The organism is Mesorhizobium helmanticense, assembly GCF_003034915.1.
GTDB lineage: Bacteria > Pseudomonadota > Alphaproteobacteria > Rhizobiales > Rhizobiaceae > Mesorhizobium > Mesorhizobium helmanticense.
Map to the genome: position 1 here is coordinate 226,568 of NZ_PZJX01000007.1, position 94,844 is coordinate 321,411.

At 61.8% G+C, this 94,844-nt stretch carries 107 protein-coding genes and 2 tRNA genes (1 of these 109 cut by a window edge); 29 read left to right on the top strand and 80 right to left on the bottom strand.

Annotation, left to right across the window (positions count from 1 at the left end; all coding sequences use genetic code 11):
- From C9427_RS05245 to yajC, 7 genes are all read right to left on the bottom strand, one after another.
- Window positions 1-543 carry the 5' portion of a sterol desaturase family protein gene (locus C9427_RS05245; protein ID WP_208636348.1) on the bottom strand. The gene continues 408 nt to the left of window position 1, outside the view, so only the first 543 of its 951 coding nucleotides appear in the window; its start codon is at window positions 541-543; its stop codon lies beyond the left edge, outside the window.
- Window positions 543-977, bottom strand: coding sequence for a hypothetical protein (locus tag C9427_RS05250; protein ID WP_107648112.1), 435 nt, complete (start codon window positions 975-977; stop codon window positions 543-545). Before C9427_RS05250 ends, C9427_RS05245 begins: the two co-directional genes overlap by 1 nt.
- A 73-nt stretch (window positions 978-1,050) precedes the next feature.
- Window positions 1,051-1,899: a phytoene/squalene synthase family protein gene (locus C9427_RS05255; protein ID WP_167434252.1), complete on the bottom strand. Its 849-nt coding sequence runs from the start codon at window positions 1,897-1,899 to the stop codon at window positions 1,051-1,053.
- Between the two features lies 1 nt (window position 1,900).
- Window positions 1,901-2,290 carry an Mth938-like domain-containing protein gene (locus tag C9427_RS05260; protein ID WP_107648113.1) on the bottom strand — a complete coding sequence of 130 codons (390 nt, stop codon included), beginning with the start codon at window positions 2,288-2,290 and terminating at the stop codon, window positions 1,901-1,903.
- Window positions 2,291-2,302: 12 nt separating this feature from the next.
- Window positions 2,303-4,855 carry a protein translocase subunit SecDF gene (gene secDF, locus C9427_RS05265; RefSeq protein ID WP_107648114.1) on the bottom strand — a complete coding sequence of 851 codons (2,553 nt, stop codon included), beginning with the start codon at window positions 4,853-4,855 and terminating at the stop codon, window positions 2,303-2,305.
- Window positions 4,856-5,042: 187 nt separating this feature from the next.
- A complete protein-coding gene (locus C9427_RS05275; RefSeq protein WP_107648115.1) occupies window positions 5,043-6,143 on the bottom strand; it encodes a SecDF P1 head subdomain-containing protein in 1,101 nt (366 codons plus the stop codon).
- Between the two features lie 55 nt (window positions 6,144-6,198).
- Complete coding sequence (yajC, locus tag C9427_RS05280; protein WP_008876289.1) at window positions 6,199-6,537, bottom strand: preprotein translocase subunit YajC; 339 nt, start codon at window positions 6,535-6,537, stop codon at window positions 6,199-6,201.
- Between the two features lie 274 nt (window positions 6,538-6,811).
- Between yajC and C9427_RS05285 the strand changes: the two genes are divergently transcribed.
- Window positions 6,812-7,690 carry an ATP-binding protein gene (locus C9427_RS05285; RefSeq protein ID WP_107648116.1) on the top strand — a complete coding sequence of 293 codons (879 nt, stop codon included), beginning with the start codon at window positions 6,812-6,814 and terminating at the stop codon, window positions 7,688-7,690.
- 112 nt (window positions 7,691-7,802) lie between these two features.
- Here C9427_RS05285 and C9427_RS05290 read toward each other — a convergent pair whose 3' ends face one another.
- From C9427_RS05290 to C9427_RS05350, 13 genes are all read right to left on the bottom strand, one after another.
- Entirely contained in the window at window positions 7,803-9,335 is a 1,533-nt protein-coding gene (locus C9427_RS05290; RefSeq protein ID WP_107648117.1) for a LysM peptidoglycan-binding domain-containing M23 family metallopeptidase, read from the bottom strand.
- A 264-nt stretch (window positions 9,336-9,599) separates the two neighbouring features.
- Window positions 9,600-10,262: a protein-L-isoaspartate(D-aspartate) O-methyltransferase gene (locus C9427_RS05295; RefSeq protein WP_208636346.1), complete on the bottom strand. Its 663-nt coding sequence runs from the start codon at window positions 10,260-10,262 to the stop codon at window positions 9,600-9,602.
- Entirely contained in the window at window positions 10,259-11,017 is a 759-nt protein-coding gene (surE, locus tag C9427_RS05300; protein ID WP_107648118.1) for a 5'/3'-nucleotidase SurE, read from the bottom strand. The genes C9427_RS05295 and surE overlap by 4 nt, the downstream gene beginning before the upstream one ends.
- Window positions 11,017-12,321: a serine--tRNA ligase gene (gene serS / locus C9427_RS05305; RefSeq protein WP_107648119.1), complete on the bottom strand. Its 1,305-nt coding sequence runs from the start codon at window positions 12,319-12,321 to the stop codon at window positions 11,017-11,019. The genes surE and serS overlap by 1 nt, the downstream gene beginning before the upstream one ends.
- A gap of 124 nt (window positions 12,322-12,445) precedes the next feature.
- Entirely contained in the window at window positions 12,446-13,321 is an 876-nt protein-coding gene (tatC, locus tag C9427_RS05310; protein ID WP_107648120.1) for a twin-arginine translocase subunit TatC, read from the bottom strand.
- The gene (gene tatB / locus C9427_RS05315) at window positions 13,318-14,094 is read right to left on the bottom strand and encodes a Sec-independent protein translocase protein TatB (RefSeq protein WP_107648121.1); all 777 of its coding nucleotides are present in this window, start codon (window positions 14,092-14,094) and stop codon (window positions 13,318-13,320) included. The genes tatC and tatB overlap by 4 nt, the downstream gene beginning before the upstream one ends.
- Window positions 14,095-14,123: 29 nt before the next feature.
- Complete coding sequence (locus C9427_RS05320) at window positions 14,124-14,345, bottom strand: twin-arginine translocase TatA/TatE family subunit (RefSeq protein WP_107648122.1); 222 nt, start codon at window positions 14,343-14,345, stop codon at window positions 14,124-14,126.
- Window positions 14,346-14,556: 211 nt separating this feature from the next.
- The gene (gene scpB / locus C9427_RS05325; RefSeq protein ID WP_107648123.1) at window positions 14,557-15,336 is read right to left on the bottom strand and encodes an SMC-Scp complex subunit ScpB; all 780 of its coding nucleotides are present in this window, start codon (window positions 15,334-15,336) and stop codon (window positions 14,557-14,559) included.
- On the bottom strand, window positions 15,333-16,133 hold the full coding sequence (locus C9427_RS05330) for a segregation and condensation protein A (protein WP_107648124.1): 801 nt from the start codon (window positions 16,131-16,133) through the stop codon (window positions 15,333-15,335). The genes scpB and C9427_RS05330 overlap by 4 nt, the downstream gene beginning before the upstream one ends.
- A gap of 61 nt (window positions 16,134-16,194) precedes the next feature.
- Window positions 16,195-17,214, bottom strand: coding sequence for a beta-N-acetylhexosaminidase (nagZ, locus tag C9427_RS05335; RefSeq protein WP_107648125.1), 1,020 nt, complete (start codon window positions 17,212-17,214; stop codon window positions 16,195-16,197).
- Window positions 17,215-17,335: 121 nt separating this feature from the next.
- Window positions 17,336-20,821 (bottom strand): SPOR domain-containing protein, encoded by a 3,486-nt coding sequence (locus C9427_RS05340; RefSeq protein ID WP_107648126.1) that lies wholly within the window; start codon window positions 20,819-20,821, stop codon window positions 17,336-17,338.
- Window positions 20,822-20,924: 103 nt separating this feature from the next.
- Entirely contained in the window at window positions 20,925-22,682 is a 1,758-nt protein-coding gene (gene argS / locus C9427_RS05345) for an arginine--tRNA ligase (RefSeq protein WP_107648127.1), read from the bottom strand.
- A gap of 62 nt (window positions 22,683-22,744) precedes the next feature.
- Window positions 22,745-23,959, bottom strand: coding sequence for a deoxyguanosinetriphosphate triphosphohydrolase (locus C9427_RS05350; protein WP_107648128.1), 1,215 nt, complete (start codon window positions 23,957-23,959; stop codon window positions 22,745-22,747).
- Window positions 23,960-24,052: 93 nt separating this feature from the next.
- Here C9427_RS05350 and erpA point away from each other — a divergent pair, with 93 nt between their 5' ends.
- The 4 genes from erpA to C9427_RS05370 all read left to right on the top strand — a co-directional run bounded on the left by erpA (window position 24,053) and on the right by C9427_RS05370 (window position 25,989).
- Window positions 24,053-24,400: an iron-sulfur cluster insertion protein ErpA gene (erpA, locus tag C9427_RS05355; protein ID WP_107648129.1), complete on the top strand. Its 348-nt coding sequence runs from the start codon at window positions 24,053-24,055 to the stop codon at window positions 24,398-24,400.
- A gap of 3 nt (window positions 24,401-24,403) precedes the next feature.
- Window positions 24,404-24,796, top strand: a complete 393-nt coding sequence (locus tag C9427_RS05360; protein ID WP_107648130.1) for a VOC family protein — start codon at window positions 24,404-24,406, stop codon at window positions 24,794-24,796.
- Window positions 24,797-24,803: 7 nt separating this feature from the next.
- On the top strand, window positions 24,804-25,598 hold the full coding sequence (gene xth / locus C9427_RS05365; protein ID WP_107648131.1) for an exodeoxyribonuclease III: 795 nt from the start codon (window positions 24,804-24,806) through the stop codon (window positions 25,596-25,598).
- A 73-nt stretch (window positions 25,599-25,671) separates the two neighbouring features.
- Complete coding sequence (locus tag C9427_RS05370; protein ID WP_107648132.1) at window positions 25,672-25,989, top strand: hypothetical protein; 318 nt, start codon at window positions 25,672-25,674, stop codon at window positions 25,987-25,989.
- 31 nt (window positions 25,990-26,020) lie between these two features.
- Here the strand turns inward: C9427_RS05370 and C9427_RS05375 are convergent, their stop codons facing one another.
- From C9427_RS05375 to C9427_RS05385, 3 genes are all read right to left on the bottom strand, one after another.
- On the bottom strand, window positions 26,021-26,857 hold the full coding sequence (locus C9427_RS05375) for a tetratricopeptide repeat protein (protein ID WP_107648133.1): 837 nt from the start codon (window positions 26,855-26,857) through the stop codon (window positions 26,021-26,023).
- Window positions 26,844-28,568 (bottom strand): dihydroxy-acid dehydratase, encoded by a 1,725-nt coding sequence (gene ilvD, locus C9427_RS05380; protein WP_107648134.1) that lies wholly within the window; start codon window positions 28,566-28,568, stop codon window positions 26,844-26,846. The genes C9427_RS05375 and ilvD overlap by 14 nt, the downstream gene beginning before the upstream one ends.
- Before the next feature lie 298 nt (window positions 28,569-28,866).
- Window positions 28,867-30,111 (bottom strand): OmpP1/FadL family transporter, encoded by a 1,245-nt coding sequence (locus C9427_RS05385; RefSeq protein ID WP_107648135.1) that lies wholly within the window; start codon window positions 30,109-30,111, stop codon window positions 28,867-28,869.
- On the opposite strand from C9427_RS05385, the gene C9427_RS33750 reads away from it, so the two are divergent.
- Entirely contained in the window at window positions 30,110-30,535 is a 426-nt protein-coding gene (locus tag C9427_RS33750; RefSeq protein WP_146172505.1) for a hypothetical protein, read from the top strand. The genes C9427_RS05385 and C9427_RS33750 overlap by 2 nt on opposite strands.
- Before the next feature lie 36 nt (window positions 30,536-30,571).
- Here C9427_RS33750 and C9427_RS05390 read toward each other — a convergent pair whose 3' ends face one another.
- The 6 genes from C9427_RS05390 to C9427_RS05415 form a co-directional block, all read right to left on the bottom strand.
- Complete coding sequence (locus C9427_RS05390; RefSeq protein WP_107648136.1) at window positions 30,572-33,355, bottom strand: valine--tRNA ligase; 2,784 nt, start codon at window positions 33,353-33,355, stop codon at window positions 30,572-30,574.
- A gap of 329 nt (window positions 33,356-33,684) precedes the next feature.
- The gene (locus C9427_RS05395; RefSeq protein WP_107648137.1) at window positions 33,685-34,665 is read right to left on the bottom strand and encodes a DUF2497 domain-containing protein; all 981 of its coding nucleotides are present in this window, start codon (window positions 34,663-34,665) and stop codon (window positions 33,685-33,687) included.
- A 245-nt stretch (window positions 34,666-34,910) separates the two neighbouring features.
- Window positions 34,911-36,299, bottom strand: a complete 1,389-nt coding sequence (locus C9427_RS05400) for a TolC family outer membrane protein (RefSeq protein WP_107648206.1) — start codon at window positions 36,297-36,299, stop codon at window positions 34,911-34,913.
- A gap of 183 nt (window positions 36,300-36,482) precedes the next feature.
- Entirely contained in the window at window positions 36,483-37,151 is a 669-nt protein-coding gene (locus C9427_RS05405; protein WP_107648207.1) for a protein-L-isoaspartate O-methyltransferase family protein, read from the bottom strand.
- Between the two features lie 92 nt (window positions 37,152-37,243).
- Window positions 37,244-37,317, bottom strand: a tRNA-Cys gene (locus C9427_RS05410).
- A 342-nt stretch (window positions 37,318-37,659) separates the two neighbouring features.
- On the bottom strand, window positions 37,660-37,920 hold the full coding sequence (locus C9427_RS05415; RefSeq protein ID WP_107648138.1) for a hypothetical protein: 261 nt from the start codon (window positions 37,918-37,920) through the stop codon (window positions 37,660-37,662).
- 221 nt (window positions 37,921-38,141) lie between these two features.
- On the opposite strand from C9427_RS05415, the gene C9427_RS05420 reads away from it, so the two are divergent.
- A tRNA-Asn gene (locus C9427_RS05420) sits at window positions 38,142-38,216 on the top strand.
- 151 nt (window positions 38,217-38,367) lie between these two features.
- On the opposite strand, the gene C9427_RS34015 is transcribed toward C9427_RS05420, so the two are convergent.
- From C9427_RS34015 to C9427_RS34020, 3 genes are all read right to left on the bottom strand, one after another.
- The gene (locus tag C9427_RS34015; RefSeq protein WP_167434253.1) at window positions 38,368-38,532 is read right to left on the bottom strand and encodes a hypothetical protein; all 165 of its coding nucleotides are present in this window, start codon (window positions 38,530-38,532) and stop codon (window positions 38,368-38,370) included.
- A 243-nt stretch (window positions 38,533-38,775) separates the two neighbouring features.
- Window positions 38,776-39,021 (bottom strand): hypothetical protein, encoded by a 246-nt coding sequence (locus C9427_RS05425; RefSeq protein ID WP_107648139.1) that lies wholly within the window; start codon window positions 39,019-39,021, stop codon window positions 38,776-38,778.
- An 846-nt stretch (window positions 39,022-39,867) separates the two neighbouring features.
- Window positions 39,868-40,038, bottom strand: coding sequence for a hypothetical protein (locus C9427_RS34020; RefSeq protein WP_167434254.1), 171 nt, complete (start codon window positions 40,036-40,038; stop codon window positions 39,868-39,870).
- Window positions 40,039-40,209: 171 nt separating this feature from the next.
- Here C9427_RS34020 and C9427_RS05435 point away from each other — a divergent pair, with 171 nt between their 5' ends.
- A complete protein-coding gene (locus C9427_RS05435) occupies window positions 40,210-40,437 on the top strand; it encodes a hypothetical protein (RefSeq protein WP_107648141.1) in 228 nt (75 codons plus the stop codon).
- Window positions 40,438-40,699: 262 nt separating this feature from the next.
- Here C9427_RS05435 and C9427_RS33755 read toward each other — a convergent pair whose 3' ends face one another.
- Window positions 40,700-40,987, bottom strand: coding sequence for a hypothetical protein (locus C9427_RS33755; protein ID WP_146172506.1), 288 nt, complete (start codon window positions 40,985-40,987; stop codon window positions 40,700-40,702).
- A gap of 150 nt (window positions 40,988-41,137) precedes the next feature.
- Window positions 41,138-41,362 carry a hypothetical protein gene (locus C9427_RS05440; RefSeq protein ID WP_107648142.1) on the bottom strand — a complete coding sequence of 75 codons (225 nt, stop codon included), beginning with the start codon at window positions 41,360-41,362 and terminating at the stop codon, window positions 41,138-41,140.
- 1,761 nt (window positions 41,363-43,123) lie between these two features.
- Between C9427_RS05440 and C9427_RS05455 the strand changes: the two genes are divergently transcribed.
- The 13 genes from C9427_RS05455 to C9427_RS05510 all read left to right on the top strand — a co-directional run bounded on the left by C9427_RS05455 (window position 43,124) and on the right by C9427_RS05510 (window position 53,347).
- The gene (locus C9427_RS05455) at window positions 43,124-43,945 is read left to right on the top strand and encodes a hypothetical protein (RefSeq protein WP_107648144.1); all 822 of its coding nucleotides are present in this window, start codon (window positions 43,124-43,126) and stop codon (window positions 43,943-43,945) included.
- 82 nt (window positions 43,946-44,027) lie between these two features.
- The gene (locus C9427_RS05460) at window positions 44,028-45,461 is read left to right on the top strand and encodes a DUF1254 domain-containing protein (RefSeq protein ID WP_107648145.1); all 1,434 of its coding nucleotides are present in this window, start codon (window positions 44,028-44,030) and stop codon (window positions 45,459-45,461) included.
- Window positions 45,462-45,660: 199 nt separating this feature from the next.
- Window positions 45,661-45,771, top strand: coding sequence for a DUF1254 domain-containing protein (locus C9427_RS34665; RefSeq protein ID WP_245436989.1), 111 nt, complete (start codon window positions 45,661-45,663; stop codon window positions 45,769-45,771).
- 431 nt (window positions 45,772-46,202) lie between these two features.
- The gene (locus C9427_RS34670; RefSeq protein WP_167434255.1) at window positions 46,203-46,376 is read left to right on the top strand and encodes a hypothetical protein; all 174 of its coding nucleotides are present in this window, start codon (window positions 46,203-46,205) and stop codon (window positions 46,374-46,376) included.
- Window positions 46,377-46,421: 45 nt separating this feature from the next.
- Window positions 46,422-46,619, top strand: coding sequence for a hypothetical protein (locus C9427_RS34675; protein WP_107648147.1), 198 nt, complete (start codon window positions 46,422-46,424; stop codon window positions 46,617-46,619).
- Window positions 46,620-46,730: 111 nt separating this feature from the next.
- On the top strand, window positions 46,731-46,889 hold the full coding sequence (locus tag C9427_RS05475) for a DUF2092 domain-containing protein (RefSeq protein ID WP_245436982.1): 159 nt from the start codon (window positions 46,731-46,733) through the stop codon (window positions 46,887-46,889).
- 355 nt (window positions 46,890-47,244) lie between these two features.
- Complete coding sequence (locus C9427_RS05480) at window positions 47,245-47,673, top strand: hypothetical protein (protein WP_107648148.1); 429 nt, start codon at window positions 47,245-47,247, stop codon at window positions 47,671-47,673.
- Between the two features lie 33 nt (window positions 47,674-47,706).
- A complete protein-coding gene (locus C9427_RS05485) occupies window positions 47,707-48,273 on the top strand; it encodes an OmpA family protein (RefSeq protein ID WP_425351632.1) in 567 nt (188 codons plus the stop codon).
- 114 nt (window positions 48,274-48,387) lie between these two features.
- A complete protein-coding gene (locus tag C9427_RS05490) occupies window positions 48,388-49,125 on the top strand; it encodes a hypothetical protein (protein ID WP_107648150.1) in 738 nt (245 codons plus the stop codon).
- Between the two features lie 303 nt (window positions 49,126-49,428).
- Entirely contained in the window at window positions 49,429-49,932 is a 504-nt protein-coding gene (locus C9427_RS05495) for an ion channel (protein ID WP_107648151.1), read from the top strand.
- Window positions 49,933-50,041: 109 nt separating this feature from the next.
- Window positions 50,042-50,755 (top strand): LssY C-terminal domain-containing protein, encoded by a 714-nt coding sequence (locus C9427_RS05500; RefSeq protein ID WP_107648152.1) that lies wholly within the window; start codon window positions 50,042-50,044, stop codon window positions 50,753-50,755.
- An 805-nt stretch (window positions 50,756-51,560) separates the two neighbouring features.
- Window positions 51,561-52,625 carry an Acg family FMN-binding oxidoreductase gene (locus C9427_RS05505; protein ID WP_342587234.1) on the top strand — a complete coding sequence of 355 codons (1,065 nt, stop codon included), beginning with the start codon at window positions 51,561-51,563 and terminating at the stop codon, window positions 52,623-52,625.
- 215 nt (window positions 52,626-52,840) lie between these two features.
- Window positions 52,841-53,347, top strand: a complete 507-nt coding sequence (locus tag C9427_RS05510) for a hypothetical protein (RefSeq protein ID WP_107648154.1) — start codon at window positions 52,841-52,843, stop codon at window positions 53,345-53,347.
- Window positions 53,348-53,697: 350 nt separating this feature from the next.
- On the opposite strand, the gene C9427_RS05515 is transcribed toward C9427_RS05510, so the two are convergent.
- A complete protein-coding gene (locus C9427_RS05515; RefSeq protein WP_107648155.1) occupies window positions 53,698-54,888 on the bottom strand; it encodes an amidohydrolase in 1,191 nt (396 codons plus the stop codon).
- A gap of 118 nt (window positions 54,889-55,006) precedes the next feature.
- Between C9427_RS05515 and C9427_RS05520 the strand changes: the two genes are divergently transcribed.
- Window positions 55,007-55,825 (top strand): AraC family transcriptional regulator, encoded by an 819-nt coding sequence (locus C9427_RS05520; protein ID WP_107648156.1) that lies wholly within the window; start codon window positions 55,007-55,009, stop codon window positions 55,823-55,825.
- 118 nt (window positions 55,826-55,943) lie between these two features.
- Here C9427_RS05520 and C9427_RS05525 read toward each other — a convergent pair whose 3' ends face one another.
- Window positions 55,944-56,402 (bottom strand): SRPBCC domain-containing protein, encoded by a 459-nt coding sequence (locus C9427_RS05525; protein WP_107648157.1) that lies wholly within the window; start codon window positions 56,400-56,402, stop codon window positions 55,944-55,946.
- Window positions 56,402-56,731, bottom strand: coding sequence for an ArsR/SmtB family transcription factor (locus C9427_RS05530; RefSeq protein ID WP_107648158.1), 330 nt, complete (start codon window positions 56,729-56,731; stop codon window positions 56,402-56,404). Before C9427_RS05530 ends, C9427_RS05525 begins: the two co-directional genes overlap by 1 nt.
- Window positions 56,732-56,923: 192 nt before the next feature.
- Here C9427_RS05530 and C9427_RS05535 point away from each other — a divergent pair, with 192 nt between their 5' ends.
- The 3 genes from C9427_RS05535 to C9427_RS05545 all read left to right on the top strand — a co-directional run bounded on the left by C9427_RS05535 (window position 56,924) and on the right by C9427_RS05545 (window position 58,764).
- Window positions 56,924-57,355 carry a cupin domain-containing protein gene (locus C9427_RS05535; protein ID WP_107648159.1) on the top strand — a complete coding sequence of 144 codons (432 nt, stop codon included), beginning with the start codon at window positions 56,924-56,926 and terminating at the stop codon, window positions 57,353-57,355.
- Window positions 57,356-57,490: 135 nt separating this feature from the next.
- Complete coding sequence (locus tag C9427_RS05540) at window positions 57,491-58,267, top strand: copper homeostasis protein CutC (protein ID WP_107648160.1); 777 nt, start codon at window positions 57,491-57,493, stop codon at window positions 58,265-58,267.
- Window positions 58,267-58,764: a GNAT family N-acetyltransferase gene (locus C9427_RS05545; RefSeq protein WP_107648161.1), complete on the top strand. Its 498-nt coding sequence runs from the start codon at window positions 58,267-58,269 to the stop codon at window positions 58,762-58,764. Before C9427_RS05540 ends, C9427_RS05545 begins: the two co-directional genes overlap by 1 nt.
- A gap of 6 nt (window positions 58,765-58,770) precedes the next feature.
- Here the strand turns inward: C9427_RS05545 and C9427_RS05550 are convergent, their stop codons facing one another.
- The 5 genes from C9427_RS05550 to C9427_RS05570 form a co-directional block, all read right to left on the bottom strand.
- Window positions 58,771-59,097 (bottom strand): acyltransferase family protein, encoded by a 327-nt coding sequence (locus C9427_RS05550; RefSeq protein WP_245436984.1) that lies wholly within the window; start codon window positions 59,095-59,097, stop codon window positions 58,771-58,773.
- Window positions 59,098-59,175: 78 nt separating this feature from the next.
- A complete protein-coding gene (locus C9427_RS05555) occupies window positions 59,176-59,973 on the bottom strand; it encodes an FAD binding domain-containing protein (protein WP_107648162.1) in 798 nt (265 codons plus the stop codon).
- Window positions 59,974-59,985: 12 nt separating this feature from the next.
- The gene (locus C9427_RS05560) at window positions 59,986-62,334 is read right to left on the bottom strand and encodes a xanthine dehydrogenase family protein molybdopterin-binding subunit (protein ID WP_107648163.1); all 2,349 of its coding nucleotides are present in this window, start codon (window positions 62,332-62,334) and stop codon (window positions 59,986-59,988) included.
- A gap of 118 nt (window positions 62,335-62,452) precedes the next feature.
- Window positions 62,453-62,953, bottom strand: a complete 501-nt coding sequence (locus tag C9427_RS05565) for a (2Fe-2S)-binding protein (RefSeq protein WP_107648208.1) — start codon at window positions 62,951-62,953, stop codon at window positions 62,453-62,455.
- A gap of 255 nt (window positions 62,954-63,208) precedes the next feature.
- Window positions 63,209-64,741 carry an NAD(P)H-hydrate dehydratase gene (locus C9427_RS05570; protein WP_107648164.1) on the bottom strand — a complete coding sequence of 511 codons (1,533 nt, stop codon included), beginning with the start codon at window positions 64,739-64,741 and terminating at the stop codon, window positions 63,209-63,211.
- Between the two features lie 354 nt (window positions 64,742-65,095).
- On the opposite strand from C9427_RS05570, the gene C9427_RS05575 reads away from it, so the two are divergent.
- Complete coding sequence (locus tag C9427_RS05575; protein WP_006205430.1) at window positions 65,096-65,434, top strand: P-II family nitrogen regulator; 339 nt, start codon at window positions 65,096-65,098, stop codon at window positions 65,432-65,434.
- 58 nt (window positions 65,435-65,492) lie between these two features.
- Window positions 65,493-66,902, top strand: a complete 1,410-nt coding sequence (gene glnA / locus C9427_RS05580; protein ID WP_107648165.1) for a type I glutamate--ammonia ligase — start codon at window positions 65,493-65,495, stop codon at window positions 66,900-66,902.
- A 149-nt stretch (window positions 66,903-67,051) separates the two neighbouring features.
- On the opposite strand, the gene C9427_RS05585 is transcribed toward glnA, so the two are convergent.
- Window positions 67,052-68,089 carry a glutamine synthetase beta-grasp domain-containing protein gene (locus tag C9427_RS05585; protein WP_107648166.1) on the bottom strand — a complete coding sequence of 346 codons (1,038 nt, stop codon included), beginning with the start codon at window positions 68,087-68,089 and terminating at the stop codon, window positions 67,052-67,054.
- A 320-nt stretch (window positions 68,090-68,409) separates the two neighbouring features.
- Between C9427_RS05585 and C9427_RS05590 the strand changes: the two genes are divergently transcribed.
- Entirely contained in the window at window positions 68,410-68,610 is a 201-nt protein-coding gene (locus tag C9427_RS05590; protein ID WP_107648167.1) for a DUF2735 domain-containing protein, read from the top strand.
- 86 nt (window positions 68,611-68,696) lie between these two features.
- On the opposite strand, the gene C9427_RS05595 is transcribed toward C9427_RS05590, so the two are convergent.
- The 8 genes from C9427_RS05595 to C9427_RS05630 form a co-directional block, all read right to left on the bottom strand.
- The gene (locus tag C9427_RS05595; RefSeq protein ID WP_107648168.1) at window positions 68,697-70,586 is read right to left on the bottom strand and encodes an MFS transporter; all 1,890 of its coding nucleotides are present in this window, start codon (window positions 70,584-70,586) and stop codon (window positions 68,697-68,699) included.
- A 199-nt stretch (window positions 70,587-70,785) separates the two neighbouring features.
- Window positions 70,786-71,577 carry an ATP12 family chaperone protein gene (locus C9427_RS05600; protein ID WP_107648169.1) on the bottom strand — a complete coding sequence of 264 codons (792 nt, stop codon included), beginning with the start codon at window positions 71,575-71,577 and terminating at the stop codon, window positions 70,786-70,788.
- Window positions 71,578-71,589: 12 nt separating this feature from the next.
- Window positions 71,590-72,465: a DMT family transporter gene (locus C9427_RS05605; RefSeq protein WP_167434261.1), complete on the bottom strand. Its 876-nt coding sequence runs from the start codon at window positions 72,463-72,465 to the stop codon at window positions 71,590-71,592.
- Window positions 72,466-72,514: 49 nt separating this feature from the next.
- Window positions 72,515-73,495: an RluA family pseudouridine synthase gene (locus C9427_RS05610; protein ID WP_097576016.1), complete on the bottom strand. Its 981-nt coding sequence runs from the start codon at window positions 73,493-73,495 to the stop codon at window positions 72,515-72,517.
- A gap of 39 nt (window positions 73,496-73,534) precedes the next feature.
- The gene (gene crcB, locus C9427_RS05615) at window positions 73,535-73,909 is read right to left on the bottom strand and encodes a fluoride efflux transporter CrcB (protein ID WP_107648171.1); all 375 of its coding nucleotides are present in this window, start codon (window positions 73,907-73,909) and stop codon (window positions 73,535-73,537) included.
- Window positions 73,910-73,987: 78 nt separating this feature from the next.
- Window positions 73,988-74,818, bottom strand: coding sequence for an aspartyl/asparaginyl beta-hydroxylase domain-containing protein (locus C9427_RS05620; protein ID WP_167434257.1), 831 nt, complete (start codon window positions 74,816-74,818; stop codon window positions 73,988-73,990).
- 187 nt (window positions 74,819-75,005) lie between these two features.
- Window positions 75,006-75,545, bottom strand: coding sequence for a DUF930 domain-containing protein (locus C9427_RS05625; RefSeq protein WP_245436985.1), 540 nt, complete (start codon window positions 75,543-75,545; stop codon window positions 75,006-75,008).
- Between the two features lie 134 nt (window positions 75,546-75,679).
- Window positions 75,680-76,573, bottom strand: coding sequence for a LysR family transcriptional regulator (locus C9427_RS05630; protein WP_107648172.1), 894 nt, complete (start codon window positions 76,571-76,573; stop codon window positions 75,680-75,682).
- A gap of 52 nt (window positions 76,574-76,625) precedes the next feature.
- On the opposite strand from C9427_RS05630, the gene C9427_RS05635 reads away from it, so the two are divergent.
- Window positions 76,626-77,087 (top strand): cupin domain-containing protein, encoded by a 462-nt coding sequence (locus C9427_RS05635; protein ID WP_167434258.1) that lies wholly within the window; start codon window positions 76,626-76,628, stop codon window positions 77,085-77,087.
- 6 nt (window positions 77,088-77,093) lie between these two features.
- Here the strand turns inward: C9427_RS05635 and C9427_RS05640 are convergent, their stop codons facing one another.
- From C9427_RS05640 to rpsJ, 29 genes are all read right to left on the bottom strand, one after another.
- Window positions 77,094-78,404 carry a replication-associated recombination protein A gene (locus tag C9427_RS05640; protein ID WP_107648174.1) on the bottom strand — a complete coding sequence of 437 codons (1,311 nt, stop codon included), beginning with the start codon at window positions 78,402-78,404 and terminating at the stop codon, window positions 77,094-77,096.
- A gap of 52 nt (window positions 78,405-78,456) precedes the next feature.
- Window positions 78,457-79,947: a DegQ family serine endoprotease gene (locus tag C9427_RS05645; RefSeq protein ID WP_107648175.1), complete on the bottom strand. Its 1,491-nt coding sequence runs from the start codon at window positions 79,945-79,947 to the stop codon at window positions 78,457-78,459.
- 197 nt (window positions 79,948-80,144) lie between these two features.
- Entirely contained in the window at window positions 80,145-80,576 is a 432-nt protein-coding gene (gene rplQ, locus C9427_RS05650; protein ID WP_107648176.1) for a 50S ribosomal protein L17, read from the bottom strand.
- Window positions 80,577-80,614: 38 nt separating this feature from the next.
- Complete coding sequence (locus C9427_RS05655; protein WP_032933403.1) at window positions 80,615-81,625, bottom strand: DNA-directed RNA polymerase subunit alpha; 1,011 nt, start codon at window positions 81,623-81,625, stop codon at window positions 80,615-80,617.
- 99 nt (window positions 81,626-81,724) lie between these two features.
- A complete protein-coding gene (gene rpsK / locus C9427_RS05660; protein WP_006205444.1) occupies window positions 81,725-82,114 on the bottom strand; it encodes a 30S ribosomal protein S11 in 390 nt (129 codons plus the stop codon).
- A gap of 139 nt (window positions 82,115-82,253) precedes the next feature.
- Window positions 82,254-82,622 carry a 30S ribosomal protein S13 gene (rpsM, locus tag C9427_RS05665; RefSeq protein WP_006205445.1) on the bottom strand — a complete coding sequence of 123 codons (369 nt, stop codon included), beginning with the start codon at window positions 82,620-82,622 and terminating at the stop codon, window positions 82,254-82,256.
- Between the two features lie 219 nt (window positions 82,623-82,841).
- Window positions 82,842-83,441 carry an adenylate kinase gene (locus C9427_RS05670; protein ID WP_097577170.1) on the bottom strand — a complete coding sequence of 200 codons (600 nt, stop codon included), beginning with the start codon at window positions 83,439-83,441 and terminating at the stop codon, window positions 82,842-82,844.
- The gene (secY, locus tag C9427_RS05675) at window positions 83,438-84,778 is read right to left on the bottom strand and encodes a preprotein translocase subunit SecY (RefSeq protein ID WP_107648177.1); all 1,341 of its coding nucleotides are present in this window, start codon (window positions 84,776-84,778) and stop codon (window positions 83,438-83,440) included. Before secY ends, C9427_RS05670 begins: the two co-directional genes overlap by 4 nt.
- A 258-nt stretch (window positions 84,779-85,036) precedes the next feature.
- Window positions 85,037-85,510 carry a 50S ribosomal protein L15 gene (rplO, locus tag C9427_RS05680; protein ID WP_107648178.1) on the bottom strand — a complete coding sequence of 158 codons (474 nt, stop codon included), beginning with the start codon at window positions 85,508-85,510 and terminating at the stop codon, window positions 85,037-85,039.
- A 22-nt stretch (window positions 85,511-85,532) separates the two neighbouring features.
- Window positions 85,533-85,730 carry a 50S ribosomal protein L30 gene (rpmD, locus tag C9427_RS05685; protein WP_006205449.1) on the bottom strand — a complete coding sequence of 66 codons (198 nt, stop codon included), beginning with the start codon at window positions 85,728-85,730 and terminating at the stop codon, window positions 85,533-85,535.
- A gap of 24 nt (window positions 85,731-85,754) precedes the next feature.
- A complete protein-coding gene (rpsE, locus tag C9427_RS05690) occupies window positions 85,755-86,318 on the bottom strand; it encodes a 30S ribosomal protein S5 (protein ID WP_006333394.1) in 564 nt (187 codons plus the stop codon).
- Between the two features lie 81 nt (window positions 86,319-86,399).
- On the bottom strand, window positions 86,400-86,759 hold the full coding sequence (gene rplR / locus C9427_RS05695) for a 50S ribosomal protein L18 (protein WP_097577173.1): 360 nt from the start codon (window positions 86,757-86,759) through the stop codon (window positions 86,400-86,402).
- A gap of 88 nt (window positions 86,760-86,847) precedes the next feature.
- Window positions 86,848-87,381, bottom strand: a complete 534-nt coding sequence (rplF, locus tag C9427_RS05700) for a 50S ribosomal protein L6 (protein ID WP_008875672.1) — start codon at window positions 87,379-87,381, stop codon at window positions 86,848-86,850.
- Window positions 87,382-87,469: 88 nt separating this feature from the next.
- A complete protein-coding gene (rpsH, locus tag C9427_RS05705) occupies window positions 87,470-87,868 on the bottom strand; it encodes a 30S ribosomal protein S8 (protein WP_006205453.1) in 399 nt (132 codons plus the stop codon).
- Window positions 87,869-87,880: 12 nt separating this feature from the next.
- Window positions 87,881-88,186: a 30S ribosomal protein S14 gene (gene rpsN / locus C9427_RS05710; protein WP_008875671.1), complete on the bottom strand. Its 306-nt coding sequence runs from the start codon at window positions 88,184-88,186 to the stop codon at window positions 87,881-87,883.
- 27 nt (window positions 88,187-88,213) lie between these two features.
- Window positions 88,214-88,792 carry a 50S ribosomal protein L5 gene (gene rplE / locus C9427_RS05715; protein ID WP_008875670.1) on the bottom strand — a complete coding sequence of 193 codons (579 nt, stop codon included), beginning with the start codon at window positions 88,790-88,792 and terminating at the stop codon, window positions 88,214-88,216.
- Window positions 88,785-89,099 (bottom strand): 50S ribosomal protein L24, encoded by a 315-nt coding sequence (rplX, locus tag C9427_RS05720; RefSeq protein ID WP_006205456.1) that lies wholly within the window; start codon window positions 89,097-89,099, stop codon window positions 88,785-88,787. Before rplX ends, rplE begins: the two co-directional genes overlap by 8 nt.
- Window positions 89,100-89,111: 12 nt before the next feature.
- Entirely contained in the window at window positions 89,112-89,480 is a 369-nt protein-coding gene (gene rplN, locus C9427_RS05725) for a 50S ribosomal protein L14 (RefSeq protein WP_006205457.1), read from the bottom strand.
- Between the two features lie 85 nt (window positions 89,481-89,565).
- Complete coding sequence (gene rpsQ, locus C9427_RS05730; RefSeq protein WP_006205458.1) at window positions 89,566-89,805, bottom strand: 30S ribosomal protein S17; 240 nt, start codon at window positions 89,803-89,805, stop codon at window positions 89,566-89,568.
- An 11-nt stretch (window positions 89,806-89,816) separates the two neighbouring features.
- Entirely contained in the window at window positions 89,817-90,017 is a 201-nt protein-coding gene (rpmC, locus tag C9427_RS05735) for a 50S ribosomal protein L29 (RefSeq protein ID WP_006205459.1), read from the bottom strand.
- Window positions 90,018-90,030: 13 nt separating this feature from the next.
- Window positions 90,031-90,444, bottom strand: a complete 414-nt coding sequence (gene rplP, locus C9427_RS05740) for a 50S ribosomal protein L16 (protein ID WP_006205460.1) — start codon at window positions 90,442-90,444, stop codon at window positions 90,031-90,033.
- A 27-nt stretch (window positions 90,445-90,471) separates the two neighbouring features.
- Window positions 90,472-91,194 carry a 30S ribosomal protein S3 gene (gene rpsC / locus C9427_RS05745; RefSeq protein WP_107648179.1) on the bottom strand — a complete coding sequence of 241 codons (723 nt, stop codon included), beginning with the start codon at window positions 91,192-91,194 and terminating at the stop codon, window positions 90,472-90,474.
- Entirely contained in the window at window positions 91,194-91,583 is a 390-nt protein-coding gene (gene rplV, locus C9427_RS05750) for a 50S ribosomal protein L22 (protein ID WP_006205462.1), read from the bottom strand. The genes rpsC and rplV overlap by 1 nt, the downstream gene beginning before the upstream one ends.
- Before the next feature lie 2 nt (window positions 91,584-91,585).
- Window positions 91,586-91,864 (bottom strand): 30S ribosomal protein S19, encoded by a 279-nt coding sequence (gene rpsS, locus C9427_RS05755; protein WP_006205463.1) that lies wholly within the window; start codon window positions 91,862-91,864, stop codon window positions 91,586-91,588.
- 16 nt (window positions 91,865-91,880) lie between these two features.
- Complete coding sequence (gene rplB, locus C9427_RS05760; RefSeq protein ID WP_008875668.1) at window positions 91,881-92,714, bottom strand: 50S ribosomal protein L2; 834 nt, start codon at window positions 92,712-92,714, stop codon at window positions 91,881-91,883.
- 22 nt (window positions 92,715-92,736) lie between these two features.
- Window positions 92,737-93,030 carry a 50S ribosomal protein L23 gene (locus tag C9427_RS05765; protein ID WP_006205465.1) on the bottom strand — a complete coding sequence of 98 codons (294 nt, stop codon included), beginning with the start codon at window positions 93,028-93,030 and terminating at the stop codon, window positions 92,737-92,739.
- Window positions 93,027-93,647 carry a 50S ribosomal protein L4 gene (gene rplD / locus C9427_RS05770; RefSeq protein WP_008875667.1) on the bottom strand — a complete coding sequence of 207 codons (621 nt, stop codon included), beginning with the start codon at window positions 93,645-93,647 and terminating at the stop codon, window positions 93,027-93,029. The genes C9427_RS05765 and rplD overlap by 4 nt, the downstream gene beginning before the upstream one ends.
- The gene (rplC, locus tag C9427_RS05775; RefSeq protein WP_107648180.1) at window positions 93,647-94,372 is read right to left on the bottom strand and encodes a 50S ribosomal protein L3; all 726 of its coding nucleotides are present in this window, start codon (window positions 94,370-94,372) and stop codon (window positions 93,647-93,649) included. The genes rplD and rplC overlap by 1 nt, the downstream gene beginning before the upstream one ends.
- A gap of 59 nt (window positions 94,373-94,431) precedes the next feature.
- Window positions 94,432-94,740, bottom strand: coding sequence for a 30S ribosomal protein S10 (gene rpsJ / locus C9427_RS05780; RefSeq protein WP_006205468.1), 309 nt, complete (start codon window positions 94,738-94,740; stop codon window positions 94,432-94,434).
- Between the last annotated feature and the right edge of the window lie 104 nt (window positions 94,741-94,844).

Consider the following 94,844-nt stretch of genomic DNA (forward strand, 5'->3'; position numbering starts at 1 on the left):
CCAGCCCCACATCTTGCCGATGGTTTCGGTGTGGATCCAGAACTGCCAGACCAGGTTGAAACCGAAGGTGAAGGCGATAACCGCCGGATGGAAGCCGAGCAGCACCAGCGGCGCCTGCAGAACGAACATGAAGGTGAACAGTCCCGTCCAGCTCTGCCTGAGCGCCGTCGACAGATTGTAGTGCTGGCTGGAATGATGGTTGACGTGTTCGGCCCACACCCAGCGCACCCGGTGCGCGATGCGGTGGTAGACATAGTAGCGCAAATCATCGAGCAGGAAGGCGGCCAGGAACACCGGGAACGACAGGCCGAGGTTGAAGAAGCGGAATTGCCACAGCCACAGCAGCGCCCAATAGGAAACGACTCCGAGCAGCAGCCCGGCAACGACATTGCCGGTGCCCATCATCAGGCTGGTCAGCGTGTCGCGCGTCTCGAACGATCCCTTGGCGCGGCCGGTGCGTACCATCCAGAGCTCGATCAGGATCGCGCCGACGAAGAACGGAATGGCAAGCTGGGTGACTTGCGGGAAATTGTAGTCGTCCATCATGCAGCCTCCTTCGCCAGGCTCGGATCATACAGCCCAAGTGCGGCCGCGACGGTCTCGGCATCGCTTCTGTCGGCGAAGGCAAAACGCCCGCCTTTCCAGGTGAAGTCGGCGAGCTTGAGCGTGATGGCGCCGCCATCGTCGACATTCAGGGCAACGATATCGCCGGCCGTGACGATGCGGGTCAAGAAACAGTCGCCAACGCTGTGGACGATGCCGGTGCGCGCTTGCTCAAGACCAAGAAACGCCGTCCTGCCGTCCTTGGTGAGGCGGATCGCCGTCACCGCTTCATCGGGAAAATCCTCAGCGAAACGGCTCAATGCCTGATCCGCGCCGGCGAGCGTCGCCGTCCTTGTGCCGCCGGTGAAATGCACGGCCGCAACCGACAACGCAATGCCGAAGACGACAAGTGCGACCAGCACGGGCAGGCTCATGAACCGCTATCTCCTCCGGGCCGGCGCACTCGGCTTCGACCCAGGACAAGTCCTACCATGATTGACGTTTACGTCAAATGGGTGGCCAGCCCTTCGATGCACGGCGCAGCAGCAGCCAATGCCGGCGCAAGGCTGACAGCCGCACCACGCGATCGAGCGGCGAACGGCTTTCCATCCTGTCGAGATAGGCGCGTGTCAGGGCAAGCGGCAGATAGGCCGGGCGCAGCGCAGGCGGCAGGGCCGGCGCGCCCTGCTCGAAGGCGGCCAGATGCTCGCGCGCCAGCGCGAGCATCGCCGCAACGGCGCGTTGCGCGCCAGGGCCGCCATCGCCTTTGACGAACTCTTCCGGCGAGGAGCCGGCTGCCGCAAGGACATCCGCCGGCACGAAGCACTGGCCGCGCCGGCGATGCAGCGGCAACAGCAACAGAAGACCGGTCATTGCCTGCGCGCAGCCCGCCCTGCCCGCCAGTTCGGCGAAACGCGGTGCTTCGACCGGATCGAGCACCATCGCCGCAAGCTGGATGAGCGCCGCCGCCGTCTCACCGCAATAGCCTTCAAGGTCGGTACGCGACGGCATCGGATCGTCGTAAAGGTCGAAAATACGCGCTTCGAGCATGTTGTCGAATGCCGGCTTCGGCAGGCGGTGGGCCGAAATCGTGGCCTTCAAGGCGTCGGCGACGGGATGGCCGACGTCTGCCCTATCGTCCGCTTCTCCGGCAATCGTATCGCGCCACCATTGCAGCCGCACCTCGCCTGGCAGCGGCTGATGGATGCGGTCGCGAATGCCCGATATCTCGGCGTTGAAGGCATAAAGCGAAAACAGCGCGTCGCGCTTGTCCGCTGGCGCATAGAGCGCCGAGAGATAGCGGTCGTGATCAGCGGCGCGCACCGCTTCCATGACGATTTTGGCGTCGTCGATCATCTCAGTCGACGGCAAAGAGCGCGGCGGCCACCGCGCGGTTTTCCGCCAGAAGAACATTGTAGGTCCGCACGGCAGCACCAGTCGACATCGGATCGGAGGCAATGCCCGCCGCCTTCAGCGCGGCACGCAGCGCCGCCGGCAATGGTCTGAGATCCTTGCCGGTGCCGACCAGCAGGATCTCGACCTTGTCGGCCTCATTGAACAGTCTTTCGAAATCCGCCGTCGTCAGCGCGGTAGCGTCGGCCGGCTCCCAGCCATGGATGCCGGACGGCAGGCAGAGCAGCGAACCGCGATGCGACATGTCGGCGAAGCGGAAACCGCCATTGCCATAGGCCTCGATCGGGGCGCGGCCGGGAAAGTGCGCCTCGCGGATGACGATGCCTTTTGCCACGGCCGGGCGGCGTCAGGTCGCCAGGGCTTTGCCGCCGCTCACCGACTTCTCCTCGTCGGCGGTTGCGGCCTGCGGCCGCAACTTGAACAGGATGAGCAGCGGCGCGGCGATGAAGATCGACGAATAGGTGCCGAAGACGACGCCGAACAGCATCGCCAGCGTGAACGAACGGATCACCTCGCCGCCGAACAGCACCAGCGCCAGAAGCGCCAGGATCGTCGTCACCGAGGTCAGCGTCGTCCTCGACAGCGTCTCGTTGATGGCGTTATTCAACAGCTGCGGCAGCGGCATCTTCTTGTATTTTCTCAGATCCTCGCGGACACGGTCGTAGACGACGATCGTATCGTTCAAGGAATAGCCGATGATGGTCAGGATCGCCGCCAGCGACGACTGGTTGAATTCCAGTCCGGTGACGACGAAGAAGCCGATAGTCATGACCACATCGTGCACGGTGGCGATGATGGCGCCGACCGCGAACTGCCACTCGAAGCGGAACCAGACATAGACCAGGATGCCGACCAGCGCGAGCAACATGGCGATAGTGCCCCACTTGGCGAGTTCGCCGGAAACCGTCGGTCCCACCACTTCGACGCGGCGGAAATCGTAGTTGTCCTGCAACTCGCCCCGCACCTTGTCGACGACGGTCTGCTCGGCGTTCTCGCCGCCGTCCTGCGTGCCGACACGGATCAAGACATCGTTCGGTTCGCCGAACTGCTGCACTTGGATTTCGCCGATGTTGAGTTCCGAAAGCCTGCCGCGGATGTCGGCAAGGTCGGCATTGCCATTCTTGGCCCTTACCTCGATCAGCGAACCGCCTTTGAAGTCGATGCCGTAGTTGATGTCGACGGTCATGAACAGCACGACCGACAGTACCGACAGCACGCTCGACAGCGCGAAGGTCCAGCGGCGGATGCCCATGAACGGGATTTTCGTGCCAGGCGGAACGAAGGTCACCGGCGCGCGCGGCAACTCCTTCGGCCGCGCCCTGCGCAGCCAGATCGAGACCAGCAGCCGGGTGAAAGTGAAGGCGGTGAAGACGGTGGTCAGGATACCGATGGCGAAGGTTACGGCAAAGCCCTTCACCGGCCCTGTGCCGAGCCAGAACAGCACCACCGTAGCGATCAGCGACGTGACGTTGGAATCGACGATGGTCGCCAGCGCCTTGGCGAAGCCGATATCGATCGCCTGGATGACCGAGCGGCCGGCTCTTCGCTCCTCGCGGATGCGCTCGTAGATGAGAACGTTGGAATCGACGGCCATGCCGATGGTCAGCACGATACCGGCAATGCCCGGCAAGGTCAGCGTCGCGCCGAGCAGCGACAACAGCCCGATGATCATCGCCACATGCACAGCCAGCGCGATATTGGCGAGGAAGCCGAGGAAGCCGTAGGCGACGAACATGAAGGCGACGACGAGAATGGAGCCGATGATACCGGCGACCTTGCCGGCATGGATGGAGTCCTGGCCAAGGCCCGGACCCACTGTACGCTCCTCGATCACCGTCAGCGTCGCCGGCAGCGCGCCTGCGCGCAGCAGCACGGCGAGATCGTTGGCGCTCTCAGCGGTGAAATTGCCCGAAATCTGGCCGGTTCCGCCAAGGATCGGCTCGCGGATCTGCGGCGCCGAGATGACCTGGTTGTCAAGGATGATGGCAAACAGCTTGCCGACATTCTGCGAGGTCGCCTGGCCGAAGCGCGCAGCACCCTTCGAATCGAATCGGAACGAAACCACCGGCTCGTTGTTCTGCGAATTATATGTCGCCTGGGCGTCGACGAGGTTTTCGCCCGAAACGATGACGCGGTTCTCGATCAGATAGGGAACAGGCGGGTCGTCTTGCGAATAAAGCACCGACGATCCCGCAGGCGGGCGGCCGTTGAGCGCGTCCTGCACCGGCATCGACTGGTCGACCATCTGGAAGGTCAGCTTAGCGGTCTGGCCAAGGATTTCCTTCAGCCGCTGCGGATCCTGCAAACCCGGCACCTGGACCAGGATGCGGTCGTCGCCTTGCCGCTGCACGATCGGCTCGGTCGTGCCGAGTTCGTTGACGCGCCGGTCGACGACCTCGATCGACTGCGTCAGCGCCGTCGACGTGCGGTATTTGATGCCGGCATCGGTGACGGTAAATTTGAGCAGGCCTGGCTCGGAATCATCCAGCGTCATCTCCTGGATCGAGCCGCCGGTAAACAGGCCGGCCGCCACCGGCTCCGTCAATGTCTTCAATGCAGTCTTGGCGGCATCGACCTGAGCCAGATCGGTGATGCGGACCTGCACGGTGCGGCCCGACCCGGCAAGGCCGGTATAACCGACCTTGGCGTCGCGCAGCAGCGTCCTGATCTCGTCGCGCGTCGTCTCCAGCCGATCCTTGATCAGATCGTTCGGATCCATCCTGAGCAGGATATGCGAGCCGCCCTGCAGATCGAGGCCGAGCGTCATCTGACGCTTCGGCACCCAATCGGGAAGCTTGGCCAATGTGCTTGCCGAGAACAGATTGGGCGCTGCGAGGATCACTGTGGCGGCCACGGCCAGCCAGATCAGGATCATCTTGAAGCGCGAAAAATAAAGCATCGGTTATCGTCCGTTCAGGCGTACAAGCGGCTGCGTTCCGCCTTCAATTCGGTTATTTCTTGGCATTCCGGTTCGCCACCAGCTCGCCCTTAACCTGCACATCGTCAATTGTCGAGCGCGGTACAGTCAATTTGGCGCCGCCGCCAGGATCGGTTCCGGCGTCAATTGGCTGATTTCCGGCCTCATTCTAATTCTGCCCGCCGCCAGGCGCTATCGTGCGTTCTTCAACTATTTTCAGTCTTGCCGGTAACGGACCAGAACGCAAAAGCACGGCAAGATCTTTGGCGCTCTCATTGGTGAAGTTGCCTGATATCTGGCCGGAGCCGCCAAGGATCGGCTCGCGGATAACGGGCGCCGACAGCACCTGATTGTCGAGGATCATCGCAAACGGCTTGCCGACATTCTGCGAGGTCGCTTGAGCAAAACGTGTCGTACCCTTGGAATCGAAATTGAACGATACGACCGGCTCGTTCATGGCCGAATTGTAGGTCGCCTTGGCATCGACGATGCTGTCACCGGAAACAACTACACGGTCTTCGACTAGGTAGGGAACCGGCGGATCGTCTTGCGAATAGAGCACCGAAGAGCCCCGCGGCGGCCGGTTGTCGAGCGCATCCTGCACAGGCCACGACGTATCGACCATTTGAAATGTCAACTTGCCAGTCCGTCCGAGAATGTCCTTGAACCGGACTGGGGTCCGCAAGCCGGGCACCTGCACCAGTATTTGGTCATCGCCTTGCTGCTGCACGATCGGTTCGGAAGCGCCGCTCTCGCTGACCCGAAGTTTGACGACGTCCATCGACCGCACCAGCGCCATCGATGTCCGGAGCTTGACGCCGGCATCCGTTATTGTGAGTTTGAGCAATCCGGGTTCCGGCTCATCAAGCGCTATCTCCTCGACCGGGTTGGCCCCGGCAACCGGATCGGTGAATATTCTCAGGGCTGTTTTGGCGGCATCGATCTGAGCCGGATCCGAAATGCGGACCTTGACCTCGCGACCCGATCCAGCAAGGCCCGTATAGCCGATCCTGGCATCGCGCAGCAGTGAGCGAACGTCATCGCGCACCGTCTCCAGCCGATTCTTGATCAGATCATCCTTGTCTACCTCCAGCAGGATCTGCGAACCGCCTTGCCGGTCGAAACTCGCCTGCCGCTTCGGCAGCCAGGCAAGAAGGTCTTCGAGCGTACCGTCCGGCTTCATAGCGAGCGCGCCAAGCATCACGCCAAAGACCACCATGACGGCAACAGCCAGCCAGATAAGAGTCTTGGTGAGGCGCGAAAACCACATGGCGTTGTCCGTTGCTGGCGGACCGTGCCGCCCGAAGCCCGGCTATCTCCTGAGCTTATTTCTTGGCGTTCTGGTTCGCTACCGGCTCGCCCTTGACGCGCACATCGGCGATCGTCGAGCGCAGCGCCGTCACCTTGGTGCCACCGCCGAGATCGATCTCGAGCTCATTGTCGTCGATCACCTTGGTCACCTTGCCGACGAAGCCGCCACCGGTGACGACCGTGTCGCCGCGGCGAACCGCCGCCAACATCTCGCCCCGCTTCTTCAACTGCGTGCGCTGCGGACGGATGATCAGAAAATACATGATCACGAAAATCAGGACAAACGGCAAAATGCTGATGAACATATCGGGAGAGGCGCCGACGCCTTGGGCATATGCCGGTGTAACGAACATCGAGGTCCTCCTGAATGGTGAAAAGCCGCCTCATGGCGGCCCCGCGAAATTTGGCCGGAATATAGTCGGTAAAGTTGCCAATGCAACTGCGCTGCCAGGCATTTCAGTTGCTTTTCCGGTCTGTTGAGCCGTGCTAGAGCGTGATCGCGAAAAACGAAGCCTGGTTTCAGGAAAAGATCATGCTCTAACAAAAGGTTGGAACAGGTTCCGAAACCGCCGGAATCGAATGGGTTCCGCGTCATGCCTCCCTGAAAGCGAAACAAAAAGACAAGAAATGACCGACAGCACCCTCGAAGCCCTGAACCAGAAGCTCGACCGCCTGATCGAGGCGGTCACTCGTCTCGCCCCCCCGCCGGCGCCAAAAACCGACCTCGGCGGGGCCGATTGCTTCGTCTGGCAAGCCGATCCCGGCTATCTCGAACCGGTGCGCAAGGTCAATCGCGTCGACATCGGCCTGATCCGTGGCGTCGACCGCGTCCGCGACATACTGGTCGACAACACCGAGCGCTTCGCCGCCGGCTACGCCGCCAACAATGTGCTGTTGTGGGGCGCGCGCGGCATGGGCAAATCGTCGCTGGTCAAGGCCGTGCACGCAGCCGTCAACGGATCGGCGAAGCTCGACCTGCCGCTCAAGCTGATCGAAATCCACCGCGAGGACATCGACACGCTGCCGAAGCTGATGGGCTTGCTGAAAGCAGCACCCTATCGCTTCATCCTGTTTTGCGACGACCTCTCCTTCGATCATGACGACACCTCCTACAAGTCGCTGAAGGCAGCGCTCGAGGGTGGCGTCGAGGGCCGCCCGGCCAATGTGATCTTCTACGCCACCTCGAACCGGCGTCATCTGCTGCCGCGCGACATGATCGACAATGAGCGCTCGACCGCCATCAACCCGTCCGAGGCGGTCGAGGAAAAGGTCTCGCTGTCCGATCGTTTCGGCCTCTGGCTCGGCTTCCACAAATGTTCGCAGGATGAATATCTCGACATGATCGACGGCTATGTCCGCCATCACGAGCTTGCCATCGATCCCGAAACGCTGCGCGCCGAGGCGCTGGAGTGGGCGACAACGCGTGGCAGCCGCTCGGGCCGCGTCGCCTGGCAGTTCACCCAGGATCTGGCTGGCAGGCTGGGCAAATCCCTCAAGGACAACTGAAAAAGCCCGCCCCTTGGCAGGGCGGGCTAAGCCGGCAGGCCGGACTGGAGGTCAGGCGGCCTGCAAATCTTTTTTTCTTCTATTCGAGACAGGTCGAAGAATCGGCTCTTCTTTATTCAAGATAGGTCGAAGGATCGACCGGCGCCGAGTTCTTGCGCACTTCGAAGTGAAGCTTCGGCGAGTCGGTCGTGCCGCTCATGCCGGACAGTGCGATTTCCTGACCGCGCTTGACCTTCTGGCCGCGCTGCACCTCGATCGAACTGGCGTGGCCGTAGACGGTGACCAGCCCGTTCTCGTGGCGCACCAGCACCGTGTTGCCGAATTCCTTGAGGCCGTCGCCGGCATAGATGACCACACCGTTCTCGGCCGCCTTGACCGGCGTTCCCTCGGGCACGGCGATATCGACACCGTCCTTGCCGCCGCCGAAGCCGGAGATCACGCGGCCGCGCACCGGCCAGCGCATCTTGCCGATGCCGGTGGCATTGGGCGCCACCGCGTCGTCGTCCTCGGCCTGCTGGATGACCTTTGCGTCCTTCTTTGGCGGCGTATAGGAGGCGAGCGTTTCCGACGGCGTGGTCTTCGCCGCAGGCGGGGTGGTGGCCGTCGTCACCGGATCGACCTTCGCCGGCTTGGCGCTGGCGACAGTCGCCGTGCCGCCGGCCGGAACCTTCAGCATCTGGCCGATCTTGAGCAGGCCATCCTGCATGCCGTTCGCCTGCTTCAGCGCAACGACGCCGACACCGGTCTTCCTGGCGATGGCCGACAGCGTATCGCCCTGCTGGACCGTGTAGGTGCCGCCGGCACCGGCCGCCTTGGGCGCGGCCTTTGCGTCTTTCGGCTGGCCTGCCGCGGCCGACGTATCCACCTGCGCGACTGACTTGCCTTCCTTGAGCTTCGGCTGCTGCGGCAGCACGGCCACCTTCTCCGGCGCGCTTGCCGGCACGTCATGCTTGGTGCCGTTCGAGGGCTTTGCGTCGGCGATTTTCGGGGCGGCTTCCTTGCTCGAATAGGCATAGGCCGGAATGACGAGCTTCTGGCCGCTCCTCAGCCCCTTGGTCTCGCTCAGCCCGTTGACCTTCATGATGGCGTCGGCGGGCACGCCATAGCGCCGCGACAGACCGGAAATGGTTTCGCCATCCCTAACGATGATCTCGGTCGCATGCGGCTTGCCGCCCGCCGTCGCCATGCGCGGCGCATCGGGCTCGGCGTCCTTGAACGGCCTTGACGCCGGCGCGACGGTGCCGGTTGCAGTGCGGTCGACCCGAGGCGCGGCAGGCGCCATGGCCGGCGCAGTAGCGGTACGCACCGGATTTGCGGCAGGCGCCAGCGCCGGAGCCGGCTGCGCCTGACTGACCGGCGGCAATTGCCGCGTCGTCACCGGCTCGAGGCTGGAGCGGCTGACCGACTGGGTGTAGGTGCCGTCGACCGGAGCTGCAGCGACAGGGGCATCGCCCGGATAGGGCTGGGCATTGTCTTGCTTGTCGATGATGGCGCGCTGATTGTTGGTCGAGGCGGTGAAGACGTCGTCGACGCCATTGAACCGCGCCACCTGGGAACTGCACCCTGCGGCGGCACCCGCGACCATGAGGACGGCGCAGCCACGCGCCAGATTGCGTCCGTTTGCCTTCAAAACACTGAATTGCATCGCACTAACCCGCACACAGACCCGGTACAAACTGAGCGTGATTAAAGCGCGTTAATGTTACTGGTCGGTTAACCCATTAGAATCCGACGCAAATTTTCTTAAAATATTTGATGATCGAGCGCTGGGTGTGCTGAGATTCAGGTCAGGACAAGCCGAAAATGGTGGATTCCGAGAACCGGAGCGGAGCGTACTTAAAGTACGTGAGCACCGGAAGCGCAGGAAGCCGACATTTGCAGGCCGGCCTCACCTGAATATCAATACACCCTAGATGACCGCCGCGACGCTGCGCATTATCGGCTGCAGGCGTACGATGCCGATATCCTCGCGTTCGAAACGGCTGCCGACCTTAGTCAGCTTGGCCACCACCTGCTCGCCCTCCTCCGGGCCGATCGGCGCAATGACGATGCCGCCGCTCGACAGCTGGTCGAGCAGGAAACGCGGCAGGCTGTCGAAAGCCGCCCATGCAACGATGCGGTCGAACGGTCCTTCATTGGCCAGCCCGTTGGAGCCATCCGCCTGGCGGGCGATGGCGTTGCCGATGCCGAGCGCCTCGAAGCGCTGCTTGGCCTGCTCGGTCAGCGTCTTGTAGCGGTCGATGGTGACGACCCGTCCGGCAAGCCTCGACATCACCGCCGCGGTATAGCCCGAGCCGGTGCCGATCTCGAGCACGCGGTTGCCCCGTTCGATGGCAAGTGCCGCGATCACCGCCGCCTGCAGGTCGGCGCCCTCGATCGCCTCGCCGCATTCGATCGGCAGCATGCGGTCCGACCAGGCGATCGGATGGAAGTGAGCAGCGAGAAAACCACGCCGCGGCGTCGCCTCGAAGGCGGCGATCAGCGCCTTCGGCACTGTGCCCCTGCCACGCAAGCGAAGCAGGAAAGCGGCAAAGCCTTCGCGGTCGTCGACCGGACCGTGGTTCAGGTTCATGCGAGCGCCTTGGTCAGTTGATCGCGGATTTCGTGAGCGGTGAGATCGAGCTGCAGCGGCGTCACCGACACCAGACGGTTGCGCAGCGCGTAGAGGTCCGTGCCCTTCTTGCCCTCGACCGGCTCGCGGCCGAAGCGCAGCCAATAATAGGGAAGTCCGCGCCCGTCGCGGCGCTCATCGACCCACAGGCTGTGGACGAGCTTGCCTTGCGAGGTCACCACCGTGCCGGCGACTTCTTCGGGGCGGCAGTTCGGAAAATTGACGTTGAGCAGCACGCCGTCGGGCAACGGCGTCGCGACAAGCTTCTTGAGCAAAGCCGGCGCCAGCGCCTCGGTGGTCTCATAGGGAACGACGCGGTCCTCGCCGACATAGCTGTAACCTTGGCTGAGCGCGATCGAACGCACGCCGAGCAGCGCCCCTTCCATGGCGCCGGCGACCGTGCCCGAATAGGTGACGTCGTCGGCGATGTTGGCGCCGGAATTGATCCCCGACAGGATCAGGTCGGGTGGTGCGGGCAGGATCTTCTTCACACCCATGATGACGCAGTCGGTCGGCGTGCCGCGCACGGCGTAATGCTTCTCGCCGATCTTGCGCAGGCGCAGCGGCTCCGAGATCGATAGCGAATGCGCGTAGCCCGACTGATCCTGTTCCGGCGCCACCACCCAGACATCGTCCGACAAGGTGCGGGCGACGCGCTCAAGCGACGCCAGGCCCTCGGCGTGGATGCCGTCATCGTTGGTCAGGAGAATGCGCATTATTTCGATTCGATCTTCGCAAGGCCACCCATATACGGCCGCAGCGCTTCAGGAATGGTTACGCTGCCGTCCTCATTCTGGTAGTTTTCGATGACGGCTATGAGAGCGCGGCCGACGGCGGTGCCCGAGCCGTTCAGCGTGTGGACGAAGCGGTTGCCCTTGCCATCCCTGTCCTTGTAGCGGGCATCCATGCGTCGCGCCTGGAAATCGCCGCATACCGAACAGGACGAAATCTCGCGATAGGCGTTCTGGCCGGGCAGCCAGACCTCGATGTCGTAGGTCTTTTGCGAACCAAAGCCCATGTCGCCGGTGCACAGCGTCATGGTGCGGAATGGCAATTCCAGCCGTTTCAACACCGCTTCAGCGCATTCGGTCATCCGCTCGTGCTCGGCGAGCGACGATTCCTGATCGGTGATCGAGACCAGTTCGACCTTGTAGAACTGGTGCTGGCGCAGCATGCCGCGCGTGTCGCGCCCGGCCGAACCGGCCTCCGAGCGGAAGCACGGCGTCAGCGCGGTGTAGCGCAGCGGCAGTTTTTCATGCTGCGTGATTTCTTCGCGCACCAGGTTGCTCAGCGGCACTTCGGCGGTCGGGATCAAGCCCAGCCTGCCGTCTCCGTGCGGGGCAAAGAACAGGTCTTCCTCGAACTTCGGCAACTGCCCGGTGCCGTAGAGAACCTCGTCGCGCACCATCAGCGGCGGCTGGATCTCTACGTAGCCGTGCTCGGTCGTGTGCAGGTCGAGCATGAACTGGCCGAGCGCGCGCTCCATGCGCGCCAGCCCGCTCTTCAGCACCGTGAAGCGTGAGCCCGACAGTCTCGCCGCCCGCTCGAAATCCATCATGCCGAGCGCTTCGCCGATCTCGAAATGCTCCCGCACCCAGTTCGGCCGCGTTGGCACCTTGCCCACGACGTGCTTGACGACATTGTCGTGCTCGTCCTTGCCGACCGGGACGTCATCGAGCGGCACATTGGGCAGCACCGCCAGCGCGTCATTCAGCGCCTTGTCGAGTTCGCGCTCGCGCGCCTCGCCATTCTGGATGAACGCCTTGATCTCGCCGACCTCGGCCTTCAGCTTTTCGGCAAGCGCGGAATCGCCCGAGCGCATGGCGTTGCCGATCTCCTTCGAGGCGGCGTTGCGGCGCTCCTGCCTGGTCTGCAGCTCGGTCAGATGTTCGCGCCGCGCCTCATCCCTGGCGATCAGATCGTCGACCGTGGACTGCGCATCCTCAGCCGACCACGAGCGCTTCTTGAGCGCCTCGGCCAAAGCCTTCGGGTTGTCGCGAATCCATTTGATATCAAGCATGGTCTTGAACGCTCCTGAGCTAGGGCAGAGGGCGTAAACCGCATCCTTGATCGATGCAAGACGTCAGGCCGAGTTCCTTCACGCCCTGCTGTCCTGCGGATGTTGAAAAGATAGAGAGCTACCGCTACGAAGGAACCTTCTCCGAAGGCGCTTCCGCCGATTTCTCGGCCGCCTCTTCAGCAGCGTCCTTCTTCTCGCGCGCCACCCGCTGCTTTTCCTGATCCCGCTCGATCAGCCGTGCTGCCCAGATCGCCACCTCGTAGAGAATGATGGTGGGAATGGCGAGCCCGATCTGGCTCATCGGATCGGGCGGCGTCAGTATGGCTGCGACGACGAAGGCGATGACGATCGCCCATTTGCGCTTTTCGGCCAGTGCCTTGGACGACAGCATGCCGACCCTCGTCATCAGGCTGGTCACCACCGGCAACTGGAACACCAGGCCGAAGGAAAAGATCAGCGTCATGATCAGGCTGAGATATTCCGACACTTTCGGCAGCAGCGAAATCTGCACCTGGTCGTCGGTACCGGCCTGCTGCATGGCGAGGAAGAACCACATCACCATCGGCGTGAAGAAGAAATAGACCAGCGACGCGCCCAGCAAAAACAGGATTGGCGAGGCGATCAGGAATGGCAGGAAGGCGTTGCGCTCATTCTTGTAGAGGCCGGGTGCGATGAACTTGTAGATCTGCGTGGCGATCAGCGGAAAGGCGATGACCATGCCGCCAAACATGGCGAGCTTGACCTGGGTGAAGAAGAATTCCTGCGGCGCCGTATAGATCAGCTCGACCTTGTGCGGATCGAGCCCTGCCCACTGGGTCGCCCATTTGAACGGGATCACCAAGAGGTTGAACAGCTTCTTGGCGAAGAAGAAGCAGACGAGGAAGGCAACGAAGAACCCGCCGATCGACCAGATCAGCCGCCGGCGCAGCTCGATCAGATGCTCCATCAGCGGAGCCGACGATTTCTCGATCTCGTCCTTTTCCGTGTCGGAAATACTCACTTGCCCGCCGTCTTTTTGCTGGCTGCAGCCGGTGTCTTCGGCGTGGTCGCAGTTGGTTTCGGTGCCGCTTTTGCGGACTTGGCTGCTGTCGGCACGTGGCTGGCGGCGGTTTTGGCCGGCACCGCCGGTTTCACCGCCCCAGTCGTCTTAACGGCCGCAGTCGCCTTGGCAGCCGGCGCGGCCTTGGCCATGACCTTTGCGGATGCCAGTTTGGTTGCCGGCGCGGGCACAGCAGCTTTGCCGGCTTTTGGCGTCGCCGCCTTCGCTGATTTCCTCGCCGAGGCTTTTGGCGGCTCGGCCGCTGATGCCTGTGCCACCACCGAACTGTCGGTCATCACCGGGAAGATCGGCGCCGCCGGCGTCGCTTCCGGCGCATCTACGCCGGGCAGCACCGTTGCGCCATTCTTCAGCGGCTCGGCGGCCTGTGGCGTCGAAGCGGCGGGCTGGGCGGGATCGTCCGCCGGCTTTGGCTTCATTGCCGCGTCAACCCCCGAACGGACGTCGGCCGCCGCCTGCTCGAACGGATTGAGCTGCTTCCTGATCTCGGCAGCCGGGTTAAGGCCTCGCAGCGAATCGACCGATTTCTTGACATCGTCAAGCTCGGCTTCCTTCAGCGCCTCATTGAACTGCTTCTGGAAGTCGGACGCCATGGCGCGCAGCTTTGCCGTCGTACGGCCGAAGGTACGCAGCATATTGGGCAAATCCTTGGGTCCGACGACCACGATCATGACGATCGCGATCACCAGCATCTCGGTCCAGCCGACTTCGAACATGGCTATACGTTCCGACTAAAAGCGTGGGCTCAGCTCTTGCTGGCCTTTTCCTTCACTGCCGAAACGGTTTCGTCGGCACGGTGTTCGACGGTGCGCTTGTCTTCGGCGGTGTCGTCGTCGGCCATGCCCTTCTTGAAGCTCTTGATGCCCTTGGCCATGTCGCCCATCAGCTCTGGAATCTTGCCGCGGCCGAACACCAGCAGCACGATCACCAGCACGATCATCCAGTGCCAAATCGAAAATGAACCCATAGCAAATCTCTCTCGAATGTTTTCCCTGACGATGATCTATGCGTTTTCGCGTTGGGATTCAAACACAACCGCGACAGAGTTTATGAATGAGTGGCAGAAGTCACGCAGTTTCGGCGCAATTGTCCCGCTACCAATCGGCGCAGCGCGGTTCGCGCGCTCATTGCGTTGCTCCAAAGTGTGGCGAAATTCGAACGCCTCGCCAGGTCCGCGGTCAATCCTCCGTGCCGCGCGGCGTCAACAGGCCGAGTTCCTCGAGGTCGATGTCGGTCAGCGGATCCTCGTCGTCGGTCAGCGAATCCGGATCGGCCGGCGGCTGCGGGATGGAGAAATTCGACGGCATGCGGCCGGAAAGCAGCCCGGCGCCCTTTAATTCCTCCATGCCGGGAAGATCGCGGATCTCCTCCAGCGCGAAATGGTCGAGGAAGATGTCGGTCGTGCCATAGGTGACGGGCCGGCCGGGCGTACGCCGCCGGCCGCGCATGCGCACCCATTCGGTCTCCAACAGCGTGTCCAGCGTGCCCTTCGAGGTTTCGACGCCGCGGATATCCTCGATCTCGGCGCGCGTCACCGGCTGGTGATAGGCAATGATCGCCAGCACTTCGAGTGCTGCACGCGACAATTTCCTCTGCTGGACGGTATCCCTGCTCATCAGGAAGGCAAGGTCGCCGGCGGTACGGAATGCCCAGCCATCGCCGACGCGGACCAGATTGACGCCGCGCCGCGCATAGATCTGCTGCAAATCGGCCATCGCCGCGGCAATGTTGATGCCGTCGGGCAGCCGCGCGGCAAGCTGTTTTTCACTGACCGGCTCGGTGCTGGCGAACACGATCGCCTCGGCCATGCGGACAGCTTCGGCCATATGCAGCCGCTCACCAGGATTCTGGGACAGGTTCTGGGTTATATCCTGTGCCGGGCTCTCGGCCGGCAGCCGCTCCTCGGTTTCTTCATCGACCTTGAAGGGAATGACCGAAGCGTTGGCGCGTTCGCTCATGATGCCACCTCGACTGCTCTAGTGCCTGGCGCGCGGCCGCGCAGATAGAGCGGCGCGAACACCTCGTCCTGCCGCATCTCCATTTTACCTTCGCGCACCAGTTCCAGCGTTGCGGCAAAGGAACTTGCGACCGCGGTGCGGCGCTCTTCCGGGCTGGACAGATACTCGATCAGGAAACTGTCGAGCGCCGTCCAGTCGGCAAGCGAGCCGATCAGCCTGGTCAGCACATCGCGCGCGTCCTTGAGCGACCACACGCCACGCTTGGCGATCGTCACATTGGTGATCGCCTGCTTCTGGCGCTGCTGGGCATAGGCGGTCAACAGATCATAGAGGGAGGCCGAGTAAGTGTTGCGCTTCTCGACGATGACCATTTCCGGCATGCCGCGCGCAAATACGTCGCGCCCGAGCCGATTGCGGTTGACCAACCGGGCTGCCGCGTCGCGCATGGCTTCCAGCCGCTTCAGCCGGAATTGCAGCACCGCCGCCAGTTCCTCGCCGCTTTCGCCCTCCTCGCCCGGTTGCTTGGGGATCAAAAGCTTCGACTTGAGGAAGGCCAGCCACGCCGCCATCACCAGATAGTCGGCGGCAAGCTCGAGCCGCAGCACCCTCACCTTCTCGACAAACGCCAGATATTGCTCGGCCAGCGCCAGGATGGAGATGCGCGACAGATCGACTTTCTGGTTGCGGGCAAGATGCAGGAGCAGGTCGAGCGGGCCTTCGAAACCGGCGACATCGACGACCAGAGCGGGATCGCCGGTCAGCCGCGAATCATCGTTCTCGGCCCACAAGCGGTCCATCGGTGCGGCCTTGCCGGCCTTACTATCCAATGTTTCCGCCACTTCCCGTTTCCCTTTGGTGCTAGGCCACAGCGTCGAAATAGGTGGCGAACTCGGCGCGTATCTCGGTTTCTTCAGCCGCGTCGCGATCCTTTATATAGGTCAGCGCTCGTTTGGCACGCTCCAGCGACTTGCCCTCCAAGCCCGTGGTGCGCGACGCAATACCGGCCATCTCCTCGAATACACCGTTGCAGTGAAGGACCAGATCGCAGCCCGCCGCAAGGATCGCGGCCGCCTTTGAAGGGAAATCCCCAGAAAGTGCCTTCATCGAGGTGTCGTCGCTCATCAGCAGCCCGTCGAAGCCGATTTCGCCGCGAATGATCTCATCGATGACCTTGCCAGAGGTAGTCGCCGGGTTCTTCGGGTCGATCGCGCTGTAGATGACATGCGCCGTCATCGCCATCGGCAAATGGTTGAGTTCCCTGAACGGCGCGAAATCATGCCGTTGCAGATCGCTCATCGAGGCATCGACGGTCGGCAGCTCGAAATGCGTATCGGCAAAAGCCCGCCCATGACCGGGAATATGCTTCATGACCGGCAGCACGCCGCCCGACATCAACCCTTCAGCCGCCGCGCGGCCAAGCTCGATGACGGCGCGCGGTTCCTTGCCATAGGCGCGCGCGCCGATGACGTCGCTGGCGCCTTCGATCGGCACATCGAGCACCGGCAGGCAGTCCGCAGTGATGCCGAAGCGCAGCAGGTCGAAAGCATGCAGGCGCGCCATCAGCCAGGCGGCACGGGCGCCGGCGTCGTGGTCGTTGCGCCACAGCGCGCCGAGCGCGCCGCCGGCCGGGTAATTCGGCGCCAGCGGCGGCCGCAGGCGCTGCACCCGGCCGCCTTCCTGGTCGATGAACACCGGAGCGTCCGGGCGCCCGATGCAGTCGCGCATCGCGGCGACCAGATCGCGGATCTGCTCTGTCTCACCGATATTGCGCGCAAACAGGATGAAGCCCCACGGGCATTCGTTGCGATAGAAATTGATTTCATCGCGCGTCAGCGATTTCCCGGCACAGCCGAGGATCATGGATTTTGATTCGGTCATGTCCGTCAGTTTAGGGCTTCGCGCGGACAAATGGAATCGCATCCGGCTATATGCATTTGGACAAACGAAACCCGGCGCGGCTTGACGGCCGCGCCGGGTTTCAGTTGAAGCTTTCGAGCAGCTAGCGCGACACGAAACAATTGCCGCCGGCGGCCTTGTAGCTGGTGCACAGGCTGATCGCATCGTTGCGCGACTGTGCCGGGACGCGGACGCGGTAGAAGGTCCCCTTGCCGGCGATTTCGGCTTTGACGATGTTGGCGGTGCGGCCGGCAAGCACACTGCCATAGCGGCGCTGCAGGTCCGCATAGCTGGACTGGGCGCTTTCGACTGTCGGCTGCGACGCGATCTGCATCGACCACGAACCGCCGCCGGTCGAGGCTGTCGTTGGGATGGACGCAACCTGGTCGGGCTTGACCTCGCCGACAACATCGACAGGCTGGTCGGACGGACGTTGCGGCGCCAATGGAACCGTTTCCGGCGTGTTGGCTGACTGGGTATCGCCAGATTGAGTGTCAGCAGATTCGGCCTTGGCTGCGGCGGCCGGTTTGGCCGTTTCCGGCTGGGTGGGTTCGGCCTGGTTGCTGCTCGCCTGGTCTTCAGTTGCCTGGCCGCTTGCGAGCGGCACGGTGCCGGTCTGCGCCGAATTGTCAGCCTGGGCGGATGGGGCCACACGCTGCGGCTCTGGATCGGCAGGCTCGACAGCGGCCACCTGCGGTGCCGCGGGCGCCGGATCCTCGCGCGCCACCAGCGAACCATCCGACTTGACGATCATGGTCCTCACCTTGCGCGGCGCAACGGCCACGACGTCGGGATTCCCGGACTTTTCGGCCTCCTGCAGAACCTGAGCGATACGATCCTCGGACTTGGGTGCCGGAGCGGCGGCAACATCATTGCCAGCCGCTTGCGTACCGCCGACCGGCTGCGTGTCGTCGGCCGCTTGCGCGCCTTCGACCGCGTTGGTGTCGCCAAGATCGACAACGGCGCTCTGCGGCTCCTTGGCCGTCACATCCACCGGCTCCTCGGTGTTGGTGACCAGCTTCTCCTGGACCGGTTCGGCAGGCTTCGTGCCCTTGACCACCGCGTCATAGACCTTGTTGTCCTGGTTCGGCACCACAGTGCCGCCCGGGTTTTCCGGCTTGACCTTGATCGGTGCATTGTCGGCCTTGACGATGACCGGCGCGTCGCCGCTGCCCCTGCCGCCAAACGACAGGGCAAAGGCGCCGAGTCCCCCGGCGATCGCCACCGCGCCGACGACCATTGCAATAAACAGGCCGCGGCTGCGTGGCTGCCTGTCCTGCTCGGCCAGGCCCGGAACCGACATCGCTTCGTCCAGCTCGGGATCATAGTCGAGTTCGTCCAGGGCAAAGTCATCGGCCTGCGAGGCCGGCTTGCCGCCGCCGGGCAATTCACCCAGATCGAAGCCGCCGGCAGCATCTGCATAGGCCGCGCTGGCCGGCGTCTCCGCAGGTCTCGCCGCATAGGTCCGCGTTTCAACGCGGTCGCGCTGGTGGCCCGAGTTGAACCCTGCATTGTAGGATTCATCGTCATAGGCCACGCTCCGCACCGGGGTGGGAGCGACATCCACGGCGTTCATTTCCGTGAGCAGATTGGCGAAATCGGAGTCGAGATCGTCATAGGCGGGTGCCGCTGGCTCGTCTTCCTCGAAGTTGATCTCCGGAATATCGAGATCGTCCGCCAGCGCCACGACGCGCTCCGGCACATCGACCGTCTCGACATCGGGCATCTCGTCATATGCCGAAGGCTGTTCTGCCGGCGCCGGTGCTGCATAGGCGGCATCAGCCACGGCCGTCGGCTCTTCCTGGCGGGATGGCGCCGCAGCCATTGCTGGCGGCGGCGTGGGTGCGGGCTTCACTGAGGCCACCGGTTGGCTTGCGAAAGCGGGCTGAGTATTAGCGACCGGCGTCACGCGGCTCCAGGAGCGGGCGGGTTCGGGCGGGGTCGAGCGCGGCGTCCGCCAGCCGAGCGAATCATGCAGTTCTTCTTTCTCGGCGTCAGCCGCAATCCCGTCGCCGGCGGCATCGTGATCGAGGCCGATATCCCTGGCGAAAGCGGCATTGAGGTCGTCATTGTCGAAATCGACATCTTGCGATCCGGCGGCATCTTCAGCGCCAAAATCCTGATCCTTGAGTTCATCAAGGAGGAACGTGTCGAGATCGGCGTCGGCGGCCTGAACCTCGTCAGGGTGCGCAGGCTCCACGGCAGCATGCTCATCAAGATCCCAGTCCAGCTCGCTGACAGGGTCCGCCGGCTTCCCGGCGGCTTTTTCAGCCGCTGCCACGGGTTGCTGAGCCATGACCGGCTCCCTGGGCGCGATGGCTGCAGCGTTGGCAGCAATGGGAGCAGCCAACGGGACAGAACGTGTGCTCATGGCGCCCAGCAGCGCGTTCAACTCGTCTTCCAGGCTTCGCTCGTCGGCGACGGCGGCCGCCGGCTGGACCGCGGCAACGGCTGGCGCGGTCGGCTGGGGCGCAACGCTGGCGACCTGCGCAACCGGCTCTTCGACATCATCCACGAGCGCATCATCGAAATTCAAATCGAAATCGTCGTCGAACGCATCTTTCGAGGTGGCAGCGGACAACTCGTCGGCCGCGACCTCCGGCTCGTCAATTTCGGGCTGATCGATTTCGGCGGATTCGTCCGCGCGAACGTCGAAATCCATGTCGACATCGGCCATGGCTTCGTCGAAGTGGCCGGCAAGGTCTTCATCGGCCTCGTTCGAAACGGCTTGAACAGGCGCAGCAGAAACCTCGACGGCAGCCTGCCCCATCGGAACATGCTCGTCCAACATCAGCTCGTCTTCGAGCGAGCTCGAGACGGCGTTGTCGAATTCATCATCGAAGTCGGGTTCGGCGGCCGGCGCGGAGACTCCGGCAGCGGTGGCCTGCTGCTCCGGCGGCACGTGCTCGTCCAGCATCAGCTCGTCTTCCAGCGAGCTTGCTATCGCATTGCCGAATTCGTCGTCGAAGTCAGGCTGTACGGCCGCCGCCAGAGTCTCGGCGGCAACCGCGCCGGGCTCATCCGTCACATCGTCGTCGAGCAGGAAATCCTGTTCGAGCGAGGCGGCAAGTTCGTCATCCGCAAGCTTGTTATCCGCAAGTTTGTCGTCCAAATCGTCTTCGAATGGCGACACGTCTTCCAGCGAACTGGCGATCGCATCCTCGAAATCATGATCGAAAGCAGCCTCGACCGCCGGCGTGGACAGTTCGGCAGCCAAATCGATGTCGTCGGCGGAAACGCCATGAGCTGTTTCGTCCGTCGCATCGTCGTCCAGCAGAAGATCCTGTTCGAGCGAGGCGGCAAGCTCGGCGTTCATCGGGTCGGCGGCTTCGAAAGCCGGCTCGCGAACCTCGGCGGAGCGATCATTGTCGTCGGCACCAAATTCGCCCATCAACTCCTTCTCAAGGTCGATGTCGAAATCGCCCTCGTCCGCCGGCTGACCGGCGGGAGCCGCCTTCGGCTGGTTAGGTGTCTGCGGCCTGACTGGCTGACGCGGGTCGAACCCCATGATCCTCGTCAATTCCGCGAAGGGATCATCGTCAGCGATATCGTTGTTGGCGGCTGCTCTCAGATGGGTTCTGTCTGCCATTATCGTTCCCGAACTCGCACTCATTCGGACGCCATGGACGTCGCGCAGGGTTGGCCCTTACCAGCGCAATGTGGGCAAAAGGTGACAGGTGTTTTAGTCAAACCTAACGCATTTCGGTGGGCGCTTCAGCTCCGATCAGCGTCAGGCCGGACGTCAAAACGTCCGAAACAGCCTGCACCAGCCCTAGTCTGGCATGCGTCAATTGTCGGTCGTTAACCTTAACAAAACGTAAGTCGGGATTCTCGGTGCCCCGGTTCCAATGTCCGTGGAAGCTGGAAGCGAGATCATAGAGGTAGAATGCCAGCCTGTGCGGCTCGAGCGCAAGGGCCGCGGATTCAATCAGTCGCGGATATTCCGCGAGCTTCCTGATCAAGGCGATTTCGCCCACATCAGTCAGCGAAGCGGTCGCGGCGGCCAGCCGGTTGCGGTCGAAATTGGCCTCGCCCAATTGCTCGCTCGCCTGCCGGAACACCGAATGGCAGCGCGCCGAAGCGTACTGCACGTAGAACACCGGATTGTCCTTCGACTGCTCGGTCACCTTGGCGAAGTCGAAATCGAGCGGTGCATCGTTCTTGCGGTAGAGCATCATGAAGCGGATCGGGTCGCGGCCGACTTCTTCCACCACCTCGCGCAGCGTCACGAAGTCACCCGACCGCTTCGACATACGCACCGGCTCGCCGTCGCGAAAGAGCCGCACCAACTGGCAAAGCAGCACAGTGAGCTTGACCTTGTCGTCGGCGATCGCCCGGGCGAGCGCTTCCAACCGCTTCACGTAACCACCATGGTCGGCGCCAAGCACATAGATCAGCTCGACGAAGCCGCGATCGACCTTGTCCTTGAGGTAAGCGACATCGGCGGCGAAATAGGTGAAGGTGCCGTCCGACTTGACCAGCGGCCGATCGAGGTCGTCGCCGACCGCTGTCGAGCGGAACAGCGTCTGCTCGCGATCCTCCCAATCGTCCGGCTTCTCACCCTTGGGCGGTGGCAGCTTGCCCTTGTAGATATGGCCCTTCAGCGTCAGGTCATTGATCGCCGAGCGAATCTTGCGGGCGTTGTCGGCATGCAGCGTGCGTTCGGAGAAGAAGACGTCGTGATGCACGTTGAGCAGCGCCAGATCCTCGCGGATCATCGCCATCATCGCATCGATCGTCCGGTCCTTGACGATGGCAAGCGCTTCCTCGTCCGGCATCTGCAGCAGGGACCGGCCGAATTCGCCGGCCAGTTCCTGGCCGACCGGAATGAGATAGTCACCGGGATAGAGCCCGGCCGGAATCTCGCCAATGTCGTCGCCGAGCGCCTCGCGATAGCGCAGCATAGCGGAGCGGCCGAGCACGTCGATCTGCGCACCGGCATCGTTGATGACATATTCCTTGGTCACGTCGTAGCCGGCGAAAGCCATCAGATTGGCGAGCGCATCACCCACCACGGCACCACGGCAATGACCGACATGCATCGGACCGGTCGGATTGGCCGAGACATATTCAACATTGGCCTTCCTGCCGCCGCCGACCGTCGAGCGCCCATAATTGCGGCCTTCGCCGAGAAGTGCGGTCAGATGCGCCTGCCAGAATCTGTCCTCGAGCCTGAGATTGACGAAACCGGGACCGGCGACATCAGCGGCGGCGATATCGGGATCGGCGCGCAGCGCTTGCGCAAGCCTGTCAGCCAGCGCGCGCGGGTTCTGGCCGGTCGGCTTGGCCAGCACCATCGCCGCATTGGTCGCCAGATCACCATGGCTGGCGTCGCGCGGCGGCTCGACGGCGATGCGCGACAGATCAGGCGAGGCGCCCTCGCCGTCCTTCAGATCAAGTGCTTCGACAGCTCTTGTGACTCGCGCGGTGAAATCGGCGAAGATGTTCATTGGTGTGGCTCTGGCGGCTTTAAGGGAACCCGGCTCATTGGGCCGGCAAAATCGTGCCCGCCCTAGCTCAAATCCGGCGTATGGTCAAACAAGCGGCGGTGTTCCTTCAAAGCGTAGGTATCCGTCATGCCTGCCAGGAAATCGGCGACGCCCCGCGCCTTGATCCTGTCTTCGGCCCGGTCGAGCCCTTCGCGCCAGCCTTCGGGCATGGCGCGCGGATCGGCGAAATAGACATCGAACAGGTCCTTGACGATCTGCTCGGCGTCGACGCGCACGCGCATGACCTCGCTGTGTCGGTAGAGATGTTTGTATAAAAAGGCCTTCAACTCCTTTTCGAGCGTGGCCATTTCGGCGGAAAAGCCGACAATCGTCTCGCCTGCCGCCCGCACCGCTTCAGCACTATCCGGCTTGATGCGCGCAAGGTTGGCATTTGTCGACACAATGACGTCCTCGACCATGATCGTGATCTGCCGGCGCATGAGTTCGTGCCCTGCTCTCACATCGTCCAGCGCCGGATAGCGCTGGCGCACGGCTTCCAGGATCGACCCCGGCAGCGAGATCTTCTCCAGCATATCGAGCGTCAGGAAACCGGATCTCAGGCCGTCGTCGATGTCATGGGTGTTATAGGCTATGTCATCGGCGATCGCCGCGCACTGCGCCTCGATGCCGGCGAAGCGGTCGAGTTCGAGGTCGTGCAACTCTGAATAGTCGCGGATCGCCTGCGGCACCGGCCCCTTCAGGCCTTTCCCCTGGGCATCGGACAATGGCCCGTTATGCTTGACCAGGCCCTCGAGCGTTTCCCAGGTGAGGTTCAGCCCGTCGAATTCGGCATAGCGCCGCTCCAGCCGTGTCACCACGCGCAGCGACTGCGCATTATGGTCGAAGCCGCCCCATCCGGCCATCTTCTCGTTCAGCGCCTCTTCGCCGGTATGGCCGAAGGGCGTGTGGCCGAAATCATGCACCAGCGCCACGGCCTCGGCCAAGTCCTCGTCGCCGCGCAGCGCCCTTGCCAGGGCGCGCGCAATCTGCGCCACCTCGATCGAATGCGTCAGCCGGGTGCGGTAATGATCGCCCTCATGCGCGACGAACACTTGCGTCTTGTGCTTCAGCCGGCGGAATGCCGTCGAATGGATGATGCGGTCGCGGTCGCGCTGGAACGGCGTGCGGGTCGGGCTCTCCACCTCATCGAACAGGCGCCCGCGCGACTTGGCCGGATCGCTGGCATAGGCCGCGCGCGGCCGATAGCCGAAGCCGATGTCGCCAAACTCACTGGTCATTGCCCCCAACTCACTGTCATAACCTTGGCCGCAGTTGACTTGCCCCCTCGCGCTTCATACCTATCATATGAAACCGAAAGCAAGGTGACGGCCATGGGCGCTGATGCCAAGACTGCCATGAAAGTCGAGATGACCGACGCCGCCGCGAGAAGGATCGCTAAGATCGTCTCCGGCGAAGCCGGCAAGACGGCGCTGCGCGTCTCGGTCGAAGGCGGCGGCTGTTCCGGCTTTTCCTACAAATTCGACCTGGTCGATGCCCGCAACGATGACGACGTCGCCATCGAGAAGGACGGCGCCACGGTGCTGATCGACGACCTCTCGCTGGTCTATATGGGCGGCTCGGTGATCGACTTCGTCGACGATCTGATGGGCCAGTCGTTCCAGATCAAGAATCCGAATGCGGTCGCTTCCTGCGGCTGCGGCACCAGCTTCTCTATTTAGACCATGCCTGCCATCGGCGCGATCCGTCAGGTCGCGCTTTCGGCCGGACGCGACCTCGACGCGACTCTGGCCTTCTGGCGCGATGTCATCGGCATGAGCGTCCATGCGCGTTTCGACCCGCCCGGCATCGCTTTCATCATGGCGGGCGACGTGCGCCTGCTGTTCACCGATGGCGTGCCGGCCGGCACGGTCTACCTCGACATAGCGGGTCTTGACGATTTCCACGCCTCGGCAAAAGCCGCCGGCGTCCCCTTCACCGCGCCGCCAATGCTCGTCCACCGCGACGCCGAAGGCCTGTTCGGCGCAGCGGGGGAAAGCGAATGGATGGCCTTCCTAAAGGACCCGGCAGGCAATACGATCGGCCTCGTCGAACGCCATCCGCCTGAGCAGCAATGAGGCCGTCATGAAGATCGTCACCTGGAACATCAACGGCGTCCGGGCCCGTCTCGGCAATCTCACCCACTGGCTGAGCGAAAGCGCGCCTGACATCGCCTGCCTGCAGGAGATCAAGACCGTCGACGAGCAGTTTCCGCGCGCCGAGGTCGAGGCGCTCGGCTACAATGTCGAAACACACGGCCAGAAGGGCTTCAATGGCGTCGCCATCCTGTCGAAACTGCGCTTCGACGAAGTCATCAGAGGCCTGCCGGGCGACGACGCCGACGAGCAGGCGCGTTTCATCGAGGGCGTATTCTCGACGGACAAGGGAAGCCTGCGGGTCGCCTCGCTCTATCTGCCGAACGGCAATCCGATCGATGACGAGAAGAAGTTTCCCTACAAATTGTCGTGGATGGCGCGGCTCGAACGTTGGGCGCAGGAGAGGCTTCTGCTCGAAGAGGCGCTGGTACTGGCTGGCGACTATAATGTCATCCCCGAACCGATCGACGCCAGATACCCGGAGAACTGGCTGGGCGACGCGCTGTTCCAGCCACAGACTCGGCAAGCCTTCCGCCGGCTGATGAATCTCGGCTTCACCGAAGCCGTGCGCGCGGTCACCGACGCGCCGGACACCTACACGTTCTGGGACTATCAGGCCGGCGCCTGGCAGAAGAACAACGGCATCCGCATCGATCACCTGCTGCTGTCGCCGGAGGCCGCCAACCGCTTTTCGTCGGCCTCGATCGAAAAGCATGTGCGCGCCTGGGAAAAACCCTCCGACCACGTGCCGGTGGCCATCCAACTGTCGCTGCAGCCTGCTTGATCGACCATGCCGACGGCACAGCCATAAGTTGACCTCTTATCGCCACAAATCGCGCGCTTGATGAGAAATCATCATGGTGGCTGGGGTTCCCATGACTATTCGATTCGCTCTGTGCCCGATCGGCTGCGCGCTTGCGATGGCCATGGCGACGCCGGCTTTTGCCGATGCGGAATGCCTGGCCAACGGAAAATCATTTGAGATCGGCCAGGTCGCCTGCCTGACACTTTCCGGCCGGAGCCACCTCGCCCGCTGCGACATGGTGCTCAACAACACGTCGTGGACGAGAGTGGATGACGAGTGCCCGGGAGACAGGCCGGCGCCACGTCCGCACGCCACGCCGATCTCAACGCCGGCACCCAGCCTGGTGCCTGCGGAGCCCACCGAGAACTGATTTTCCGATAAGTGGAAAGCGGTAATCCCGCTTACTGATCGCCGCCGCCCTTGGTGAGGATGTCGTCGGCCAGCGAAATCGCGGTGCGACGATCGGCTTCGCCGGCGGCGGCAAACGCTTCTTCCTGCATGCCGCGTATCCATGGCTGGTCGGCCGGCGCGGCGCGTTCGAGCGCCGCGGTCATCATTGCCAGCCCGCGCACGATCTTGCCGCTCTGGAAAAGCAGGTTGCCGAGTGTCGCCTGTGCGCCGGCATGACCCTTTTCGGCGGCGAGCTGGAACCAGCGGCCGGCCTGCTTGACGCTTGCCTTGACGCCGCCCTCGCCCTTCAGGAACATCTGGCCCATCTCGAACTGGGCGTTCGGGTTGCGGTAGTTGGCGGCGGCGCGCATGTAATATTCCTGGGCCGCGACTTCGTTTTCCGTGACCGGGCTGCCGGGGATGCCTTTCCGCAGATAGTCGCCGAGCGCCACCAGCGCGTCCGACACATAGCTCTCTTCCGGCGAGCCGGGCTCGACATCCTGGTCGACGATCTCACTGAAGAACTTGTACGCGGCATAGTCGTCGCGCGCCACACCATCGCCCTCGGCATACATGCGCGCAAGCTTCCAGGTGGCGCCGATCTGCCCGTTTTCGGCGGCGTATTTATAGGCTTCCGCAGCCTGCTCCTTGTGGCCGTTCTTGTAGGCGGAAAAGCCGAACTGGAACACCGCCCACGGGCTCGACTGCGGCTTCACGCCGGTCTTGTCGTCGAACACCTTGTCGTCGAAGGCCATGGCCTGGCCCACGGCGCCCAAGGTCGCGCCAAAAGTGGCGATCGCGACCAGTGCCGAAAAGACAGACGACCTCAACAACTCAGATATCCGCATAACAATGTGTTTCTTTGGCACCGCCCGGATGGGTCACCGCGCCGTCGCGGGCAGGTCCCACCGTTTGTGCATATTTCCAGATCGCGCCTGACTGATAGTCGGTCGTGCGCGCCTTCCAGGCCTTCGCCCTCGCTGCCAGTTCCGTGTCGGACAGATCGACTTCGATCGTGCCGTTCACTGCATCGATCGAAATAACGTCACCATCCCTGAGCAACCCGATCGGGCCGCCCACAGCGGCTTCCGGCCCGACATGGCCGATGCAGAAACCGCGCGTCGCGCCCGAAAAACGTCCGTCGGTAATGAGGGCCACCTTGCCACCCATGCCCTGGCCGTAGAGAGCCGCTGTCGTCGACAGCATTTCCCGCATGCCCGGGCCGCCGCGGGGACCCTCGTAGCGGATGACGAGAACCTCGCCTTCCCTGTAGTTGCGATGCGTAACTGCCTCGAAACATTCCTCTTCCGAATCGAAACAACGCGCCGGACCGGAGAATTTCAGCTCCGCCATGCCCGCGACCTTCACGATCGCGCCTTCGGGGGCAAGGTTTCCCTTCAAGCCCACGACACCGCCGGTCTGGGTGATTGGTCGGTTGGCGGGATGGACCACATCCTGGCTATCATTCCAGGCAACGTGCTCCATGTTTTCGGCCAAAGTGCGGCCGGTCACCGTCAGGCAATCGCCATGCAGATAACCGTGGTCGAGCAGCGTCTTCATCAAGAGCGGAATGCCGCCGGCCTCGAACATGTCCTTGGCGACATATTTGCCGCCCGGCTTCAGGTCGGCGATATAGGGCGTCTTCTCGAAGATCCTGGCCACGTCGAACAGGTCGAATTTTATCCCCGCCTCATGCGCGATCGCCGGAAGATGCAACGCCGCATTGGTCGAGCCGCCAGTGGCCGAAACCACGGTTGCCGCATTTTCCAGCGCCTTCAGCGTGACGATGTCGCGCGGCCGGATGTTCTTTGCGATCAGTTCCATGATCTTTTCGCCGGAGGCAAAATTGAAGCGGTCGCGCATCTCATAGGGCGCCGGCGCGCCGCAGGAATAAGGCAGCGCCAGACCGATCGCTTCGGCGACGGTGGCCATGGTGTTGGCGGTGAACTGGGCGCCGCAGGAGCCGGCCGACGGACAGGCCGCCTGCTCGATTTCGAGAAGTTCAGTATCGCCGATCGTGCCGACCGAGTGCTGGCCGACCGCCTCGAATACATCCTGGACAGTGATCTGCCGGCCCTTGTAGGAACCGGGCAGGATCGAGCCGCCATAGATGAAGATCGACGGCACGTTGAGCCGCACCATCGCCATCATCATGCCGGGCAGCGACTTGTCGCAACCGGCAAGCCCGACCAGCGCATCGTAGCAATGGCCGCGCATGGTGAGTTCGACCGAATCGGCGATGACCTCGCGCGACACCAGCGACGATTTCATGCCCTGGTGGCCCATGGCGATGCCGTCCGTGACCGTGATGGTGCAGAACTCGCGCGGCGTACCGTTGGCGGCGGCGACGCCCTTCTTGACCACTTGCGCCTGACGCATCAGCGAGATGTTGCAGGGCGCCGCTTCGTTCCAGCAACTCGCCACACCGACCAACGGCTGCGCGATCTCGGCCGCCGATAGTCCCATCGCATAGAGATAGGAGCGATGCGGCGCACGCGCCGGACCGACGGTCACATGGCGGCTGGGCAGCTTGGCCTTGGAGATGACTCTGGCGTCCATACTCTTCCTTGCCGCGGGCGGGCGGCCTGCCTCATCGCCTGGCCTTTTGGCATGTGTCCCGAGACGGATTTGAGGTGCGCCGGGTTTATGGCGGGAAATGGGCAATGGTCCCGGCGAGGTTTCTACATTACAGGATGTTCAGAAACTGTTGCCGAAACGTCACAATCGCGAGAGGTGACGGCGTGCGGTGTATTTACAACGCCGGCGGAGCGCGGTCGTTGTGGCAACGCCGCCCGCAAGCTCCATTAATAACAAAAGGCCGGGCAATGCCCAGCCTTTTGTTATTAATATCAAGTGGTTACCACTTGACCTTGACGGAAGCCGCAAGCGCGGTGACGAGATCATTGCCGAACGTATACGTCACGTCGTTGCCTGAAATGTCGGTTCCATTGAATTCCGGTCCGACTTCGCCGCTGGTCATCAGGCCGATCGCGCCGCCAAAACGAAGTTCGACGTTCTGCGACGGGGTAAAGGAAGCGCCACCGCCAACGGTCCAGGTATCGGTCTGCGTGCCCAGGCCGGTGGTGGTGCCACGATCCCAGGTCAAGGTGACCGCGCCGCTCCACTGTTCGTTGAACTTGTGGCCGATGCCACCGGAAACAGTCCAGCCGTCGCGATAGAGCAGATCAAGCGAGGTAACGAAGCCTGGGCCTTCATAGGTACAGGGCAGAATACCCTGAATCTGCCTCGAACAAAAACTGACAAGCTGGAGTTGGCTCCAGTCGACCCATTTGATCGAACCGAAGGCGAGCCAGCCGGGCGCTATGCCGGATTGCAATTTGAACTCGACCGATTGCGGCATGGACTGGTTGCCGAAAACCGGAATGACCTGTCCATTGACCTGCGAAAGGTCGACCTGGCCGGTGATGTCGCCGAGGTCGACAGCGCTGTTGTAGACAAGGCTGGCGCGCAGCGCGATATCAGGAATTTCATAAGCCGTGCCAATACGCCAGCCAACCCCGTCACCGGCAAGTTCCAGCAACCCTGTTCCGTTGCCGATGGAGGCGAATGCGGGTGCAACCTGCCTCAGCTTGAAGCCGCTGACTTCCTGGTAGAAAACGCCGCCAATGAAGCGAAGCTGCCCTTTGCCGACATCCATTTTGTAGGAACACGTCGCGGCATAGTTCTCGCTGTCGATCTTTGTTTCGATGTTGTTGTTGACGCCCATCCAGTCGCTGCCCGGATTGGTGTGGGCACCCCACGGCTCGGAATAGTCGGCCATACAGTCAACATGCTGGCCGATGCCGACCTTGATACCCAGACGGGGCGAAAAATAGTCTTCTGTTTCATGGACGCCGTCGGTCTTTCCCCCGCCGAATCCGGTCGTCCCGATGCCATCGGACGGATCGATATCAACAACGTTATTCAGCGTCCGGTCGGGCATGACATAGGTGCCGGAAACCTCGCCGGTGACCTGTGACGGATCGAACAAAAGATCGATATTGTAGCCGCCGCGCTCGAGACCGCCGGCATGCGCCGTCCCGATCAGAGCGAGCGAAAAGCACCCCGCCCCCAACAGTGCTTTCAGACGGAAATTGTTCATGAATGTCCTCCCCGAATATTACTTGGTCAAGCTAGAACCAATTCAGGTTAATGGTGCAACAACGAATTTTCGACCATACGCGTACGCCTCGATCGAACGCATTTTCGACAAAGTCCACGCGTTCGCCATGACACCGGAAACCGGTCTTCTGGTCGCAAATCGACGAAAAAAATCAGAGAAAACCGCTCAAAATGGCGCGAAGACAGGGTATTTTGGGCAAGTTGAGCCCAATTGTTACATTATGGCAACAATGGGGCCAAAACATTCCGTTTACGTCAAAATTAACGCTGCGGAATGCCTGTTTTTGAGGCAGGAGGGCCAGCGCATGACCCCGAAAAACGGAATCGGTTTTTGGAAAGGACCATGCGTAAAATCAAGTCCTACAGCATCCTTTGCGCGTCCAAACGGACGCGCGGTTCTGTAGGCTCAAGGCAGCTTTCGCGACACGCGAAGCTACCTGTCAACTGGCATCGCGAACCCGTGCCAGCGCCACCGAAAGCTTCTCTTGCGCCTCGCGATATTCGGCAAGTTTTTCGCGCTCGGCCTCCACCACCTCTTCCGGCGCGTTGGCGACGAATTTCTCATTCGACAGCTTCTTGTGCAGGCGGGCGATTTCCTCGGTCACCTTGGCCAGTTCCTTCTGCAGCCGCGCCGCCTCCGCGGCGAGGTCGATCAGGCTGCCGAGCGGCAGGCAGATGGTCGCCTCGTTGAGCACGATCTGGGCGGAACCCTTGGGGGCTGCGTCCGCCAGTGAAATATCGCCGACCCGCGCCAATCGCTTGATGGCAGGAGCATGGCGTTCGAGCCGCTGGCGCGTTTCCTCGCTGACGCCGATCACCACCAGCGGCGCGATTGCCGCCGGCGGCACATTCATTTCCGAGCGCACGGAGCGGATGCCCGAGACGAGGTCGACCAGCCAGTTGATGTCGGCGGCCGCTGCCGCATCCTCGAAGTCGGGCGACGGCCATGCGGCATGGCAAAGCAGCGACGGCCGTTCCTGGCCCTCGCCGGCCGTTTCAGCCCACAATTCTTCGGTCATGAACGGCATCATCGGATGCAGAAGCTTGTAGATCTCGTCAAGCACGAAGGCGACGCAAGCCCGGCTTTCGGCCTTGGCGGCCTCGTCAGTGCCCATGAAGACTGGCTTCAGCAGTTCCAGATACCAGTCGCAGAACAGGTTCCAGACGAAGCGGTAGGCCGCACCCGCCGCCTCGTTGAAGCGATATGAGGTGATACTGTCGGTAATCTCGCGCGCGGCGCGCGTCAGTTCGGTCAGGATCCAGCGGTTGACCGCCAGCTTGGCGTCGTTCAGCCAGAAATCGTCGTTTCTCGCGACCTCGTTCATCTCGGCAAAACGCGTCGCGTTCCACAGCTTGGTGCCGAAGTTGCGGTAGCCTGCGATGCGGGCCGGATCGAGTTTCACGTCGCGCCCTTGCGCCGCCATCACCGTCAGCGTGAAGCGCAGCGCGTCGGCGCCATATTCGTCGATGAGATCGAGCGGGTCGATGACGTTGCCCTTCGACTTCGACATCTTCTGCCCGTTCTTGTCGCGCACCAGTGCGTGCATGTAGACGGTATGGAACGGCTCCTCGCCCATGAAATGCAGGCCCATCATCATCATGCGGGCGACCCAGAAGAAGATCAGGTCGAAGCCGGTCACCAGCACGTCGGTCTGGTAGTAGGTCTTCAGCTCCGGCGTCTGGTCCGGCCAGCCAAGCGTCGAGAACGGCCACAGCGCCGACGAGAACCAGGTGTCGAGCACGTCCTCGTCGCGGGTCAGGATCTCACCCGGCTGGAAGTTCTCGAGCTTGTCCTCGACCCAGGCCTTCCACGGCCCCTCCAGCGCCAGGTAATATTCAACCGCGGCTGCGAGCGCCTCCTCCTCGGTCTTCTCGACGAAGACACGCCCGTCCGGCCCGTACCAGGCGGGGATCTGGTGTCCCCACCAGAGCTGGCGCGAGATGCACCAGGGTTCGATGTTTTCCATCCACTGGAAGTAAGTCTTCTCCCAGTTGCTAGGGATGATCTTGGTGCGGCCCTCGCGCACCGAGGCAATTGCCGGCTTGGCCAGTTCCGCCGCGTTCGCATACCATTGTTCGGTCAGGAGCGGTTCGATCGGCACGCCGCCGCGATCGCCATGCGGCACGGCGTGACGATGCGGCTCAACCTTTGCGAGGAACCCGCCCGCCTCCATCAATTCGACGACCTTCTTGCGTGCAGCGAAACGGTCGAGCCCATCGAGCTCGTCCCAGACCGCCTGGCGCTCGGGCGTGACTTCCAGTCCGGCCAGAAAATCCTCATTGTCCTTGAGGGTCACCGCCGCCTCGACGGTGAGGATGTTGATTGCCGGCAGCTTGTGGCGCCTGCCGACCTCGAAGTCGTTGAAGTCGTGCGCCGGCGTGATCTTGACTGCGCCCGAGCCCTTTTCCGGATCGGAATACTCGTCGGCCACCACCCGGATCTTGCGGCCGACGATCGGCAGCACGAGGTTCCTGCCGACCAGGTGCCGAAAACGATCGTCGTCAGGGTGCACCGCAACGGCCGTATCGCCCAGCATCGTCTCGGGGCGCGTCGTCGCCACGGTGATGAAGGTCTTCGGGTTTTCCGGATCGAAGGCCACGCCCTCGACCGGATAGCGGAAGTGCCACAGATTGCCATTGACCTCCTGCTGCTCGACCTCGAGGTCGGAAATCGCGGTCAAGAGCTTGGGATCCCAGTTCACAAGGCGCTTGTCCTTGTAGATCAGCCCTTCCTTGTAGAGCGTCACGAACACTTCGAGCACGGCCTTGGACAGGCCCTCATCCATGGTGAAGCGCTCGCGCGACCAGTCGGCCGACGCGCCGAGCCGCTTCAACTGATTGAGGATCGCGCCGCCGGATTCGGCCTTCCACTCCCAGACTTTCTCGATGAACTCTTCGCGCGTCAGGTCGCGGCGGTGGATCTGTCTCTCCATGAGCTGACGTTCGACCACCATCTGCGTGGCGATGCCGGCATGGTCCATGCCGGGCTGCCACAGCACGTTCTTGCCGCGCATGCGCTCGAAGCGCACCAATATGTCCTGCAGCGTGTTGTTGAGCGCATGGCCCATATGCAGCGAGCCGGTGACATTCGGCGGCGGGATGACGATGGTGAAGGCTTCGGCCCCCTCCTCGGCCCCCGCGCCGGCGCGAAACGCGTCGGCCTCTTCCCAGAGTTTGGCGATCTTGGGCTCGACGGTTTTGGCGTCGTAGGTTTTTTCAAGCATGGAAAGGCGTCCGAGTTGTCGGGATTTGTTGGGTTTGGTGTAAATCGGAAGGCAGTTGGCAAGTCAACCAGCCGCGGATGACATGGCCAATAGATAGGGCATGGCCAATACATAGCGCCGAGATGGCTCGGTGCAACTCGCGGAAGTTATCGTGAAGGGCAATCGCTTCAGGTCTGCACTGAAAGCTTTCGCCAATCGCGAGCACTGCAGAGAAAGGCGCCGAGCGTCGCGACAAACCCCTTCTACCCGTCACTATACGGCAGCGCCGACTTCAACCCAGTTCAACAAAACGCCGCCGGGAGCAGCGTTTGGCCCTGGTTTCCTGAAACTTACTGCGCGCCGCGCGCGACGCGCTCGATTTCCTCGCGCACCAGCCGTTCGACCAGTGTCGGCAGATTGTTGTCCAGCCAATCCTGCAACATGGGCCGCAGCATCTCCTCGGCCATCTCGTCGAAGGTTTTCCTGCTGCGGCTGGCAAACGCGTCGGAAAGTTCGCCAAAGGCAGCGGCAACCTGCCGGCCCGTATGCTCGGAAAGGATCGCGGGACGAGAGGTCAGCGCCTCGCTTGTCACCGGATGCGCCATTTCGCTTCGCGGTGGAGCCGGCTCGAAAACAGGTTCGGCCGTCACTTTGTCCTCATCGACAAGTTCGGCCTTCGATTCGCCCTCCGGCGGTCGATCCGTCTCGGCACTGACCGGGGCACTGCTCAGTCTGGTCACGGCTTCCTCGACTGGGGCGGTCTCTTGCCTCCAATGGGCAACAATGCTGTCGGTCGTCTCTGCAACCCGTGCTGCCGCGGGCGCATCCGGCCTGGCGGCCGGAGCCGGCTCGGCGGCAACCCTGGAACTCACCTGTGCAAGCGTCAGTGGAGCTTTGGCCGAAGCCGGATCGGATCGTACCGGCGGCTCCATGCGTGCGATGACGGGGTCGGTTGTCTGCACCTCCGCCCGCGTGGCCGGCCTCCTGGCATCCAGTCCCGGCCGCAATTCAGCGCGAAAAGCTTCCACGGCAGGTGCCGCCCCGGCTACCTCAGGTGCCGCCCCGGCTACCTCAGGTGCCGCCCCGGCTACCTCCGGCGGCGCCTCACCTGCCTCGGGCCACGCGCCGCGTGCCTCGGGCCGCTCTCCGCGTGCCTCCGATGGCGCCTTGCTTGCCGCCGCCGGCACGGGAACAGACGCCAAATCCTGCAACAGGTCATCCGCTTCGCCCGGCTGCTTGCGCCCGGTGTCGCTGTCCTCAATGATCCTTCTGATGGAAGCCAGTATTTCTTCCATGGAAGGTTCGCGCTGTACGCTGCTTGCCGTCGCCATCGTCACATCCGCCGCCCTTGTGACACCTTGCAGATTTCCCAACCGGTCAAAGCCGGTTGCGAATCATGCTGATAGCGTAACCCACGGATCGCCTTGGGAGAATCCCCAATCTGACGGCGTCTTGGATTTCAACAGCCTAGAGCCCGCGCGTCCTTCCGACGCGCGGGCTCCAATGCCTTGATTAGCAAGTGATAGTGATCCAACCGACTTTTGCGGTCGTGGGCAGATCTAAACCGCCGACGAAATCAGCGGCCATCCGGCGTGCGCAGGCCGATCCACTTGTCCTTGACGGCATTGTAGTGCTCTTCGGGCCGATATTTCGTCACCGGAAGGGCGAGACGCTCTGTCGACAGGCGGCCGATCGCCGAGAGGATGGCATAGCTGGCCACCACCACATCGCGCTCGGAACTGGCCTGGTTGATCTTGGCGGTGATGACGGTCGCCTGCGCATTGAGGACGTCGAGCGTGGTGCGCTGGCCGACATTGCGTTCCTCGATGACGCCGTTAAGCGCCAGTTGCGCGGCGTCGATCACTTGCCGGTTGGCAGCGACGGTCTGCTGGGCGGCGATGTATTGCGTCCAGGCCGAGGCGACGGCCTGGCGCACCTGATCGCGGTTGACGTCAACCTCGATCCGGGCCTGGCTGAGCGATTCCTTGTTCTGGCGCACAATGGCCGATGTGCGGCCACCTGAATAGATCGGTATGGTCAGCGTTGCGCCGACACTGGCCGAATTGGTCGTGCCATCCTGCGTGGCGAAGGCGCCAGGCACGGTGTTGCGATATGCGCTTGAAACACCGGCGGAAGCGGAAAGCTGTGGCAGCAACGCGCCTTCGGCCGATTTCACCGAAAATGCCGCGGCGTCGACCAGATGCTGGGTAGCAAGGATGGCCGGATGCTCGTTCGCCGCAATCCCGATCGCGGCATCAAGGCTCCGGGGCAAGAGCTTCGACACTGGTGAAGCACCCCTAAGCTTGCCGGGCTCGTCGCCAATGATCTGGTGATAGGTCGCGGCACTTGCCAGCACCTGTGCGCGGGCGGCGGCCAGTTGTGCCACGGCCGAGGCGCGTGAGGCGTCGGCCTGCGCCACGTCGGTGCGGGTGCCCTCGCCGACCTCGAAGCGCGAGCGCGCCGCGCGTGCCTGCTCGGTCAGGAACTGCAGATTCTGTTCGGTCAGCACCGCGATCTGGCGATCGCGAATGACGTCCATATAGGCGCTTGCCGCGTTGAACAGGATGTTCTCTTCGGTGTTGCGCAGGGTCTCGACCGAGGCACGGACCTGGGCTTCGGCTCCGGCGACATTGTTCCTGGTCTGAAAGCCGTCGAACAGGGTTTGGTCGATCTGGATGCCGAAGTTGCCCGTGGTCAAGGCCACGCTTCGGTTAGAGCCGTTGAGGTGACTGCTGGAGTAATCGATGCTCGCGGAACCGTTGATGGTCGGACGCCAGCCGGATTTGGCAATGGCGACGCTCTCGTCGGTGACGCGGACGCCGGCGCGGGCCGAATTCAGTTGCGAATTGTTCTGATAGGCCTTTGAAAGCGCGCCGGTGATGGTTTCCGCCGAGGCGGCCAGCGGAGAAAGCGCGGTCGCTGAAACGAGGACGGCGGCAAAAAGGCTCTTTCGTACAGACGGCACGTTATATTCCCTCATTCGTTTTGCACGGGAACCGCGCAACGCAAGCCTCTCTTTGTGATCAGCCGGCGCCGCGTTTGTATCGTTCCCCCGCTGAAAGCCCCCAGAATGCCCGGTTGCGCGATCAACAACGATTGTTCAAACGCAAGCGATCATGACAACGCCTTTGCTGCAAGGCAAAACCACTCAGAATTCAAACGCATGGATGCGTTCAAATCCGGGTAGTGGCTTTATTGCCGCATTAAATGCGCGTCTTCCCGTTACAATGCCCCCGGTTTTAAAAAATAATCGGGCCACGCCCGAATTTCCCTGACCTTCGACCGCGACAAGACGTCCGCCTTCCGCAAGCTGGTCAAGCAGCGGCGCCGGCACCTTGCCGACACTGCCGCCGATAAGGATGACGTCGTATGGCGCCGCTGCGGCATGGCCTTCCAGCAGCGGTCCTTTGATCACGGTGACATTGTCGCAGCCCAGCGTCGAAAGCGTCGACATGGCGGTCTCGGCCAGCGTCGAATCGCTTTCCAGCGCAACGACGGACTTTGCCAGCCGCGACAGGATCGCCGACGCATAGCCGGTGCCGCAGCCGACATCGAGCGCCGAATCAGTCGGAACGATCTCGGCCAGTTGCAGCAGCTTTGCCAGCGGCGAAGGTTCCATGAGATAGCGAGGGCCGTCCGCTCCATCGGCAATGCGGATGTCCTCGTCGATATAGGCAAGAGCGCTCTGCCCGGGGGCGACAAAGGCCTCGCGCGGCACGGAAAGCATGGCATCTATGAGTGGCGCGCTGGTCACGTCGGTGGTGCGGATCTGGCCATCGACCATCTTCACCCGGCGTTCGGCAAAATCAGCGCTCATCATCCAACCAATCCATTTGCCGCGCCAGGAAGCGCCGCTCATTTCGACAGGAACCCTGGCCCCTGGCGCTGGCGCGCGAGAGCTTGGGCGCCTGGAGGCCTCGCCCGGAATCGAACCGGGGTGCAAGGATTTGCAGTCCTCTGCGTAACCACTCCGCCACGAGGCCTCATTGCTCCCGGCGTTCCACCGGGTTTCAATAGGTTGCGGCGAAAATGCCGTCAAGCGGCCATGGTGCATTCCGGACGGTTTCCCCTGGGCCATCGTGCCCCTGTCTCAATATGCCATGTCTCGTCGATACGCATATTACGATTAGTATATTAGACAATTGTTAAACACCAAATATGGCGAAGGGAAGCCCTGAACCTGAACCTCGCGTCGGGTGGGCAGCAGGCTTCACCACGCTCAAGGAGATTTGCCACGACTGGGAGCAACGCTCAGCGCACCAGCCGTGATGAATCGAGCCAGCTTCTTCAGAGGCTTGCTGGCTTGCCATTTCGGCGCGAGCTTCTCACTTCGAGCGCCGCCGTCGCTCCCACCAGACGACGAACCGGCGTCGGTGGCGGCGTACCAGGGCAAACTCGTAGGAGAGCACCAGCAATCCGATCGGAACCATCCAGAAACCCAGGATGGGCAGAAAGCCGAGAATGCCGCCGAAGATCAGGACGGCCCCGATCGCGATCCTGCGGCCACGTGAACGCGGCATTTTGAACTCGCGGCCAAAGACCGATATTTTCCGCGCCTGCACCTGATTGTCGCTTGTTGCGCTCATGTCTGGTTGATGATCCGCTCGGACGAAATAAAGACACCAGCAGACGAAAGCCGCAACCGCCTTTTCGGTTCCGCGTTCCCGCCGGACGGCTCATATGAGGATGCAAATGCGCGATTGCGAGAAATCGCCGCCCGAAAAAGCATCGAAAAAATACGAAATGCTTCTTTGCAAAGCCGAAACGGGTTTGCTATAGGCTGCGCCACTCACATGAGAGCCTCTGTTCCCCGGTAGCTCAGTGGTAGAGCAACCGGCTGTTAACCGGTTGGTCGCTGGTTCGAATCCGGCCCGGGGAGCCATTTTGCTTGTCTAGCGCATTGTTTTCATTAGATTTTATAAAACACGCAGACTGCCATCCCCTCTTTTTCTCCCCGCTTTTGAGGCTAACAACAAAAAGCCCGCGCGAGGCGGGCCTTGTTTCCGGACGTGGGTCCACAGGCCCCGAACCTCCTACCCCTCGGCCTTGAAATTCTTCGCCTCCTGCTTGCCCTTTTCCTTGCCGAGCTTCTCGGCCAGGTCCTTGGCTTGCTTTGGCGAAACGTCCGTAGTCTCGGCAATATGCATGGCCTCCTTGTCCGAGAGGCGATTGTCCTTCTTGCCTTGTTTGGTGGCCATGTCCGATTCTCCTGATTGATATCGCGACAATAACGGCGTCAGACCTTGGCCGTTCCGGTCAGTTAGAAAAACCCCGCCGAAGCGGGGAACCTCCCCTCTGTGAGACAGTTGAAAGCTAGTGACGGCGGAGCATCAACGCTTCCCTCAAGGCGAATGTAGGACCCCCCAGTTCTTTTCCGCCGTCACGCCCTCTTCATTCAAAGCCCGCGCGAGGCGGGCTTTGTCGTTTGTGGTGCGGAACGGTCAGGCCAAGCCGGATTGGTGAGCCAGACAAATGGCCTTGGCAGCGTCATCGATCGGCTTGATGCTGTCCGCCAGGATCATCCTGTCTCTGTTCGGATCCACTAGGGCGAATGACCGCACACCGTACAGCTCACCTAGTCGCCCCGCCCTCTGTCTCGTCATAACCAGCGATGGCATCGGCTGGTCGCGGTGAGTGATCCAACTGCCGATTTCGAATTGCCAGGTTTCGGTGCCCTGCGTATCCATATCTACGCTCCTTCAGTGGATTAATTTACACTTGAGATGCTACACTAATTTCTTGCGCAAATCAATGTACTCATAGTACATATACTAATGTACTCTATAGTAATTGCTCGTATCTGCCCAATAGCGATCATAGTTACCGTGACTAACTGGGCGATAGTGTTGCGCTTAAGGTCCGTTAAGCCGCCCATAGTCGGTCGTTAGCGTACCGAGATGGTCCAATGGCAACGGGCGATACGGCACGCCAATGAGTGGGATTAGAAGCTGCCGACGGTCGCCGGCGGGCCGGGTGCGCGGTTGATGAAATGAGCGAAGTTGAAGATAGGGAAGCGCCTCGTGCTCCTCAAATATTCCTCTCGAAGGTATGAGCCACGAACGGATCTGGCGCCGTTAGCTCAAATCCTTTTGCTGCCATAAAGGTCAGCACGATAGCCACAGCTATCGATGCAATCACGGTTGCGGCATGGGCTAGACTTCTCACGATCTTCACTCAACAAAGCGGCTCGATATTCAAGCAAAAATCTCTCGGACAGTAGGTCCGCCCCATAAGGTCGGGATGCTCGTGGATTGTTGCAACTAACCCTTAGTATTAGGCGCGCAGTAGCCCCCCCTACGCGATCGCACCATTCTTCAGAATTTTAGTCCGCACTAATTTTCGTAGGTGGCAGGCGATGCCAGTCGCAGCCACGGCCAGCGCGAACCTCAGGCAATTGCCCAACCGGCATCGCGCTGGCCTCATGACGTAGCGTAAAGACTCAGCTACACAAGCGCCGCGGCGGGAAACCCAAAACCGCCTGGCCGACGCTTTCAGACGACATCCCACAGACTCGGCGTCGGTCATTTTTTCGCTCAAGGCTTCTTCAGCAGGTGCGCTTCCCGAACCAGCGATGACCAATTGTGCGGCCCAAGGAAGCCGACAAGCTCGATGGCTTGCCCCTCGGTAATGCCGGTCTCTTTGACCAATCGCCGAACAACGAAGTCGTTAGCGTCATTGGATGCTTTGTCCCGCTCGTCAGTCATCTGCAATCCCCTTTGGGTGACGTAACGGTACCAGGCAGGCATAGTTCCGGTCGGGGGAAATGACTCGCTATTCACGTGCGGAAGCGTACAGTTCCTAGGTCGCTCGGTCTTCAACGGCAACGAGCGCTTGAAAGAGTCGATCACGCTTTCGCCCAAAAGGGAGTACGCGAGATGGCCTTTCGTGGCACGGCTGACGAAATACAGTTGGCAACACTCACCAGAATTCTAGACGATTATTGCGAACAATCCGGCATTGAGGGCTCTCACCCGGCGCGGGAGCATTTAGCCCGCCGCCTGATCGCCCTTTTCAGCGGCGGCATCGACAATCCTGGCGACATCAGGATGGCTTTGGACAGCATCGCAAAGGATTGGCGCGGCGCGTCCCCAGCCCAGCCGTAGTGTCACCCATATTGGCGCCACGGCGAGTAGGCGCCTAAGGCCAAACTGCGTTCAGCTTTTTTGGGAGAGACAAATGTCACTTCATGCTACTTCGCCCTGAGGATTATTTCCCTGAGGAAGGAGAAGGAGACGAAAGCCCGCCACCGTGAGGCAGCGGGCCAATCCTGTAAATTTACAGCTTTTTCTTTTAGTAGGTGTCCGGCTGCTCCCGCTCGGTGTCGGCATTAGTCTGGCCGAAAAAGGTCCCGGAAGCCGCCATCAATTATAGCCAGTTAAAAAACCACGGACTGGTTTCATACCCTAAGCGCGGATTATGCGGATTAGGCGGACTATAATGATCCAGGAAGTTTGCGCCCCCATTTGATGGTCGCGCAACAACGGTGCGTGTCGATTTACAATCCGGTTTCCGGGTCGGCTTGCTGCCAGCCTTCATATGAGCTGCAGAACACGAGGTTCTAGCCTGAGCGGTGGCCACCTTTTTCTTCTCTTTCGCAACAGCTGCTCCGGTGGCGGCCAATACCATTGCTACGCCAAAGACAACGAGTTTCATTGACACGCCCTCCCCCTGCACAATCCGAAAATGATTGCGCCTGGCTAACGTTACGTCAACGACATTTTGTCCGCAACAACGGCGAATAGTGCCAGTAAAAAGAGCCCGCCACCGTTTGGCAGCGGGCTGGGTCTGCCAATTGGCGGAGGCTCAATGACGGCCCTTCGGCGCTTCCAGAAACTCAAGGAACGCGTTGGCTACTTCCGTGCCGCTGGCGTCGGTGCGGGCGGTGTCGCAGCTCCGCACGATGGCGGCGGCGATCTGGAGCATGTCAGCCCTGCTCCCAACGATCCTCGCGACCACGATGTTTTCTGGACTGTTGTCCATGGTCGAGCGCTGAGCAACAAACAGGGTGAGCCGGAGATTGTCGCCCATGCATGCAGTCGGCCGGTTACGCGATCCTGCAAGGCGTGTACGATCTTGTAGGGACTACGAGCCGGTCAAGCATCGATCCATGCAGGAGCGCGCCGCCAGGGGCGGGTTTAGTTAGCTTCGGTCACTTGAGCTGCTTGGTCTGGAATCAGAACCACCCGGTAGGTCACGCCCTCGCACTTGAGCAGGTAGACGGTGTGATTGGGGGCGGACTCCGCTTCGATACGCTCAGCCGAGCTTGGATTGTCGCAAGGAAAAGCCTGGCTTCGGACCTGGTCGCCAACGATCCTTACGTCAGCGGTCTGGTCTTGGGCTGTGGCGGTCGCAATAGAACCTCCGAGACTAACCGATAAGAGAACGGGCATGGCGAGGGATCGAATCCACAACGATCTTGGACCGCTATTCATTGCGCTCTCCTTGGCACGCGGCACGCAGTTCGCGAAGCGCCGCTGCTCCGTGCCCCCAAACTGTTTCAAAAGGCGGCGAAAGCCTAAACTGGTGCACTGCAGCCGAGACCGCTCTTCGTCTATCAGGCGGTTCGTCTTCCATCCTCATGGCGCAATTCGTGTTTCCAGCGACCGCAGTAGCCTATCGCATGGAGGCGGTAGCGGAAAGTAAGTTACGTGGGTGACGGGGTATTTGCTGAACATCCCGCAGCGAGCGCGGTCGGCATGAACGCCCATAAAAGGCGCACAAGGCAGGTTACACGGCGTTCGGCAAGGCAATACACAGATACCACGACAGAGCCAGCCGGACTGAGGAAAGGGCGCTGCTGGCTGTATGCGGCTATCCTGCGGTCAGGGAGGGTGATCGCCGGGCCAAGGCCGGATATCTTCTGAAGATCGGAGGCGCGCGGTGAGCACGATCTGGCAGAGCATATGCAGGCTCTTCTCCGTTCGACGATGTGGAAAGGATAGGACCGGCTTCCGCGCCAGGTAACTTGGACGCCCGCGCCTTAACTCGGCGTCCATGTTTGAGAGGTTCGCGTTAAACAGCGCTAACGAGAACAAACGCTGATTTGGTGGGCGATCATTATGATCGCCGCCCGGTCACTCGCAGTCTACTGTGCCGGCTATGGAACGAGCAGGGAGCGCCAGGAGCGGTTGTTAACGCGATCAAGGTCGAGCGGCAGTAGCCGACCCCTTGCGGACACTCACTCAATATTGGCACATGGCCGAAGTAGCGCATTTTGCGGACGCTCCGAGTTGCCCTAATACGCGGCTTTGGAAAGCTAGTATCAGTCAGTGACCAGCCAAGCATCTTGATTCAATTCTCCGATTCGTCCTCGATGGTATTGCGCAAGATCAGTGACGTTGCCTTGTGCAACCTTGAGGGCGTCAAAGCCTTTTCTTCGTCACTGCGTCTGGCGTCGCCGCAATGGTAAAAACCGCACGGCACAAGTGATCTTATAGGATACGTATCGCCGGCCCTTTCCAGAAGCATCATGAGGCCCCATGGGTCTTCACCTGTGAAGGGCAGCGCCAATTTTCAACACTATCCACCCGTTGCCGATCTTTACATGGTCAGGTTGCATCGTCCTCAGGACGATTGCTGCCGTCCGGACTACAGTTGCCCACGTAAGTTACACCCCCGCGACTTGCCCTATGGAGTATGGGCTGCCTTATTCTACGCCAGCAACCGTTGGCTAGCACTCACGACCGCGGGGCCCCGGGGTCGAGCGTTGAATTTAATATCTGCGTAGCATGGCAAGCACCGGGCGTTCGGTGACGCCCGACATTATTCCGCACCGACTTGAGGGGGCAAATGGATATTCGATCTACTACTCGGGTTCTGCTAGTTGCAGCCTTCGTGTTTCCGGCGTTGTTGTTCAGTGGAGCAGCGTCGGCCCAGGACGACACGCAGGAACTCGCCAAGAAGCTGTCGAACCCGATCGCCTCGCTGATCAGCGTGCCGTTCCAGTTCAACTATGACAGCGGCTACGGCCCGAACGACGGCGAGAAGGCCTATGTCAACATCCAGCCGGTCATCCCCGTCTCGCTGAATGCCGACTGGAACATGATCTCGCGCACCATCCTGCCCGTGATCTGGCAAAACGACGTAGCCGGCCCGTCGGGCGAGCAATCCGGCCTCGGCGACATAACCCAGAGCCTGTTCTTCTCGCCGTCAAAACCGACCGAATCGGGCATCGTCTGGGGCGTCGGACCGGTGTTCCTGGTTCCGACCGCCACAGACGACTTGCTCGGCGGCGGCAAATGGGGCGCAGGTCCGACCGCCGTCGTGCTGAAGCAGAGCCATGGATGGACGGTCGGGATGCTGGCCAACCACATCTGGTCCTTCGCTGGCGACAGCGACCGCAACGACATCAGTTCGACCTTCCTGCAGCCCTTCGTTTCCTACACGACGAAGGACGCCTGGACTTTCACTCTCAACACCGAGAGCAGCTACAATTGGGAGGCGGAGACATGGTCGGTTCCAATCAACTTCCAGATCGCGAAGCTGGTCGTCGTCGACAAGCAGCCAATCAGCCTCTTCGCCGGTGTTCGCTATTGGGCTGAAAGCCCCGACAGCGGCCCTGACGGGTTTGGTTTTCGCACCGGGATCACGTTGCTGTTTCCGAAAAAGTGAGAAGACCGGCGCCGCCTGCCGGCGCGAACCTTATGAAACACACGAATTCGATAACTCATCGAATGACAAAGGAGTACGGCAAATGTTGACAAAGCGAGATTTACTTCGCTCAGCCGCGGCGATTGCCGCTGGCGCCGCGATTGCGAAGCCAAGCCTGCTGATGGCGCAGAGCTACCCCGGCATCATCGAGGCCAAGGACATCGCCGAGGAAGGGTTCATCTACGGCCTGCCACTCGTCATGTTTTACGCGGTTATGCAAGAGTTCGTGGTCGACAAGAACTCGGGGCAGTTCAAGGCGCCGTTCAACGAAATCAACAGCATGCACCACGTCGCCACCCCCGAAGACACGGCAGTTATCACGCCGAACAGCGACACCCCTTACTCGTTCCTCTGGCTGGACTTGCGCGCTGAACCAATGGTTGTCTCGGTGCCTACGGTCGGAAAGGATCGTTATTACGCGGTTCAGTTGATTGACGGCAACACCTACAATTTCGGCTATATCGGCACCCGCGCCACGGGGACCGAGCCGGGTGACTATCTGGTGGTCGGCCCCGACTGGAAAGGTGAAACGCCCGCCGGGATCAAGAAGGTCTTCCAATCGACCACACCGTTCCCGCTCGCGCTTATCCGCACGCAGCTCTTCAACCCCGACGACATGCCGAACGTCGAGAAAATCCAGGCAGGCTACAAGGCGCAGCCGCTTTCCGCTTTCCTGAAACAACCCGCCCCGCCCGCAGCGCCGAATATCGAGTTCCTCCCTGCCACCACTGCCGGTATCAAGGATAACTTCTTCCAATATCTCGACGCAGCCCTGCAATTTGTCCCTGAGACGCCAAGGGACAAGGCTGTTCGCGCGAAACTTGCGAAGATCGGCATCGGCCCCGGCAAGACCTTCGATTTCAAGGAACTATCGCTCGAACACAAAGCCGAAATCCTGGTAGCCATGAAGCAGGGTGACGACAAGGTCGACAAATGGCTGGCCAGCGGAAACAAAGTCATCAACGGCTGGAACGTCGGCTCGTTCTTTGGCGACGAGGCCTTCTACAACGGCGATTGGCTGATGCGCGCCGGGGCGGCAAAGGGCGGTCTCCTGGGCAACGATGCCGTGGAAGCCATGTACCCCTATACCAGGACGGATGCGACCGGCGCGACACTCGACGGCAGCAAGTATAATTACACCATCACCTTCGCACCGGGCCAACTGCCGCCGGTGAATGCGTTCTGGTCCGTTACGATGTACGACGGCAAGAGCCAGTTCCTGATCAAGAACCCGATCAATCGCTACCTCATCAACTCTCCGATGTTGCCGGGGATGAAGAAGGCGGCGGACGGTTCGCTGACGCTGTATCTCCAAAAAGACAGCCCCGGTGCGGACAAGGAAGCAAACTGGCTTCCGGCGCCGGCCGACACGATTTATCTGGTGATGCGGCTGTACTGGCCGAAGACAGAAACGCCTTCGATCCTGCCGGCCGGCGAAGGCAGCTGGCAGCCACCCGGTATCGTTGCGGCGAAATAGCGGTTTGTGCGGCGGCGGCCTGAGGGCTCGTCGCGATTGGCGAGGCACTCATTCGGCCGACGGTCTTGTACCAGGCCTTCGAGCCGCGACTAGTCAGGACCTAGGGAGCCAAACAGAGGACGACCTATGAAACCGATCCACAGCAGGCTTCACCGACTGACGATGGGCCTTGCGGCATCGACTTTCCTCGCCGGCGCGATTGCAGCAAGCGCCCAAAGGAAGGTATCTCATCCTGCCGCCCGGCTACGAGGGTAACGTGCCCGACGGTGGCTACTTTGTGGCCCGCGCCCGCACCAATTTCGTTGTGTAGTTCGCTCGCGCGTTCATGGAGAACAACGATCCGAAGCCGGTGGTCGAACAGATCAAGAAACACTCAAGGTCTATCCGCACCAGGCCGGCGGTTACGGCACGCCTGTTGCCGAATTCCTTGCTGGTAAAACCAAACTCGGGCCGATCACTCCGCCGCCGCCGACTGTGTTCCACGAAGGCACGGGTGTGGTGATGAACATCATCCCGCCCAACGACTACTCCTATTACGAGTGACTCAACGAAATCGTGCAACAGGAGCCTGCAACGGCCCTCGACACCGAGTTGATGGGCCCGATCGCCGCCATCGGCATCGTCAAAGGCAAACCGTTCGCGCCGGATCCCGGATGAAGAAGATACTCACCGAAGCCGTCGCCCTGGCCAACGCTACCTCGCGCACCAGGCGCCAAGCCCCATCCGCCCACCGGGTACCGCTTGCTGGATTCGCGAACAGCTTTTTTCTACGGCGTCACCGGCAACACGCCCGGGATGGCCATGCGTGTGCCCGGCATCGGCTCGCAGTATCTGTGGACATTGGTCGACGCAGACAAGCAGCCCTTCGACGGCGCCAAGACCTACAAGGTGACACTGCCGAAGGATATTCCGTAGGCAAACTTCTGGTCTTTCATTGCCTACGACAATCAGACGCGCTCCATGCTCGATACGCCGCAGCGCTGTCCACGCGCGGGCAGTCAGAGCTATCCGTCACCAGCCGCGGAAGCAGCCGCCGATGGCACGACGACAGTCTGGTTCTCGCCGGAACAACCTGAAGGCGTCGCTCGGTGCAATTCGAGCGGATGGTGCTCCATCCGCTCGATCGATCTTCGGGCGAAGGCTCAATGGCTGCGGTAAGCGATTGCCGCTCAAAATCGGCACAATCTGGACGTACCGGATTGCTGGCCTCGACTGCCTTCTTGCTGATCCAGGCGTCGGCACATTCTCAAGAGCAGCAAGCATATTTCGGTGAGACGAACGTCCAATGCGGTCGACCAGGGTCCGCAATATAGCATCCAGTTCAGCCACTGGAAGACCGGTTCTGATGTTCCCGCGGACGACTTTCGCCTTCAAGGCCCCGGCCGATGCCAAGTAGATCGACCTCAAGGATCTCGTCGATATCGATAAACTACCAGCACAGTTCTTGCCGCTTCCCGGCTTTGGCGGTCTTGTGTCGCCCGCCGAAGCTCGAACCGAGCGGGCCGCTCACGCGTTCAGCGTGGCTGGCGTAGCGCGGCGCACGGTACGGCGCCGCGCGGTCAGTAGGTACTAGGCAGAAGCGCGGGTGGGCGGAATTCTGGCGTGGGCTCGCCTCGCCCTTGCGGGACGACTGCAATTCAGCCTGTAGCACACAGTTAGTTACGTTCCGTCCGGTCAAGTAATGGGCCAACGTTCATTGGGAATGCGCCAACCGGCGCCGTGATCTAGCGACTGCGGTGGGGCGAAGTTTTTGAACGACATCAGCCAAGAGATGGAGTGACGCATGACCAATAGACTGAGCGTTCTTAGCGGGACGGTCCTGATTGCTGTTCTTGTCCAAACCGGGGTCGGGCAGACGCAAACCATCAGCTATGCCGACGCCGCAACATTGCTTGCCAAGGAGTGCGGCGCCGACGTCAAGAAATTCTGCAAAGGCCTCAATCTCGGCAATGGGCGAATCCAGAACTGCCTTGCGCAGCATCAGGCTAAGGTCTCACCGGCCTGCACCTCGACCATGGCCGGCGTGATCGCCTCGATCCAGCAACGGCTGGCGGCGCAGGAAAGCGTCGACAAGATCTGTGCGCGTGATGCGGCCCGGGCGTGCAGAGGCGTGGTGCCGGGCAAGGCGCATATCCTTGGATGTCTCCTGAAGGCGACGCGTATCGTCGGCGCTAAATGCAGTCAGGCCATCACCGATGCTGGATGGCGGTGACCCATGTTGAGACCAGGAGAAAAGAAAGTGTCTATTCGTCGGTTTCGCAATACCTTGGCGCTGACCGTTCTACTGGCCGCCGCCGGCGACGCCGGGGCTCAGCAGTTGAGCGAACATCAACTCGTCAACACGTTAGGACAGGTCGCCGAAGCCGCATCAGCCGTCGACGTGGCGATGCTTGCGCAAGAATTGGCTGCCAATCAGGGCAAGGGGATTGCCAGTCTGCCCCACTGGAGCCAACTGGCGACCCTCCCGCAGTTCTTTGTCGAGATCAACTTCGAGAACAGCTCCGTCGCAATCGAACCCGGGTCTTATAGGACGCTTGGCTTGATCGCGGACGCGCTCCATCATCCGCTGCTGCTCCGCTACAAATTTCTCGTCGTTGGGCACACCAATGCCACCGGCGATGCCAAGCGCAACCTTGACCTCAGTGCACGGCGCGCTGAAGCCATTGCGGAAGCGCTGGGGACGACCTTTTCGGTGGCACCGAATCGCTTGTTCTCAATCGGAGTGGGATCAGAGATGCCGGTCGACCCCGCCAATCCGAAGGCAGCGGACAACCGTCGGGTTCAATTGCTCAATATTGGGTTGGTCAAGTAGCTTCGCGGGGGATCTGGAGGTGCTGTGCAGCTACTCTCGTTCATACTGGGCGTTGGCGTCCAGTGTAGTGACATCAGGTCCGCCAAAGGCGGCTAACATCTGAGGAGATTTGCCATGACATTCAATCACACCGCACGTCTGATGCTCTTTGTCGGAGGCCTGGGGCTGGCAACCACCGGAGCCGTCGCCCAGGATACAACCAAGAAGCCGCATGTCCCGCTCGAGAAGACCATCGGCGCGGTTACTCCGACCGGTCCGATACCGTCCCTGGCGGTCCTCAATGCGCAGGGCGCCACGCTCGAAGGCGGCAAGCTTGTCCTGACGGGCGTTTCGAAAACCTCGATCGTCTTTGCAGATCGTCCCGTGCGCGCCGCAGGTCATGTTGCGACCGAGCAATTCATTATGCAGTGGGATGAGGGCAAGGATAACTTCGCGATTGACCCCCCGAACGCGACCGTCTCTGTTCTTGGGGGCGACGGCTCGGAGGTGAACGACGCCGTCGTTACGCTCAAAGCTCCGAAACTTGAGGGAAACACACTAACGTTCGACGTTGCCGTTCTGGAAGGCAGTCTCGACAGCGCGAGCGGTCCGGCAGCTCTTTTCATTGATGCGTTTGCGTTTCGTGGACCGCGCGGCGGTGGATTCGCCCATGTGGGCGGCTACGGCGGCATCTATCACGGCGGCGGCGCTTACTGGCATGCTCCTGTCTATCACGGCGCCTGGTATGGTGCTGGCGCTGTCGCAGGGGCCGCAGTTGCCGGGGCCGCTCTTGGCGCTGCCGTCGGTGCCGCCGCCGCCCCATACGCATATCCGCCCTATTGCGGATATTATCCTTACGCGCCGTGCTATTGAGGGCGAGCGCGCAGCCGAACCGTCGCGCAACACCGCCGACATGGCATCTGGTTCGTCTCGCGGGTTGCCGGATTCATCGAATTACGGAGAATGCAAGTTTCTGGTTCGACACACGTAAAGGGCCGGGTGTGCGCCTTCTAAGTCAGGCCGACGACATGCAACCAACCTCCAATCGCGGACAGGAGGCGGAGCCTGATGCACCCGGCTAGCACTCCCGATCGCGCTGCCGCACTGGCAACTACGGCCAAATCCCCACGAGAGTGCTTCCTTCAAGCAGTCGAACTCGCCTAGAAAGCCAACTCGATGGACGAAGGATCAGCTCCCAAGCCGGTTTTGGAAATTGTTTTCGGCACGTTGATAATGATTGTCATCATTTTCGTCCACGGCGCGGGAATTCGGACAATCAATCAGCGCTTCAGCGAGGCTTGGGTTCATGTGAATGACACCACGGCATATTGGCGCCTCAACCTGTTGCTCGCCGTCACCATCGGGTCTCTGGCAGCCTTGCATTTCACCGAAACGCTCCTCTGGGCCATCCCTATATTTTTGGCCGGATTAATCCCGTCAATGCGTGACAGCTACTACTACGTCCTGGAGAGCTATACGACGCTCGGCGAGGGCAGCATTAGTTTGCCTGATCGATGGCGTTTGGTCGGACCGATCATAGCGATGTCGGGGTTGTTCACATTCGGTTGGACGGGGAGCGTTCTGGTAAGCATCATGACCGATTTCGGCAAACTCGACAAAGTGCGGGCCAAGGATCTGAGGGATCGCGGGCCTCCTGAAGGGACTGACCCAGAACCATGACTACAAGTCAGTGGGCGCAGCGCCGCCCTCTCCGTGACTGGCAGCGTAGGAATTGGCGAGGTGCTGCCGCACCACCGCAGCCCGCAGCAAAATAGAGGATAGAATGCCGATGTGGCGTCGAACCAAAACACGTACTGCCAACACGGTCGTACTAGGTCTGGCCATCATCTATTTGCTCCTCGCCTATTTCGTCGTCCCGGAAATCTGGGTGTTTCGAGATGCCTCACGGGTATCGGACTTCGGCAGCATGCTCACGCATACCGAGCAGGATATCCCGGGCGATCCGATCAACGTCGGGCTCGTCGGAACAAAGGAAGAGGTCATTCGTGCATTCGTGGCAGCTGACTGGGACCCTGCCGACCCCATCACGCTTCGTTCTTCCATCGATATCGGTCTCAGCGTCGTGCTCCACCGACCCGATCTGGATGCTCCTGTCAGCGCGTTGCTTTTTGAGGGAAGGAAGCAAGACCTGGCTTTCGAAAAACCGGTCGGAGACAGCGCGGACCAGCGCAATCATGTCCGTTTCTGGCTAACCAAGAAATTGGGCAGTGATGGCCGTCCGCTTTGGCTGGGTTCGGCCAGTTTCGATCGCGGCGTCGGACTTAGCCATGACACCGGCCAAATCACCCACCACATAGGCTCCGATGTCGACGCGGAACGCGATCTGGTCATCAGCGACCTGACGGCAGCCGGACAGCTTTCCTCCAGTTACGAGATTTCCGGAAGAGGCGCCACCAAAGACGGCCGCAACGGCGGTGGGGATCCTTATTATACGGACGGGAAGGCTCTTGTTGGTATGCTGAAAGGACGTTCTCCTATTTAGACTCGATCGGATTGAGGTCCGGCGAGTAGGGCGGAAGACAGCGTAGGCATGCGCCGGCCGCCTCGATGATCTCGCGAGCTTGCGCATTTAGGGCGGCATCATCCGGCGCCGCGGAAGGACCGATACAGTGGCAAGGCGCGTAGGGAAAGAATTATGACGGTGGTCTGCCATTACCTTGACGGTGATCGACTGATCTGCTTGGCCGACTCGCGAATAGTTGGCGATGAGCGTCAAATCTTTTCGGACAATGTTTCCAAGATAATGATTCTTCCCGTCGTGGTAACGCGATGGGGGAACAATATGCGGCCGGCGGTCGCGACTCAGCTACGTTTTGGTTTTACCTATGCCGGTTCCACGTTGCTCGCATTTTCCGCATATGCGGCTCTCGCATCGGCCTGTCAAACGTTGGCGAGCACCAACCCAAGGGGCCCACCATCTCTGGAGGAGATCATTGAGAAGCGGACATGGCGTCATGCCAAGTTCCTGCACGGATGCATGACGCCATTGTCGTGTTACTTCCGCCCTTCCCCTGCTTCCGGTAGGTTCAAGGCATCGCCGGTGGCGGCCTCGACCTTGTCGAATAGCGACAGGCTAGGCATGCGCCCAACGCGCCTACTCGGACATTGAGCGAACTGTACGTTCTAGCGGCGGAGATCATCGGGGCGCCGCCGCGCGTTGCGGTTCTTCCTGCCGCCCTGGCGCGGGTCGGGGTGTTCAATTGACCGGGATCAATGATCGCCGCGGCAAGGCATGGCTCTTGTTCTCCATTTACTGACACAGGTGGGCGATGAACAGGCGGAGCTTGATGGTGGGTGCTGGCGCCACGTTTGTGGTAGCTAGTGCTGGTGCGGTGGCCTGGAAGGCCTCGGTCGGCTCGGCGGCCGAGTATCAAGCCTACACCGCTCGCCTTCGAAGCGACCTGACTCTGCCTGACATCGGCAATGTCGTGCGCTACGCCAGTCTCGCCGCCAACAGCCACAATACGCAGCCTTGGTACTTCCGCGCGAAGGATCGTGTGATCGAAATCCTGCCGGATTTGTCGAGAAGAACGCCTGCGGTCGATCCTGATGACCACCACCTGTTCGTCAGCCTCGGCTGCGCGGCGGCAAATCTCGCTATTGCGGCCGCCTCGTCGGGGCGCCTCGGTGAAATCGCCGTCGCGCCGGACGGCAGCATCCGCTACGAGTTTGTCACTGGCCAAGCGAGACAGGAGCCGCTGCTCCCCGCCATTGCGAAGCGCCAGTCGACCCGCAGCGAATATGACCGCCGCTCCGTTTCGACCGCCGACCTGGCGTTGCTCGAACGAGCCGCCGCCATTCCGGGCGTCAAGCTGATCCTCGTCGTAGATCGCGCGAGGATCGGCAGGGTACGCGACCTGGTTGTGGCCGGCAACGACGAACAGATGGCCGATCCCGCCTTCATGGCCGAACTCAAGCATTGGCTTCGTTTCAACCCCCGCAGCGCCATGGCTTCGGGCGATGGCCTCTTCTCGGCCGCAACCGGCAACCCCTCGATACCCACGGCCTTGGGAAGGCTCGCATTCGACAACCTCTTCGATGCAAGATCTGAAGGGGAGAAATACGCGCGTCACATCGACTCCTCCGCTGGAATCGCGGTCTTCGTTGGCGATCGGGAGGATCGAGAGCATTGGATCAGGGTGGGGCAAGCATGCCAGCGCTTCGCGCTCATGGGGACAAGTCTCGGGCTAAAGCTTGCGTTCATCAACCAGCCCGCCGAGGTCACCCGTCTGCGTCCTGAAATGGCAGGATTGGTTGGCGAAACAAGGCGGCCCGACATAATTATGCGCTTTGGCTACGCACCAACCCTGCCCTATTCGCCCCGACGGCCGGTCAACATGGTTTTGGCGTAAGGAAAGCCAAAATCAATGGAACGACTGAGCTAACAAAAAGCGCCTGCCTACCGGCTCTGACCATCGAGCGTTCCGCCATGCCTTGGCTATCACGCCGCCCCGAGTGCGTCTCGCCAGCGAAACGCGATTGCTCGCGTTCGGGCAGATGTGAACTGGATTTGCTTGGTGATCCGGCATCCATAGGGCAAACTCCCTGGCGGGCTTCAGGAGGAGAGATGAAATCACGCACCGCCACGGTCGGCGATCTGGAAGACGTTTTTCGTGATCTGTCGAAGCGCATGTCCGACGAGTATGTCGCGGCCGGCAAGGATCCCAAGATCGCGTACGACAATCTGATGATGAACCTCAAGGAAGGTCGCGCCCACGCACTTGTTCAGGATGACAAGACCGTCGCGATCATCGCCTGGCATGAGCATAGCGACGCCGCGGTTACATTGTTCGCCGCGCGCGAGGATTTCTTCAGCGCCGCGACCATCCGCTTCTGCAAGCGGCACATTCGCCAAATCCAGGCGCTTGCCGGCAACCTCCCCATTCACTCAACCAGTTGGCTCCGGAGACCTGACGTCGCAAAATGGTTTCGAATAATCGGCTATGTCGAGCGAGAGCCGGTGGGCGGCGCCAGCCTGTTCGAACTGCCGCCAGCATCGTCGCAAAGGTGGGTCGGCCAGGACGAGGCAGGCGAGGACGGAAACAATGTTTCGGCTCATCGACGCACCGGGTGATCCCAGGCATTTTCAACCTGGCGCAACCCGTGCGGGTGGAGCATGACTGGCTCCATCGGACATGTCCCCTGATGGACCGGGCTGCCACCTTCCGCGATCACGCAATACCCTGACCTGTGACATTTGCTACCTTCCTTTCCGTGCGGATTTGATTTCCGCCTGGCCGGCGCCCATCAGGCAACCTACCCCAACGCCCCCCACAGTGGCGCCGGCCACCTTCCCAGCATTGCGCCTTGACCGGCTGTTCAGGCCCCGTGATCTCCCGGCAACGGTGAGCGCTCGTCTCCAGCAGGGCGATTTCAAGCCGGGATTTATGTCCTCCTGAGAACAACCATCCATACTGAGCCAATTCATTGCGCCGCCTCAATCCCTTTGCCGGGAAGCGTCTGCTCGACCAGATTGACATAATAGCACAGCACGGTCGGCACGATCTCGTCGTTGAAGACGTAGCGATCGCCATGCAGCCCCTCGCCGGGGCCAACATCGCCGACGCCGATCCAGGCGTAGCAGCCGCCTGCCTCGCGAACCATGAAGGCGAAATCCTCGCAGCCGAGGCTCGGGCTGAACTCCGTCGAGACGTTGTCCCTGCCGACGGTGGCGGCAGCCGCCTCGACAGCGCGGGCCGTCGCAGCCGCGGTGTTGATGAGCGGCGGATAGCCCTTTTTGTAATCGAGCGTGGCGTTGAGCGAATGCGCCGTGGCAATGCCCCGCGCAATCTCGCCGATCAGCCGCTCGCAGTGATCGGAATGGCCGGGCTCGAAAAAGCGGCAGGTGCCTTGCAGCCAGACCTTGCCCGGCACGATGTTGCCGACATTGCCGCCATGGATCTGGGTGAGACTGACGACAAGCGCGCTTTGCGGATCGACCGAGCGGCTGACGATGCGCTGGACGGCCTGGACAAAGGCGCCGGCGGCGAGAATAGGATCGTCGCCGAGTTGCGGCATGGCGGCGTGCGCGCCGAGACCTTCGAAGGTCAGTTCGAAAGTGTCGACGGCCGCCATCTGCGGTCCGACGCGCGCCGCGATCGTCCCCAGCCTGACGCCCGGCCAATTGTGCACGGCATACATCGCCTCGACCGGGAAGCGCTTGAACAGGCCGTCCTCGATCATGCGCATGCTGCCGCCTTCGTTCTCCTCCGCCGGCTGGAAGACGAAGCAGACGGTGCCGTCGAAGGCACGCGATTGGCTGAGCAGCCTGGCGGCGCCGAGCAGCATGGCGGTGTGGCCGTCATGGCCGCAGGCATGCATCACGCCCGGATTCCTGGAGGCATGGGGCAAGTCGGTCCTCTCCACGACCGGAAGCGCGTCCAGCTCGGCGCGAAGACCGATGGCGCGTGCGCTGGTGCCGCTGCGCAAGACGCCGACAACCCCGGTGCCGCCGATCCCCTCATGCACCTCATCGAAGCCGAAGGCGCGCAGTTTGTCGGCGACGAAACGTGCCGTTTCGTGCTCTTGGAATCCGAGTTCTGGATTGGCATGGATATGGCGTCGCCATTCGATGACCTCTGGCGTCAGCGCGGCGATCGGGTCATTGTGCAGCACGATGTTCTCCCCATTGGCGGCAAAGGGCGTTCATGGTCCGCTCCTTGGCATCGCCCTGGAATAGAAGGCCGGACAAGGGGCGTCTTGAACCAGATTGACCGCAGCCGGGACGAAAGACGTGCACGCGACCGAAACCAGCAGATACTGGCGCCATCCATGCTTCCCCGACCTTGGCCTGTTCAAGGCGCGCTTCACGCGGCATCGATACGAGTTGCACACACACCCGACCTATGTGATTGCCCTGATCACAGCTGGCTGCGAGCGCATCCGCATCGGGCGCCGCAATGTCATCGCCCCCGCCGGCACCGTTGCCATCGTCAATCCCGAGGAGTGGCATGACGGAGAACAGGGCACGGATGAGGGCTGGGCCTACCGGACCTTTTATCCCACCGTACCGCTGATGACGGCGCTCGCCCGCGAGTTGGGCCGGGACCGCGCCCCGGTCTTTTCGCGCGAAATCATCGAAGACCATCATCTCGCCTCGGCGCTGGCGGCGGCGCATGAAGGCTCGACATCCCAGGACGCAACGAGAGCCGAGGCGTCCCTGCTCGCCGCGTTGGGGCGTCTCATCGTTCGGCACGGCGACTGGAACGGGCGGGTCGGGGAGGTCGAAAGCGCGGGATGGCGTCGACGATTCCCTGTCTACGAGGAACTGATCGAAAGCAGGCTTGGCTCGCCGCTCGACCTCCAGCGGCTTGCCGACGCCACGCGTGTCACCCGGTTCCAGGTGATACGGGATTTCAAGAAGACGATCGGGCTGACACCCGCGGCCTATATCCGCGACCGGAGATTACGCCGCGCTTGCCTCCTGATCGAAGAAGGGCTCGGCCTCGCCGATGCCGCCCTTGCGGCGGGTTTTGCCGACCAGAGCCATCTCACACGCTCCTTCCGCGCCGCGCACGGCATGTCGCCCGGCATGTTCCGCAGAGCCCGTTGAAGCATGGAGCCGAGGCGCGACATGCACAAGACACGACTCAAGGCACTTCGTTTTAAATCCCAACGCAAATCAAGATAGACAGCCACAAGCTTTGTTTTGTGCCGCGCGGGCTTCAGAGCTATTTCGCATCGTTGCGAATTTTCCCGGCGAGGCAGGAACCTAAGGCGTCGAGCAACGCGCTCCAACCGTGCTCCCGGCCTCGGAGACCATCGCTCGGCGGGATAATGCACATCTGCTCCGTATAGCGCAGGCGCGTTTGGCCATTCTCATCCGTGAACGTAATGGTCGCCAGAGAAACCGTGTGGATTCGACCGTTCACGGCCATGGAATAGGCCAGCACGATACGCTCGCCTTCGACGATCTCGAAATATCGCGTCTCGTTGACATGATCATCCGTCGCGTGGCGATAGGCGCCACGTTCGAATCCACCGGGGCGGAAATCCATTTCGAGCGCGGAATTTCCCAGCCACTCGGCCTTCTTCTCTCGAATGCTCCAAGCGGCCCAGACTTCAGCCTTGCGATTTGGGTACACGCGCTCGAGCGTAAAGCTGTCGTGGTATTGCGACCTGCTTTCCATCAATTGTTGCCTTTCACCAGGAAGTTCCCAAGATTATCCAAGCGATGCTCCCAAAGCCGGCGATGCCGCAGAGCCCACTCCTCGACCCAATGCAGCCCATCAGGGCTGAGTGTTACCGTTCGCACCCGGCCCTTCTTCTCGCTGCGAGCAAGACCTGCGTCCTCAAGAACTTTCAGGTGCTTGAGAAAGGATGGCCCGGCCATATCGAAAGGCTTTGCCAGCTCGGAAACAGAGGCCGGTCCTGTCACCAGCCGCTCCACCACGGCAAGCCTCGTCGGGTCCGAGAGCGCTCCGAAAATCGTTGGCAGTTGCGCATTAAAGTTAGCCATATGGCTATCTATCGCGGAACTTAGCGCAAGTCAATATAGAAAGCTAATTGGCTATGTTTTATGACTCGGGCGCCCACCCAGTCGCAGGCTTGGGATTAAGCCCCGGAAATCGTCCACACGCCATGGTGGCCACCCCGGTGCTTGCGCGCGGACGTCCCCTGCGCAATGGTATCACCAGGCTTGGGAGGAACCATGCGAAAGATTCTGACATCAATGACGCTGCTGGCGGCAGCGCTATTCGCAAACGCTGCTCAGGCGCTGGACAGCAGCGGAATGCCGGTGGTCGTAACGCCGCTTGCATCACGCACGGAGACAGCATCCGGCCAGCCGATAACGCTGCCGCAGAAGAACGTCCAGGTCCTGGTTTCGACTTACGACATTGCGGCGGGTGCAACCTTGCCGGTCCACAAGCACCCCTTCCCCCGCTACGCCTATGTCCAGGCCGGGACGCTTCAGGTCACCAATGTCGAGACCGGCAAGAGCAACACCTACAAGACTGGCGATTTCATCGTGGAGATGATCGGCCAATGGCACCAGGCCACCAATGTCGGGACCGATCCGGTCAAGCTGCTGGTGATCGACCAGGTCGAAGAGGGCACCAAGAACACGGTGTTGCGCCAGTAGGTAAGCATGCTCCTGACGCGGCCCACCTAGTGAAGCTGGTTATAGCTGCAGCGACAATTGGAGCGCCTTTAGCCAATGGTTCCGGCTTTCGCGGCAACTGAGCTGATGCTAGGGCTGCGCGATCTCTAACCATCAGTGGACCGCCCCGTGACCGACATCGAACGCCCTCGCCTGCCCTTGATCGAAATCTGCGTCGAAGGCATAGACGGGCTGCTCGCCGCACAGGCAGCCGGCGCCGACCGGGTCGAGCTGTGCGCCTCGCTGATCGAAGGCGGCATCACCCCAAGCCTCGGCACTGTCCGCGCGGCCCTCGAACTGGCGACGATCCCGTTCCATGTCATCGTGCGGCCGCGTGGTGGCGACTTCCTTTATAGCGACACTGAATATGGCTCGATGCTCGCCGATGCACGCGCGCTCCGCGAACTCGGCGTGGCCGGTGTCGTCGTCGGCTGTCTGAACGCCGACGGCACGATCGACGAAAAACGCATGAGCGAACTGGTGCGGGCGGCCGGGCCTTTGAACGTCACCTGCCATCGCGCCTTCGACATGACGCGCGATCCGGCCGAGGCGCTGGAAGCGCTGATCCGCTGCAAGGTCGGCCGGGTGCTGACCAGCGGCCAGCGCGATACGGCGCTGCAAGGAGCGGCGCTGCTGGCGGATCTCGTGCGGCAGGCCGGCGACCGCATCATCATTCTCGGCTGCGGCGCGCTTGATCCCGACAACATTGCCGAGGTGGCGGGAACAACCGGGCTGACAGAAATGCATTTCGCCGCACTCAAGGATGTGCCAAGCACCATGCGCTACCGAAATCCCCATGTCGGCATGGGCGGTGACGACCTCGATCGCGAGTATCGCACCACCGTCACCGACGGAGCGCTGGTGGCAGCGACGATCGCGGCGGTTCGGGCCTGATGACGAACACGCCCTCGCCGATCGTCAGGGTTGCGCCTGAGGACGAACCCGCCATCCTCGCCCTCAACAACGAGCACGCAGCCGAATTGTCATGGCTCGAAGCAGCGCGCCTGTCCTTCCTTCTCGGCGAGGCATTCTATGCGCGCCGCATCGGCGCGCTCGAAGCCTTCATCATGACCTTCGACCAGGACGCCAACTACGACAGCCCAAATTTCCTGTGGTTCCGCGAGCGCTACAAGCGCTTCGTCTATGTTGACCGTGTCGTCGTCGCTGGCCACGCGCGCGGCCGAGGACACGCCCGCCGGCTGTATGAGGATCTGTTCGACCAGGTTGCGCGTGCCGGCCAGACCATCGTCACTTGCGAGGTCAATGCCGAGCCGCCCAATCCCGCCTCGGACGCCTTTCACGCGGCACTTGGCTTTGTCGAGGTCGGCGACGCGGTGATCCACGGCGGCAAGAAGGCCGTGCGCTACTACGAGCGAAAGATAACGATCTGATCAGCCCTACCAATTGCGATTCAGCCAGCCCCGCGCCGGCTTTTCGACGATGTAGTAGCTGCACAGCGCGCAGGCGAACACGCCGGCCAGCATGGGCAATGGCGCACTGCCCTGCGAATAGACGAATTTGTAGAAGGGCTGCTGCCACAGATAGAGCGAATACGACCACAGCCCGAGCATCGCCATCGGTCGGGAGGACAAGAACCCTGTCAGGTAACGAGCGCTGAAGTCGAGCGAATTGACCGCAAGCGCCAGCAGTGGCACGGCGACAAGATAGTGGATCGGCGTCGGCACCGGATCAATGAACAGAAGGACCGCCGCAGCGGATGCCACAAGGGCGACATGCGGACCCCTGAACAAGGATGCAAAAAGGGACCGCAAGGCCCCTAATGCATCAGGATATGGCTGACGTCAGGCGTTGGCGGCGGCCACCGCGCGCTTGGCCATCACCGCGATCAGATTGGCGCGGTAGTCGGCCGAGGCGTGGATGTCGCTCATCAAATTCTTCGCCGGCACTTTCATGCCGTCCAGCACAGAGGCCGCAAAATTCTTGGCCAGTGCCGCCTCGATCTCCTTCGAGCGGAAGACGCCGTCGTCGCCGGCCCCGGTGACGGCAGCCCTGACGCCATCCTTGCCCTTGGCCACGAACACGCCGACGATCGCATAGCGCGAGGCGGGGTTGCGGAACTTTTCATAGGCAGCCTTGGCAGGCGCGGTGAAGGTCACCGCCGTGATGATCTCGCCGTCCTTCAGTGCCGTCTCGAACAGGCCTTTGAAGAACTTGTCGGCGGCGATCTCACGCTTGTTGGTGACGATGGTGCCGTCGAGCGCCAGCAGCGCTGCCGGATAGTCGGCCGCCGGATCGTTGTTGGCGATCGAACCGCCGATCGTGCCCTTGTGGCGCACCGCCGGGTCGCCGATCAGCGACGCCAGATGGGCAAGCGCCGGACAGGCCTTTTTCAGCTTCTCGTCGCTGGCGACTTCATAATGCGTGGTTCCACCGCCGATGGTGATGGTCTTGCCCGACACCTTGACGCCTTGCAGCTCCTTGATCCGCGACAGGTCGACAAGATCGGAGGGGGCGGCCAGCCGCGTCTTCATCGCGGGGATCAGCGTCATGCCGCCCGATAACAGCTTCGCATCGCCGTTCTTGACCAGCTTGGCGGCATCGGTGACCGAGGCGGCACGGTGATAATTGACCGAATACATGGTTATTCCTCCTCAGCGCTTCGTCGCCCGGATCGCTGCCCAGACCGTGGACGGCGATGCCGGCATGGCGATATCGGTGATGCCGATGGCGTCGGTGATGGCGTTGATCACCGCCGGCGGCGAGCCGATGGCGCCGGCTTCGCCGCAACCTTTGATGCCGAGCGGATTGCCCGGGCATGGCGTGTTCGAGGTCGAGACCTTGAACGACGGCAGGTCGCTGGCGCGCGGCATGGTGTAGTCCATGTAGCTCGCCGTCAGCAACTGGCCGCTGGCATCGTAGAAGGCGCCTTCCAGCAGCGCCTGGCCGATGCCTTGCGCGATGCCGCCATGCACCTGGCCCTCGACGATCATCGGATTGATGATATTGCCGAAATCGTCGGCGGCGACAAACTGGATGATCTCGGTCGTGCCGGTTTCCGGATCTATCTCGACCTCGCAGACGTAGCAGCCGGCCGGAAAGGTGAAGTTCGACGGATCGTAGAACGCCGTCTCCTTCAGCCCTGGCTCCATGCCGCCTGGCAGATTGTGGGCGGTGTAGGCGGCGAGCGCCATCTGGAACCACGGCACGCTTTTGTCCGTGCCCGCCACCTTCAGCGTGCCGTTGTCGATGACGATGTCGCCCTCGTCGGCCTCGAGCAGATGGGCGGCGATCTTCTTGGCCTTGGCCTCGACCTTATCGAGCGCCTTGGCGACGGCCGACATGCCGACCGCACCCGAGCGCGAGCCGTAGGTGCCCATGCCCATCTGCACCTTGTCGGTGTCGCCATGGACGATCGAGACGCTGTCGATCGGCACGCCGAAACGCTGGTTGACCAATTGCGCGAAGGTCGTCTCATGGCCCTGGCCATGACTGTGCGAGCCGGTCAACACTTCGATCGTGCCGACGGCGTTGACGCGCACCTCGGCGCTTTCCCAAAGGCCGACACCCGCTCCAAGGCTGCCGACAGCCGCCGACGGCGCGAGGCCGCAGGCCTCGATGTAGTTGCTCATGCCGATGCCGCGCAGCCTGCCTCTCTTGGCGGCGGCCGCCTTGCGCCCGGCAAAGCCGGCATAGTCGGATGCCTTCATCGCCGCGTCGAGCGAGGCGGCATAGTCGCCGGCGTCATAGTTCATGATGACCGGCGTCTGATGCGGGAAGGACGTGATGAAGTTCTTTCGCCGAAGCTCGGCTGGCGACACGCCCAGTTCGCGGGCGGCGGTCTCCATTGTGCGTTCGAGCAGATAGGTGGCCTCCGGCCGCCCTGCCCCGCGATAGGCGTCGACCGGCGCCGTGTTGGTGTAGACGGCGCGCACATTGGCGTGGATGGCCGGAATGTTGTACTGGCCCGACAGCAGCGTCGCGTAGAGATAGGTCGGCACACAGGACGAGAACAGCGACATGTAAGCGCCGAGATTGGCGATGGTGTCGACCTTCAGCCCGGTGATCACGTTGTTCTTGTCGAAGCCCATCTCCACGGTCGAGACATGGTCGCGGCCATGGGCGTCGGTGAGAAAGCTCTCGGTGCGGTCGGCCACCCATTTGACCGGCACGCCGGTCTTCTTCGAGGCCCACAGGCAGACTATCTCTTCGGGATAGATGTAGATTTTCGAGCCGAAGCCGCCACCGACATCCGGCGCGATGACGCGCAGCTTGTTTTCCGGCGCGACATTGTAGAAGGCGCTCATAACCAGGCGCGCCAGGTGTGGGTTCTGCGAGGTCGTCCAGCAGGTATAGTGATCCTCCGCCTTGTCGTAATGGCCAAGCGCCGCGCGCGGCTCCATGGCGTTGGGCACCAGCCGGTTGTTGACGATCTTCATGCGGGTGACGTGGGCAGCGGCCTTGATTGCCGCGTCGGTTGCCTTGCCGTCGCCGAGTTCCCAGTCGAAAATCAGATTGTTGTCGGCTTCCGGATGGATCTGCGGCGCACCCTTCTCGAGTGCTCTCGGCGCATCGACGACCGCCTTCAACTCCTTGTAGGTGATGTCGACCGCTTCGGCCGCGTCGCGCGCCTGGCTCTTGGTTTCGGCGACCACGACGACCACCGCGTCGCCGACATAGCGAACCTTGTCGAAGGCCAGCGGCGACCACGCTCCCATCTTCATCGGCGAGCCGTCCTTGGAATGGATCATCCAGCCGCAGATGAGATTGCCGATCCCGTCTGCCTTGAGCTCCTTGCCGGTCAAAACGCCGATGACGCCGGGCATGCCTTGCGCCTGCTTGACGTCGATCTTCTTGATCTGCGCATGTGCGTGCGGGCTGCGCACGAAGGCCGCATGCTTCATGCCTGGAACCACCATGTCGTCGACATAGCGGCCGGCGCCGGTGATGAACCTCTTGTCTTCCTTGCGCGCCACCCGAGCGCCAACGCCTTCAATGCCCATCGCAGAAATTCCTCCCAAATTGAAGGGGAGTAGGGCAGTAAGGGAGTAAGGCTGTAGGGAAATTGGCTCCTGGTTCCCTACTGCCTTACTGCCCTACTCCCTTACTCCCTTAAGTCCTTCACGCAGCTTGCTTGGCCTTGCCCTTCGCCCCCTTGGACATCGTCACTGACGCGGCGAGGATCGCCTTGACGATGTTGTGGTAGCCAGTGCAGCGGCAGATATTGCCTTCGAGCTCGACGCGCACCGTGGCCTCGTCGAGACCTTCGGGGTGGCGGTTGATCATGTCGGTCGCCGCCATGATCATGCCCGGCGTGCAGAAGCCGCATTGCAGCCCGTGATGCTCCTTGAACGCCGCCTGCACCGGATGCAGGTCGGCGCCGTTGGCCAGACCTTCGATCGTCAGCACGGTCGACCCGGAGGCTTGCACCGCCAGCATCGTGCAGGACTTTACCGCCTTGCCGTCGACATGGACCACGCAGGCGCCGCATTGCGAGGTGTCGCACCCGACATGCGTGCCGGTGAGGCCGAGATTCTCCCGCAGGAAATGAACCAGCAGCGTGCGGTCTTCGGCGACGCCGCTGACCCGCTTCCCGTTGACCGTCAACGATACTTCCGACATGAAACCTCCCTGGGCAAATACCTTGGTCGTTCCGTCGCCGATGCGGCGCATGCGCTCCGGCTGGCCGCTCTTCCTCCACCCGTGTAACATACGGAAAAAGCGGCCCGAAATTCCGAAGTCGTGAGAATGCAGTTCGCCCGAAAATCCGCATATTGTACTTTCGGTCACGCCGGAGAAAACGGTGACATGAACCGAAAACTTCGATCACCGTGCGCTACCGCCATCCGATCGCCGCGAGCAGAGCAGACCGGAGGCTCATCGCGCGGTCCTGATGCCGCTGTCGACAAGCTCGCGCAGCACCGGCGCCAGCGCCGACGGCAGATCCTCGGCGATTAGCCCAGGTCCGCAATGGCTGCCGGCCTCGGCATGGATCCAGACCGCCGCGCAGGCCGCTTCGAAAGCCGGCATGCCCTGCGCCAACAGTCCGGCGATGATTCCTGCCAGCACGTCGCCGGAGCCGGCGGTGGCGAGCCACGGCGCGCCATTGCCGTTGATTGCCGCCCTGCCATCGGGTGCTGCGATCACCGTGTCGGCGCCTTTGTAGATGATGACGGCGTTGGCGCGCTCGGCAGCGGCGCGCGCCCTGTCCAACTTGGACAGGACCTTGTCCCCGGCAATGTTCGGAAACAGCCTGGCGAATTCACCCTCATGCGGGGTCAGCACCAGGGCGGGGGCGTCCGGCAGACGAGCGGCTTCGAACAGCAACTCAGGCGCCTCGCGAAACGAGGTTATGCCGTCGGCATCAAGCACCAGCCCGTCGATCCCGCCAGCGGCGCCGTGCCGTCCTGCACTTAGTACGGCAAGGGCAAAATCCCGCGCCTTTTCACCGACGCCAAAGCCCGGGCCGAGGACGAAGGCCGACGGCCGGCGCTCGCCTATGAAATCGTGCATGTCGGCGACGGTGTCGGCCTTGCGCAGCATGATCGAGGTCAGATGCGCGGCATTCACCTGCATGGCATTCGCCGGCGAAAGCACGGTCACGGCCCCTGCCCCGCTTCTGGCCGCGGCAAGCGCCGACAGTCTCGCGGCACCCGTTGCGCTCGGCCCGCCCGAAAAAACGCCGACATGGCCGCGCTTGTATTTGTGGGTGTCGACGGCGAGAACCGGGAACTTCCCTACCCAAAGCGGCGGGGTATTTTCGAAGGTTCGTGGTTCAAGCTGCGCAATGACGCCGTCGCCGATGCCGATGTCGGCAAGCACGATTTCGCCGCACATTTGGCGCCCCGGCAGCAGCAAATGCCCCGGCTTTTTGCGCGCGAACGTCACTGTGACCTCGGCGCGGAATGCCCGGCCGAGGACTTCGCCACTTGCGCCGGAAACGCCCGAGGGCAGATCGACCGCGATGACGGGCAGGCCCAGCTCCGTCGCCCTGTCGACCGCGCTCGCGGCATCGTCGGCGAGCGGCTTGGACAGCCCTGCCCCATAGAGCGCGTCGACCACGATCGAGCCCGTCTCGGCAACAAACTCGGCCAGCGGACGAGGTTTGACCGGGCACCGCGAAGCAGCGAGAGCCGCATCGCTGCCGGCCCTTGGCGGGCCGGATGCCCAAAGCAGGACGTCGACGGCGCTGTCCCTCAGAATGCCCGCGACGACGTAGCCATCGCCGCCATTGTTGCCGGGACCGCACAGGACATGGACGCGGCTCGCCTGGGGATAGCGAGCCAGCACCACGGCCGCGACCGCCTCGCCGGCGCGCCGCATGAGGCCGAAGCCATCGAGTGGCCCGGCCGCAATCGCCAGGCGATCGGCCTCGGCCATCTCGGCCGGAGACAAAAGTTCATTGCTCATGGATTGCCGACCCGCATTTGCGCAAGCATTGTCCAGTTTTCGGTTTGAGGCAAACATCGAAGAGACAACACGATCCGCCAATGCATCGTTCAAAGCCAACGCTGTGCGTAAGTGCCTATGAAATGTGCTGCTTGCCCTATTATTGTGCGGACGCAGTGATTGGCAATGTGTAGGTTCTGGGCGCCCATGACGTATCCAATGCAGCGGATGACGCGAATTTGCATCCCGGCGCGACATGGCATTGAAATCGCGTAATGCCGCTTCTAACCCTCTCAATTGGCACAGTTCGTGCTTGAAGGAGGCGCAAGCGGGGCTCACAACCCGTCTTTTTTGGCAGTGGAGGCCACTTATTACATGAAAAAGATCGAAGCGATCATCAAGCCGTTCAAGCTAGACGAAGTGAAGGAAGCGCTTCAGGAGGCCGGGCTGCAAGGCATCACCGTTACCGAAGCCAAGGGTTTCGGCCGGCAGAAGGGCCATACCGAACTTTATCGCGGCGCCGAATATGTCGTCGATTTTCTGCCCAAGGTGAAGATCGAGGTCGTGCTCGGCGACGACGCGGTCGAAGGCGCGATCGAGGCTATCCGCAAGGCGGCCCAGACCGGCCGTATCGGCGACGGAAAGATCTTCGTCTCCAATATCGAGGAGGTCGTGCGCATCCGCACTGGCGAAACAGGGATGGACGCCGTCTGAGGTTTCTGATTTCAGATTACCGTCTCCTCGAAACGTCACCACACAGGGAAGAAATGACATGACGACAGCCAAAGACATCATGAAGCAGATCAAGGACAACGACGTGAAGTTCGTCGATCTGCGCTTCACCGATCCGAAGGGCAAGCTGCAGCACGTGACGATGGATGTCGTCGAGGTCGAGGAAGACATGTTTGCCGATGGCGTCATGTTCGACGGCTCCTCGATCGCCGGTTGGAAGGCGATCAACGAGTCCGACATGGTGCTGATGCCCGACCCTGAAACGGTGCATATGGACCCGTTCTTCGCGCAGTCGACGATGGTCATCCTGTGCGACATCCTCGACCCGATCTCGGGCGAGTCCTACAACCGCGACCCGCGCGGCACCGCCAAGAAGGCCGAGGCCTATATGAAGGCGGAAGGCATCGGCGACCAGATCTTCGTCGGCCCGGAAGCCGAGTTCTTCGTATTCGACGACGTCAAGTACAAGGCCGACCCTTACAACACCGGCTTCAAGCTGGACTCCACCGAATTGCCGTCCAATGACGACACCGACTATGAGACCGGCAATCTCGGCCACCGTCCGCGCATCAAGGGCGGCTATTTCCCGGTGCCGCCGATCGACTCTGCGCAGGACATGCGCTCGGAAATGCTGACCGTGCTCGCCGAAATGGGCGTGCGCGTCGAAAAGCACCACCATGAGGTCGCAGCCGCCCAGCACGAGCTCGGCATCAAGTTCGACACGCTGGTCCGCAACGCCGACAAGATGCTGATCTACAAATATGTCGTGCACCAGGTCGCCAACGCCTATGGCAAGACGGCCACCTTCATGCCGAAGCCGGTGTTCGGCGACAACGGCTCGGGCATGCATGTCCACCAGTCGATCTGGAAGGGCGGCAAGCCGACCTTCGCCGGCAATGAGTATGCCGGCCTTTCGGAAAGCTGCCTGTTCTATATCGGCGGCATCATCAAGCACGCCAAGGCGATCAACGCCTTCACCAATCCGCTGACCAACTCCTACAAGCGCCTGGTGCCGGGCTATGAAGCGCCGGTGCTGCTCGCCTATTCGGCGCGCAACCGTTCGGCCTCCTGCCGCATTCCGTTCGGCTCGTCGCCGAAGTCCAAGCGCGTCGAGGTCCGCTTCCCCGATCCGGGCGCGAACCCCTACCTCGCCTTCGCCGCCATGCTGATGGCCGGCCTCGACGGCATCAAGAACAAGATCCATCCGGGCCAGCCGATGGACAAGGACCTCTACGATCTGCCGCCGAAGGAGTTGAAGAAGATCCCGACCGTCTGCGGCTCGCTGCGCGAAGCCCTGCAGAGCCTCGACAAGGACCGCGGCTTCCTGAAGGCCGGCGGCGTCTTCGACGACGACCAGATCGACAGCTATATCGAGCTCAAGATGGCCGAAGTGATGCGCTTCGAAATGACCCCGCATCCGGTCGAATACGACATGTACTATTCGATCTGAACCGGATCGATCAGAAACAAAAACCCCGGCGTCGCGGCGCCGGGGTTTTTTCATGTCATCTATCATAAGAGCCAGGCCACCAGCGCCGCCGACAGGACAGAGCTGCGTCACGGCGCAGACGCGCGGAGCGCCTGCGCCGTGGGGAATGCTCAGGCAGCGGCCTTCTTCGCCGCCGTGTCCACGCTGGCGATCGTCTTCAGGATCTGCGAGGCGATCTGGTAGGGGTCGCCCTGCGAGTTCGGGCGGCGATCCTCAAGATAGCCCTTGTAGCCATTGTTGATGAAGGAATGCGGCACGCGGATCGAGGCGCCGCGGTCGGCGATGCCGTAGCTGAACCTGTTCCACGGCGCGGTCTCATGCTTGCCGGTCAGGCGCTTGTCGTTGTCCGGGCCGTAGACGGCGATGTGGTCCATCAGGTTCTTGTCGAAGGCCGCCATCAGCGCCTCGAAATAGTCCTTGCCGCCGACTTCGCGCATATAGGCGGTCGAGAAATTGGCGTGCATGCCGGAGCCGTTCCAGTCGGTGTCGCCCAGCGGCTTGCAGTGATATTCGATGTCGATGCCGTATCTCTCGGTGAGGCGCTGCATCAGATAGCGGGCCATCCACATCTGGTCGGCGGCCTTCTTGGAGCCCTTGCCGAAAATCTGGAATTCCCACTGGCCCTTGGCCACTTCGGCGTTGATGCCCTCGTGGTTGATGCCGGCCGCGAGGCACTGGTCGAGATGCTCCTCGACGATCTGACGCGCGACTGAGCCCACATTGGAGTAGCCGACGCCGGTGTAGTAAGGACCCTGCGGCGCGGGATAGCCGCTCTCAGGGAAGCCGAGCGGGCGACCGTCCTTGTAGAAGAAATACTCCTGCTCGAAGCCGAACCAGGCGCCCTCGTCATCGAGGATGGTGGCGCGCTTGTTGGATGCATGCGGCGTAACGCCATCCGGCATCATCACCTCGCACATGACGAGCACGCCGTTGCTGCGCGCCGGATCCGGATAGACGGCGACCGGCTTCAGCACGCAGTCGGAGCTGTGGCCCTCGGCCTGCATGGTCGAAGAGCCATCGAAACCCCACAGCGGAAGCTGCTCGAGCGCCGGAAACTCGGCGAATTCCTTGATCTGGGTCTTGCCCCGAAGGTTGGGAACCGGGGTGTATCCATCGAGCCAAATATACTCGAGCTTGTACTTCGTCATTCTGACCTCTCGTTGCTTGATAAACCGAACTTCTGGATGACGCCGGCGCGCGCCGAACCACCCAGCAGCCGACCTGCCGGTTCATTAAAATGCAAATCGTGTGCCATTCTCGGCTCGAGAGGTGCGGCAAAAATGACCCGACAACCCGGCAAACCCGCCAAGCCGCCTAAGCAATGCGGCAAGATCAATCAAAAGCAGATATTGCACAAATCTTGGGCAAATACTGATCTTTTCATAGGCATATTGCTTAAACGGATCGCAGCACCTATCTTGAGGAAAGATTGAATCGATATCGTTCGGCAGAAGAAAGGAGACCGGCAATGGAAATCACTCCGACCCGTCCCTCGGCCAAGATCCTGATGTTCCCGGTGGCAGCGCGCGCTTCTGCCTTAAATTTAAGCGAAAAGGCTAAGTTCGCGGCAGAGCTTGCCTCTTTGCGCAGTGTCAGCACGGATTTCGGCGACGCCTGGTACCACGAGGCCGCCATCGAGGACGAAGCCAAACAAACTCGAAAGAGTTGAAGCCGCAGAATTATCGTATCCTGAAAACGCAAAAGCCCGGCGCGATCGCTCGCGCCGGGCTTTGTCTTTGAATGCGGAACCGTCGCCTACTCTTTGGCGTGCAGGTCGGTTCCCAGCGTGTCCCTGACGAAGATCATGCCGATGATCAGCGACATCGCCGCGATGATTACGGGATACCAGAGACCATAGTAGATATCGCCCTTGTAGGCGCTGAGCGCGAATACCGTCGCCGGCAACAGGCCGCCGAACCAGCCATTGCCGATGTGGTAAGGCAGCGACATGCCGGTGTAGCGGATGCGGGTCGGAAACATCTCGACCAGAATCGCGGCGATCGGCCCATAGACCATGGTCACGAACAGGACGAGGATGAACAGGATACCGATCGTCATCGGCCAGTTGACCGCGGCCGGGTCGGCGAACATGGCGAAGGCGCCACCGCCCGGTATGTTGTAGACGGTGACCTCGGGCGCACCCGCTGCCTCGTCGGCAGTCAGCAGCTTGTCCTTGATCGCCTGGTCGGTCGGAACCGTCGCCTTCTCGCCAGCGCGGATGGCGGCGGCATCGAGCTTCAGTTCCGGATTGGCCGCGACGAAACCGTCAAGCTTCTGGTCCGGCACCTTGATTGCCGCCCGCTTCAGCGGATAGCCACCGTCCTGCAAGGACATGTTGACGGCCTTGACGAAGGCGGCGTCCTTGGCCTTGGCCTGATCGCCGGCGGCCGTGGCGTCGTAGGACTCCACCGTCTCGTTGCCGATCTTGACCGACGCGGCCGTTCCGGGTGCGGCCGTTGCCACCACGTCATAAGGCACCGAGTTCTTGGTCAGGAACGAAGTCGCGATATCGCAGGATGTCGTGAACTTCGCCGTGCCGACCGGATTGAACTGGAACCTGCAGTCGCCGGGTGCCGCCGTCACCGTCGCACGCGTGTTCTGCTGCGCGGTGGCAAGCGCTGGATTGGCGGCCCAGGTCAGTGCCTTGAACAGCGGGAAGGTGCAGACGATCGCCAGCGCAAGACCCGCCATGATGATCGGCTTGCGGCCGATCTTGTCGGAAAGCCAGCCGAAGACGACGAAGAAGATCGAGCCGATTGCCAGCGCAATCGCGATCATGATGTTGACCGACTGCGCATCGACCTTGAGCACGTTGGTCAGGAAGAACAGCGCGTAGAACTGGCCGTTGTACCAGACCACGGCCTGACCGGCTGTGAGGCCGAGCAGCGCCAGAATGGCGATCTTGGCATTTTTCCATTGGCCAAAGGCTTCCGTCAGCGGCGCCTTGGAGCCCTTGCCCTCATCCTTCATGCGCTGGAAGGTCGGCGATTCAGACAATGAAAGCCGGATCCAGATCGAAATGCCGAGCAGCAGGAAGGAAACGATGAAAGGAATGCGCCAGCCCCAGGCGGCGTAGGTTTCCTTGGCCATCGAACCCTGGACGATCAGGATGACGATCAGCGACAGGAATAGGCCGAGCGTTGCCGTCGTCTGGATCCACGACGTGTAGTAGCCGCGGCGGTCGTCCGGCGCATGCTCGGCGACATAGGTTGCCGCACCGCCATATTCGCCGCCGAGCGCCAGGCCCTGCAGCATGCGCAGGATGATCAGGATGATCGGCGCGGCGATGCCCAAAGTCGCATATCCAGGCAGCAAGCCGACCAGGAAGGTCGACAGGCCCATGATCGTCATGGTGACAAGGAAAGTATATTTACGGCCGACAAGGTCGCCGATGCGGCCGAATAGCAGTGCGCCGAACGGACGCACCAGGAAGCCGGCGGCGAACGCCAGCAGCGCGAAGATATTGCGCGTGGCTTCCGGAATGGTTGGACTGAAGAAAGTCGAGCCAATGAACACTGCCAGAGAGCCATAGAGATAGAAATCGTACCATTCGAAAACGGTGCCGAGCGAGGAAGCGAAGATGACCTTCTTCTCCTCCCGCGTCATGCCGCGGCTTATGCCGCCGGCGGTCGATGCCATTGCCATTGGATATGTCCTCCCATGAGATCCCGTCTGTCCTCGATGCTGCGCATCAATGTCCGCGTTCTCTTCCGAAAGCGGATACGGCAGCACGGCCATCGGCGGAAGAAATGACAGAAAGTGCCGTCCGGCGGCAGACCAACCTTGGGATTATGACTTTGGTCGAATGCATCGGCGCGAGAAGCCCGCGCCGCGGCGGGCGCCTTCAGCCCTTGAGCGCCTCAAGCAGGCTTACGGCCGCCATCATGTCGCGCTTGCGCCCCGAGCGGCGCGCGACGGCTTCCGCATCCTGGCCCCAGTGCTCGGCCTGCCAGTCCTCGTCGACATGGCCGGCTACCCAGGCCGCCTCGCCGTCGAGTTCGCCGAAGTCGACCGCCAGCGCCAGCAGCGCCGATCCCGTCAACGAGGTCATGACGTGGATCGACGCCAGCCGCAGCGGATCCTTGCGCTGGGCAAGATGGACGCCCAGCACGGCGATTGTCTCGCGCGGCTGCTCGACATGGATCACCCCTTCGGCGAGATGGAACCGCGCCCCGAGTGCCGTCCGCGCCCAGTCGATGACCGGATCCCAATGCTCGTTCTGCCGGTCGACCAGCCCTTGCGGTGCGTCGGCGCGATAGCAGAGCAGGTCGGACGAGGCGAAGCGCAATATGTCTTCCAGCACCGCCTGCGGGTCGCTGGCGACGCCGTCGATGGCCGTATTGACCAGGCGCATGACCGGCATCGTCACCGGGTCGATGGTCTCGCCCTGCACAGCGAATTCGTCGGCGACCAGGCGGGCAGCCTTTTCGGTCGGCAGCACCAACAGCGCCTTGCCCGGCGTGCGCACCGGCTTGCCATCGAGATGAACGGCAAAACCGTCGTCGACCGATGCGACCGAGACGGCTTTGTAGAAGCGCTTCGGCAAATGCGTCTTCATCTGGATCTGGGCGCGGCGCACCGGATCCGGGTCGGAAAGCTGCTTTCCCGCTTCAAGGTCGTTGAGGATATCGCGCATGGAAGGTCTCTCTTACACCGGCGCCAGCTTGCGCGCCGGCCGGTTGACGATGATCAGACCGGCGGCGATGAGGCCGAGTGCCAGGAAAATGCGGACGGTCAGCGGCTCGTTCAAGATGACGGCGCCACACAGCACACCAAACACCGGCGACAGGAAGGTGAAACTCGACAGGCCAGATGCCGGATAGCGCCTGAGCAGCCAGAACCACAGCACATAGGTGAAGGCGACGACATAGACGGCCTGGAACAGCAGGGCCAATGTCGGCAAGGCGGCAAAGTCGCGGACCGGCGGGCCGGCGAAAGGCAGCACCAGAACGCCAACCAGGATGGCGCCGGCCAGTTGATAGAGCAGCAACTTCTCGGCACTGGTCTCGGCCAGTTTCGAGCGCTTGATGACGATGCTGGTCAGAGCCCAGAGGATGCCGGCGCCAAGACTGAGCAGATCACCGGTCAGTGTCACGCCGTTGCCGGTGCTCACCTTGTCGGAGAACACGGCGACCAGACCGGCGAAAGCCAAGAGAAGGCCGAGGAGCTTGCGCGCGGTTATGCGCTCGTCCAGCAGGAAATGACCGCCGATCAGGACCCAGAACGGCATGGTGTTGACCAGCAGCGTGTTGCGGGCAACGGTTGTGTGTTCCAGCCCGACATAGAGAAACAGAAACTCGATGCCGAAGAGCACACCCACCACAATGCCTGCGACAAGGGTCTTGTCGGGCGTGAACAGCTTGATGCCGCGCCAGCGGCACCAGCCAAAAACGCAAAGACCACCGATGATGGAGCGCGCGACCGACAGGAAAACAGGATCGTAGCCGGCGTAGGAGACCTTGGCGGCGACATAATTCAGGCCCCAGGAAAATGTCAGCCCGACCATGATCGCGGCCGCCGCCATATCAACCGCGTCGCGGCGGTCGAGCGTATCGGTGGCGACGCCCACTGCCCTAGTCCTCCGCGCTGGCGTCGTCGAAGCCGATCAGGTTCCAGCTCTGGCGCATATGCGGCGGCATCGGCGCGGTTACATCGATGAAGCCCTTGTCGGGATGCGGAATGACGATGCGGCGCGCATGCAAATGCAGGCGGTTTTGAATGCCGCCGGGAAAATCCCAATTGGTATCTGCCTCGAAATATTTGGGGTCGCCGATAATCGGGCAGCCGATATAGGCGGCATGGACGCGAAGCTGATGGGTGCGGCCGGTATAGGGTTCCATTTCCAGCCAGGTCATCGTCTGTGCCGCCTGCTCGATGACGCGATAATAGGACACGGCGTGGTCGGCGCCCTTCTCACCATGCGCGGCCACGCGCACGCGGTCGCCGTCGGGCGTCGGCTCCTTGATCAGCCAGGTCGAGATCTTGTCCTCGCGCTTCGGCGGCACGCCCTTGACCAGGGCCCAATAGGTTTTCTTGGTCTCGCGCGCCCGGAACGCCTCGGAAAGCTTCATCGCCGCAAGCCTGGTGCGGGCAACGACAAGCACGCCCGACGTGTCGCGGTCGAGCCGGTGCACCAGTCGCGGTTTTTCGCCCTTTTGATTGCGCCAGGCTTCGAGCATGTCGTCGACATTGCGGGTGACGCCGGAGCCACCCTGAACGGCGAGGCCCGCCGGCTTGTTGAAGACGAAGACTTTCGGGTCCTCATGGATCAGCATTTTGGCGAGCACGTCGGCATCGCCCTGGTTGCGGATCGAGTGGCCGGTGAGTGGGCTCTCGCCCTTCTTGTCGACTTCGAGCGGCGGCACGCGAACCATCTGCCCCGGCTCGACGCGGGTGTCGGCCTTCACCCGACCGCCGTCGACGCGGATCTGGCCGGAACGCAGCAGCTTTTGCAGATGGCCGAAGCCGAGGCCCGGAAAATGGGTCTTGAACCAGCGATCGAGCCGCATGCCCGCCTCACCGGCCTCCACTGTGATCTGTTCAACGCCTGCCATTTTTCTCGCTTTACCCCGTTTAGAACGGGGGCAATAGCATTAAGGCAGGCTTCTTGCGAGCCAAAGACCCAGAAACAGGGCGATGATCGCGCCAATGACGCTGGCGAGCGCATAGCCGAACGCCGGCAGCGCAGCGCCCCGCTCCCATAGCGTCGCGAAATCGAGCGAGAAAGCCGAGAAGGTGGTGAAGCCGCCCAGGATGCCGGTGGCGACAAACAATCTGAGTTCGGCTGATCCGCCACGCCGCATCATGATGGCGATGAACAGGCCCATGACGAAGGAGCCGACGATGTTGATCGCCATCGTGCCCCAGGGATAATTCGGGCCGACAAGGCGCAGCGCACCCATGTTGGTGAGATGGCGGATACCGGCGCCAATTCCGCCACCGACGACAACGAGAATCAGATTGAACATTGCCGTCTACTGCCCCTGCCCGATCGCCGGGTCAATCCCTGCTGCTGGCGGCGGAAACCGTTCCGCCGATTACCTGTCTCAGTTCGCCTCGACCTTCTTCGGCTTGCTCGAGCCGATCATCTTCCAGTTTTTGTAGAACATGGAATTGATCCGCTCGACGCTGACCGAGACGATGGCGAGAACGGCGGAGATCAGGCCTGGAAACGGCGATGGCCGGATGATGTCCATAAACACGCAGTAGCGGCGCCCATCATATTCGTTGACCGAGCGATGCAGCAGCGTGTCGTCGAAAATATAGAGCGGATTGTCGTGCCAGTAGTTCCTGGCGTTGTTGCACTCGACGAAAACCTCGGCCTTCACCGGAAGAAGATTGTAGAGAATGCGCAGGCTGAGCCGTAGCGGTCCGAAATGCCAGGAGGTCGATTCCTTGCCCTTGAACACCGACACGGCGATGGTCTTGATGTACTTGAAGTCCTTGTTGAATTCGGCGACATTGTCGATCTTGTGCTTGCCGTACCACTGGTAGACATACATGCCGCGCCGGCCGGTGCCGAAATTGGCGTCGATATCGGCGATGATCTCATCCTTGCGCGCCTTGAAGACGTCGAGAACCTCGTTGACTTCGCGCTGATAGTCCGGCGGAAACTGCTCCAGCTTCCAGACGCCCGGGTTTCTGTAGCACAGCAGATCGACCAACAGGTTGAAGGGCGACAGCAGCCAGGTGAAGATGCCATTGCCGAGAAAATAGCCGCGGAACAGCGACAGATTCTTATTGTGATTGCGCAGCACGTCGATCAGGCCGCAGACGATCCAGATCGTGGTCAGGATCGGAATGAAGTAGAAGCCGAGCGCAAGCAGCGGAACGGCAATAGCAAACTGCCGAAGGGATTTGCGAAGTTTCTTGGTCATTTTTCCACGCGCTATGCGCGATCCTTCTTCGAAAAATGTTCTTGGCCAAATCTGGCGGCACCCCCCGGTCCGTTCGCGCGTTGTGATAGAATTTTTTGTTAGCTCGTACACATCACACTACTGTGACTCGCCGGCGACACCGCTGGTGATCGGCTCAGATCCGACTTTTGCAGCGTCGGAATAGATTTCAGTGCACCGCTGGCAGGCCGAGCTCGTCCCACTTTTCACGGGACACGGGATCGCCGACCAGGAACGCGAAGCCGGTGACGCTTTCGCCATCCCGTGCCAGTTCGCATGTGAACTTCAGCGCATACCAGTTCCTGCGACTGCGGAAGGCTGCTCCGTTGGCGGTGATGGAGGTTGCGGAGATCGTCTCCTCGACCATCGCGTAAGGCACCACCCGTTCCGGCTGGAAATCAGCCCGCCATTTGCGGATCTGGTCCATCGCTTCGAGATTGCAGAGCTGCACCATGCGCTCGTCGGAGGCCAATGTCGCAAGATCGGCGCGCGCCTGCCTGCTGCGTGGATCGGCGAGCGTCTTTGCCGACAGCATTTCCGTCGGACGGATCATGGCCGGCGATCCTGCGTGTGGGACGACAGTCTCGGGCACCAAGGCATTGCCGGGAGAAAGCGAGGCCGGAGCGACAGGCGTCTTGAGCGCTTGTGGCGCGGGCCGCGGATTGGTCTCGGCCTCAAACTGCTCCGGCGACAAGATGTCGACCGACATGCGTTCTTCCTGCGGCCGTTTCGGGCGCTTCGGCGCGGGCATCAAGGCCAACATGGCAACCAGCAGCATGTGAAGAGCAATCGAGGCGAAAATACCCCATGTCCGGTTCACGGTCCCATCGATCAGGTTGTCCATCATCCCATCAGGATCGGACGGACCACGTCCAGTTTTTCGACGACGAAATCAAAAAAAGCGCGAACGCGTGGCGTTTGCCGAAGCTCTGGGTGGGTCAGCAGATACCAGCCCCTTGTCAGTTCCGGCACCGGCGGCAGGACCCGGACCAGATCCTCGTCCATATCGGCGATCGCTATCGGCAGCGGAGCAATGCCGATTCCCGATTTGACGGCATGCAGGACACCGAGCACGCTGTTGTTGCGCGCGGCGATATTGGCACCTGGTGCTATCGCAGCAAGCCACTTTGCCGCCCGGTGATTGATCAGCATGCCGTCAAAACCGACGATCGCGTGACGGCCGATATCCTCAACACGTTGCGGGGCGCCGTATTGCTGGACATAGGAGCGGCTGCCATAGACGGCCCAGATGGAGTCGGCGATCTTCCGGCCGACCAGGGTTTCGTCATCCGGCTCGCCGGATCTGAGGGCAATGTCGGCCTCCCCCTTGGACAGATCGAGATAGCGGTCGCTCATCACGAATTCGATGCGCAACACAGGGTAGCGCGCATGAAACATGTCGAGCAGCGGCGAGCCGATGAGGCGTGAAACAAGTGGTTCTGGAACGGTCAGGCGAATGGTACCGGCCAGGTCGCTGCGATAGGCGAGGATCTGGCGTTCGAGTTCAATCACGGACGTCTCGATGACCTCGGCCGCCGGTAGCAGCGCCTCGCCGAACTCGGTCAACCGGTAACCGGCGGGGTGGCGCAACATCAGCGAGGCCCCGACGCGCCGCTCAAGCTCGGCAATGCGCCGATGCACCGTCGACTGATTCACGCCGAGCGCCCTTGAGGCAGCAAGCGTGCTGCCATGGCGCGCGACGGCCAGGAAGTAGCGAAGGTCGCTCCAGTCGAACATCGCCGATGTTATGCATCCTTGCACGCTCGCTCTGCAACCTTGCTGCTGCAGCGTGCGCAACACCGGTACTAAGCTCGGCCGCGTGATGAAATGGAGAACGGCAATGCAAAAAACGACAGAAATCGGCTCGGCGATCTCCGGCCTCACGGTCGGCGTCACCACTTCGGCGCGGGAAACGGGCGCCGCCAAACTGAAGGTACTGCATCGCGAAGCGACAGCGGCAATGCCCAAAGCACCCGACCAAGAAATACGCGTACTTCTGGCCACGCTCGATCCAGGCGATTGCACACCCTATCATTCGCACCGCTTTCCGGTAACGGTCTACATGCTGGAGGGCGCCTTCACCCTGGAACTGGACGGGCGTGAAGCGATCACGGTGAAAGCCGGCGAGATCTTTGTCGAACCGCCCTTGGTCAAGATGACTGGACGGAACCTGGATGCGGGGCAAACCGCACGCATGGTTCTGTTCTATGTCAGCGATCCAAACGTGCCCTTTGCCGATCCGGCCGAATGAAGCGGTCTACTTCTCCCGCTCGCTTCTCAGTTTCGCCCAATAGTCGAGACGCTTCCTGATATCGCGCTCGAAACCGCGCTCGGGCGGATCGTAGAATGTGCGCCGGCCCATCTTTTCGGGGAAATAGTCCTGGCCGGAAAAAGCTTCGGGCTCGTCATGGTCATACCGATACCCGGCGCCGTAATCCTCCTCCTTCATCAGCTTGGTCGGTGCGTTGAGAATGTGCTTGGGCGGCAGCAGAGAGCCGAATTCCTTGGCGGCGCCGGTGGCGGCCTTGAAGGCTGTGTAGACGGCATTGGATTTGGGAGCGGTGGCGAGATAGACGGTGGCTTCGGCGAAGGCAAGCTCGCCCTCCGGCGAGCCCAGATAGTCGTAGGCATCCTTGGCGGCGTTGGCGATGACCAGGGCCTGCGGGTCGGCAAGCCCGATATCCTCCATCGCCATGCGCACCAGCCGACGGCCGAGATAGAGCGGATCCTCGCCGGCGTCGAACATGCGCGCGAGATAATAGAGCGCTGCATCCGGGTCGGAGCCGCGCACTGATTTATGCAGCGCCGAGATCAGATTGTAGTGGCCGTCCTGGCCCTTGTCGTAGATCGGCGCGCGGCGCTGGACGATGCGCTGCAGGCCCTCGGCGCCGAATACCTCGCCTGACTTGGCCGCCCGCCAGACTTCCTCCGCCAGTGTCAGCGAGGCACGGCCATCGCCATCGCTCATGCGGATGAGCATCGCCCTTGCGTCATCGTCGAGCGGCAGCGCCCTGCCCTCGGTCTCCTCCGCCCGCGCCAGGAGTTTGGCGATGCTGTCCTCACCGAGCGAATGAAAGACGAGCACGCGCGCGCGGGATAGAAGCGCGGCATTCAGTTCGAAGGACGGATTCTCGGTGGTGGCCCCGACCAGCACGACGGTGCCGTCTTCCATGACGGGCAGGAAACTGTCCTGCTGAGCGCGGTTGAAGCGATGGATCTCGTCGACGAAGAGCAACGTCTGACGGCCATTGGAGCGGCGCAACTTTGCCGCCTCGAACACTTTCTTCAGGTCGGCGACGCCGGAAAACACCGCCGATATCTGTTCGAAGGCAAGGCTGGTCTCGCCGGCAAGCAGCCGCGCGACCGTCGTCTTGCCCGTGCCGGGCGGGCCCCAGAAGATCATCGAGCCGAGCGAGCCCGAACCGATCAGCCGCGTCAGCGCGCCGTCAGGGCCGGTGAGATGCTCCTGGCCGACGACCTCGCCTAGGTTCTTCGGACGCAGGCGGTCGGCCAGCGGCCGGCCGGGCGGCGCCTTCTCAGGTTCATCGACACTGAACAGATCGGCCATGCACTTCTTTTGGTTTGGAGCGCGATCTCGTTCAGAGAGGCGGAGATCGGGCTCAGTAACGCAACACCTGGCGCATTATCTGCCCGCCGCGCTCGACGGTAAAGCGCCACCAGCGCGTATCCTGCTGGGCTACTTGCGCCAACGTCGCGGCGGTATCGATGGTCGTGCCATTGACCTCGCGAACGATGTCGCCCGGCTGGAAGCCGAAATCGGCCGCGGGTGAATCGCGATTGATGTCGACCACGGTGACGCCCTTGACGTCGGTGCGGACGCCGAGCCGCTGGGCAAGTCGCGGCGACAGTTCCGCAACCTTGGCGCCCGAAAACGGGCTGCGGCCGCGCAGCGTCACTTCCGAGGATTTGGCACCTTCCGGCGCGCGCTCCAGCGCGATGTCCATCGTCGCCTGCTGCCCCTTGGTCAGCACGGCGAAGCTGGCATTGGTGCCGATCGACAGCGTCGCCATCCGGTAATCCAAAGCCTCGATGCCCTCGATCGGCTTGCCGTTGAGCGACAGCACGACATCGCCGGGCTTGAGTCCGGCCTTGGCGGCCGGTCCGGCCTCTTCGACCGACGAAACAAGCGCGCCGGTCGGCTTCTCCATACCGAGCGATTCGGCGATTTGCGGCGTCACACGCTCGAATTCGGCGCCGACATAGGGCCGCTCGAAAAAGGTGAGCCCGGCCTTGGCGGCATCGACGAAAGCGCGAACCATGTTGGAAGGGATAGCAAAGCCAATGCCGATCGAACCACCGCTGCGGCTGTAGATCGCCGTGTTGATGCCGACCAGTTGACCGCCCATGTTGATCAGCGCGCCGCCGGAATTGCCAGGGTTGATCGCGGCGTCGGTCTGGATGAAGAAGCCGGAATCGGAAACGCCGATATGGCTGCGGGCAAGTGCCGAAACGATGCCGCTGGTGGTGGTCTGACCGACACCGAAGGGATTGCCGATGGCCAGCAAAAGGTCGCCGACCTCGAGCGCGTCGGAATCGCCGATGGCGATCACCGGAAACGGCTTGTCGGAGGAAATCTTGAGCACGGCGAGATCGAGCGTCTCGTCCTTGAGCAGCACCTTCGAATCGAATTCACGCCCGTCCGCGGTCGCGACCTTGACCTGATCGGCGTCCTTGACGACGTGGAAATTGGTGACCACCACGCCGGTCGGGTCGACCAGCACGCCGGAGCCGAGCGAAGACTGCGCGCGCGGCTGCGAACGGCCAAAGAACTCCTCGAAGAACGGATCGCCGTCGAAGGGCGACACCACCTTGGCGGTCTGCGAAGCATAGACATTGACCACGGCCGGCGCCGTCTGCTTGACCAGCGGCGCGAAGGACAGTTGCACCTCTTCGCGGCCGAACGGCACGCGCTTGTCGGGGCCGGAAGTGGCGTTCTCACCCTCGACGCCGTGCAGCAGGTCGGTCAGCACGTCGGACAGGCCGGGATCCGTCTTGGCGGCGTCTTCGGCCAGCGCCTGCCTGATCACCGGCGCGGCTGTGAATGCCAGCATGGCGCAGAACAGAACAAGGGACAGCCGTTTGATGCGCATTCCGAATCCTCCAAGGCAAGTTCGGGCGCATTGTCCCGACGATTGTGCAGAATGAAAGGCTAAGGCGCTGAAATCTGATTATTTTGGGCAATCCGCGACAAAACCGGCCGCCAAAGGCAAGCAAGCGCTCGTCGGGAGCCTTCGTGACAGCAAAAGGGGCCCGCAGGCCCCTTGAACTCACTCAGGAAAACCGAGCCTTATGCAGCCGCGGCTTCCTCGTCGGTGCCTTCGGCCTCGATGCGGGCACGGTCGCCCGCGCCCTTGGCCGAGATGTCGCGGTCGACGAACTCGATGACCGCCATCGCGGCATTGTCGCCGTGGCGGAAGCCCGCCTTCATGATGCGCAGATAGCCGCCGTTGCGGGTGGCGTAGCGCGGCGCGATGGTGTCGAACAGGCGCTTGACGACGCCTTCATTGCCGATCTGGGCGATCACCTGGCGGCGGGCGTGCAGGTCGCCGCGCTTGCCGAGCGTCACCAGCTTCTCGACGATCGGACGCAAATCCTTCGCCTTCGGCAGAGTGGTGACGATCTGCTCGTGCTCGATGAGCGACACGGCAAGATTGGCAAACATCGACTTGCGATGGCTTATGCTACGGGCGAACCGGCGGCCTTTAAATCCGTGGCGCATGGCTCTTCTCCTTCATTGCGGGTTCAGAGGCAAACGCCTCAATATTGATCTTCGTAACGCTTGGCGAGGTCTTCGATGTTTTCCGGCGGCCAGTCCGGCACTTCCATGCCGAGGTGCAGGCCCATCGCCGCCAGGACTTCCTTGATCTCGTTCAGCGACTTGCGGCCGAAGTTCGGGGTGCGCAGCATCTCGGCTTCGGTCTTCTGGATCAGGTCGCCGATATAGACGATGTTGTCGTTCTTCAGGCAGTTGGCCGAACGCACCGAAAGCTCGAGTTCGTCGACCTTCTTGAGCAGTGCCGGGTTGAAGGCCAGTTCGGTGACGGCCTCCGTGGCGACTTCCTTCTGCGGCTCGTCGAAATTGACGAACAGGCCGAGCTGGTCCTGCAGGATGCGGGCGGCGAAAGCCACCGCGTCTTCGCCCGAGATCGAACCGTCGGTCTCGATGGTCATGGTCAGCTTGTCATAGTCGAGAACCTGCCCCTCGCGGGTGTTCTCGACCTTGTAGGAGACCTTCTTGACCGGCGAATACAGGCTGTCGACCGGGATCAGGCCGATCGGCGCGTCCTCGGCGCGGTTGCGCTCGGCCGGCACGTAACCCTTGCCGGTGTCGACGGTGAATTCCATGCGGATCTCAGCGCCTTCGTCCAGCGTGCAGATGACGTGGTCGGGGTTGAGGATCTCGACATCGCCAACCGTTTGGATGTCGCCGGCGAGAACCGCGCCCGGTCCCTGCTTGCGCACGACCATGCGCTTGGGGCCGTCGCCTTCCATGCGGATGGCGATTTCCTTGATGTTCAAGACGATGTCGGTCACGTCCTCGCGCACGCCGGCGATGGACGAGAATTCATGCAGAACGCCGTCGATCTGCACGGCGGTCACAGCCGCGCCGCGCAGCGAAGACAGAAGCACGCGACGCAGCGCGTTGCCGAGCGTGAGGCCGAAGCCCCGCTCCAGCGGCTCGGCGACCAGCGTGGTCAGCGTCTTCTTCTTCGACGAGAACTCGATCTTGTTCGGCTTGATCAGTTCCTGCCAATTTTTCTGGATCATGATGCTTTCCTTCCGTTGACCCGCCACCATCCAATCGTGGCGGGCGACCTGGAAAACCGCGGAGGAACGCTTGTGGCGCTCGCGCGGCGTTCAGTAATTTTAGACGCGGCGCTTCTTGCGCGGGCGGCAGCCATTGTGCGGGATCGGCGTCACATCACGGATCGAGGTGATGGTGAAGCCGGCCGCCTGCAGGGCGCGCAGCGCCGATTCACGACCGGAGCCGGGTCCGCAGACCTCGACTTCGAGCATGCGCATGCCGTGTTCCTGGGCCTTCTTGGCGACGTCCTCGGCGGCCATCTGGGCGGCGAACGGGGTCGACTTGCGCGAACCCTTGAAGCCCTGGGCGCCGGCCGACGACCAGGCAATCGAATTGCCCTGCGCGTCGGTGATGGTGATCATCGTGTTGTTGAAGGTCGAATTGACGTGGGCAACGCCCGACGAGATGTTCTTGCGTTCGCGACGGCGAACACGAGCGGCTTCCTTGGCCATGGTAGTCCTTTCAGTTGATCTCTACACCGCCGTAATGCCAGCGGCTCCACCAGGGAGAAGGCAGTAGGGGAATATGGCAGTAGGGCAGTATGTCTGCCGATCCTATTGCCTTACTGCCCTACTCCCTTACTGCCCTAAATTACTTCTTCTTGCCGGCGATCGACTTGGCCGGGCCCTTGCGGGTGCGTGCATTGGTATGCGTGCGCTGGCCACGAACCGGCAGCGAGCGACGATGGCGCAGGCCGCGATAGCAGCCGAGGTCCATCAGCCGCTTGATGTTCATCGACACTTCGCGGCGCAGGTCGCCTTCGACCTGGTAGTCGCGGTCGATCGTCTCGCGGATCTGCAGGACTTCGGCGTCGGTCAGCTGGTTGACGCGGCGCTCGGCTGGGATGCCGACCTTGTCGACGATCTCCTGGGCGAACTTCTTGCCAATGCCGTGAATGTACTGAAGCGCGATGACAACGCGCTTGTTGGTCGGAATGTTGACGCCGGCTATACGAGCCATGTTCTTCTCTTCTCCATGTGGGCCGGCCAACCCTTAGAAACAAGGTAGGCCCGGCGCTATCAAAGTTGCCCCGCGTCCGGTGGAGGCCGGCCTTGCGGGAGTTTCCAGTTCAAAGCGGGCTGCCTTGCCCTTGCGGACAAGCAAAGCCCATGCCTGATAGGAAGACGGGCCGCCATACCCCAGCGGACCGCTCCAGTCAAGCGCAATCGTCTACTTTCTCTAAGCAGCCTCTTGGGTGGCTGATTTAAGCACTGCTTCGATCTGTTCGGTGACCGCATCGATACCGGCCATCCCGTCGACGCCTCTGAGCTTGCCCTTGGCGTAATAGTAGCCGATCAGCGGCGACGTTTTCTTGTAGTACTCCCTTAGGCGTTCTTCGAACACCGTTGGATTGTCATCCTTGCGCACCGGCTGACCGGCGGCCTTGGTCTCCTCGGCGCGCTTGACGATACGACCGACCAGCGCCTTGTCGTCTACGACAAGTTCGATGACGACGTCGAGAGAGAGGCCGCGCTCCCTGAGCATCGATTCGACCGCGTCCGCCTGCACCAGTGTGCGTGGGTACCCGTCGAGGATGAAGCCTTTGGCGCAATCGGCCTGGTCGATGCGCTCTGCCACGATGGCGTTGACGATCGCGTCGGAAACCAGCTCGCCGGCATCCATCACAGCCTTGGCGCGCTTGCCGACTTCGGTGCCGGCCTGGACGGCCGCGCGCAGCATGTCGCCAGTGGAAAGCTGGGGTATGCCGTGCTTTTCTACCAGTCTTTGTGCTTGTGTCCCCTTGCCCGCTCCTGGCGGCCCAAGCAATATCAACCTCATCTGGCCTTCTTCCCCCCGCGCAGCTTCGACTTCTTGATCAGGCCCTCATACTGGTGCGCGATCAGGTGACCCTGAATTTGCGCCACCGTATCGAGCGTTACACTGACCACGATCAGAAGCGATGTGCCACCGAGGTAGAATGGTACGCCAGTCGCAGAAATCAGGAACTCGGGCAGCAGACACACCAGCACCAGATAGACGGCGCCGACGACGGTGATGCGGGTGAGAACGTAGTCGATGTAGTCGGCGGTGCGTTCGCCCGGACGGTAGCCCGGAATGAAGCCCGAATGCTTCTTGAGCTGGTCGGCGGTGTCCTTCGGGTTGAAGACGATCGCCGTGTAGAAGAAGGCGAAGAACACGATCATCGCCGCGTAGAACGCCATATAGAGCGGTTGGCCATGGCCGAGCGCTGCCAGGATGGTGCTGGCCCAGGCAGGCATGTTGGTCGTCTGCGAGAAGCCGGCGACGGTCGCCGGCAGCAACAGCAGCGAGGAGGCGAAGATCGGTGGGATAACGCCGGCCGTGTTGAGCTTCAGCGGCAAATGCGAGGTGTCGCCCTGGAACATGCGGTTGCCGACCTGGCGCTTCGGATACTGGATCAGCAAGCGGCGCTGGGCGCGCTCGAAGAACACGATCAGCGCGATGACGACGACGGCGAGAACGATGATCGCGAGAATCAGACCGGTCGACAGCGCACCGGTACGGCCAAGCTCCAGCGTGCCGGAGATGGCATGCGGCAGGCCGGCGACAATGCCGGCGAAGATGATCAGCGAAATGCCGTTGCCGATGCCGCGCGCGGTGATCTGCTCGCCGAGCCACATCAGGAACATGGTGCCGCCAACCAGGGTGACGACGGTCGAGATGCGGAAGAACATGCCGGGATCGCTGACGATGCCGTTGCCGCCCTCCAGCCCGACCGAAATGCCATAGGCCTGCACCAGCGCCAGCAGCACGGTGCCGTAGCGCGTGTACTGGTTGATGATCTTGCGGCCCTGCTCGCCTTCCTTCTTCAGCGCTTCCAGCGACGGGATGACCGAGGTCATCAGCTGCATGATGATGGAAGCGGAGATGTAAGGCATGATGCCCAGCGCGAAGATCGCCATGCGCTGCACGGCGCCGCCGGCAAACATGTTGAACATGCCGAGCACGCCCTTGCTCTGCGACTGGAAGGCCTGCGCGAAAGCGTCGGGATTGATGCCGGGAAGCGGAATGTAGGTGCCGAGGCGGTAGACGAGCAGCGCGCCGATGGTGAACCAGATGCGTTTCTTCAGATCCTCCGCCTTGGCGAAGGCCGAGAAATTCAGATTCGAGGCCAGTTGTTCAGCAGCCGAAGCCATGCCTGATTCTCCGCTAGAGCATGATGCCGAAAAGTGTGAAGCGGTTTTCGGGTAACATCATGCTCTACTTCTTTGATTTCTATGTCACGCTCAAAGGCCCGCAGGACAGGCGGCGCGTATCACCGAAACTCACGAGATAAGCTCCGGACCGTAAACATGCAAGCGGCCGCGTTGACGCGGCCGCCATATTGGTCAAATCAAAGCGCAATCGAAAGCAAAACCGGGTCGCACCTTTGCCGATCGCGCTTCAAATCGTCGTTACTCGGCGGCTGCCTTTTCCGGCAGCTTCACCGAACCGCCGGCCTTTTCGATCTTCTCGATTGCCGCCTTGGAGGCGCCGGCCACGTCGAAGGCAAGCTTGGCCTTGATGTCGCCATCGGAGAGGATGCGCACGCCGTCCTTGACGCGGCGGATGACGCCGGCCGCGACCAGCGCTTCGGCCGTCACCGTCGCCTTCGCATCGAGCTTCTTGGCATCGAGCGCGGCCTGGATGCGGGCCAGCGACACGACGACAAAGCTCTTGGCGAAGATGTTGTTGAAGCCGCGCTTCGGCAGGCGCCGATAGAGCGGCATCTGGCCACCCTCGAAGCCGTTGACGGCGACGCCGGAGCGCGCCTTCTGGCCCTTGACGCCGCGACCGGCGGTCTTGCCCGAGCCGGAACCGATGCCGCGGCCGAGACGCTTCTTGGAATGCGTGGCGCCGTCCTTGTCACGCAGATCGTTGAGTTTCATCTTCGTTCTCCTGCGCTTTTGCTCAGCCCTCGTCCACGACGCGGACGAGATGCTGGACGGCAGCGATCATGCCGCGCACGGAGGGCGTATCCTCCAGTGTGCGCTGCTTGTGCATCTTGTTGAGGCCGAGGCCGACCAGCGTCGCGCGCTGCTCCTTCGGCCGGCGGATCGGCGAACCGATCTGCTCGACGGTGATGGTCTTTGTTGCTTTCTTGGCCATGGTCAAAATCCCTGGTCAGATCGACTATTCTTCGGCCGCAACGGCGGTGCCGCGGCGGGCCTGAAGCGTCGAATACTTGATGCCGCGCGCTGCGGCCACATCCTTGGGATGCATCTGGCTCTTCAGCGCGTCGAAGGTGGCGCGAACCATGTTGTAGGGGTTCGACGAACCCATCGACTTGGCGACCACGTCATGCATGCCGAGCGTCTCGAAGACGGCGCGCATCGGGCCGCCGGCGATGATGCCGGTACCTTGCTTGGCAGCGCGCAGCAGCACGCGTCCAGCGCCCCAGCGTCCCTCGACGTCGTGGTGCAGCGTGCGGCCCGAGCGCAGCGGCACGAAGATCATGTCGCGCTTGGCCGATTCGGTTGCCTTGCGGATCGCCTCCGGCACTTCGCGCGCCTTGCCGTGACCAAAGCCGACGCGGCCCTTCTGGTCGCCGACGACGACGAGTGCTGCAAAGCCGAAGCGACGGCCGCCCTTGACGACCTTGGCGACGCGGTTGATGTGGACGAGCTTGTCCACCATGCCATCGTCGCGCTCTTCGCGATCACGGCCGCGGCCGCCATCCCTACGTTCCTGTGCCATATCCTGTTCCTTGTTTTTTTCCGGAAGCACGGTTGATGATGATATCCGGCGCCTCTGTGGGCCACCGGGGGCGAAAGTTTCTTAGAAGCTGAGACCGCCTTCACGGGCGGCTTCGGCCAGCGCCTTGACGCGGCCGTGATAGATATACGGGCCGCGGTCGAAGACGACTTCCTTGACGCCTGCCTTCGAGGCGCGCTCGGCGATCAGCTTGCCGATCGCGGCGGCAGCCGCGGTGTCGGCGCCGGTCTTGAGCGAACCCTTGAGGTCCTTCTCCAGCGTCGAGGCGGCAGCGATGGTGTGGCCCTTGGCGTCGTCGATGACCTGCACGTAGATGTTCTTCGACGTGCGGTGGACGGACAGACGCGGACGCTCGCCCGCGACCTTCTTGATCTGGCGGCGGACGCGCTGAGCGCGGCGCTGGGTGGATTCTTTCGAGCCCATGATGTCAGTTCCTTGCCTTCAAAAAACGGGGACAACCATATGCGGTAGGCGAAAGCGCCTCCCGCGGCCGTGCCCCGCGGCGTTAAAATTACTTCTTCTTGCCTTCCTTGCGGACGATCTTCTCGCCAGCGTAGCGCACGCCCTTGCCCTTGTAGGGCTCCGGACCGCGATACTCGCGGATCTCGGCGGCGACCTGGCCGACCATCTGCTTGTCGATGCCGGTCACGGTGATTTCCGTCGGCTTCGGCACGGTGATCGTGATGCCTTGCGGCGTCTCATAGACGACGTCATGGCTGAAGCCAAGCGCGAGCTGCAGGTTCTTGCCCTGCATGGCGGCGCGGTAGCCGACGCCGGTGATCTCGAGCTTCTTTTCGAAACCGTCCTTGACGCCCTGCAGGATGTTGACGATCTGCGTGCGCGACATGCCCCATTTGGCGCGGGCGGTCTTGGTCTGGTCGCGCGGCTGGACAGCGATCTCCGAGCCTTCCATCTTGACCAGCACTTCGTCGTTCACCACGAACTTCAGCTCGCCCTTGGGGCCCTTCGCCGTCACGGTCTGGCCGTTGACGGTCGCGGTCACGCCCTGCGGCAGCGAAACGGGTTTCTTTCCAATACGAGACATTTTTTGTCCTCGTCACTTCTCTTGTTTCAGGTCTCTGTCTTCGGGAACGATCCGAAGACCGGATTCCACTTTGCGATGAGCTGCCAGATCAGAAGATCTGGCAGAGGATCTCACCGCCGACATTCTGTTCGCGTGCTTCGTGGTCGGCCATCACGCCCTTCGGTGTCGAAAGGATGGCGATGCCGAGACCGTTGGCGACGTGCGGGATCGACTTGGCCGAAACGTAAACGCGACGGCCCGGCTTCGAGACGCGGGCGATTTCGCGCACGACCGGCGCACCGTCGAAATACTTCAGCTCGATCTCGATTTCGGACTTGCCGTTGTCGAAGTCGGTCTGGCTGTAGTCGCGGATATAGCCTTCAGCCTTCAGCACGTCGAGGACGCGAGTACGCAGACGCGAGGCCGGCGTCGAAACGCTCGACTTCTTGCGGCCATAGGCGTTGCGGATGCGGGTCAGCATATCGCCGAGAGGATCGCTCAATGACATGTTATGTCCTCCTTACCAGCTCGACTTGACCAGGCCCGGGATCTGGCCGTTATTGCCGAGATCACGAAGCGCGATGCGCGATACTTTGAGCTTGCGATAATAGGCACGCGGACGTCCCGTGACTTCGCAGCGGTTACGGATGCGGATCTTGGCCGAGTTGCGTGGCAGGGCAGCAAGCTTGAGCTGGGCGCGGAAGCGCTCTTCCATCGGCTTGGACTGATCCATGATGATCGCCTTGAGCGCCTTGCGCTTGGGACCGTACTGGTCCGCAAGCTTGCGGCGCCTGTTGTTCTTCTCGACTGAGCTGGTCTTTGCCATTTCAGATTTTTCCTTTTCTCGCTGCCGTTACTGGCGGAAGGGGAAGTTGAAGGCCTTGAGCAATGCCCTGGCTTCGTCGTCCGTCTTCGCAGTCGTACAAACGATGACGTCCATGCCCCAGATCTGATCAACCTTGTCGTAGTTGATCTCCGGGAACACGATGTGTTCCTTGATGCCCATGGCGTAGTTGCCACGGCCATCGAAGCTCTTCGGATTGAGCCCGCGGAAGTCGCGGACGCGCGGCAGCGCGATGTTCACGAGGCGGTCGAGGAACTCGTACATGCGTTCCTTGCGCAGCGTGACCTTGGCGCCGATCGGCATCTTCTCGCGGACCTTGAAGCCGGCGATCGAATTGCGGGCCCGGGTGACGACGGCCTTCTGGCCGGCGATCATCGCCAGATCTTCCGCCGCGATCGAAGGCTTCTTCGAATCGCCGGTCGCTTCGCCGACGCCCATGTTCAGCACGATCTTGTCGATGCGGGGGACCTGCATCTCGTTCTCGTAGCCGAACTGCTCCTGCAGCGCCTTGCGGATGGTCTCGTTGTAGACCTGCTTGAGACGCGGCGTGTTCTGGGCAGTCGCCTGCTTGGTTTGAGCCTTAGCCATTGATGACTTCTCCCGAGCGCTTGGCGACGCGCACCTTCTTGCCGTCCTTCTGGAAGATGAAGCCGACGCGTGTCGGCTTGCCATCCTTGGGATCGGCCAGCGCGATGTTCGACAGCTGGATCGGCGCTTCCTTGGTGATGATCCCGCCCTCTTGGGACTGGGACTGCTTCTGGTGACGACGGATCATGTTGACGCCGCGCACCAGCGCGGTGTCGTCCTTCGGCTGTACCGAGAGGACTTCGCCCGAACGGCCCTTGTCCTTGCCGGCCAGCACGACGACCTTGTCGCCTTTTCTAATCTTTTGCATTGGTCCGGCTCCTTACAGCACTTCAGGCGCGAGCGAGATGATCTTCATGTGGTTCTTGGCGCGGAGTTCGCGCGGAACCGGTCCGAAGATACGGGTGCCGATCGGCTCTTTCTTGTTGTCGACGAGAACGGCCGCGTTCTTGTCGAAACGGATCACGCTGCCGTCCGGGCGGCGGATGTCCTTGGCCGTGCGAACCACGACCGCCTTCATCACATCGCCCTTCTTCACGCGGCCGCGCGGGATGGCTTCCTTGATCGACACCACGATGATGTCGCCCACGGAAGCGTATTTCCGCTTCGAGCCGCCCAGCACCTTGATGCACATGACACGACGGGCGCCGGAATTATCCGCGACGTCGAGGTTTGTTTGCATCTGAATCATGACTGGCCGCCTTCTTCTTTTCTAACGGGACGGGTTCTTCACCCTTCCCCGGTCTGTCCAAAATTCGTTTCGTTACGCCCAGTAATCAGGCTTGGTCCGAGGCCACGACGATCCAGCGCTTGTCCTTGGAAATCGGCTTCGATTCCTGGATGAACACCTGATCGCCGACCTTGTGGGCGTTGTTCTCGTCGTGCGCCTTGTACTTCTTGGTCATGCGCACGGTCTTCTTCATCACGGGATGCGTGAAGCGCCGTTCGACCTTGACGACAACCGTCTTCTCGTTCTTGTCGCTGACGACGGTGCCCTGCAGAATGCGCTTTGGCATGGTTTTCGTCCTTAAGCCTTCTTGGCCGCGGATTTTTCCGCGGCGATGGTCTTGATGCGCGCAATGTCCTTGCGGACCTGCCTCACGCGCGCGGTCTTCTCGAGCTGGCCGGTGGCCTTCTGGAAGCGCAGGTTGAACTGCTCCTTCTTCAGGCTGGCCAAATCGTCGGTCAGCTGGTCCTGGGTCTTGGTCCGGATGTCTTCGGCTTTCATGATCAGCCCGTCCTTATTCTGCGATGCGCTGTACGAAGCGCGTCCTGACCGAGAGCTTGGCCGCGCCGAGACGCAGCGCCTCACGGGCGGTTTCCTCGTTGACGCCGTCGATCTCGAACATGATGCGGCCTGGCTTGACGCGGGCCGCCCAGTAGTCGACCGCGCCCTTGCCCTTGCCCATGCGCACTTCGGTCGGCTTCGACGTCACCGGCACGTCCGGGAAAATACGGATCCACACGCGGCCGGCGCGCTTCATCTCGCGGGTGATCGCGCGGCGGGCCGCCTCGATCTCGCGCGCGGTGACGCGGTTCGGCTCAAGCGCCTTCAGCCCGAAACCACCGAAATCCAGGTTGGTGCCGCCCTTGGCGGTACCGTGGATGCGGCCCTTGAACTGCTTGCGGAACTTTGTGCGCTTTGGCTGCAGCATCGTTCTAACTCCAAATTCCTAAATGTCTTACGCGTTTTCGCGACGGCGACCGCGTTCGCGCTCACCACCACCGCCATGCGCATCGCCTTCAGTCGCGCGGCGCTCCGAAGCCATCGGGTCGTGCTCGAGGATCTCGCCCTTGAACACCCAGACCTTGACGCCGCAGATACCGTAAGCCGTATGCGCCTCGGCCGTGCCGTAGTCGACGTCGGCGCGCAGCGTATGCAGCGGCACGCGGCCCTCGCGGTACCATTCCATGCGCGCGATCTCGGCGCCGCCAAGGCGGCCGGCGCAGTTGATGCGGATGCCTTCGGCACCGAGGCGCATCGCCGACTGCACGGCGCGCTTCATGGCGCGGCGGAACGCGATGCGGCGCTCGAGCTGCTGGGCGATCGACTGGGCGACCAGGGTCGCGTCGATCTCGGGCTTCCGCACTTCGACGATGTTGAGGTGCGTTTCGGACTTCGTCATCTCCATCAGCTTCTTGCGAAGCTTCTCGATGTCGGCGCCCTTCTTGCCGATGATCAGGCCCGGGCGCGCCGCATGGATGGTGACGCGGCACTTCTTGTGCGGACGCTCGATCACGACCTTCGAGATCGCAGCCTGCTTGAGTTCCTTCTCAAGATATTTGCGGATCTTGATGTCCTCGTGCAGCAGCTTGCCGTACTCGCCGGTGTTCGCGAACCAGCGCGAATCCCAGGTGCGGTTGATGCCGAGACGCAAACCGATCGGATTGACTTTCTGGCCCATTATGCGGCCTCCCCTTTTTCTTCGACTTCACGAACGACGATCGTGAGGTGCGAGAACGGCTTCTCGATACGGCTGGCGCGACCACGGCCACGGGCATGGAACCGCTTCATGACGATCGACTTGCCGACATAGGCTTCCGCCACGATCAGCGCATCGACGTCGAGGTCGTGATTGTTTTCCGCGTTGGCGATCGCCGATTCCAGCGTCTTCTTGACCGTGCCGGAAATCCGCTTGGCCGAGAATTCGAGATCGGAAAGCGCTGTCGCGACCTTCTTGCCGCGGATCAGCGCGGCAACCAGGTTCAGCTTCTGCGGGCTGATACGGATCGTGCGCAACACGGCGCGCGCTTCGTTGTCAGCAAGCCTGCGCGGAGCTTTGGCCTTGCCCATGATTATTTCCTCTTCGCCTTCTTATCCGCGCCGTGACCGTAATAGGTCCGGGTCGGAGCGAATTCACCGAACTTGTGGCCGACCATGTCCTCGTTCACCGAAACGGGAACATGCTTCTGGCCGTTGTAGACACCGAAGGTGAAGCCGACGAACTGCGGCAGGATGGTGGAGCGACGGCTCCACATCTTGATCACCTCATTGCGACCGCCTTCACGAACCTTGTCCACCTTCTTGAGAAGGTAGCCGTCGATGAAGGGGCCTTTCCAAATAGAACGAGTCACTTGGCGTTACCTCTTCTTAGCTCTTGCGCTGATGGCGCGAGCGCAGGATGAACTTGTCGGTCGCCTTGTTGGACCGCGTCTTCTTGCCCTTGGTCGGCTTGCCCCAGGGCGAAACCGGATGGCGGCCACCCGAGGTGCGGCCTTCGCCGCCGCCATGCGGATGGTCGACCGGGTTCATGGTCACGCCGCGATTGTGCGGGCGCTTGCCGCGCCACACCGTGCGGCCTGCCTTGCCGTCATTGATGTTGCCGTGGTCGGGGTTCGACACAGCGCCAACGGTGGCCATGCAGGAACCGTGCACGACACGCTGCTCGCCCGAGTTGAGGCGCAGGATGGCCATGCCCTGGTCGCGGCCGACGAGCTGGGCGTAGCCGCCCGCCGAACGGGCAACCTGGGCGCCCTTGCCCGGCTTCAGCTCGATGTTGTGGACGATCGTGCCGACCGGCATCGAGGCCAACGGCATCGCGTTGCCCGGCTTCACGTCGACCGCTTCGCCGGCCACGATCTTGTCGCCGGCGGCAAGGCGCTGCGGGGCGATGATGTAGGACAGCTCGCCATCGTCATACTTGATCAGCGCGATGAAGGCGCTGCGGTTTGGATCGTACTCGATGCGCTCGACCGTGCCGACGACGTCGAACTTGCGGCGCTTGAAGTCGATGATGCGGTACGTACGCTTGTGACCGCCGCCGATGAAGCGGGCCGTGATGCGGCCGTAATTGTTGCGGCCGCCCGACTTGGTCAGGCCTTCGGTCAGGCCCTTGACGGGCTTGCCCTTGTAGAGGCCCGAGCGGTCGACGATGACCAGCTGGCGGGTGCTCGGCGTTACCGGGTTGAATTTTTTAAGTGCCATTGTCCTGTCCTCGCGGCCTTGCTCAGAGACCCGTCGCGACGTCGATCGACTGGCCGTCGGCCAGCGTCACAACCGCCTTCTTGACGTCGCTCTGGCGGCCGATCGTGCCGCGGAAGCGCTTGATCTTGCCCTTGCGGACAAGCGTGTTCACGGCCATCACCTTGACGCCGAACAGCGCTTCGACGGCGGCCTTGATTTCCGGCTTCGACGCCTTCTTGGCGACGTTGAAGACGACCTGGTTCTGCTCGGAAGCCATGGTCGACTTTTCGGTGATCGCCGGCGAGACGATCACGTCGTAGTGACGAAGGTCGGTCATTTAAAGCGCTCCTCGAGAGCCTCGACGGCGGCCTTCGAAAGGACCAGCGTGCCGCGGCGCAGAATGTCGTAGACGTTGATGCCCTGAATGGGCAGCACGTCGATGTTGGGGATGTTGGTCGCCGCCAGCTTGAAATTCTTGTCAAGCTCGGCGCCGCCGATCACCAGGGCGTTGGACAGGCCCAGCGTCGCGAAATTCGCGATCAGCGCCTTTGTCTTGGCCTCGGTCAGCTTCAGCTCGTCGATGATGATGATCGACGCGCTCTTGGCCTTGGCCGAAAGAGCATGCTTCAAACCGAGGGCCCGCACCTTCTTCGGCAAATCGTGCTCGTGGCTGCGAACGACCGGGCCGTGGGCCTTGCCGCCGCCGCGGAACTGCGGAGCGCGTGCCGAATGGTGACGGGCGCGGCCCGTACCCTTCTGCTTGTACATCTTGGCGCCGGTGCGCGCGATCTCGGCGCGACCCTTGGCCTTGTGCGTGCCCTGCTGCTTCTTGGCGAGCTGCCAGCGCACGACGCGCTGCAGGATGTCCTCGCGCGGATCAAGGCCGAAAATCTCCTCGGAGAGTTTCACCTTGCCGGCGTCCTTGCCGCCCAGCGTTGTGATCTTGAGGTCCATTATTCCGCTCCCTCTGTGGCCGGGGCATCGTTCTTGGCGCCACTTTCGGCAGCTGCACGGATCGCGGCAGGCTTCGGCGCATTGGCCGGCAGCGCAACCTTGGCGGCGTCGCGGACCAGGATCCAGGCGCCCTTCGAACCGGGAACCGCGCCGCGGATCAGGATCAGGCCGCGGTCGGCGTCGGTCGAAACAACCTCGACATTCTGCGTGGTGACTCTGACGTCGCCCATGTGGCCAGCCATATGCTTGCCCTTGAACACCTTGCCCGGGTCCTGGCGCTGGCCGGTCGAGCCGTGCGTACGGTGCGACACCGAGTTACCGTGCGTCGCGCGGCCGCCACCCATGTGGTGACGCTTGATGACGCCCTGGAACCCCTTGCCGATCGTCGTGCCCGTCACATCGACCTTCTGGCCGGCGACGAAATGCTCGACGGTGATCTCGGCGCCGACATCGATCATGTTGTCGGCGGAGACGCGGAACTCGGCAACCTTGGCCTTCGGCTCGACGGAAGCGGTCGCGAAGTGGCCGCGCATCGCCTTCGACGTGTTCTTCACCTTGGCAAGGCCAACGCCGAGCTGAACGGCGGTGTAGCCATTCTTCTCCTGCGTGCGCTGCGCCACGACCTGGCAGTTCTCCATCTGGAGAACGGTGACGGGAACATGTTCCCCGGCATCGTTGTAGATGCGGGTCATTCCCACCTTCTTTGCAATCACACCTGAACGCATCGGTTCAATTCCTTTAGAGTTCCGGGCCGGGGCACCGCCCCTACCGCGCTCTCAATCCCTTAGAGCTTGATCTCGACGTCGACGCCGGCGGCCAGATCGAGCTTCATCAAAGCATCGACCGTCTGCGGGGTCGGATCGACGATGTCGAGCAGACGCTTGTGCGTGCGCATCTCGAACTGCTCACGGCTCTTCTTGTCGACGTGGGGCGACCGGTTGACCGTGAATTTTTCGATCCGCGTCGGCAGCGGAATAGGGCCGCGGACGTTGGCGCCGGTGCGCTTGGCCGTCGACACGATTTCGCGCGTCGAGGCGTCAAGCACCCGGTGATCAAACGCCTTGAGGCGGATGCGGATATTCTGACCGTTCATTCGTCAATTCCTTGTTCTGGCGCGGCGCGGGCATCCCGCGCCCGCGACAGATCGGTTTAAGTCCAATTACTCTTTGATGGTGACGACGATGCCGGCACCGACTG

What these genes read in the sequence shown, in the direction of transcription:
- C9427_RS05545 (WP_107648161.1), top strand. Translation starts at nt 58,267, where the DNA reads ATGACGAACACGCCCTCGCCGATCGTCAGGGTTGCGCCTGAGGACGAA.
- C9427_RS05385 (WP_107648135.1), bottom strand. Translation starts at nt 30,111, where the DNA reads ATGAACAATTTCCGTCTGAAAGCACTGTTGGGGGCGGGGTGCTTTTCG.
- C9427_RS05350 (WP_107648128.1), bottom strand. Translation starts at nt 23,959, where the DNA reads ATGACCAGTGAGTTTGGCGACATCGGCTTCGGCTATCGGCCGCGCGCG.
- rpsC (WP_107648179.1), bottom strand. Translation starts at nt 91,194, where the DNA reads ATGGGCCAGAAAGTCAATCCGATCGGTTTGCGTCTCGGCATCAACCGC.
- C9427_RS05490 (WP_107648150.1), top strand. Translation starts at nt 48,388, where the DNA reads ATGACATTCAATCACACCGCACGTCTGATGCTCTTTGTCGGAGGCCTG.
- serS (WP_107648119.1), bottom strand. Translation starts at nt 12,321, where the DNA reads ATGCTTGATATCAAATGGATTCGCGACAACCCGAAGGCTTTGGCCGAG.
- C9427_RS05560 (WP_107648163.1), bottom strand. Translation starts at nt 62,334, where the DNA reads ATGGGCATTGAAGGCGTTGGCGCTCGGGTGGCGCGCAAGGAAGACAAG.
- rpsJ (WP_006205468.1), bottom strand. Translation starts at nt 94,740, where the DNA reads ATGAACGGTCAGAATATCCGCATCCGCCTCAAGGCGTTTGATCACCGG.
- rplB (WP_008875668.1), bottom strand. Translation starts at nt 92,714, where the DNA reads ATGGCACTTAAAAAATTCAACCCGGTAACGCCGAGCACCCGCCAGCTG.
- C9427_RS05575 (WP_006205430.1), top strand. Translation starts at nt 65,096, where the DNA reads ATGAAAAAGATCGAAGCGATCATCAAGCCGTTCAAGCTAGACGAAGTG.
- rplP (WP_006205460.1), bottom strand. Translation starts at nt 90,444, where the DNA reads ATGCTGCAGCCAAAGCGCACAAAGTTCCGCAAGCAGTTCAAGGGCCGC.
- C9427_RS33755 (WP_146172506.1), bottom strand. Translation starts at nt 40,987, where the DNA reads ATGAAACTCGTTGTCTTTGGCGTAGCAATGGTATTGGCCGCCACCGGA.
- xth (WP_107648131.1), top strand. Translation starts at nt 24,804, where the DNA reads ATGAAGATCGTCACCTGGAACATCAACGGCGTCCGGGCCCGTCTCGGC.
- rplF (WP_008875672.1), bottom strand. Translation starts at nt 87,381, where the DNA reads ATGTCTCGTATTGGAAAGAAACCCGTTTCGCTGCCGCAGGGCGTGACC.
- C9427_RS05585 (WP_107648166.1), bottom strand. Translation starts at nt 68,089, where the DNA reads ATGACGAAGTACAAGCTCGAGTATATTTGGCTCGATGGATACACCCCG.
- C9427_RS05765 (WP_006205465.1), bottom strand. Translation starts at nt 93,030, where the DNA reads ATGACCGACCTTCGTCACTACGACGTGATCGTCTCGCCGGCGATCACC.
- C9427_RS05290 (WP_107648117.1), bottom strand. Translation starts at nt 9,335, where the DNA reads ATGCAATTCAGTGTTTTGAAGGCAAACGGACGCAATCTGGCGCGTGGC.
- rpsH (WP_006205453.1), bottom strand. Translation starts at nt 87,868, where the DNA reads ATGTCATTGAGCGATCCTCTCGGCGATATGCTGACCCGCATCCGCAAC.
- C9427_RS05455 (WP_107648144.1), top strand. Translation starts at nt 43,124, where the DNA reads ATGGATATTCGATCTACTACTCGGGTTCTGCTAGTTGCAGCCTTCGTG.
- C9427_RS05375 (WP_107648133.1), bottom strand. Translation starts at nt 26,857, where the DNA reads ATGCGGATATCTGAGTTGTTGAGGTCGTCTGTCTTTTCGGCACTGGTC.
- rplX (WP_006205456.1), bottom strand. Translation starts at nt 89,099, where the DNA reads ATGCAAAAGATTAGAAAAGGCGACAAGGTCGTCGTGCTGGCCGGCAAG.
- rpmD (WP_006205449.1), bottom strand. Translation starts at nt 85,730, where the DNA reads ATGGCCAAGAAAGCAACAAAGACCATCACCGTCGAGCAGATCGGTTCG.
- C9427_RS05610 (WP_097576016.1), bottom strand. Translation starts at nt 73,495, where the DNA reads ATGGCAGGCGTTGAACAGATCACAGTGGAGGCCGGTGAGGCGGGCATG.
- rplD (WP_008875667.1), bottom strand. Translation starts at nt 93,647, where the DNA reads ATGGACCTCAAGATCACAACGCTGGGCGGCAAGGACGCCGGCAAGGTG.
- C9427_RS05360 (WP_107648130.1), top strand. Translation starts at nt 24,404, where the DNA reads ATGCCTGCCATCGGCGCGATCCGTCAGGTCGCGCTTTCGGCCGGACGC.
- C9427_RS05600 (WP_107648169.1), bottom strand. Translation starts at nt 71,577, where the DNA reads ATGCGCGATATCCTCAACGACCTTGAAGCGGGAAAGCAGCTTTCCGAC.
- rpsE (WP_006333394.1), bottom strand. Translation starts at nt 86,318, where the DNA reads ATGGCACAGGAACGTAGGGATGGCGGCCGCGGCCGTGATCGCGAAGAG.
- C9427_RS05370 (WP_107648132.1), top strand. Translation starts at nt 25,672, where the DNA reads ATGGTGGCTGGGGTTCCCATGACTATTCGATTCGCTCTGTGCCCGATC.
- C9427_RS05425 (WP_107648139.1), bottom strand. Translation starts at nt 39,021, where the DNA reads ATGGATACGCAGGGCACCGAAACCTGGCAATTCGAAATCGGCAGTTGG.
- C9427_RS33750 (WP_146172505.1), top strand. Translation starts at nt 30,110, where the DNA reads ATGAATGTCCTCCCCGAATATTACTTGGTCAAGCTAGAACCAATTCAG.
- rplC (WP_107648180.1), bottom strand. Translation starts at nt 94,372, where the DNA reads ATGCGTTCAGGTGTGATTGCAAAGAAGGTGGGAATGACCCGCATCTAC.
- C9427_RS05460 (WP_107648145.1), top strand. Translation starts at nt 44,028, where the DNA reads ATGTTGACAAAGCGAGATTTACTTCGCTCAGCCGCGGCGATTGCCGCT.
- surE (WP_107648118.1), bottom strand. Translation starts at nt 11,017, where the DNA reads ATGCGCATTCTCCTGACCAACGATGACGGCATCCACGCCGAGGGCCTG.
- C9427_RS05390 (WP_107648136.1), bottom strand. Translation starts at nt 33,355, where the DNA reads ATGCTTGAAAAAACCTACGACGCCAAAACCGTCGAGCCCAAGATCGCC.
- C9427_RS05250 (WP_107648112.1), bottom strand. Translation starts at nt 977, where the DNA reads ATGAGCCTGCCCGTGCTGGTCGCACTTGTCGTCTTCGGCATTGCGTTG.
- rplN (WP_006205457.1), bottom strand. Translation starts at nt 89,480, where the DNA reads ATGATTCAGATGCAAACAAACCTCGACGTCGCGGATAATTCCGGCGCC.
- C9427_RS05285 (WP_107648116.1), top strand. Translation starts at nt 6,812, where the DNA reads ATGACCGACAGCACCCTCGAAGCCCTGAACCAGAAGCTCGACCGCCTG.
- C9427_RS05500 (WP_107648152.1), top strand. Translation starts at nt 50,042, where the DNA reads ATGTGGCGTCGAACCAAAACACGTACTGCCAACACGGTCGTACTAGGT.
- rplV (WP_006205462.1), bottom strand. Translation starts at nt 91,583, where the DNA reads ATGGGCAAGGCCAAAGCTCCGCGCAGGCTTGCTGACAACGAAGCGCGC.
- argS (WP_107648127.1), bottom strand. Translation starts at nt 22,682, where the DNA reads ATGAACATCTTCGCCGATTTCACCGCGCGAGTCACAAGAGCTGTCGAA.
- C9427_RS05565 (WP_107648208.1), bottom strand. Translation starts at nt 62,953, where the DNA reads ATGTCGGAAGTATCGTTGACGGTCAACGGGAAGCGGGTCAGCGGCGTC.
- C9427_RS05480 (WP_107648148.1), top strand. Translation starts at nt 47,245, where the DNA reads ATGACCAATAGACTGAGCGTTCTTAGCGGGACGGTCCTGATTGCTGTT.
- C9427_RS05525 (WP_107648157.1), bottom strand. Translation starts at nt 56,402, where the DNA reads ATGGAAAGCAGGTCGCAATACCACGACAGCTTTACGCTCGAGCGCGTG.
- nagZ (WP_107648125.1), bottom strand. Translation starts at nt 17,214, where the DNA reads ATGACCGAATCAAAATCCATGATCCTCGGCTGTGCCGGGAAATCGCTG.
- rpsQ (WP_006205458.1), bottom strand. Translation starts at nt 89,805, where the DNA reads ATGCCAAAGCGCATTCTGCAGGGCACCGTCGTCAGCGACAAGAACGAG.
- C9427_RS05505 (WP_342587234.1), top strand. Translation starts at nt 51,561, where the DNA reads ATGGTGGGTGCTGGCGCCACGTTTGTGGTAGCTAGTGCTGGTGCGGTG.
- rplR (WP_097577173.1), bottom strand. Translation starts at nt 86,759, where the DNA reads ATGGGCTCGAAAGAATCCACCCAGCGCCGCGCTCAGCGCGTCCGCCGC.
- C9427_RS05570 (WP_107648164.1), bottom strand. Translation starts at nt 64,741, where the DNA reads ATGAGCAATGAACTTTTGTCTCCGGCCGAGATGGCCGAGGCCGATCGC.
- C9427_RS05555 (WP_107648162.1), bottom strand. Translation starts at nt 59,973, where the DNA reads ATGTATTCGGTCAATTATCACCGTGCCGCCTCGGTCACCGATGCCGCC.
- rplE (WP_008875670.1), bottom strand. Translation starts at nt 88,792, where the DNA reads ATGGCTAAGGCTCAAACCAAGCAGGCGACTGCCCAGAACACGCCGCGT.
- glnA (WP_107648165.1), top strand. Translation starts at nt 65,493, where the DNA reads ATGACGACAGCCAAAGACATCATGAAGCAGATCAAGGACAACGACGTG.
- C9427_RS05435 (WP_107648141.1), top strand. Translation starts at nt 40,210, where the DNA reads ATGGCCTTTCGTGGCACGGCTGACGAAATACAGTTGGCAACACTCACC.
- C9427_RS05645 (WP_107648175.1), bottom strand. Translation starts at nt 79,947, where the DNA reads ATGCGCATCAAACGGCTGTCCCTTGTTCTGTTCTGCGCCATGCTGGCA.
- C9427_RS34675 (WP_107648147.1), top strand. Translation starts at nt 46,422, where the DNA reads ATGCTCGATACGCCGCAGCGCTGTCCACGCGCGGGCAGTCAGAGCTAT.
- C9427_RS05395 (WP_107648137.1), bottom strand. Translation starts at nt 34,665, where the DNA reads ATGGCGACGGCAAGCAGCGTACAGCGCGAACCTTCCATGGAAGAAATA.
- C9427_RS05630 (WP_107648172.1), bottom strand. Translation starts at nt 76,573, where the DNA reads ATGTTCGACTGGAGCGACCTTCGCTACTTCCTGGCCGTCGCGCGCCAT.
- secY (WP_107648177.1), bottom strand. Translation starts at nt 84,778, where the DNA reads ATGGCTTCGGCTGCTGAACAACTGGCCTCGAATCTGAATTTCTCGGCC.
- C9427_RS05255 (WP_167434252.1), bottom strand. Translation starts at nt 1,899, where the DNA reads ATGATCGACGACGCCAAAATCGTCATGGAAGCGGTGCGCGCCGCTGAT.
- rpsN (WP_008875671.1), bottom strand. Translation starts at nt 88,186, where the DNA reads ATGGCAAAGACCAGCTCAGTCGAGAAGAACAACAGGCGCCGCAAGCTT.
- C9427_RS34015 (WP_167434253.1), bottom strand. Translation starts at nt 38,532, where the DNA reads ATGGCCACCAAACAAGGCAAGAAGGACAATCGCCTCTCGGACAAGGAG.
- C9427_RS05625 (WP_245436985.1), bottom strand. Translation starts at nt 75,545, where the DNA reads ATGTCGGTCGACATCTTGTCGCCGGAGCAGTTTGAGGCCGAGACCAAT.
- rpmC (WP_006205459.1), bottom strand. Translation starts at nt 90,017, where the DNA reads ATGAAAGCCGAAGACATCCGGACCAAGACCCAGGACCAGCTGACCGAC.
- rpsK (WP_006205444.1), bottom strand. Translation starts at nt 82,114, where the DNA reads ATGGCCAAGGAAGCCGCTCGTGTTCGCCGTCGCGAACGCAAGAACATC.
- yajC (WP_008876289.1), bottom strand. Translation starts at nt 6,537, where the DNA reads ATGTTCGTTACACCGGCATATGCCCAAGGCGTCGGCGCCTCTCCCGAT.
- rplQ (WP_107648176.1), bottom strand. Translation starts at nt 80,576, where the DNA reads ATGCGCCACGGATTTAAAGGCCGCCGGTTCGCCCGTAGCATAAGCCAT.
- C9427_RS05340 (WP_107648126.1), bottom strand. Translation starts at nt 20,821, where the DNA reads ATGGCAGACAGAACCCATCTGAGAGCAGCCGCCAACAACGATATCGCT.
- rplO (WP_107648178.1), bottom strand. Translation starts at nt 85,510, where the DNA reads ATGAAACTCAACGATCTGCGTGACAAGGACGGCGCCACGCATTCCAAG.
- C9427_RS05620 (WP_167434257.1), bottom strand. Translation starts at nt 74,818, where the DNA reads ATGACCAAGAAACTTCGCAAATCCCTTCGGCAGTTTGCTATTGCCGTT.
- C9427_RS34020 (WP_167434254.1), bottom strand. Translation starts at nt 40,038, where the DNA reads ATGACTGACGAGCGGGACAAAGCATCCAATGACGCTAACGACTTCGTT.
- C9427_RS05535 (WP_107648159.1), top strand. Translation starts at nt 56,924, where the DNA reads ATGCGAAAGATTCTGACATCAATGACGCTGCTGGCGGCAGCGCTATTC.
- C9427_RS05590 (WP_107648167.1), top strand. Translation starts at nt 68,410, where the DNA reads ATGGAAATCACTCCGACCCGTCCCTCGGCCAAGATCCTGATGTTCCCG.
- C9427_RS05330 (WP_107648124.1), bottom strand. Translation starts at nt 16,133, where the DNA reads ATGGACCGCTTGTGGGCCGAGAACGATGATTCGCGGCTGACCGGCGAT.
- C9427_RS05405 (WP_107648207.1), bottom strand. Translation starts at nt 37,151, where the DNA reads ATGAGCGCTGATTTTGCCGAACGCCGGGTGAAGATGGTCGATGGCCAG.
- C9427_RS05605 (WP_167434261.1), bottom strand. Translation starts at nt 72,465, where the DNA reads ATGGCGGCGGCCGCGATCATGGTCGGGCTGACATTTTCCTGGGGCCTG.
- C9427_RS05320 (WP_107648122.1), bottom strand. Translation starts at nt 14,345, where the DNA reads ATGGGTTCATTTTCGATTTGGCACTGGATGATCGTGCTGGTGATCGTG.
- C9427_RS05275 (WP_107648115.1), bottom strand. Translation starts at nt 6,143, where the DNA reads ATGTGGTTTTCGCGCCTCACCAAGACTCTTATCTGGCTGGCTGTTGCC.
- crcB (WP_107648171.1), bottom strand. Translation starts at nt 73,909, where the DNA reads ATGTTCAATCTGATTCTCGTTGTCGTCGGTGGCGGAATTGGCGCCGGT.
- C9427_RS05640 (WP_107648174.1), bottom strand. Translation starts at nt 78,404, where the DNA reads ATGGCCGATCTGTTCAGTGTCGATGAACCTGAGAAGGCGCCGCCCGGC.
- C9427_RS05415 (WP_107648138.1), bottom strand. Translation starts at nt 37,920, where the DNA reads ATGAGCGCAACAAGCGACAATCAGGTGCAGGCGCGGAAAATATCGGTC.
- C9427_RS05530 (WP_107648158.1), bottom strand. Translation starts at nt 56,731, where the DNA reads ATGGCTAACTTTAATGCGCAACTGCCAACGATTTTCGGAGCGCTCTCG.
- scpB (WP_107648123.1), bottom strand. Translation starts at nt 15,336, where the DNA reads ATGAGCGAACGCGCCAACGCTTCGGTCATTCCCTTCAAGGTCGATGAA.
- C9427_RS05670 (WP_097577170.1), bottom strand. Translation starts at nt 83,441, where the DNA reads ATGAGGTTGATATTGCTTGGGCCGCCAGGAGCGGGCAAGGGGACACAA.
- C9427_RS05655 (WP_032933403.1), bottom strand. Translation starts at nt 81,625, where the DNA reads ATGATCCAGAAAAATTGGCAGGAACTGATCAAGCCGAACAAGATCGAG.
- ilvD (WP_107648134.1), bottom strand. Translation starts at nt 28,568, where the DNA reads ATGGACGCCAGAGTCATCTCCAAGGCCAAGCTGCCCAGCCGCCATGTG.
- C9427_RS05295 (WP_208636346.1), bottom strand. Translation starts at nt 10,262, where the DNA reads ATGAACCTGAACCACGGTCCGGTCGACGACCGCGAAGGCTTTGCCGCT.
- secDF (WP_107648114.1), bottom strand. Translation starts at nt 4,855, where the DNA reads ATGCTTTATTTTTCGCGCTTCAAGATGATCCTGATCTGGCTGGCCGTG.
- rpsM (WP_006205445.1), bottom strand. Translation starts at nt 82,622, where the DNA reads ATGGCTCGTATAGCCGGCGTCAACATTCCGACCAACAAGCGCGTTGTC.
- C9427_RS05510 (WP_107648154.1), top strand. Translation starts at nt 52,841, where the DNA reads ATGAAATCACGCACCGCCACGGTCGGCGATCTGGAAGACGTTTTTCGT.
- erpA (WP_107648129.1), top strand. Translation starts at nt 24,053, where the DNA reads ATGGGCGCTGATGCCAAGACTGCCATGAAAGTCGAGATGACCGACGCC.
- C9427_RS05440 (WP_107648142.1), bottom strand. Translation starts at nt 41,362, where the DNA reads ATGGGCGACAATCTCCGGCTCACCCTGTTTGTTGCTCAGCGCTCGACC.
- tatB (WP_107648121.1), bottom strand. Translation starts at nt 14,094, where the DNA reads ATGTTCGAAGTCGGCTGGACCGAGATGCTGGTGATCGCGATCGTCATG.
- C9427_RS05595 (WP_107648168.1), bottom strand. Translation starts at nt 70,586, where the DNA reads ATGGCAATGGCATCGACCGCCGGCGGCATAAGCCGCGGCATGACGCGG.
- C9427_RS05495 (WP_107648151.1), top strand. Translation starts at nt 49,429, where the DNA reads ATGGACGAAGGATCAGCTCCCAAGCCGGTTTTGGAAATTGTTTTCGGC.